General features: G+C 67.4%; 111 protein-coding genes, 4 tRNA genes and 1 pseudogene (2 of these 116 running past the window's edge). 60 read left to right on the top strand and 56 right to left on the bottom strand.

Features of this window, described 5'->3' with window-relative positions; genetic code table 11:
- From edd to AB4Z46_RS13595, 6 genes are all read right to left on the bottom strand, one after another.
- Positions 1-945: the 5' end (the start) of a phosphogluconate dehydratase gene (gene edd, locus AB4Z46_RS13570; RefSeq protein WP_442284023.1), read on the bottom strand. 960 nt of this gene lie to the left of the window's left edge; only the first 945 of its 1,905 coding nucleotides appear in the window; it begins with the start codon at positions 943-945; the stop codon falls past the left edge of the window.
- A gap of 35 nt (positions 946-980) precedes the next feature.
- Positions 981-2,618, bottom strand: coding sequence for an NADP-dependent glyceraldehyde-3-phosphate dehydrogenase (locus AB4Z46_RS13575; protein ID WP_442284024.1), 1,638 nt, complete (start codon positions 2,616-2,618; stop codon positions 981-983).
- Positions 2,619-2,693: 75 nt separating this feature from the next.
- Positions 2,694-3,911 carry an ROK family protein gene (locus tag AB4Z46_RS13580; RefSeq protein ID WP_442284025.1) on the bottom strand — a complete coding sequence of 406 codons (1,218 nt, stop codon included), beginning with the start codon at positions 3,909-3,911 and terminating at the stop codon, positions 2,694-2,696.
- An 89-nt stretch (positions 3,912-4,000) separates the two neighbouring features.
- Complete coding sequence (locus AB4Z46_RS13585) at positions 4,001-4,804, bottom strand: ATP-binding cassette domain-containing protein (RefSeq protein WP_442284026.1); 804 nt, start codon at positions 4,802-4,804, stop codon at positions 4,001-4,003.
- Complete coding sequence (locus AB4Z46_RS13590) at positions 4,804-5,766, bottom strand: ABC transporter permease (RefSeq protein ID WP_442284027.1); 963 nt, start codon at positions 5,764-5,766, stop codon at positions 4,804-4,806. The genes AB4Z46_RS13585 and AB4Z46_RS13590 overlap by 1 nt, the downstream gene beginning before the upstream one ends.
- A gap of 49 nt (positions 5,767-5,815) precedes the next feature.
- Positions 5,816-6,823 (bottom strand): sugar ABC transporter substrate-binding protein, encoded by a 1,008-nt coding sequence (locus tag AB4Z46_RS13595; protein ID WP_442284028.1) that lies wholly within the window; start codon positions 6,821-6,823, stop codon positions 5,816-5,818.
- 240 nt (positions 6,824-7,063) lie between these two features.
- Here AB4Z46_RS13595 and AB4Z46_RS13600 point away from each other — a divergent pair, with 240 nt between their 5' ends.
- Complete coding sequence (locus AB4Z46_RS13600; RefSeq protein ID WP_442284029.1) at positions 7,064-7,993, top strand: carbohydrate kinase family protein; 930 nt, start codon at positions 7,064-7,066, stop codon at positions 7,991-7,993.
- A gap of 68 nt (positions 7,994-8,061) precedes the next feature.
- On the opposite strand, the gene AB4Z46_RS13605 is transcribed toward AB4Z46_RS13600, so the two are convergent.
- Positions 8,062-8,211 (bottom strand): DUF3563 family protein, encoded by a 150-nt coding sequence (locus AB4Z46_RS13605; protein ID WP_442284030.1) that lies wholly within the window; start codon positions 8,209-8,211, stop codon positions 8,062-8,064.
- Positions 8,212-8,335: 124 nt separating this feature from the next.
- Entirely contained in the window at positions 8,336-8,758 is a 423-nt protein-coding gene (locus tag AB4Z46_RS13610) for a universal stress protein (RefSeq protein ID WP_442284031.1), read from the bottom strand.
- Positions 8,759-8,897: 139 nt separating this feature from the next.
- Between AB4Z46_RS13610 and AB4Z46_RS13615 the strand changes: the two genes are divergently transcribed.
- Positions 8,898-9,425 (top strand): universal stress protein, encoded by a 528-nt coding sequence (locus tag AB4Z46_RS13615; RefSeq protein WP_442284032.1) that lies wholly within the window; start codon positions 8,898-8,900, stop codon positions 9,423-9,425.
- Positions 9,426-9,459: 34 nt separating this feature from the next.
- Here the strand turns inward: AB4Z46_RS13615 and AB4Z46_RS13620 are convergent, their stop codons facing one another.
- The 3 genes from AB4Z46_RS13620 to AB4Z46_RS13630 are packed head-to-tail and all read right to left on the bottom strand — an operon-like array spanning position 9,460 to position 14,256.
- A complete protein-coding gene (locus AB4Z46_RS13620) occupies positions 9,460-11,022 on the bottom strand; it encodes an AAA family ATPase (protein WP_442284033.1) in 1,563 nt (520 codons plus the stop codon).
- A 1-nt stretch (position 11,023) separates the two neighbouring features.
- Positions 11,024-13,915 carry an adenosylcobalamin-dependent ribonucleoside-diphosphate reductase gene (locus AB4Z46_RS13625; RefSeq protein WP_442284034.1) on the bottom strand — a complete coding sequence of 964 codons (2,892 nt, stop codon included), beginning with the start codon at positions 13,913-13,915 and terminating at the stop codon, positions 11,024-11,026.
- A 14-nt stretch (positions 13,916-13,929) separates the two neighbouring features.
- Positions 13,930-14,256 carry a cytochrome C gene (locus AB4Z46_RS13630; RefSeq protein ID WP_442284035.1) on the bottom strand — a complete coding sequence of 109 codons (327 nt, stop codon included), beginning with the start codon at positions 14,254-14,256 and terminating at the stop codon, positions 13,930-13,932.
- Between the two features lie 235 nt (positions 14,257-14,491).
- Between AB4Z46_RS13630 and AB4Z46_RS13635 the strand changes: the two genes are divergently transcribed.
- Complete coding sequence (locus AB4Z46_RS13635) at positions 14,492-15,112, top strand: hypothetical protein (protein ID WP_442284036.1); 621 nt, start codon at positions 14,492-14,494, stop codon at positions 15,110-15,112.
- Positions 15,113-15,178: 66 nt separating this feature from the next.
- On the opposite strand, the gene AB4Z46_RS13640 is transcribed toward AB4Z46_RS13635, so the two are convergent.
- Positions 15,179-16,000, bottom strand: coding sequence for a universal stress protein (locus tag AB4Z46_RS13640; RefSeq protein ID WP_442284037.1), 822 nt, complete (start codon positions 15,998-16,000; stop codon positions 15,179-15,181).
- Between the two features lie 223 nt (positions 16,001-16,223).
- Here AB4Z46_RS13640 and AB4Z46_RS13645 point away from each other — a divergent pair, with 223 nt between their 5' ends.
- The 5 genes from AB4Z46_RS13645 (at position 16,224) to AB4Z46_RS13665 (ending at position 21,118) form a co-directional block, all read left to right on the top strand.
- Positions 16,224-16,751, top strand: coding sequence for a flavodoxin family protein (locus AB4Z46_RS13645; RefSeq protein WP_442284038.1), 528 nt, complete (start codon positions 16,224-16,226; stop codon positions 16,749-16,751).
- A gap of 9 nt (positions 16,752-16,760) precedes the next feature.
- Positions 16,761-17,756 carry a zinc-dependent alcohol dehydrogenase family protein gene (locus AB4Z46_RS13650; protein WP_442284039.1) on the top strand — a complete coding sequence of 332 codons (996 nt, stop codon included), beginning with the start codon at positions 16,761-16,763 and terminating at the stop codon, positions 17,754-17,756.
- Between the two features lie 94 nt (positions 17,757-17,850).
- On the top strand, positions 17,851-18,225 hold the full coding sequence (locus tag AB4Z46_RS13655; RefSeq protein ID WP_442284040.1) for a TraR/DksA family transcriptional regulator: 375 nt from the start codon (positions 17,851-17,853) through the stop codon (positions 18,223-18,225).
- A gap of 116 nt (positions 18,226-18,341) precedes the next feature.
- Positions 18,342-19,073, top strand: a complete 732-nt coding sequence (locus AB4Z46_RS13660) for a winged helix-turn-helix domain-containing protein (protein ID WP_442284041.1) — start codon at positions 18,342-18,344, stop codon at positions 19,071-19,073.
- Positions 19,074-19,075: 2 nt separating this feature from the next.
- The gene (locus AB4Z46_RS13665; RefSeq protein WP_442284042.1) at positions 19,076-21,118 is read left to right on the top strand and encodes a PAS domain S-box protein; all 2,043 of its coding nucleotides are present in this window, start codon (positions 19,076-19,078) and stop codon (positions 21,116-21,118) included.
- Here AB4Z46_RS13665 and AB4Z46_RS13670 read toward each other — a convergent pair.
- Complete coding sequence (locus AB4Z46_RS13670) at positions 21,112-21,843, bottom strand: Crp/Fnr family transcriptional regulator (RefSeq protein WP_442284043.1); 732 nt, start codon at positions 21,841-21,843, stop codon at positions 21,112-21,114. The two genes, AB4Z46_RS13665 and AB4Z46_RS13670, sit on opposite strands and share 7 nt — an antisense overlap.
- Positions 21,844-21,981: 138 nt before the next feature.
- Here AB4Z46_RS13670 and AB4Z46_RS13675 point away from each other — a divergent pair, with 138 nt between their 5' ends.
- On the top strand, positions 21,982-22,761 hold the full coding sequence (locus AB4Z46_RS13675) for a hypothetical protein (protein ID WP_442284044.1): 780 nt from the start codon (positions 21,982-21,984) through the stop codon (positions 22,759-22,761).
- A 7-nt stretch (positions 22,762-22,768) separates the two neighbouring features.
- Here the strand turns inward: AB4Z46_RS13675 and AB4Z46_RS13680 are convergent, their stop codons facing one another.
- Together AB4Z46_RS13680 and AB4Z46_RS13685 are read right to left on the bottom strand one after the other, a co-directional pair.
- Entirely contained in the window at positions 22,769-24,172 is a 1,404-nt protein-coding gene (locus AB4Z46_RS13680) for a phenylacetate--CoA ligase family protein (protein ID WP_442284045.1), read from the bottom strand.
- 89 nt (positions 24,173-24,261) lie between these two features.
- Positions 24,262-25,614, bottom strand: a complete 1,353-nt coding sequence (locus tag AB4Z46_RS13685; protein ID WP_442284046.1) for an MBL fold metallo-hydrolase RNA specificity domain-containing protein — start codon at positions 25,612-25,614, stop codon at positions 24,262-24,264.
- A 262-nt stretch (positions 25,615-25,876) separates the two neighbouring features.
- On the opposite strand from AB4Z46_RS13685, the gene AB4Z46_RS13690 reads away from it, so the two are divergent.
- Positions 25,877-26,968 (top strand): hypothetical protein, encoded by a 1,092-nt coding sequence (locus AB4Z46_RS13690; RefSeq protein ID WP_442284047.1) that lies wholly within the window; start codon positions 25,877-25,879, stop codon positions 26,966-26,968.
- Here the strand turns inward: AB4Z46_RS13690 and AB4Z46_RS13695 are convergent.
- The 15 genes from AB4Z46_RS13695 to folC form a co-directional block, all read right to left on the bottom strand.
- Entirely contained in the window at positions 26,942-28,708 is a 1,767-nt protein-coding gene (locus tag AB4Z46_RS13695) for an Eco57I restriction-modification methylase domain-containing protein (RefSeq protein WP_442284048.1), read from the bottom strand. The genes AB4Z46_RS13690 and AB4Z46_RS13695 overlap by 27 nt on opposite strands.
- A 290-nt stretch (positions 28,709-28,998) precedes the next feature.
- Positions 28,999-29,736, bottom strand: a complete 738-nt coding sequence (locus tag AB4Z46_RS13700) for an SOS response-associated peptidase (RefSeq protein ID WP_442284049.1) — start codon at positions 29,734-29,736, stop codon at positions 28,999-29,001.
- 151 nt (positions 29,737-29,887) lie between these two features.
- A complete protein-coding gene (locus AB4Z46_RS13705) occupies positions 29,888-30,076 on the bottom strand; it encodes a hypothetical protein (protein ID WP_442284050.1) in 189 nt (62 codons plus the stop codon).
- Positions 30,077-30,215: 139 nt separating this feature from the next.
- Positions 30,216-30,827, bottom strand: coding sequence for a hypothetical protein (locus AB4Z46_RS13710; protein ID WP_442284051.1), 612 nt, complete (start codon positions 30,825-30,827; stop codon positions 30,216-30,218).
- 81 nt (positions 30,828-30,908) lie between these two features.
- Positions 30,909-31,211, bottom strand: a complete 303-nt coding sequence (locus AB4Z46_RS13715; protein WP_442284052.1) for a hypothetical protein — start codon at positions 31,209-31,211, stop codon at positions 30,909-30,911.
- 65 nt (positions 31,212-31,276) lie between these two features.
- The gene (locus AB4Z46_RS13720) at positions 31,277-31,522 is read right to left on the bottom strand and encodes a hypothetical protein (protein ID WP_442284053.1); all 246 of its coding nucleotides are present in this window, start codon (positions 31,520-31,522) and stop codon (positions 31,277-31,279) included.
- A 209-nt stretch (positions 31,523-31,731) separates the two neighbouring features.
- Positions 31,732-31,808: transfer RNA gene (locus AB4Z46_RS13725), tRNA-Asp, on the bottom strand.
- A 70-nt stretch (positions 31,809-31,878) separates the two neighbouring features.
- Positions 31,879-31,954: transfer RNA gene (locus AB4Z46_RS13730), tRNA-Glu, on the bottom strand.
- Between the two features lie 67 nt (positions 31,955-32,021).
- Positions 32,022-32,097, bottom strand: a tRNA-Ala gene (locus tag AB4Z46_RS13735).
- Positions 32,098-32,130: 33 nt separating this feature from the next.
- Entirely contained in the window at positions 32,131-33,519 is a 1,389-nt protein-coding gene (gltX, locus tag AB4Z46_RS13740; protein ID WP_442284054.1) for a glutamate--tRNA ligase, read from the bottom strand.
- On the bottom strand, positions 33,516-34,739 hold the full coding sequence (locus AB4Z46_RS13745; protein ID WP_442284055.1) for an O-succinylhomoserine sulfhydrylase: 1,224 nt from the start codon (positions 34,737-34,739) through the stop codon (positions 33,516-33,518). Before AB4Z46_RS13745 ends, gltX begins: the two co-directional genes overlap by 4 nt.
- A gap of 8 nt (positions 34,740-34,747) precedes the next feature.
- Complete coding sequence (gene purF, locus AB4Z46_RS13750; RefSeq protein ID WP_442284056.1) at positions 34,748-36,247, bottom strand: amidophosphoribosyltransferase; 1,500 nt, start codon at positions 36,245-36,247, stop codon at positions 34,748-34,750.
- A gap of 12 nt (positions 36,248-36,259) precedes the next feature.
- Entirely contained in the window at positions 36,260-36,745 is a 486-nt protein-coding gene (locus tag AB4Z46_RS13755; protein ID WP_442284057.1) for a CvpA family protein, read from the bottom strand.
- Positions 36,746-36,759: 14 nt separating this feature from the next.
- Positions 36,760-37,614: an SPOR domain-containing protein gene (locus AB4Z46_RS13760; RefSeq protein WP_442284058.1), complete on the bottom strand. Its 855-nt coding sequence runs from the start codon at positions 37,612-37,614 to the stop codon at positions 36,760-36,762.
- A 70-nt stretch (positions 37,615-37,684) separates the two neighbouring features.
- Positions 37,685-38,992, bottom strand: a complete 1,308-nt coding sequence (gene folC, locus AB4Z46_RS13765; RefSeq protein ID WP_442284189.1) for a bifunctional tetrahydrofolate synthase/dihydrofolate synthase — start codon at positions 38,990-38,992, stop codon at positions 37,685-37,687.
- Positions 38,993-39,026: 34 nt separating this feature from the next.
- Between folC and AB4Z46_RS13770 the strand changes: the two genes are divergently transcribed.
- The 4 genes from AB4Z46_RS13770 (at position 39,027) to argG (ending at position 41,831) form a co-directional block, all read left to right on the top strand.
- Positions 39,027-39,380: an ArsC family reductase gene (locus tag AB4Z46_RS13770; protein WP_442284059.1), complete on the top strand. Its 354-nt coding sequence runs from the start codon at positions 39,027-39,029 to the stop codon at positions 39,378-39,380.
- A gap of 79 nt (positions 39,381-39,459) precedes the next feature.
- Complete coding sequence (locus AB4Z46_RS13775) at positions 39,460-40,026, top strand: hypothetical protein (RefSeq protein ID WP_442284060.1); 567 nt, start codon at positions 39,460-39,462, stop codon at positions 40,024-40,026.
- Between the two features lie 125 nt (positions 40,027-40,151).
- Complete coding sequence (ppnP, locus tag AB4Z46_RS13780) at positions 40,152-40,475, top strand: pyrimidine/purine nucleoside phosphorylase (protein WP_442284061.1); 324 nt, start codon at positions 40,152-40,154, stop codon at positions 40,473-40,475.
- A gap of 15 nt (positions 40,476-40,490) precedes the next feature.
- Positions 40,491-41,831, top strand: a complete 1,341-nt coding sequence (argG, locus tag AB4Z46_RS13785) for an argininosuccinate synthase (RefSeq protein ID WP_442284062.1) — start codon at positions 40,491-40,493, stop codon at positions 41,829-41,831.
- 6 nt (positions 41,832-41,837) lie between these two features.
- On the opposite strand, the gene murB is transcribed toward argG, so the two are convergent.
- Entirely contained in the window at positions 41,838-42,890 is a 1,053-nt protein-coding gene (gene murB, locus AB4Z46_RS13790) for a UDP-N-acetylmuramate dehydrogenase (RefSeq protein ID WP_442284063.1), read from the bottom strand.
- Between the two features lie 76 nt (positions 42,891-42,966).
- Here murB and AB4Z46_RS13795 point away from each other — a divergent pair, with 76 nt between their 5' ends.
- Complete coding sequence (locus AB4Z46_RS13795; RefSeq protein WP_442284064.1) at positions 42,967-43,452, top strand: YajQ family cyclic di-GMP-binding protein; 486 nt, start codon at positions 42,967-42,969, stop codon at positions 43,450-43,452.
- 11 nt (positions 43,453-43,463) lie between these two features.
- Positions 43,464-44,102, top strand: coding sequence for a retropepsin-like aspartic protease family protein (locus tag AB4Z46_RS13800; RefSeq protein WP_442284065.1), 639 nt, complete (start codon positions 43,464-43,466; stop codon positions 44,100-44,102).
- Positions 44,103-44,374: 272 nt separating this feature from the next.
- Here AB4Z46_RS13800 and AB4Z46_RS13805 read toward each other — a convergent pair whose 3' ends face one another.
- The 4 genes from AB4Z46_RS13805 to AB4Z46_RS13820 are packed head-to-tail and all read right to left on the bottom strand — an operon-like array spanning position 44,375 to position 46,957.
- Entirely contained in the window at positions 44,375-44,725 is a 351-nt protein-coding gene (locus AB4Z46_RS13805; RefSeq protein WP_442284066.1) for a RidA family protein, read from the bottom strand.
- Between the two features lie 10 nt (positions 44,726-44,735).
- Positions 44,736-45,365: a glycerol-3-phosphate 1-O-acyltransferase PlsY gene (gene plsY / locus AB4Z46_RS13810; RefSeq protein WP_442284067.1), complete on the bottom strand. Its 630-nt coding sequence runs from the start codon at positions 45,363-45,365 to the stop codon at positions 44,736-44,738.
- A gap of 34 nt (positions 45,366-45,399) precedes the next feature.
- Complete coding sequence (locus tag AB4Z46_RS13815; protein WP_442284068.1) at positions 45,400-45,891, bottom strand: aminoacyl-tRNA deacylase; 492 nt, start codon at positions 45,889-45,891, stop codon at positions 45,400-45,402.
- 4 nt (positions 45,892-45,895) lie between these two features.
- Positions 45,896-46,957 carry an aldo/keto reductase gene (locus AB4Z46_RS13820; protein WP_442284069.1) on the bottom strand — a complete coding sequence of 354 codons (1,062 nt, stop codon included), beginning with the start codon at positions 46,955-46,957 and terminating at the stop codon, positions 45,896-45,898.
- Positions 46,958-47,039: 82 nt separating this feature from the next.
- Between AB4Z46_RS13820 and AB4Z46_RS13825 the strand changes: the two genes are divergently transcribed.
- From AB4Z46_RS13825 to AB4Z46_RS13850, 6 genes are all read left to right on the top strand, one after another.
- Positions 47,040-47,957, top strand: a complete 918-nt coding sequence (locus AB4Z46_RS13825) for an alpha/beta fold hydrolase (RefSeq protein WP_442284070.1) — start codon at positions 47,040-47,042, stop codon at positions 47,955-47,957.
- A 92-nt stretch (positions 47,958-48,049) separates the two neighbouring features.
- Positions 48,050-49,154, top strand: a protein-coding gene (prfB, locus tag AB4Z46_RS13830; RefSeq protein ID WP_442284071.1) for a peptide chain release factor 2 whose coding sequence is annotated in 2 segments (ribosomal slippage) — positions 48,050-48,130 and positions 48,132-49,154 — 1,104 coding nt in all. Because the reading frame shifts where the segments join, the coding sequence is not laid out codon by codon here.
- Positions 49,154-49,840: an HAD family hydrolase gene (locus AB4Z46_RS13835; RefSeq protein ID WP_442284072.1), complete on the top strand. Its 687-nt coding sequence runs from the start codon at positions 49,154-49,156 to the stop codon at positions 49,838-49,840. The genes prfB and AB4Z46_RS13835 overlap by 1 nt, the downstream gene beginning before the upstream one ends.
- Complete coding sequence (gene pepN, locus AB4Z46_RS13840) at positions 49,827-52,517, top strand: aminopeptidase N (protein ID WP_442284073.1); 2,691 nt, start codon at positions 49,827-49,829, stop codon at positions 52,515-52,517. Before AB4Z46_RS13835 ends, pepN begins: the two co-directional genes overlap by 14 nt.
- 24 nt (positions 52,518-52,541) lie before the next feature.
- Positions 52,542-53,552: a class 1 fructose-bisphosphatase gene (locus tag AB4Z46_RS13845; protein ID WP_442284074.1), complete on the top strand. Its 1,011-nt coding sequence runs from the start codon at positions 52,542-52,544 to the stop codon at positions 53,550-53,552.
- Between the two features lie 11 nt (positions 53,553-53,563).
- Positions 53,564-53,639: transfer RNA gene (locus tag AB4Z46_RS13850), tRNA-Thr, on the top strand.
- Between the two features lie 108 nt (positions 53,640-53,747).
- Here AB4Z46_RS13850 and AB4Z46_RS13855 read toward each other — a convergent pair.
- Positions 53,748-54,221: an RES family NAD+ phosphorylase gene (locus AB4Z46_RS13855; RefSeq protein WP_442284075.1), complete on the bottom strand. Its 474-nt coding sequence runs from the start codon at positions 54,219-54,221 to the stop codon at positions 53,748-53,750.
- On the bottom strand, positions 54,218-54,712 hold the full coding sequence (locus tag AB4Z46_RS13860; RefSeq protein ID WP_442284076.1) for an antitoxin Xre/MbcA/ParS toxin-binding domain-containing protein: 495 nt from the start codon (positions 54,710-54,712) through the stop codon (positions 54,218-54,220). Before AB4Z46_RS13860 ends, AB4Z46_RS13855 begins: the two co-directional genes overlap by 4 nt.
- 287 nt (positions 54,713-54,999) lie before the next feature.
- Between AB4Z46_RS13860 and AB4Z46_RS13865 the strand changes: the two are divergent.
- The 4 genes and pseudogenes from AB4Z46_RS13865 to AB4Z46_RS13880 form a co-directional block, all read left to right on the top strand.
- Positions 55,000-55,233 (top strand): annotated as a pseudogene (locus AB4Z46_RS13865) (lysozyme inhibitor LprI family protein); the annotation flags it as partial.
- A gap of 180 nt (positions 55,234-55,413) precedes the next feature.
- Positions 55,414-55,740, top strand: a complete 327-nt coding sequence (locus AB4Z46_RS13870; RefSeq protein WP_442284077.1) for a hypothetical protein — start codon at positions 55,414-55,416, stop codon at positions 55,738-55,740.
- Positions 55,741-55,910: 170 nt separating this feature from the next.
- A complete protein-coding gene (locus AB4Z46_RS13875) occupies positions 55,911-56,786 on the top strand; it encodes a hypothetical protein (protein ID WP_442284078.1) in 876 nt (291 codons plus the stop codon).
- Positions 56,783-57,439, top strand: a complete 657-nt coding sequence (locus AB4Z46_RS13880; RefSeq protein ID WP_442284079.1) for a hypothetical protein — start codon at positions 56,783-56,785, stop codon at positions 57,437-57,439. Before AB4Z46_RS13875 ends, AB4Z46_RS13880 begins: the two co-directional genes overlap by 4 nt.
- 45 nt (positions 57,440-57,484) lie before the next feature.
- On the opposite strand, the gene AB4Z46_RS13885 is transcribed toward AB4Z46_RS13880, so the two are convergent.
- The 5 genes from AB4Z46_RS13885 to AB4Z46_RS13905 all read right to left on the bottom strand — a co-directional run bounded on the left by AB4Z46_RS13885 (position 57,485) and on the right by AB4Z46_RS13905 (position 62,701).
- Positions 57,485-58,099, bottom strand: a complete 615-nt coding sequence (locus AB4Z46_RS13885) for a GDSL-type esterase/lipase family protein (protein ID WP_442284080.1) — start codon at positions 58,097-58,099, stop codon at positions 57,485-57,487.
- Between the two features lie 809 nt (positions 58,100-58,908).
- Positions 58,909-59,430, bottom strand: a complete 522-nt coding sequence (locus tag AB4Z46_RS13890; RefSeq protein WP_442284081.1) for an AAA family ATPase — start codon at positions 59,428-59,430, stop codon at positions 58,909-58,911.
- Between the two features lie 239 nt (positions 59,431-59,669).
- Entirely contained in the window at positions 59,670-60,881 is a 1,212-nt protein-coding gene (locus AB4Z46_RS13895) for an amidohydrolase family protein (RefSeq protein WP_442284082.1), read from the bottom strand.
- A 28-nt stretch (positions 60,882-60,909) separates the two neighbouring features.
- Complete coding sequence (locus AB4Z46_RS13900) at positions 60,910-61,815, bottom strand: LysR family transcriptional regulator (protein WP_442284083.1); 906 nt, start codon at positions 61,813-61,815, stop codon at positions 60,910-60,912.
- 91 nt (positions 61,816-61,906) lie between these two features.
- A complete protein-coding gene (locus AB4Z46_RS13905) occupies positions 61,907-62,701 on the bottom strand; it encodes a crotonase/enoyl-CoA hydratase family protein (RefSeq protein WP_442284084.1) in 795 nt (264 codons plus the stop codon).
- A gap of 238 nt (positions 62,702-62,939) precedes the next feature.
- Between AB4Z46_RS13905 and AB4Z46_RS13910 the strand changes: the two genes are divergently transcribed.
- Genes AB4Z46_RS13910 through AB4Z46_RS13950 form a run of 9 tightly spaced genes read left to right on the top strand, consistent with a single transcriptional unit; the run spans position 62,940 to position 70,992 of the window.
- Positions 62,940-64,163 (top strand): CaiB/BaiF CoA transferase family protein, encoded by a 1,224-nt coding sequence (locus AB4Z46_RS13910; RefSeq protein ID WP_442284085.1) that lies wholly within the window; start codon positions 62,940-62,942, stop codon positions 64,161-64,163.
- Between the two features lie 33 nt (positions 64,164-64,196).
- Positions 64,197-65,168, top strand: a complete 972-nt coding sequence (locus AB4Z46_RS13915; RefSeq protein WP_442284190.1) for a Bug family tripartite tricarboxylate transporter substrate binding protein — start codon at positions 64,197-64,199, stop codon at positions 65,166-65,168.
- Between the two features lie 4 nt (positions 65,169-65,172).
- Positions 65,173-65,637, top strand: coding sequence for a MaoC family dehydratase (locus AB4Z46_RS13920; RefSeq protein WP_442284086.1), 465 nt, complete (start codon positions 65,173-65,175; stop codon positions 65,635-65,637).
- Between the two features lie 19 nt (positions 65,638-65,656).
- A complete protein-coding gene (locus AB4Z46_RS13925) occupies positions 65,657-66,457 on the top strand; it encodes an enoyl-CoA hydratase/isomerase family protein (protein ID WP_442284087.1) in 801 nt (266 codons plus the stop codon).
- A 16-nt stretch (positions 66,458-66,473) separates the two neighbouring features.
- Entirely contained in the window at positions 66,474-66,860 is a 387-nt protein-coding gene (locus AB4Z46_RS13930) for a Zn-ribbon domain-containing OB-fold protein (RefSeq protein WP_442284088.1), read from the top strand.
- Positions 66,857-68,017 carry a thiolase gene (locus AB4Z46_RS13935; protein ID WP_442284089.1) on the top strand — a complete coding sequence of 387 codons (1,161 nt, stop codon included), beginning with the start codon at positions 66,857-66,859 and terminating at the stop codon, positions 68,015-68,017. Before AB4Z46_RS13930 ends, AB4Z46_RS13935 begins: the two co-directional genes overlap by 4 nt.
- Before the next feature lie 22 nt (positions 68,018-68,039).
- Positions 68,040-68,816: an SDR family NAD(P)-dependent oxidoreductase gene (locus AB4Z46_RS13940; protein WP_442284090.1), complete on the top strand. Its 777-nt coding sequence runs from the start codon at positions 68,040-68,042 to the stop codon at positions 68,814-68,816.
- 18 nt (positions 68,817-68,834) lie between these two features.
- A complete protein-coding gene (locus AB4Z46_RS13945; protein WP_442284091.1) occupies positions 68,835-69,992 on the top strand; it encodes an acyl-CoA dehydrogenase family protein in 1,158 nt (385 codons plus the stop codon).
- Between the two features lie 22 nt (positions 69,993-70,014).
- Positions 70,015-70,992: an acyl-CoA dehydrogenase family protein gene (locus AB4Z46_RS13950; protein ID WP_442284092.1), complete on the top strand. Its 978-nt coding sequence runs from the start codon at positions 70,015-70,017 to the stop codon at positions 70,990-70,992.
- A 12-nt stretch (positions 70,993-71,004) separates the two neighbouring features.
- On the opposite strand, the gene AB4Z46_RS13955 is transcribed toward AB4Z46_RS13950, so the two are convergent.
- On the bottom strand, positions 71,005-71,697 hold the full coding sequence (locus AB4Z46_RS13955; RefSeq protein WP_442284093.1) for a GntR family transcriptional regulator: 693 nt from the start codon (positions 71,695-71,697) through the stop codon (positions 71,005-71,007).
- A gap of 106 nt (positions 71,698-71,803) precedes the next feature.
- Between AB4Z46_RS13955 and AB4Z46_RS13960 the strand changes: the two genes are divergently transcribed.
- The 9 genes from AB4Z46_RS13960 to AB4Z46_RS14000 are packed head-to-tail and all read left to right on the top strand — an operon-like array spanning position 71,804 to position 79,627.
- Complete coding sequence (locus tag AB4Z46_RS13960; protein ID WP_442284094.1) at positions 71,804-72,811, top strand: PDR/VanB family oxidoreductase; 1,008 nt, start codon at positions 71,804-71,806, stop codon at positions 72,809-72,811.
- Between the two features lie 26 nt (positions 72,812-72,837).
- Entirely contained in the window at positions 72,838-73,236 is a 399-nt protein-coding gene (locus AB4Z46_RS13965; RefSeq protein WP_442284095.1) for a RidA family protein, read from the top strand.
- A 3-nt stretch (positions 73,237-73,239) separates the two neighbouring features.
- Positions 73,240-73,899: an RraA family protein gene (locus tag AB4Z46_RS13970; RefSeq protein ID WP_442284096.1), complete on the top strand. Its 660-nt coding sequence runs from the start codon at positions 73,240-73,242 to the stop codon at positions 73,897-73,899.
- A gap of 10 nt (positions 73,900-73,909) precedes the next feature.
- Positions 73,910-74,566, top strand: a complete 657-nt coding sequence (locus AB4Z46_RS13975; protein ID WP_442284097.1) for an RraA family protein — start codon at positions 73,910-73,912, stop codon at positions 74,564-74,566.
- Complete coding sequence (locus tag AB4Z46_RS13980) at positions 74,563-75,225, top strand: 4-carboxy-4-hydroxy-2-oxoadipate aldolase/oxaloacetate decarboxylase (protein ID WP_442284098.1); 663 nt, start codon at positions 74,563-74,565, stop codon at positions 75,223-75,225. Before AB4Z46_RS13975 ends, AB4Z46_RS13980 begins: the two co-directional genes overlap by 4 nt.
- A 22-nt stretch (positions 75,226-75,247) precedes the next feature.
- Positions 75,248-76,234 carry an amidohydrolase family protein gene (locus tag AB4Z46_RS13985; protein WP_442284099.1) on the top strand — a complete coding sequence of 329 codons (987 nt, stop codon included), beginning with the start codon at positions 75,248-75,250 and terminating at the stop codon, positions 76,232-76,234.
- Between the two features lie 3 nt (positions 76,235-76,237).
- Positions 76,238-77,239, top strand: coding sequence for a hypothetical protein (locus tag AB4Z46_RS13990; protein WP_442284100.1), 1,002 nt, complete (start codon positions 76,238-76,240; stop codon positions 77,237-77,239).
- A 19-nt stretch (positions 77,240-77,258) separates the two neighbouring features.
- Positions 77,259-78,605, top strand: coding sequence for a Rieske 2Fe-2S domain-containing protein (locus AB4Z46_RS13995; RefSeq protein ID WP_442284101.1), 1,347 nt, complete (start codon positions 77,259-77,261; stop codon positions 78,603-78,605).
- Entirely contained in the window at positions 78,602-79,627 is a 1,026-nt protein-coding gene (locus AB4Z46_RS14000; RefSeq protein ID WP_442284102.1) for a Bug family tripartite tricarboxylate transporter substrate binding protein, read from the top strand. The genes AB4Z46_RS13995 and AB4Z46_RS14000 overlap by 4 nt, the downstream gene beginning before the upstream one ends.
- Positions 79,628-79,672: 45 nt before the next feature.
- Here AB4Z46_RS14000 and AB4Z46_RS14005 read toward each other — a convergent pair whose 3' ends face one another.
- On the bottom strand, positions 79,673-81,967 hold the full coding sequence (locus AB4Z46_RS14005; protein ID WP_442284103.1) for a hypothetical protein: 2,295 nt from the start codon (positions 81,965-81,967) through the stop codon (positions 79,673-79,675).
- Positions 81,968-82,086: 119 nt separating this feature from the next.
- Positions 82,087-83,814, bottom strand: coding sequence for an amidohydrolase (locus tag AB4Z46_RS14010; RefSeq protein ID WP_442284104.1), 1,728 nt, complete (start codon positions 83,812-83,814; stop codon positions 82,087-82,089).
- 165 nt (positions 83,815-83,979) lie between these two features.
- On the opposite strand from AB4Z46_RS14010, the gene AB4Z46_RS14015 reads away from it, so the two are divergent.
- Together AB4Z46_RS14015 and AB4Z46_RS14020 are read left to right on the top strand one after the other, a co-directional pair.
- A complete protein-coding gene (locus AB4Z46_RS14015; protein ID WP_442284105.1) occupies positions 83,980-84,567 on the top strand; it encodes a hypothetical protein in 588 nt (195 codons plus the stop codon).
- 92 nt (positions 84,568-84,659) lie between these two features.
- A complete protein-coding gene (locus AB4Z46_RS14020) occupies positions 84,660-85,364 on the top strand; it encodes a hypothetical protein (protein WP_442284106.1) in 705 nt (234 codons plus the stop codon).
- A 111-nt stretch (positions 85,365-85,475) separates the two neighbouring features.
- Here the strand turns inward: AB4Z46_RS14020 and AB4Z46_RS14025 are convergent, their stop codons facing one another.
- Both AB4Z46_RS14025 and AB4Z46_RS14030 read right to left on the bottom strand, forming a co-directional pair.
- Positions 85,476-87,470 (bottom strand): acetyl/propionyl/methylcrotonyl-CoA carboxylase subunit alpha, encoded by a 1,995-nt coding sequence (locus AB4Z46_RS14025; protein WP_442284107.1) that lies wholly within the window; start codon positions 87,468-87,470, stop codon positions 85,476-85,478.
- Between the two features lie 13 nt (positions 87,471-87,483).
- Positions 87,484-89,103 (bottom strand): acyl-CoA carboxylase subunit beta, encoded by a 1,620-nt coding sequence (locus AB4Z46_RS14030; protein WP_442284108.1) that lies wholly within the window; start codon positions 89,101-89,103, stop codon positions 87,484-87,486.
- Between the two features lie 264 nt (positions 89,104-89,367).
- Here AB4Z46_RS14030 and AB4Z46_RS14035 point away from each other — a divergent pair, with 264 nt between their 5' ends.
- Complete coding sequence (locus AB4Z46_RS14035) at positions 89,368-90,369, top strand: cysteine synthase A (RefSeq protein WP_442284109.1); 1,002 nt, start codon at positions 89,368-89,370, stop codon at positions 90,367-90,369.
- Positions 90,370-90,457: 88 nt separating this feature from the next.
- On the opposite strand, the gene AB4Z46_RS14040 is transcribed toward AB4Z46_RS14035, so the two are convergent.
- From AB4Z46_RS14040 to AB4Z46_RS14055, 4 genes are all read right to left on the bottom strand, one after another.
- A complete protein-coding gene (locus AB4Z46_RS14040; protein WP_442284110.1) occupies positions 90,458-90,919 on the bottom strand; it encodes a GNAT family N-acetyltransferase in 462 nt (153 codons plus the stop codon).
- Between the two features lie 108 nt (positions 90,920-91,027).
- A complete protein-coding gene (locus tag AB4Z46_RS14045) occupies positions 91,028-91,771 on the bottom strand; it encodes a hypothetical protein (RefSeq protein ID WP_442284111.1) in 744 nt (247 codons plus the stop codon).
- Positions 91,756-92,052: a hypothetical protein gene (locus AB4Z46_RS14050; protein WP_442284112.1), complete on the bottom strand. Its 297-nt coding sequence runs from the start codon at positions 92,050-92,052 to the stop codon at positions 91,756-91,758. Before AB4Z46_RS14050 ends, AB4Z46_RS14045 begins: the two co-directional genes overlap by 16 nt.
- 117 nt (positions 92,053-92,169) lie before the next feature.
- Positions 92,170-93,345, bottom strand: coding sequence for an acyl-CoA dehydrogenase family protein (locus AB4Z46_RS14055; RefSeq protein ID WP_442284113.1), 1,176 nt, complete (start codon positions 93,343-93,345; stop codon positions 92,170-92,172).
- Positions 93,346-93,574: 229 nt separating this feature from the next.
- Between AB4Z46_RS14055 and AB4Z46_RS14060 the strand changes: the two genes are divergently transcribed.
- The 3 genes from AB4Z46_RS14060 (at position 93,575) to AB4Z46_RS14070 (ending at position 95,928) form a co-directional block, all read left to right on the top strand.
- Positions 93,575-94,942 (top strand): amidase family protein, encoded by a 1,368-nt coding sequence (locus AB4Z46_RS14060; protein ID WP_442284114.1) that lies wholly within the window; start codon positions 93,575-93,577, stop codon positions 94,940-94,942.
- 95 nt (positions 94,943-95,037) lie between these two features.
- Positions 95,038-95,457 carry a DUF4189 domain-containing protein gene (locus AB4Z46_RS14065; protein ID WP_442284115.1) on the top strand — a complete coding sequence of 140 codons (420 nt, stop codon included), beginning with the start codon at positions 95,038-95,040 and terminating at the stop codon, positions 95,455-95,457.
- A 105-nt stretch (positions 95,458-95,562) separates the two neighbouring features.
- Positions 95,563-95,928 (top strand): copper-binding protein, encoded by a 366-nt coding sequence (locus AB4Z46_RS14070; protein WP_442284116.1) that lies wholly within the window; start codon positions 95,563-95,565, stop codon positions 95,926-95,928.
- Between the two features lie 25 nt (positions 95,929-95,953).
- Here the strand turns inward: AB4Z46_RS14070 and AB4Z46_RS14075 are convergent, their stop codons facing one another.
- Both AB4Z46_RS14075 and AB4Z46_RS14080 read right to left on the bottom strand, forming a co-directional pair.
- On the bottom strand, positions 95,954-96,262 hold the full coding sequence (locus tag AB4Z46_RS14075; RefSeq protein WP_442284117.1) for an ATP-binding protein: 309 nt from the start codon (positions 96,260-96,262) through the stop codon (positions 95,954-95,956).
- A gap of 25 nt (positions 96,263-96,287) precedes the next feature.
- Entirely contained in the window at positions 96,288-96,863 is a 576-nt protein-coding gene (locus AB4Z46_RS14080; RefSeq protein ID WP_442284118.1) for a DUF2889 domain-containing protein, read from the bottom strand.
- Positions 96,864-97,143: 280 nt separating this feature from the next.
- Here AB4Z46_RS14080 and AB4Z46_RS14085 point away from each other — a divergent pair, with 280 nt between their 5' ends.
- The 10 genes from AB4Z46_RS14085 to AB4Z46_RS14130 all read left to right on the top strand — a co-directional run bounded on the left by AB4Z46_RS14085 (position 97,144) and on the right by AB4Z46_RS14130 (position 108,172).
- Positions 97,144-97,431, top strand: coding sequence for a hypothetical protein (locus tag AB4Z46_RS14085; protein WP_442284119.1), 288 nt, complete (start codon positions 97,144-97,146; stop codon positions 97,429-97,431).
- Between the two features lie 173 nt (positions 97,432-97,604).
- Positions 97,605-99,767 carry a thiamine pyrophosphate-dependent enzyme gene (locus AB4Z46_RS14090; protein ID WP_442284120.1) on the top strand — a complete coding sequence of 721 codons (2,163 nt, stop codon included), beginning with the start codon at positions 97,605-97,607 and terminating at the stop codon, positions 99,765-99,767.
- The gene (locus AB4Z46_RS14095; protein ID WP_442284121.1) at positions 99,764-101,329 is read left to right on the top strand and encodes an indolepyruvate oxidoreductase subunit beta family protein; all 1,566 of its coding nucleotides are present in this window, start codon (positions 99,764-99,766) and stop codon (positions 101,327-101,329) included. Before AB4Z46_RS14090 ends, AB4Z46_RS14095 begins: the two co-directional genes overlap by 4 nt.
- A 44-nt stretch (positions 101,330-101,373) precedes the next feature.
- A complete protein-coding gene (locus tag AB4Z46_RS14100; RefSeq protein ID WP_442284122.1) occupies positions 101,374-102,552 on the top strand; it encodes an ABC transporter substrate-binding protein in 1,179 nt (392 codons plus the stop codon).
- A gap of 22 nt (positions 102,553-102,574) precedes the next feature.
- Positions 102,575-103,753, top strand: a complete 1,179-nt coding sequence (locus AB4Z46_RS14105) for an alpha-hydroxy acid oxidase (protein WP_442284123.1) — start codon at positions 102,575-102,577, stop codon at positions 103,751-103,753.
- Positions 103,746-104,618, top strand: a complete 873-nt coding sequence (locus AB4Z46_RS14110; protein ID WP_442284124.1) for a branched-chain amino acid ABC transporter permease — start codon at positions 103,746-103,748, stop codon at positions 104,616-104,618. The genes AB4Z46_RS14105 and AB4Z46_RS14110 overlap by 8 nt, the downstream gene beginning before the upstream one ends.
- Positions 104,615-105,547, top strand: coding sequence for a branched-chain amino acid ABC transporter permease (locus AB4Z46_RS14115; RefSeq protein ID WP_442284125.1), 933 nt, complete (start codon positions 104,615-104,617; stop codon positions 105,545-105,547). The genes AB4Z46_RS14110 and AB4Z46_RS14115 overlap by 4 nt, the downstream gene beginning before the upstream one ends.
- A 1-nt stretch (position 105,548) precedes the next feature.
- Complete coding sequence (locus AB4Z46_RS14120) at positions 105,549-106,319, top strand: ABC transporter ATP-binding protein (protein ID WP_442284126.1); 771 nt, start codon at positions 105,549-105,551, stop codon at positions 106,317-106,319.
- A complete protein-coding gene (locus AB4Z46_RS14125) occupies positions 106,316-107,041 on the top strand; it encodes an ABC transporter ATP-binding protein (RefSeq protein WP_442284127.1) in 726 nt (241 codons plus the stop codon). The genes AB4Z46_RS14120 and AB4Z46_RS14125 overlap by 4 nt, the downstream gene beginning before the upstream one ends.
- 27 nt (positions 107,042-107,068) lie before the next feature.
- On the top strand, positions 107,069-108,172 hold the full coding sequence (locus tag AB4Z46_RS14130) for an enolase C-terminal domain-like protein (RefSeq protein WP_442284128.1): 1,104 nt from the start codon (positions 107,069-107,071) through the stop codon (positions 108,170-108,172).
- On the opposite strand, the gene AB4Z46_RS14135 is transcribed toward AB4Z46_RS14130, so the two are convergent.
- The 3 genes in view from AB4Z46_RS14135 to AB4Z46_RS14145 are tightly spaced (at most 43 nt apart) and all read right to left on the bottom strand, a layout consistent with a single transcriptional unit that may run on beyond the window.
- Positions 108,159-109,055, bottom strand: coding sequence for a LysR substrate-binding domain-containing protein (locus AB4Z46_RS14135; protein WP_442284129.1), 897 nt, complete (start codon positions 109,053-109,055; stop codon positions 108,159-108,161). The two genes, AB4Z46_RS14130 and AB4Z46_RS14135, sit on opposite strands and share 14 nt — an antisense overlap.
- Before the next feature lie 43 nt (positions 109,056-109,098).
- The gene (locus tag AB4Z46_RS14140) at positions 109,099-109,794 is read right to left on the bottom strand and encodes an ABC transporter ATP-binding protein (RefSeq protein WP_442284130.1); all 696 of its coding nucleotides are present in this window, start codon (positions 109,792-109,794) and stop codon (positions 109,099-109,101) included.
- Between the two features lie 31 nt (positions 109,795-109,825).
- A protein-coding gene (locus AB4Z46_RS14145) for a branched-chain amino acid ABC transporter ATP-binding protein/permease (RefSeq protein WP_442284131.1) crosses the window boundary here: on the bottom strand, positions 109,826-110,523 show its final stretch. 1,063 nt of this gene lie beyond the right edge of the window; only the last 698 of its 1,761 coding nucleotides appear in the window; its start codon lies beyond the right edge, outside the window; the stop codon is at positions 109,826-109,828.

Below are 110,523 nucleotides of genomic sequence, written 5' to 3' on the forward strand. Positions count from 1 at the left end.
CGCGCGCGCGATCGCGACCAGGTGGATCGTGTGGTTGGTCGAGCCGCCGGTGGCCAGCAGGCCGACGATGGCGTTGACGATCGCGCGCTCGTCGACCACCTGGCCGATCGGCGTGTACTCGGCGCCGTCGGCACCGATCTCGACCGCCCGGCGCGCCGCGGCCGCGGTCAGCGCGTCGCGCAACGGCGTGTTGGGGTTGACGAAGGCGGCGCCCGGCAGGTGCAGTCCCATCACCTCCATCAGCATCTGGTTGCTGTTGGCCGTGCCGTAGAAGGTGCAGGTGCCCGGGCCATGGTAGGACTTCTCTTCCGATTCGAGCAGCGCATCGCGGCCCACCTCGCCCTTCGCGTAGCGCTGGCGCACGCGGGCCTTCTCGTCATTGGAAATGCCCGACGGCATGGGACCGCCCGGCACGAAGATCGCCGGCAGGTGGCTGAACTGCAGCGCACCGATCAGCAGTCCGGGGACGATCTTGTCGCAGATGCCCAGGCACAACGCGGCGTCGAACATGTTGTGCGACAGCGCGACCGCCGTGGACAGCGCGATCACGTCGCGGCTGAAGAGCGACAACTCCATGCCGGGCTCGCCCTGCGTGACGCCGTCGCACATCGCCGGCACGCCGCCGGCGAACTGCGCGGTCGCGCCCGCCTCGCGCGCCGCCTGCTTGATGATCTCCGGAAAGCGTTCGAAGGGCTGATGCGCCGACAGCATGTCGTTGTACGACGAGACGATCGCCAAGTTCGGGCGCCGGATCTCGCGCAGCATGATCTTGTCGCCTGCGGGCGCCGCTGCAAAGCCATGGGCGAGATTGGTGCAGCCCAGCGCCTGCCGGTTCGGGCCCTTGACACGGGCTCGTTCGAGCCGCGCGAGATAGGCGCCGCGCGTATTCGCGCTGCGGCCGCGGATGCGGTGGGTGACCGCCGAAAGTACGGGATGAAGGGTCATCGGTAGGGCCTCGCCGGGCTGAGGACGTGCGCTTCTCAAAGAATGAAGCCGGTGTTGAGGAACCTCGACCTGTGGTCCTGCACGATCGCGTTGAGCAGTTGCTTGCTCGGCTCGGTCTGCTTCGCCGCCACCATCGAGCGGATCGAGAAGGCGCGCAGCGCGTCGGCCACCGACAACGTGCCCTCGGCGGAATCCTTGCGCCCGGCGAAGGGAAACACATCGGGGCCGCGCTGGCACTGGCAGTTGATGTTGACGCGGCAGACCTGGTTGACCAGCGGGTCGACAAGCGCGCCGATCTGCCCGGCGTCCGAGCCGAAGATGCTGACCTGCTGGCCGTGGTCCGAGGTGATGACGTAGTCGAGCGCGGTCTCGATGTCGTCGAAGGGCATCACCGGGACCAGCGGGCCGAACTGCTCTTCGCGGTAGAGCTTCATGCCTTCGCGCACTGGGTACACGACCGCGGGATAGAAGAGCGTCTGGCAGAATGCGCCGCCGCCCTCGTTGACGATGCGCGCGCCCTGCGACCGGGCATCTTCGAGCGCCTCGGTCATGTAGGCCGTGCGGTGCAGGCCGGGCAGCGGCGTGATGCTCACGCCGCTTTCCCACGGCATGCCGATCTTCAGCCGGGCGAGTTCCTCGGTGAAGCGCTCGAGAAAGCGCTCGGCGATCGAGCGATGCACGATCAGCATCTTGAGCGCGGTGCAGCGCTGGCCGTTGAAGGACAGCGCACCGAGCAGACACTCCCTGACCGCGAGTTCGAGGTCGGCGTCGGGCAGGATGATGGCGGCGTTCTTGGCATCGAGCCCCAGGATCGCGCGCAGGCGGTGCGACTTCGGATGCTGCTTCTTGAGATGGTCGGCGACCTTGCTCGAGCCGATCAGCGCCAGCACGTTGACCTTGCCCGAGGCCAGCAGGCGCGGCACGACGACCGCGCCGGGCGCGTAGATGGTGTTGATCACGCCCGCGGGAAAGGCCGAGCGGAACGCGTCGAGCAGCGGGTGGAACAGCAGCGTGCCGTACTGCGGCGGCTTGAAGACCACCGTGTTGCCCATCAGAAGCGCCGGAATCAGCGTCGCGAAGGTCTCGTTCAACGGATAGTTGTACGGGCCCATGCACAGCACGACGCCGAGCGGCGTGCGCCGGATCTGGCCGATGGTGCCCTCGGCGATCACGAAGCGCGAGCTGCCGTTGTCGAGCGCCTTCAGCGACTCGATGGTGGCCTGGATGTACTCGACGGTGCGGTCGAACTCCTTGCGCGAATCGGCGAGGCTCTTGCCGATCTCCCACATGATCAGCATCACGATCAGCTCGCGCTGCTGCGCCATCCGTCGCACGAACTCCTGCATGCAGGCGATGCGGTCGGCCACCGCCATGGTCGGCCACTCGCCGCGTCCGTTGGCGTAGGCGGCCACGGCGGCGTCGAGGGCGGCATCGCTCTCGGCCTCGCCCATCACGGGGTAGCTCCCGATCTCGACCTGGCGCAGCTCGCCCGTGGCCGGATCGCGGGTGCAGACCGGCGACAGCACGGTCTTGCAAGGCCCGCCCCACGCGATCATCCGGCCGCCGATCAGGGATTGGCGCTGGTGCACCGGCGCGGCCAGCCGATGCTCGGCCGGGATGTCCTCGAGCGAGGGAAAGTGCTGCGCGAGCTGAGCGCTGCGATCGACGTTCATGAGGCCTCCGAAGGGATGGGAATCAGGGAACGGCACACGATGTCTCTCCAGGCGGGCGATCGCAGGGCGCGTGGATCAGCGATCGAGTTTGAGGAACAGGTCGCGATCGGGGGCGAAGTTCGCGTACAGCGGCAGCAGCGCGCCGCCGATCGCGCGCGCATCGGCGCCGATCGCGCCGGCCAGCACCTTGGGGCGGGCCACGCCTTCCCAGCTGTAGCGGTCGAGCGCGCCGTCGACCTCGGCGAGGACCTCGGCGAGCATCTCGCGGCCGAACGAGCCGTCGATGATCACCCCGTCGAGCTCGAGCAGCGCAGTCGCGCTGTGGATCGCCAGTGCGATCGCCGGACTCATCTGCTGCATCCACGCACGCGTGACCGCAAGCCATGGCGGCGCGAGCGCGCGCGCATCCGCCACGGCACCGACATCGAGCCCGGCCTGCGCGTACAGCGCCTCCAGCGTGAACAGCGACGCCACGCTCAGCAACTGGGGCGGCGGTGCGCCGTCGGCGCCCCCCAGTCCGACCGACATCGACCCCACGGCGCCCGCGTTGCCGGCCCCTCCGCTGCGCAAGTGGCTGTCGATCACGAGCCCCCCGCCGATGAAGGTGTCGATGAAGATGTACAGGAAGCTGCGGATGCTGCGTCCGCGCCCCGCCACCAGTTCGGCCACGCAGGCGGCCGTCGTGTCCTTGACGAGCTCGACCGGCAGCTGGGTCATGGCCGCCACCCGCACACGAATGTCGATCGCATTCCACTTGCCGGCTTGCTCCGGCGCCACGCCCAGCAGCGATTGCCAGCCGCCCAGCGACAGCGGCGCCGCGATGCCGATGCCGTGCAACAGCTGCGCGCGCTTGGGCCCGAGYGCCTTGCGCAGCGTCGCCAGGCGCGCACGGATCTCGTCGAACAGCGTGTCGGGGTCGGGGAACTCGTAGTCCAGCGTGAGGCGCTCGCGCACCTGGGCGGTGAAATCGACCAGCAGCACGTCGAGGCTGCGCCGTCCGATCTTGATCCCGATCGAGAAGGCGCCATCCGGGTTGAGCGCCATCGGCACCGACGGCTGGCCGATTTTGCCGCGCACCGGTGCGTGCTTGAGCACCAGGCCGTCGGCTTCCAGCCGCGCGATGATGATCTGCACCGTCTGGGCCGTGAGATTGGTCAGGCGCGCGATCTCGGCCTTCGGCAGCGCGCCATGGAGGCGGATCGCCTGCAGCACCACGCGCTCGTTGAACTGGCCCATGCCCACCTGGTTGGAGCCGCGCGGACGCAGCCGAACTGCAGTTTCTGCGCTGTTCATGGCGCGAGTTCGTGAGTGATCGCGCATTCGAGCGGTTCGGGGCCAGGCAATGGATGGATGTTCATGGACTTGGTGGAAAGGTTCGGGTTTCAGTCAAGGGCTTCGGCGGGCAGTTCGTCCGGACGCATGGCGCCCGTCATGACCGCGACCGTGTCGCTCATGCTGATCTTCTTCGGGTTGACGATGCAGGCACGCTTGCCGAGTCGCGCGATGTGAATCCGATCGGCGATCTCGAACACATGCGGCATGTTGTGGCTGATCAGGATCACCGGCAGGCCCTTGTCGCGCACGCGCCGGATCAGCTCGAGCACCATGTTGCCCTCCTTCACGCCGAGCGCGGCGGTGGGCTCGTCGAGGATCACCACGTGCCGCGCGAACGCCGCGCTGCGCGCCACCGCCACGCACTGGCGCTGCCCGCCCGAGAGGGTCTCGACGGCCTGGGTCATCGACCGGATACCGACCTTCAGCTCGTTCATGCGCGCGACGCTCTCGTCGAGCATCTTCTTCTTGTCGATGATGCGCAGCAGCCGGGAGACGAAGCCCGTCTTGATGATCTCGCGACCGAGAAAGAGGTTCTCGGCGATGGTCATCGCCGGCGCCACGGCCAGGTCCTGGTAGACGGTCTCGATGCCTTCGCGGCGGGCGTCGATCGGCGACTTGAAGTGGATGGTCTTGCCGTCGAGCTTGATCTCGCCTTCGTCCGGAATGGTGGCCCCCGACAGGGCCTTGATCAGCGACGACTTGCCGGCGCCGTTGTCGCCGATCACCGCCATGATCTCGCCTGCGCGCAGTTCGAAGTCGGCGCCATCCAGCGCGGTGACGTTGCCGTAGCGCTTGACCAGGCCGCGCGCTTCCATCACGAGCGGCGGCGTGCCTTGGGATTGCTTGTTCATCAGCGGGCTCCCTTGCGTGAGAGTTGATCGGTCGTGACGGCGAGGATGACGAGCACGCCCGTGATCAGGACCTGGTAGACCGAGGGCACGCCCATCAGCGTGAGCCCGTTGCGGAACACGCCCACGATCAGCGCGCCCAGCAAGGAGCCCAGGATGATGCCGCGGCCGCCGAACAGGCTGGTGCCGCCGAGCACCACCGCCGTGATGGCGTCGAGGTTCTCGGTCTGCCCCGCGTTCGGGTCGCCGACACCGGTGCGCGCCACCGACAGCAGCGACGCGATGCCGTAGAACAGGCCCGCCGTCACGTAGACGCCCAGCAGCACCCGGTCGGTCGCAATGCCGGTCAGGCGCGTGGCCTCGGGGTTGTTGCCGACGGCATAGACGTGCCGGCCCGGTTGCGTGTCGCGCAGGCCCCACCACATGAAGACATACATCGCGATCATGAGCAGGGTGCCGTAGTTGACGGCCGCGCCGCCGAGCGAGACGGTGTTGCCGAAGAAGGTCATCGCCGGCGGCAGGTCGGTGATGGTCTGCGCACCCGAATACAGCTGCGTGATGGCGAACGCGATGTTCATGGTGCCCAGCGTCACGATGAACGGGGGCAGGCGAATGCGGGTCACGAGCAGCCCGTTGAGCAGGCCGAAGGCCATGCAYGCGAGCAGCCCGCACAGGATCGCCAGGTATTCGTTCATGCCGCTGGCCACCGCCAGCTTGGTCATCACGATGCCGCCGAGCGCCATCACCATGCCGCAGCTGAGGTCGATGCCCGCCGTCAGGATGATCAGCGTCTGGCCGATCGCGATCGTGCCCACCACCATCACCTGCTGCAGGATCAGCGAGAAGTTCTGCACCGACAGGAAGCGGTCGCTTTGGGTCGTGAAGAAGACGACCGCCAGCAGCAGCGCGATCAGCGGGCCGAGCGTGGCAATGGGCGGAAGCCTGGAGGACTTGGTCGATGTCATGGCGTCTCCGGATCGTTCTGTGAACTCAGCAGCAGACATGGGTGCCCCCTTACTTGTTGCCCCAGCAGAGATCGGTGCCGACCTTGGTGTCCTTGCTCTCCACGCCGCTCATCGGCTTGTCGGTGATGAGCGTCACGCCGGTGTCGGTGTAGCCCTTGACCTTCTTGCCGTCCTTGGCGTACTGGACGCCGGCCGCAACACCCATCGACGCCATCTTGAGCGGGTATTGCTGCGAGGTGGCCGCGATCACGCCGGCCTTGACGTTCTTCACGCCGGCGCAGCCGCCGTCCACCGAGACGATGACCACGCCCTTCTCCTTGCCCGCCGCCTTCAGCGCCTGGTAGGCACCCGCCGCCGCCGGCTCGTTGATGGTGTAGACGATGTTGATGTCGGGGTTCTTCTGCAGGCAGTTTTCCATCGCGGTCTGGCCCTTGGCCTGGTCGCCGAAACTGTCGGCCATGCAGACGACCTCCGGGCTCTTCGACAGCTCGTTGCTCTTCGCGTCGGCCGCCTGCAATCCGAAGCCCGACATGAAGCCGTTGTGCCGCTGCGCGCCGACCGGGTGGCCCGGGAACAGGTCCAGCGTGGCGATCTTGGCCGGCTTGCCGGCCATGGCAGCCTTGGCGTACTGGCCGATGAGTTGGCCGGCCTTGTAGTTGTCGGTGGCGAAAAGCGCGTCGGTGGCGTCGACCGGGTCGGCCGGGCTGTCGAGCGCGATGAACATCACGCCCTTTTCCTGCGCCTTCTTGATCGCCGGCACGATGGCCTTCGAATCGCTGGGCGTGATGAGGATGGTCTTGGCGCCGCCGGCGATCATGTTCTCGATGGCCGTCACCTGGCCTGCGTTGTCGCCATCCGTCTTGCCGGCGGCGCTGAGCAGCTTCGCGCCCTGCGCGGTGGCCGCGGCCTGCGCCCCTTCTTTCATCTTGACGAAGAAGGGGTTGGTGTCGGTCTTGGTGATCAGCCCGATCACCGGCTGGTCGGCCGCGCTCGCGATGCCTGCGGCGCAGAGCCCGGCGGTGAGGGTGAAAGCAATCCGAAGCTGTGTCTTCAACATGGGGCGTCTCCGTGTGCGTCGAGCGGCCGGCAAACCGACTTCGGAATGTCTTGAGGCCGGCGCCGCCATGCGGGGATGCATGGCGGCGTGAGAGGAATTGTGGGCACGCCGACTTAATAAATCAATTAGATTTATTAGGTACTTTCCCGAGGTCCTGGCATCCTGTTCGTGCGTCATGCTCGCGTCCTCGGCCAGCCGCAAACCTGTGCGCGCCGGCCACGAACCGATTGGGAGAACGTGATGTTTGTCGTCTGCGGAGAAGCGTTGATGGATGTGTTCGCCAGCGGCGACACGCCGACCGGAATGGCGCTCGATGCGCGTGTCGGTGGCTCCCCCTTCAACGTCGCGGTGGGGCTGGCGCGGCTGGGGCAGCCCGTGGCCTTCTTCAGCGCGTTGTCGCGCGGCTTCCTGGGCGAGCGCCTGATGCGTGCGCTGCAGGACGAAGGGGTCGCGACCGCATCGTTGGCACGCGTCGACGCGCCCACCACCTTGGGACTGGTGGGGCTCGATGCCCAAGGCGTTCCCTCGTACGCCTTCTACGGCGAAGGCGGCGCCGACCGGCAACTCGGAACCGACGCACTCGTCTCTCTGCCGGCGCACATTCGCGCCGTCCAGCTCGGCTCGTACGCCGCGGTGGTCGAGCCCATTGCCGCCACGCTGCGCGCGCTGGTGGAGCGCGAGCACGCGCGCACGCCGATCTGCTACGACCCCAACGTCCGGCTCAATGTCGAGCCCGACCTGGCACGCTGGCGCGACATGCTGCAGTGGATGCTGCCGCGCACCCACTTGCTCAAGATCAGCGAGGAAGACCTGTCGCTGCTGTTGCCGGGCACCGGCTTGCAGCGGTTCGCCGACGAGGCGATGGCGCGCGGCGTGGGCCTCGTCGTGGTCACGCGGGGTGGCGACGGCGCGGTGGCCTGGACGCGATCCGGCTCGGCGAGCGTGCCTGCGGTCGCGCTGCCGGTGGTCGACACCGTGGGTGCCGGCGACACCTTCCAGGCCGCGCTGTTGACCTGGCTGGCCGAGCACGACAGCCTGTCGATCGGCGCCATCGCATCGTTGTCCGTCGCCCGCCTGCGAACGGCCTTGCAATTCGCCGTCGCCGCGGCGGCCATCACGTGCTCGCGACGTGGCGCCGACTTGCCGCGACGCGGCGAACTCCAACCCTGAGCGGACTGCAGCCGCTCACGAAGAGGTGGGAATGGCCGCCGACGGCCCGCGGGCCCTGTCCGTCGGCTTCAGCCGAATCGGCGACCCCGATCGATTTCGCGCATGCGGCGTTCAAGATCGTAGTTGTCCACGGCTTCGGCGAGGTACGCCTCGTCGCGGGCTTGCGACAACCCGTCGATGGAGATCAGGGCCTTGAAGAACTCAAGAAGTTTGGACATGGAAAGCCTCGTCGTGGACACAGCACGAGATATTAGGGTAAACCCTAATTCCTCGGTGCCAAAGAGGTTTCCGAAGGGACGACCAGGTCTCGCCGGCGCGGCCCGGGGAGACTGCTGCGGCTTTTCAGCGCACCAGCAGGACCGGCACCGCGCAGCGCGCCAGCACCTTGGTAGCGACCGAGCCGAGCACCAGATTCGTCAGGGCGCCCTGGCCACGCGACCCCATGACCAGCAAGTCGAACTTGCCCGACTCGGCGTACGACGCGATCTCCTCCGCCGGATGGCCGATCTTGTGTACGAACCTGGCTTCGATTCCCTCCGCCGCCAGGCGCGCGCGCACGGGGTCGAGCACGACCCGGGCATCGTCCTCGTAGTAGCCGTGGACCATGTCCGGTCCCGCGAACGCGGCCGCCCGGTGAGGGACCGGAAGGACGACATAGAACACCGTGAAGTCATGGCCTGCGCCCCAGAAGTCCTTGTGCGCGCCCAGGCAGGAGAGCATTCGCTTCGTGTAGTCGCTGCCATCGACGGCAAGAAGAATTTTCATGATGTTCTCCTGTCAGGGGTTCTGGATGGCCCGATATTCGTCGCCGCGCCATCCGCCTGGTTTGCGCCAGGTCAACGGCGCGATGCGACGTCGTTCCGATACTGGGTGCCTCAACATTCGCAAACCGAAGGAGCGTGTCATGTACCAACGCATTCTTGTTCCCGTCGACGGCAGTCCGACATCGACGCGCGGCCTGCGCGAGGCCATCGGCATCGCCAAGCTGACCCAGGGGCGGCTGCGTCTGTTCCACGTGATCGACGAACTCTCCTTTGCCCTCGCCATGGATGCCTACACCGGCTATGCGGGGGATTGGCTCAACGTCCTGCGGGAGAAGGGTCGCAACCTGCTCGAGGAGGCCAAGGCCACCGCGCAGGGTTCGGGCATCGAGGCCGACACCGTGCTGTGCGACCATTTCTCCGGTTCGGTCCACGACCAGGTCACGGCCGAAGCCAGCAAGTGGCCCGCCGACCTGATCGTCCTCGGAACGCATGGCCGGCGCGGCGTCGGCCGCCTGGTGATGGGCAGCAGCGCGGAGAACATCCTGCGCTACGCCAGCGTGCCGGTCCTGCTGGTGCGTGCGTCCGAAGCCGAAGCGAAAGCGAAGGCCGGGGCGGAATCCGGCCCGACGAGCACGAACCTTCCGTCGGCGGCCCTGTCGTTCGAGTAGGCGGCGCCATCCGATCCGTCGGCGAAGGCAGCGGTCACCGGCGCCGCGCTTGCCAGCGGGCAAGGAGCGACGCGACGTCCAGCAGCGCCTCGGTGTCGACATCCAGCGTCATCGCCCGCTCCTCGCCGTCCAGCGCTTCGTGAGTGGCCAACTGCCGCTCCAGCACGGCCAGGTCCGCCTCCGACGCGTCGCCACCGCTCGCCCGGCGCGCCGCCACCCGCTGGCGCAGTTGCGCTTCGGTGGCATGGCAGCGAAGAATCGAGAACGGCACGCGCAGTTCGACTGCCAGCGCCCGGAACGCCAACCGGTCGTCTCGTCGCAGGAAGGCTGCATCGACGATCACCGGATAGCCGGCCTGAAGTGCCGTGCGCGCACATGTCGCCAGCCGTTCAAAGGTCCGTCGGGTGGCTTCGGGCGTGTAGAGGTCCACCGCCTGGCCGGTCGATCGCTGCAGCGGTGCCAGGCCGAAGAGCCGCTTGCGCTCGACGTCGGAGCGGATGCGGATCGCGCCCGCGACCGCCAGCAGTTCCGCCGCGATCGTGGATTTCCCCGCGCCGGCCAGCCCGTACGTGATCATCAGGCGGGGCGCCGGACCCGCGTTGCGCGCAGCGAGCGCCTCGGCACAAGCGAGATAGTCGGGTTCGACCGGCTGCGGGTCCCCGCCGACCGTCCGCGCACGCAGGCAGCCCACCATCGCGCGCACCAGCGCCCGATACACCTCGTACACGCGCAGAACCGGCACGCCGGCATAGTCGCCGCTGTGCTGCAGGTAGACGTCGAGAAAGCGATACGCGAGGTCGCTGCGCCCGTGTGCCTTCAGGTCCATGGTGAGGAAGGCCGCGTCGCTCATCACGTCGATCCAGCGCAGCGCGGGATCGAACTCGATGCAGTCGAACGCGGTCAGTTCATCGCCCATGAGCACCACATTGGCCAGATGAAGGTCGCCGTGGCATTCGCGCACCGCCCCCTCGCGCTGTCGTCCGATCCATGCCGTGCGAAGCCCCGCGCCCCGCTCGGCCGCCCAGGTCCGCAAGGCCTGCAGCCGCTCGGCGCCGTAGTCGGCCTGCAGGGTCGCCAGCGCGTCGGTCATCGGGCCGAGCACCTGCTCCGGGGCGCCGAACTCCGAGAAGAGCGGCGCGTCCTGCGCTTGCCTGTGGAACGCCGCCAGCCGCTGCGCAAATCGCGCGAGATGATCCGTCCTCAGCCGCCCCGCCAGCAGCAGGTTGCGCAGCAGCGCCTCCTCCGGAAAGCGCCGCATGCAGACGGCGAAGTCGATGGCGTCGTCGCCGCCCAGGTGCGGCGCCTCCTGCGTGCCGCACACCGGCACCACTTCGAGGTAGATCGAGGGCGCGAGTCGGCGGTTGAGCCGGAGCTCCTCTTCGCAGAAGTGCTTGCGCGCCGCCAGCGTGCCGAAGTCGACGAAGGACAGGCGAACCGGCTTCTTCAGTTTGTAGGCAAGGCGATCGGTCAGCAGCACCCAGGAGATGTGGGTCTCGATCAGCGCGACCGCGTGGCCGGTGTCGGAGCGCAAGCGCTCACGCAGCGCCGCCACCAGGGTGCGGTCCACCACGATCGCGGATGTGGTGCCGGATTCCATGCTACTGGCCGCAGCCGCCGAGGTGTCCGCAGGCCGTGCAGAAGTCGCAGCCGTCCTTCTGGATCATCGCGGCATTGCCGCACTCCGGGCACCGGGCGCCCGGCATCGGCGGCGGTTGATCGGACATCGGCGTCGGCGCCTGCAGAATGCCCATCGCACGCAGCGGGTACCCGTCGCCGTCCAGCAGGCCCAGCATCGCATAGCGATGGATGATCAGGCGCGCCACGTAGGCCACGGTCGATGGCCAGACCTGCTGGCGTTGACGGTCGCGCGGCAATCCCGGCACGAAAGCCATGAAATGGCCCAGCGGCTCGGCGTAGTTCAGCAGCTTGCGCAGCTTCATGCCGATCCATGCCGGGTCGAGCACGCGCATGTCGAGCGAGAGAATGCGCGCGAGGCCGTCCAGCGCCCTCGGGTGATTGCCGGAAAGACCCAGGGCGCAGGGCCGGGTGACCCGCCCGCCCTGCCCGTCCGGCAGCAGGACTTCCTTGAGCGTCAGCGCGAACGTCTCGCCGCTCGCCGGATTGTGGACATCCACCGCCCAGGCGAGCGTCCCGTCGGGGCCGGTCTGCGGCTCGTCGCGGCTGAACAGGGCGTCGATGACCGGCGTGGCCGAATGCGCCTCGTCCTGCCACAGCCCCAGCTGATCGCAGCGCCAGCGGATGACCGCGGCGGTGGCCGCCACCACGCCGGGAAAGCGGCGCATCTCGCCGTGCGGCGGGAAGGGCATCTCGAACGAGCGCTCCTCCTGCACCGTGGCCAGCACGTCCAGCTTCAGGCGCATCCACGTCGGATCCTTCGCGCGCAGATCCATCGACAAGGTCTTCGCCAGCGCACCGAGACCGCGCGGCTGCTCCGCGCCGTTGATCCAGACTTCGAACGGCGCCGGCCTGCCGTCTTCGGGAAGCTCTCCGATGAAGAGCGCGAACTCGCCGTACGGATGCCGCACCATGTAGGTCCAGGCCGCATTGCCTGCCGGCAGCTCCGGACGCCCGGGCCAGCGCAGCGACGCCAGCACCGGCTGCGGCATGCGCTCCAGCATCAGGCGCTCGTTCAGCGGGCCTGCATCGATCGTCATGGGCTCCTGGGCGATCGCCGGTCCGTGCGCACTCAGCACAGCGCCCAGGACGGCATTGGGCCTGTAGGTCGCCAGGCCCTTCAGTCCGGACCTCCAGGCGCGCAGGTACAGATCCTTGAAGTCCGCATACGGATAGTCGACCGCCACGTTGACTGTCTTCGAGATGGCGGTGTCGACCAGGGGCGCCACGGCAGCGACCATCTCCTCGTGCGCCTGCGCACTCATCTGCAGCGCCGTGACGAAAGCAGGGGTCAGCGGCTCGTCCTCTCCCTTCAGATGCCGATACAGGCGCCAGGCATGGTCCTCGACCGCGTGTTCCTCGAAAGCGCCCTCGAGCGTGCGCTTGCGCCGCATGTAGGTCCACGAGAACGGAGGCTCGATCCCGTTGCTCGCGTTGTCGGCGAAAGCCAGGCTGATGGTGCCGGTGGGTGCAATCGAAAGAAGATGCGAATTGCGCACCCCTCCCGCCCGAACGCGCTCCTTGAGCGGCGCGGGCAGCCGCGACGCGAACGTCCCTCGGCTCAGGTAGAGATCGGCGTTGAAAAGTGGAAAGGCGCCCCGCTCGCTCGCCAGGTCGACCGACGCTCCGTAGGCCGCATCGCGCAGAACCTCGGCAATGCGGCGCGCGGCCTCGCGCGCGGCGGCGCTGTCGTAGCGCAGGTTCATCATGACCAGCGCATCCCCGAGGCCGGTGAAGCCGAGGCCGATGCGCCGCTTGCTGCGCGCTTCCTCGCGTTGGCGCTCCAGCGGCCAGAAGGTGATGTCCAGCACGTTGTCCAGCATGCGCACCGCCACGGCCGCCAGGCTTGCGAAGGCCTCCTCGTCGAATCGCGCCTCCGCCTCGAACGGCGTGCGCACGAATCGCGTCAGGTCGATCGAGCCGAGGCAGCAGCAGCCGTAGGGCGGCAGGGGCTGCTCGCCGCAGGGGTTGGTGGCCGCGATCGCCTCGCAGTAGGAAAGGTTGTTGTCGACATTGATCCGGTCGAGAAACAGCACGCCCGGCTCGGCATGGTCGTAGGTCGACTGCATGATCTGGTCCCACAGCGCGCGCGCGGACAGCGTGCGATAGCTCCAAAGGCCGTCGTCGCGCTGCCCGGCGCCCGCCGCTCGCAGCCGCGGCCCCGGTGCCGCCCGATGCACCAGCTCGAAAGACCCGTCCTCCTGCACGGCCTCCATGAACGCATCGGTCAGCCCGACGGAAATGTTGAAGCTGGCCAGGTCGCCCTGGTCCTTGGCCCGGACGAACTCCTCGATGTCGGGATGGTCGCAGCGCAGCACGCCCATCTGGGCGCCCCGCCGGGCGCCCGCGGACTCCACCGTCTCGCAGGAACGGTCGAAGACCCGCATGTAGGACACCGGCCCCGATGCGTTCGACTGCGTGCTGGCGACCCAGGCGCCGCGCGGCCGGATGCGCGAGAAGTCGTAGCCCACGCCACCGCCGCGGCGCATGGTCTCGGCGGCTTCCGTCAGTGCCACGTAGATTCCCGGATGGCCGTCCTCTTCGGCCGCGATGGAGTCGCCCACCGGCTGCACGAAGCAGTTGATCAGCGTGGCGGACAAGGCGGTGCCGGCCGCCGACTGGATGCGTCCCGCCGGCAGAAAGCCATCCTGCAGGGCCTGCAGGAAACGCGGCTCCCAATGCGCGCGAAGCTCCGGTTGCTCTGCCTGTGCCAGCGCCCGGGCCACGCGACGGCACACGTCCTCGATGCTGCGCTCGTCGCCTTTGGCGTACTTCTCGCGCAGCACCTCCTCGCTGATCTGCTGGGCGGGCAGCCTCCGCGTCGGCGGCGGGGTCTTCCGGGTATCGGTCGACATCGCGAGCTCATTCCTCAATGGCGACCACCAGTGGGCGTCAGCACCACCGGTGAACCGGAAGGCGTCTTGAAGCCGTAGAAGCGCTCGTTGAGATGCGACGTGACCGCGATGATGTCCTCGTCGCTCCAGTTCAGCGAACCCGCGGCTTGCCAGCGCGCCACTTGCGCCTGGAGACTCTTCCAGTCGGTGGCCAGTCTCCGGTCCCGCCAATGCACCTGCGTCGTGTGGCAGGCGATGCAATGCGTCGAGTACAAGAGTTCTCCGCGCGATTGAGCGCCCGCCGAGGTACCGGACAGGATCGCGCCGACCAGAATGCATGCCGCCAGTGGGTAGGTTGACATGGCGCCGCTCCTCGCTTTCAACAGGGCAGTACCAAGGATCGCGCAGGCGGGGTGCCGGCAGATTGACGCAGCGCAATCGGCACGCAACTCCTTTCCGAATCGACACCGATCGAACCGCGAATCATGGCGGCCTGGCGACGCGGGGCGAAATGCCGGAAGGGCCTGCACTCCGCGCGGGAATTCGCAGATCGACTCGACGAGGGGGTCGCCGCTCATCATCATTCGGAGAACGACCATGACATCAAGGAAGAGCCTTTTCGCCGTGTGGGTCCTCGTCTTGAGCGCGTCGGCTTTCGCGATAGACAACACGCCACCGGGTCCATTGAGCCCGCCATCGACGCCCTCCCAGAAGGCCAGGGATACCGCGGCCAAGGCAGCACACGAGGCGCAGATCGCCGCGCAGAAGGCGGCCGACGAGGCCAAGGCGGCAACCGAGCAGGCCAAGGTGAACGCCGGCCAGATCTCCAAGGCGATCGCGGAAGCCATCCGGCGCGCAGCGCAGAAGGCCGCCGAGGCGGCGAACCGCTTCGAGGAGAAGGCCAACGCTTCGGCCGGAAAGGCTCTCGACGCCGCCGCGGGAGCCGTGCACGAGGCGCAGGAGCAAGGCGAGAAGGCATCGGCGGCGACCAAGGAGGCGCTCGACCTGGCCGAACAAGCCGCGAGCAAGGTGATCGCGTCCAGCAAGGAGGAAGCCGAGAAGGCCGCGCAGTCGACACGCGATGCATTGCAGAAGGCCGAGGAGGCCACGCGCGCCGCCGCGCTGGCTGCGAGGGATGCCGCGCAACAGACGGTCGAGGCCGCCAAGGGGTCCAAGGCCACCCCGGCGCAGCCCGCGGACCCACGTCCTGGGCGATAACCCCGTATCGGCCCGAAAGCGATCGGAATGCTCGACACCGATGCGCGCGAGCACCGTGGGGTCGACTCAATGCGACATCAGGACCGGCAGCGTCATGGACTGAAGGATCGACCGCGTGGCACCGCCCCACACCCATTCGCGCGCACGACTGTGGCCGTAGCAACCCATCACGAGCAAGTCCGCACCCATGTCCGCGGCCCTCGACAGAAGGTGCTCGCCGGCATCGCTCCCTTCGGGGCCACCCGAATGCACGGAGACGCTCACGCCCTGCCCCTTCAGATAGTCCTGCAGGCCATGCAGGGAAGCGTCCGCCGCTTCGCCGTAGCTGACCGCGTGCACCGACTCCGCGCGCTTCATCCAGGGCAGCGCCGCCGACACCGCGCGCGCGGCCTCGCGCGATTCCTTCCAGGCAACCAGGACGGTTCGCCCGATGGGGGCGACCGGGCCCGCGTAAGGCAGCACCAGCGCCGGCCGGCCGCTCTCGACGAGCACGCTCGGCAGAAAGTCGGGCGGCAGCTCGGCGGCGGCGGGGTCGTCGCCGTCGCGCTGCCCCAGGATCAACAGATCGGCGTACAGGGCGCGCCGGGCGAAGCCCCAGGGCGCATCGCTCATCGGCTCGGCCCAGTGCAGGCGCGGGGAGCCGCCCCCGGCCGCCATGAAAGTCGCATGGGCCTTGCCCCGGCATTCCTTGTCGAGCTCCTGCATGATCGCCATGGCTTCGGCCGCGCCTTCCAGCGCATAGGGATAGCGCATGAGCGCGGAGATGGTGCATGGCAAGCCCGTGACTTCGGCATCGAAGGCCTCGGCCAGTTGCCGGGCGACCTTGACGCGCTCCGCAGTGCGCGCTGAACCGTCCAGGTGAAGCAGGATCGTCTTCGGTGTTTGCATGAGAACTCCTTCGAAATCCATGGGTGAGATACAGGCAACTTAGCGCCATCGGCATCGCCTCGCCTTGCGCGGCGTCAAACCGCACGGCGCGTATTTCGCCCGATCCACCGGCGAGAGCACCGGCTGGCGCGGCAGGCGCGGCAGGCGCTCCCTTGATTCAGCGCAAGCCGGTCACGGCCGGGAACTCCTACATTGAAGACTGGACAACGAACTGGAGATGGCAATGAGCAAGGTTCTTGTGATCGTCTACTCCTATACGGGCACCTGCCGCCGGGTGGCGGAACTCCTGTGCAGCCAGCAAGGCTGGCGCGGTGCCGAGATCGTGGAGGCCCGACCCCGCAGCGGCGCCATCGGCACCCTGCGCTGCCTGCTCGACTCCCTGTTTCGGCGCCGGCCGGCGATCCTCTACGACGGCCCGCTGCCAAGGGACTTCGACGCGGTGGTGCTGGTGTCGCCCATCTGGGCGCTGCAGCTGGCCGGCCCGATGCGCAGCTTCGTGGCAAGACAGCGCGATCATTTGCCCGAAGTCGGCGTGGTGTCGGTCATGGGTGGCCAGGGCTCGCCCAACGCCGTGGCCGAGATCGCCCGGCTGCTCGGGCGTGTTCCCATCCTGAGCACCGCCCTCACCATGCGCGAGGTCGACGACGGCAGCTACGCTGCCCGCCTGCAGGCCTTCGGAACGGCGGTGAATTCGGCCAAGGACTCGAAGGAGGTCGTGCGTCCGGTCACCTTGTCACCCCAGGGCGTCTGAGGGGGCAGGATGCAGGCAATGGTCCTTCGGGCCGCCGGCCAGCCGCTGCGGATGGAGCAACGCCCGCTCCCGGAGCCTGCCGCCGGCGAGTTGCGGCTGCGCGTGCTGGCCTGCGCGGTCTGCCGCACAGACCTGCACGTGGTCGATGGCGAGCTGCCGCTGACCGTGCTGCCCATGGTGCCGGGCCACGAGATCGTCGGCGAGGTGGAGGCGCTCGGCGCGGGCGTCCGGGGGCATTGCATCGGCGACAGGGTCGGCGTGCCCTGGCTTGGCCACAGCTGCGGGCACTGCGCCTTCTGCGCCGACGGTCGGGAGAACCTCTGCGACACGCCGCGCTTCACCGGCTATCACCGCGACGGCGGCTTCGCGAGCCACGTCGTTGCCGAGGCCGAATTCTGCTTGCCGCTGGGCGGCCTGAACCAGGACCCGGCCCATATCGCGCCCTTGCTTTGCGCCGGCCTGATCGGGTGGCGCAGCCTGAAGGCGGCGGGCGAGGACGCACGGCGCCTGGGCATCTACGGATTCGGAGCCGCGGCGCACCTGATCGCCCAGGTGGCTGCCGCACAGGGCCGGCAGGTCTACGCATTCACGCGGCCCGGCGACATGGCAGGCCAGGCTTTCGCGACAAGCCTTGGCGCCGCCTGGGCCGGAGGCTCGGACGAAATCCCGGTCCCGCCGCTCGACGCTGCGATCATCTTCGCTCCCGCTGGCGAGTTGGTGCCGCAGGCCTTGCGGGCGGTGCGCAAAGGCGGACGCGTGGTTTGCGGCGGCATTCATATGAGCGACATTCCCTCGTTCCCGTACCGCTTGCTGTGGGAGGAGCGACGGCTGGTGTCGGTGGCCAACCTGACACGCAGCGACGCGCGCGAGTTTCTGGCGCTGGTGCGGTCGCATCCGCCGCAGGTCCACGTCACGACCTACCCGCTGGCGCAAGCCAACGAGGCGATGGCTGACCTGCGGGCCGGCCGCGTGCAGGGCGCGGCGGTGCTGCTGCCCTCAGCATGACGATGGCGACCGCGATCGCAGCGAATTGACGGAAGTCAAACCGGTGCGGCTCGAGGGCGGCGAAGATCAGCACGCCCCATCCATCGAGCGCCCCATGACCCCCCTCACCGAATCGGACCGCGAGGCCCTGGCTCTGCAACTCGACCTCCTGAAGCGCCGCGTACTCGACGAGCTTCGCGGTGCCGGAGCGCATGTCGGGCCCGGCACGCGCGCCGGCGACCATGAAGTCCACAGCCATGCCGACGACGCCGAAGCCGAGCAACTGGACGACGTGCATTTCGCCGAGATCGAGGTCGACCGCACGCGGCTGTACGACATCGAGCGGGCGCAGCAGCGACTGGCCGACGGCCTCTATGGCATCTGCGCCGACTGCGGCGAGGAGATTCCGCGCGAGCGACTCCTGGCCCAACCCACGGCCATCCGGTGCGCCGCTTGCCAGACCGCGGCCGAAAGCCGGCGTCGCAGCTGAAGGCTCACCGAGGAGCCTCGTCGTCGTTGGCGAGCGCCTGCATCCTCCATCCGGATTGCACCCGCGTCGATGGCGTGACGTTGCGATGCGGGCGGGACAAGGAATAACATGCACGGGTGGCCACCCCCCTCCACCTTGCAGTCCTTGACGACGAAGCGGACATCACACAGCTGCTCGCCACCTACCTCGGAGGCCAGGGATTTCGCGTCAGCCAGGTTCATTCCGGCGCTGCGCTCATGGCGCTGATGTCGGGCGATGCGCCCGCGCTCGTCCTGCTCGACCTGGGCTTGCCGGGCGAAGACGGCTTTGCGATCGCACGCCAGCTGCGCGAGCACTGGCAGTGCGGGTTGGTGATCGTCACGGGTCGCGGCGATCCGGTGGACAAGGTGGTCGGCCTCGAGGTCGGGGCCGACGACTATGTGACCAAGCCTTTCGATCTGCGCGAACTGGTCGCCCGCGTCAAGGCCGTGCTGCGCCGCCTGGCGCCCGCAGGGCAGCCCGCATCGGCAAAGGCGAGCGCCGAGGCCGCAACGCTGCTGCGCTTCGCGCAATGGGAGCTCGACACGGCGGCGCGGCGCCTGCTGGACTCGAGCCGGCAGGAGGTGGCCCTGACCACCGGCGAGTTCGACCTTCTGAACACGCTGGCCACGCATCCGGGTCGGGTGCTGTCGCGGGACTTCCTTCTCGAACACACGCGAGGCCGGGACGGCGGCCCCTTCGACCGAACCATCGATGTGCAGATCGGGCGATTGCGCCGAAAGATCGAGGCCGACCCCGACCATCCCCAGATCATCAAGTCGGTCCGCGGCGCCGGCTACATCCTGGTTCCCAAGGTCGAGGCGGGCTGACCGTGGGCGAATCCGCTGTTCCGGGGTTCGACGACGAAACGGTATTCCGCTCGCTCTTCATCGCCTACCCGGACGCGCTCCTCCTGGTGGATCTGCAAGGCGTGATCGGGTTGGCGAATCCCGCCGCGCTGGAGCTTCTGGGCTACGCAAAGGAAGAACTGCAGGGCCTGTCCGTGGACGAACTGGTCCCGGATGCCATCCGGCGCCGCCATTCGGCCTATCGCAACGCCTATGCCGACCATCCCCGCGCGCGCCCGATGGGCATGCAGACGGACCTGGTGGCCAAGCGGCGCGACGGCAGCGAAGTGATGGTCGAGATCGCACTGAGTCCGCTGCAGAATCACGGCCTGCCCTACGTGGTCGCCGCGATCCGCGCAGTAGGCGCGTATCCCCGCGTGAAGCAGGCCCTGCAGCGCGCCCGCTACGCCGAATACCTCGCACAGTTCGGGCGCCACGCAGTGGATGCGCGCGACTCGAAGACACTCCTCGGGCTCGTGCCGGACATCGCGGCGGAAGCCCTGCAAGTCGAGATGGCCAAGGTCCTGCTGCTGGAGCCGAGCGGACTTGCATTCCGCATCGTCGCCGGCGTGGGCCTTCTGCCGCAGGAAACCATCGGCCATCGGATCCCGAACGCGCCCGATTCCCCGTCCGGCCATGTGGTGGCCCGGGGCAAGCCGGTACTGATCGCCGACTATGCGCAGGAGCGGCGCTTCACGATTCCATCCCCCTACGTCGAGGCCGGCATGGTCTGCGAACTCTCCGTGCCGCTGGCGGACCGGGGCCGCACCATCGGAACGCTGGCCGTTCGTTCGCGCACCCCGCAGCGCTTCGGCGACGACGAGGTTCGCTTCCTGGAATCCCTGTCGAGCATGCTGGCCACCGTGCTGCAGCGAGAGAGCAGCGAGGAAGCGCTCAACCATGCGCAACGGCTCGAGAGCGTCGGCCAACTGACGGGCGGCGTCGCGCACGATTTCAACAATCTGCTGACGGTGATCTCCGGCAACCTTCAGGTGCTCGCGGACGCCCCCGCGTACGCCGACGATCCCTTCGTGCAGCAGCTCGTCGGCGCCGCCTCGCGCGCCACCCGACGCGGCGCCGAACTGACGAGCAAGCTGCTCGCGTTCTCGCGACGCCAGGTCCTTCAACCGACGATCGTCGACATCGCCGCGCTGCTGCGGTCGCTGACCGACATGCTGAGGCGCACTCTCGACCAGCGCATCCTCATCACGCTCGACACCGAAAATGCGCTGTGCATGGCGGACCCTGTCCAGCTCGAATCGACGCTGCTGAACGTGGCCATCAATGCACGCGATGCCATGCCGCAGGGCGGCACGCTGTCGTTCACCTGCACGGCGGTGCCTGCGTTGCCCGATGAACTGGATGCCCCACAGAACCGATCCGCCGAGGAAGGCTTCGTGTCGATCGCCATTTCGGACACCGGCGAAGGCATGTCAGAGAGCGTCAAGTTGCGCGCCTTCGAGCCCTTCTTCACCACCAAGGACACCGGCCGCGGCACAGGCCTCGGCCTGTCTACCGTCTACGGCTTCGCCAAGCAGTCGCGGGGTGCCGTCAGCCTGGCGAGTACCCCCGGCGCGGGGACGACCGTCACGATATTCCTGCCGCGCGTCGAGGGAGACCGGGCCACCGATGAGAAGCTCGGGACCGCGGCGAGTGAAGTCCCCTCAGGGCTGCGCGTCCTGCTGGTGGAGGACGATGCGGGAGTGCGCAGCGTGGTCCGGCAGTTCCTGGCCTCGATGGACTGCGAGGTCACGGCCTGCGCCGGCGGCGAGGAAGCGTTGCGCGTGCTTGCCTCGGGCCAGGCCGTCGACCTGCTGCTCACCGACATCCTGCTCGGCGCCGGCCCGCGGGGCACCCAACTGGCCGATGCTGCACACACGCTGTTGCCCGGCCTTCCGGTGCTGCTGATGTCCGGCTATTCCGGAGAGCTGCTCGAGGAGGCTCACGTCCGGGAACTGCTGCGCAAGCCTTTCACGCGAACCGACCTCGAGCAGGCCATCTCGAGGATGCTCGACGGCGCTCAGTGAAGGGCGCCGGCCATCGGCGCGGCCGTAGCCGTACGCTGGATGAAGGCCGTGAGTGCCTCCACCCGCGGAATGTGGATGTCGCGCCGGCCCTTCTCCGTGAACCGGATCACGTCTCCCCGCGCCAGCCGCGACAGCGCCCGGCTCACGGTCTCCAGCGTCATTCCGAGATAGTTGCCGATTTCGGCACGCGTCATGCGCAGCGTGATCTGATCGGTGCGCAGGCCCCGCTGCGCCAGCGCGTCGGCCCAGTAGCGAAGGAAGCCCGCGACGCGCGCATCGGCGGGCAGCGTGCACAAGGACAGCATCGAATCGTGATCGCGGGTGAGTTCGCGGCTCATGGTCTCGTGCAGCGCGGTGAGCAGCGCGGGCGTGCGCACGGCGGCCTGGAGCAGCGCGTCGTAGCGAATGGCCCAGACTTCGCCGGTGTCCATGGCCACCGCATCGCAAGCGTAGTGCGCCGTCGCGATGCCATCGAGGCCGAGCCAGTCGCCCTTGAAATAGAGACCGACCACCTGTTCGCGCCCTTCCCCGGACAGGTTCACCATCTTGAAACAGCCGGAGTTCACGACATGGAGGTATCCGAACGCCTGGCCCACCTGGTACACCGTGTCGCCGGCATGGACGATGCGCCGGTGGATGGGAAAGCTGTCCTGGAGCAGCTGCAGCGTGTCGGCGATGCGCCGAACGACAGACCCCGTGCACTTCGGAACGCTTGCTTCAGTCATCACTGGCTCCTTGCAGATCGATGGGCAAAGCTTAGGAAGCGTGTGCAACGGCACTGCCAACGCCATGGCGTCCTCGGTAACAGCAGGTGAATGCTCCGTGTCCGTTCGGTATCGGCAAGGGCGCGCAGCAAGATGTTGATGGCCGTCAAGGCCGCGAAGGGCAAACGTCATACCGTCACCGTTGTGAAAGACATTCATTCCTTCGCCTCCCGCAGCTTGTCGACGGATGAACCGCTGCTCGCAGGAAGAATCGTGGCCCTTTTCGCCGCTGCCCGGCGCCTGCGAGCGGATGCGCATTCGGAAGCGGTCGGCAAGGCCCTGCGCGGCAAGAACCTGGCTTTGCTTCAGACCGTGCCATGGGGACGCGAGACTTCGCCGCTTCATCGCGCCGCCCAGGATCTCGGCGCCCGCGTCGCCGAGGTGCGTTTCGAGACCGGTGGGCCGACCCAGCCCGACATCGGCACCCTCGCGCGACTCCTGGGGCGCATGTATGACGCCATCGACTGCGGAGGGCTGCCGCCGCCCTCCGTGCAAAGAATCGAACTGGAGGCCGGCGTTCCCGTCTACGCCGGACTGGGCCTCGACGATCACCCTGCCAGGATGCTGGCCGATCTCATGACACTTTGCGAGCACGACTCGGCGCCGGTGCCACAGGGGACCATCCTGTTCCTCGGAGACTCGCAGACGGGGCGCAGCCGCGCCTTCCTGTCGGCCGCGCGGGAAATAGGCTTTGCGCTGCACGTGGCCGGGCCCGGACGTGCGGCATCGAACGAGGCGATGTTCGTGGTCGATGCCACGCAGTCCCCGCACTGGTCGCTGCACGGGTGGTCAGGCGCACCCATCGACGAGGCCCGGCGAGCGGAGAACCATCGTTGCGTGATGCAAACGGTGCTGCTCGACACCCTGGCCCAGGCCTGACCCGCGCTCAGGGCGGAGCCGCCACCACGCGCAACACCTTCCCGCTGCGGCCGGCGCGGCCGGGTTCGCCGCTGCGGCAACGGACCTGCACGTCCACGGCGCCTTGGGATTCAAGAAATTCGCCAAGCACCCGCTGCGCCCGTCGCAGCGCGAGTTCGGCCTCCGTGCCGCACAGGCCGGTGCGCAGCAGCAACTCGCAGGGGCCCTCCTGCACGAGCTGGAAGTCGAACAGGCCGGCATCCTCTTCGAGCTTCGTGCTCAGCGCCAAGGGAAGCACACTGACCGAACCCGCCCCGGCGCGGCCCAGATGCAGCGTCTCCTCGCTGCGGCCCTCCACTTCGATGACGGGCAGGCAGGAGCCGCATACGCAGGCCCGTGCCTGCACGGTGACGCGATCGCCCATGTCATAGCGGATCAAGGGCTGCACATGGTTCGCCAGGTTGGTCAGCAGCGTTGTCGCACCCGCCTCGCCGGGCGCGGCCGCGCGTCCCTGCGCGTCCACCGGCTCAAGAATCACCCAGTCGCTGTTGAGATGCAGGTGGCCGTGTTCGCACTCGGACGCCAGCGACAGGAACTCCGATGCGCCGTAGCTGCTGGCCACCGGGCAGTCGAAAGCCCGCCTCATGAACTCGCGCTTGGCCGCCGACATGTCTTCACCGCCGGTCCAGACTTCTTGCGGCGACGATCGCAGCCGTCCGGCCAGGCGTTCTTCGGCCAGCAGGACCGCGGCGCTCGGATAGGTGGCGATCACCGTCGGGGCCAAGGCGTTCAGTTCCGCCACCATGCCCGCGGCGGGCTGCAGGAACGAGATGCCGCGCAGGCGGCTCGACAACGCCGGATTGAGCCGCCGCAGGCGCTCGATCGAGACCGTGCTGGCAAAGTGCCCGTCGGTCGCACCGACGAAGGCGATGCGCTCGCCGAGGCCCCAGGGGTCCAGCAGCCGCTGCAGCGGACGCAGCACAGGCCGCCGCAGCGACTCCAGTGCGTCGTAGACGGCCATCGCCGCCGCGTCCTGAACGAAGATGCCGGGTTCGCCGCTGCTGCCCGAGCTTTCCCACACCACGTAGCGTCCCTGGAAGGGCTCCGCGATACGCCGGCGGTCGGCCACGAACCGGCGCAATTCCTCCAGCCGCAAACACGGGTCGGTGACCCATTCGTCGAAGCGCCGCATGAGTTCGGCCTTGTGTGCGACCGGCAGGTCCTCAAGGCGCAGGTCGCTCGGATCGCGCCCTTCGAGCAGGCGTCGGTACAGCGCCGAGTGCTGCCTCGCCGAGGCGAGCAGTTCGCCAAGGCGCCGTGCCTGCCGGGCGGCGATCGCGGCGGCCGGCGCGTGCAAGGCCAGCGCGACATCGACCGCGACCGTGCCGGACAACCAGAGATCGAGCGGGGGCGGCGGGATCGGCGCGCTCATGGGCCTGCTCCGGCAGGGACGACCGGCGACTTCGAGCGCACGAGATTCAAGGCGGGCAGACGGTCGAAGGCCATGGTGCGGCCCCCTCTTCAAAGCTCGTGCGATTCGAGGTAGTCGGGCACGGTCACCGGCCAGCCGTGGCGCTCCTCGATCGCGAGCCGCAACGCGTCGGCCGCGACCGGCTCGCCATGTGTCACGAAAACCCGCCGCGGGGCCGGCAGCGCATCGAGCCAGGCCAGCAGTTGCCCGCGATCGGCATGGGCCGACAGCGTGTCGAGATGGGCCACCTCGGCGCGCACCGGCACGTAGGCGCCGTGGATCTTGACCTCCTTCGCACCACCCACCAGCGACGCACCGCGCGTACCGGCCGCCTGGAACCCGGCGAACAAGAGGGTGTTCCTCGCATCCGGCGCATAGGCTTTCAGGTGATGCAGCACGCGACCGCCGGTCGCCATGCCGCTGGCGGACACGATGATCGAGGGGAAGGCCAGCGCGTTGAGCCGCTTCGACTCTTCCGCGGTGTTGACGATGATCGCCTCCTTGCTCATCGCGGCACACTGGTCGGCGCTCAGGCGATGCTGGTCGAGATGGTGACGGTAGATGCGCGTGGCGTCCGCCGCCATCGGGCTGTTGAGATAGACCGGCATGTCGGGAATGCGACGCGCCTGCTTGAGCAGTTGAATGCAGTGCAGCAGCGTCTGCGCGCGCCCCACGGCGAAAGCGGGGATGACGAGCATGCCGCCGCGTGCGGCAGTGCGATTGACCACCGCCGCCAGGGCGCCGAGCGTGTCGACGTCGCGGTGCAGTCGGTCGCCATAGGTCGACTCCACGACGACATAGTCCGCCGCCTCGGGCCTTTCGGGCGCCCGCATCACCAGGTCGTCGCTGCGACCGAGATCGCCGGAAAACAGGATGCTTCCATCCGCCCAGGCGATGCGCGCGCTGGCCGCGCCCACAATGTGTCCCGCGCGCCTCAGACGCCACTTCCAGCCGCGCCACGGCGACTGCACCTCGTCGAAGGGCACGGCCTCGAAGCGCCCGAGGGCCTCGCGGGCATCCTCCATCGTGTAGAGCGGCAGCGCGGGCTCGTGCCTGGAATGGCCATGGCGATTCGCGAAATCGGCCTCCTCCTCCTGCAGCCAGCCGGAATCCGGGAGCAGCAGTTCGCAGAGGTCGCGCGTCGCCTGGGTGCAGTAGACCGGGCCCCTGAAGCCCAGCTTGATCAAGCGCGGCACGAAACCGCTGTGGTCCAAGTGCGCATGCGTGAGCAGCACCGCGTCGATGTCGGAAGCCTTGATGGGCAGCGGCGCCCAGTTGCGCAGGCGCAGCTGCTTCAGGCCCTGGAACAAGCCACAGTCCACCAGCAGGCGGCGGCCGTCATGCTCCAGCAGGTATTTCGATCCGGTGACGGTCCCTGTGCCGCCGAGGAATTCAATGCGCATCGTCGCTCCTTGGTGGATCGGAGCTTGGCAGTCGCGAGGCGGATCGGCTTGATGTTCATCAAGGAAGCATCCTTTCGGTCCGTTCGCAATGGTTCATGCTCCGGAGGTCGGATCCGGCCCTCCTGTGTACGCCCTCGGACACGGTCGCGCAACTGCCAGCGTCGGTGTCCGCCCCAGTGAAAACCTTGCACGGGTATGCCGCCCGACCTGTCGCGTCGCAGATAATCTCGCCTTTGCTGGACACGCAACAATAAGAAATGCGATGGATGTTGTTGAAGCTCAGCTCTTTCTGACAAACAGGGCTGGGATGACGGAAAAGACAGCAGCACAATACCGCCAGGCGATTCAGCTTTCCGGCAAGACCATTTACTCGCCGATCGAAGTCGGAGATTCGGAATACTGGATTCCGACCGAAAGCCTGGAGCAGCTTCTGAACGCCGGACTGAGCGGTAGAAGTCTGGCAGGCCTTGCCCTGAGGACTCGTTCAAAGGTCGTGAAGGCGGCTGTATGCGAAGCACTCGGCTATCCGATACCGCCGTCGTTCGCCAAGGTACAACCTAGATTTCTTGGCCAGCAACTGGACATCTACACGCAAAAGTCGCTGAACCTCCAGATCTGGAATGAAGAGCTGTCCCCCGAGCGTCGCTATGCCCTCATCGAAGTGACTTCGGACGATACGATCGGGCTGGTCAAGGTCGTCAACGGGCAGCAGTTGGCCATCCTGGACACGACTGGAACCATCACAACGAAGTACCAGGCCAGGCTTGAGCGTGGCGATGCAAGCCACGAGCTTGTCTCTCTGGCGGACACCCCCGGCCTGCGTCCATATGTTCGGTCAGGCCTGCAATTCGATGCATCAGTCAGTCCGGTCAAGCCGCCGGCGAATGCCGAGTTGCTGCCTATTCAAGAAATCTTCAGCCGGCTCGCACCGCTCGTCGGCACCACTTTTCCTGATCCCGGCCGTGACCAGGAAAGAAATCGCGGCGCGGCCCTTCATGGGGCGGTTTGTCGGAGTCTGGGCTACAGCCGCCACGAGGACACGGGTCAGTTCCCAGACATATTGCACCAGCTTCTCGAAGTCAAACTTCAGACATCGCCCACGATCGACCTGGGTCTGGTCCAGCCGAACAGCGAATCCCGTCTCGATGTCGAACAGGTGGGACAGTTCCATCCGCGCCATTGCGACACCCGGTATGCCGTCTTTTTTGCGGAGACAGACAATGTCACCGTGCGCATCACCAATCTCTACGTGACTTCCGGCGCTGATTTCTTCTCACGATTTCGGCGGTTCGAGGGACGTGTACAGAATGGGAAGATACAACTTCCCCTACCCCGCAACTTTTTCAGGCCCTAGGCCAAAAGCGCTCCATACTCTCTTGTCGAGCGCAGCCACCAGACCATCCGCCTCGGCAGAAGGAATGATTGAATATATTTCCTTCGTCAGTTCGATGATTTTCTGAGTCGAGGTGAGTTTTGGATCAGGCAGCGGAAACTGCTCCACGTACTGCGTGATGAATCGACGCCTTCCCGCGTACAGCTTGTTGTTGAAGCTGTGATCGTAGAACGCCTTGATGAAAGACGAATTGGCGACCGCCAACGCAAGCCAAAGAAGGTCACCGTTCCTTGGATCATCGGCCTTGAGCCAATAGCACTCGCCATTGACGACGCCGCCATCCAGATCCATCCAGAAAACTGGCTCGTCTGCAATATCTGGAAAAACGAGCTTGGGCTGGCTCCATGAAGCCGGGTCTTGGGGAACCCAGATTTCAAACCACTGTCGACCGCCTTCGATCACATAGGTTCTGGCCTCCAACGCTTGCCTGTGCGAGTTGAGATAGGCACGGGCAATCGGGTAGTCTGAAAGATCGACGGCCCTCCTGCCCGATTCGGTGGCTTCATGCGGATACAGGATTTCCTTTCTCTTGCTCGCCTTTTCCGGCAGTTTCGACTTGAACTGGCGCGCAGAGTATCGAGTGATCAGCGGTCTCAGCAGCTCCGGCCTTCCTCCAGGCAGATCATCCCAGTCGCTGCGCAAGAACACCTTGTCGGCCGTTGACTTGACTCCCACACGGATCTTGCCGATCGACTTGAAAGGTCTCCAGGTATTCCGGGCAACGGTAGCAAGCCAATCGTCCGTGTGAGCCGTCGCAACGCGCCATAGCCCTTGATCTTCACCGCCATTGTCGAGAACGCCGCGCTGTATGTTGAAGCGGCGCCCATCGGGCACGGAGCAGACACCGGACTCCTTTGCAGTCAAGGCATTCAATACACTCGACGCAACAGTGCTGGCGGGCTGATCCGTTTCGTAGATCGTGGTCAATTGAATGGAGTCTGTGGATCCGGAATCTCCCTGGCTACGGTGCTTCGCCAGAATGACGGCAGGCAGAACTGCCGCATCAAAGAGTTTCGTGTCGCCCAGGTCCCAGACATGCAGGAGATCGTATGTTCTCAGCAGAGCGGAACGGACCGCTTGACCGGATTTCGTCGTCATGAAGCGATTCGACACGATGACTGAAGCAACCCCATTCGGCGCCAGGACGCGTGATATTCCAAGCAGGAAGGGATAGTAAAGATCAACACGCCCGGTCAGGCCGAACTGTTTGGCCAGAACCTGCGCTGCATCGGCGCCCAGGACCTGCGTTCGGACATACGGTGGATTCGCGACGACAAGATCGAATCCATCCGATGGTGGCGCCGAAAACAGGTTCTGCTCTCCGTACTCCGCGAGCACAAACGAGAGGAAGCTCACTTCGTGAAATACAAGCTTCCCAACCGGCCATTTCTCAAGTCTGCTTCTGGCCGCCGCAATGGCATCAGGATCGGTGTCGAAGCCAGTCACCTCAAGCCTGCCAAGTGCGTCCGGCGGCAATTTCAGGAGCAAGGCATCGAGCAGCGCACCGTCTCCAACCGCCGGATCGAGCACCCTGATTTGCCCTTCGGCAGGGACCTGAAAGGCCTCCAACGCGGCATCGGCCACAAACAAGGCCAATTCATCGGGGGTGTACGTGGCGCCTGCCGCCTTTTGCCTGTCCGGATTGCTGTAGCGTCCTTGCGTGCTCGCCAAGTCGAGTGCCAGGTTCACGATCGTTGTCATGAGACGATTATCCTTTGGCGCACCCTGCGCTCTGGCGCGATGCCGATGCGGTAGCCCCGTGGGACTGGCGAAAGGCTCGGCGCGGCGACTGGTCAGGGTTCTCCACCAAGCCCGTGGACAGCCCTGTGGAAAACTGCATGCGAAACGTCAGGGATCGACTCCAGACTTGCGATCCGACGCGATGCCGTAAAAACAGGCAGTCCGCCACCGAGATCCGCTCGAAGTTGCCTGTGAATTTCTCGGACCTGCCGAGACCGGCCCGGCGTCGAACGCCTCGATGTCGAGAGCCTTCAGAAGAGCGACGGCTGCTCCGGCGGCGGATCCTTCGGACCTGGCGCCTTCGCCTTGGGTTCCTTCGGCGGAAGCGGCTCCGGCGCCATGGCCAGGCGCTCGGCCGGGAATGGGTTCATGAAATCCATCGAGCGTTGCGCCGGCGCGTCGAGCCACTCTCCGTACTGCGCCTCCGGCAGGATCACGACCATCCGTTTCTCGTCCTCGGGGCGGTGCATGTGCATGAACTGCGGGTGGTTCGCGGCGTTGATGGTCAGCATGGTGAAGCTGTCAGCCCATGCCCCCGTTTTCGGGTCTTTCCAGGGCCACCACAGACCCGCGACCCCGAGCGTTTCGTCGTCGCCGCGCGTGAACCGGGTGGGCACCGGCGTGCCAGGTCGCCAGTCGGGCTCGTAGATCGCCTGGCACGGCACGATGCAGTGCCGCGGCTTGGCCCAGGCGGCTTTGTAGCTGGCCTTGGTCGCAACCGTCTCCGTGCGCGCGTTGTAGGTGTTCTTGCAGTACTTGGTGTCTTCGGCCCACGAAGGGAGCATCCCGAAATGCCCTTCGCTCAGTTCGAAGGCCGGCACGGCCTCGTCGCCTGACTCGCGCTCTCGCGGTCGACGAATGAAGGGTGCCATGTGGCTCGGGTAGATGTGCAGGCCTCCGGGCGGCGGCTCCCAGTTGGGCGGCAGCGTGATCCCGAAATGCTTTTCGATCTGCTTGCGGCGCTTCTCGGCTTGGTAGTGGCTGCACATCAGCGCATTCTCCCGGAGGTCACCTTGAGCGACAGAAGTCTTCCGCGCAATTTGCAGTCCAGGGGGTCTGAGCCTCAGCTGCCTCGTGGGCAGCAAAGCAGACCGCGGCCAACAGCGTCCGCTTGAACGCCTTGCTCATCTGGATCCTGCCTCAAGAGGCTGCGCGAGCGCCGCCAATGGGCGCCAGCCACTCCACGGCCGCCCGCGCCGGCGCCATGGCTCGCAAGCGCTCGTCGCGCCACAGATCGGCCGCCACCTCGTCGAGTTGGTCAGGGTCCACCGTTCGCCATTGGCGCTGCAGCTGGTGGGCGCAAACAGCAATCCAGTCATCGCGTTCCATGCCTTCAGGATAGCAAATGACTGTATTTTTATCCAGTATTTTGCAATGTCCTCACGATTCCGAAGCGACGCGCGGAGGCGGCGAAGGCGCCAGCGGCCTGTCTCGAGGGTCGAGGGTATTGTCCAATTGCCCGGGGAAATCAATGACCAGCAGCAGGACGCTGGGTCCAATCCACTGGCAAGGGCGGACTGCCAGGTGGACCGCCTCGCGCTTCGATCGCCGTGTAGAGCTTCTTGCCTCTGGTGTCCAGCGTTCGGATTGCCTCCTCAGCGGTGAATTCGAGGTATCTCGGATCCAAGGTCTGACTGGTGGTTGGCAAATCCACAAATTCGATCGCGGCGATCAGCTTTCGGGTCTGTCCATCCCCCACCAGCCATGCTTCCATGTAGTCATAGCGATCGAACCGGTTCAGGTCCACGCGCTTGAAAGCGTCGGACAACGCGGACAGCTCCGCCAACATCGAACTACGCTCATCGGGCGTGGATCCAGACCCAACGGATTCCACCTCTGTCATTTTGACCGCTACACCGCGAGTGCCTCCGAGCAGTTGAAAGAGCGTTTCGAGGAACTGCGTGTAGTCAGCACTTTGCTCTCGCTCTTTTTGCTTCAGCTGCTTCCGGTGTGCCCAGTTGACCGCCCACGCGGTCATGGCAATGGCACCGATAGAGCCCCAAGCCTGCACCCACGACGCGCACTCGCTTCGGCTGAAGCCAGGGATCAGAACGCAGGTTTCCCACACGTCGTAGGCCATCTCCACCTCCAATCTCAGCGCCTCGAGTATCCGCGCGATCACCGACGGCGTGCAGATCTGCGGAAGGGCTGCAGCGCGATGTCAGTACTTCGGCAGACTCGCAAGACTGATCTTGGCGCGTCCCACGAATTCAATCGGCACCAGGTCGTCAGTGCCAGGCGCGCAGATCACGTCGGGCCCCTTGTCGTAGGTCCCGTCCTGACGGGCCACCAGCACCGTCACACGGTCGCCGCCATGGAGCCGGCTTGCCACCTCGGACGCCGGTGTATCGACGCCGTCGCCGAGCGAGAACTCATTGTCTCCAGTGAGTTCGATTGGGTGGAGCATGAACCGCTCGATTCCTTTTTCACCGAAGCGGATCCTGGTAGCGCCGTAGCGGGACATCACGATCTCCTCGTTGTGGAGCCCACGGCAGCCGGCCGCGAGCGGAGTGGGGTGCCAGCGTGACGTCAGCCGTTCACCGGTCGGAGCTTCTCCAGCCAGGCCTTGGCGGCTTCGACGGCTGCGTCCTCCGCGTCTTCCTTGGTGCCGAACAGCGAGCCCGTCGATACCTTCGTTTCTTCATCAGCTTCGCACTGGTGCTCCGTGATGGTGAACGTCGCCTGGAACCTGCCGTCGGCCGTCGGTTCCCCGCGGCCATGAATCGTGAACCTGCCGCAGTGCGCGGTCTCGATTGTTCCCATGTCTTCCTCCATCGTTTTAGGTACGCAGTATGAAGGCGGTCTCGATCCGTCAGCCCTGGGGCATGGCTCATCGTGCGGCCCGATCTCATCAATCGAGTGGAGCGCGCCCGCGCATTCAACGCAGCCCTGATGAAGACGACCAAGGATGGCCGATTCGTATTCCAAAAACCAAAATGGGCTGCAGCCCGAAGGCTGCAACCCATTGATTTCCCTAGAGAATCTGGCGGAGTGGACGGGACTCGAACCCGCGACCCCCGGCGTGACAGGCCGGTATTCTAACCAACTGAACTACCACTCCTGGTAGACAACGTTCACTCCAAAAGGAGCCAAGTGCTGCGACTTGTGCCGGCTTCACCTTGCAGTGAAACTGGCGACCCTACGGGGATTCGAACCCCGGTAGCCACCGTGAAAGGGTGGTGTCCTAGGCCTCTAGACGATAGGGTCAAAACCTTAGGAACCGCGCTGCGATCAGCGCTTGTTTCTCAAACTCTTCTTCAACTCGACACCATGTTGGTGGAGGTAAGCGGGATCGAACCGCTGACCTCTTGCATGCCATGCAAGCGCTCTCCCAGCTGAGCTATACCCCCCTGGGTGTCGAGCCTCAAATTATAGCCTGAAAATCAGGCCTCTTTCAATCTCTTCAAAATAGTTTCGCGAGAAAAAAGCGCGAGGACCGAATCGAGAGAAGGCGTCTGCGGGGTGCCCATCACGAGCACTCGCACCGGCATGGCCAATGCCGGCATCTTGAGACCTTGCGCAACCAGCACCTCCTTGATGGCCGATGCGATCGCTGCCTTGTCCCAAGCGACGGCCGATAGTTTATCCGCAAGTTCGGCGATCGCCGGGCGCACCGCATCAGAAATATGCTGCGCGCGATCGGCATCGCTCGCCTTCACGTCGGCGTAGAACGCAGCCGCCCATCCCGCGAGCGCGACCGTGGTGTCGCAGCGGTCCTTGAAGAGGGCGCAGATCGCGGGCAAGCGCTCGTCGGCCACGATGCCGCGCGCCTGCAACTGCGCAGCGACCAGCGGCGCCAGGGCATCGTCGGCCATCGCCTTCAGGTGTTGCGCATTGACCCAGCGCAGCTTGGTCTCGTCGAACTGCGCCGCGCTGCGGCCCAGGTGATCGAGGTTGAACCACTCGACGAATTGCGCGCGCGTGAAGATCTCGTCGTCGCCGTGGCTCCAGCCCAGCCGCGCGAGGTAGTTCACCATCGCCTCGGGCAGGAAGCCTTCGTCGCGGAACTGCGTGACGGGCTTGGCACCGTTGCGCTTGCTCATCTTCTCGCCCTGCTCGTTCAGCACGGTGGGCAGGTGCGCATACACCGGCGGCTCCTTGCCGAGAGCGCGGAAGATGTTGATCTGGCGCGGCGTGTTGTTGACGTGGTCGTCGCCACGGATCACGTGCGTGATCGCCATGTCGATGTCGTCGACCACGACGCAGAAGTTGTAGGTCGGCGTGCCGTCGGGCCGCGCGATCACGAGATCGTCGAGTTCGTCGTTGCCGATCTCGATGCGGCCCTTGACCTTGTCGTCCCACGCGACCACGCCGCCCTGCGGATTGCGAAAGCGCAGCACCGGCTGAACACCCGCGGGCACCGGCGGCAATACCTTGCCGGGCTCGGGCCGCCAGGTGCCGTCGTAGCGCGGCTTCTCCTTCGCGGCCATCTGCTTCTCGCGCAGCGCATCTAGGTCGGCCATGCTCATGTAGCACGGGTAGACCAGGTCGGCGGCCTGCATCTCGGCCAGCACCGTCTTGTAGCGGTCCATGCGCTGCATCTGGTAGTACGGGCCCTCGTCATGGTCGAGGCCCAGCCACTGCATGCCTTCGAGGATCACGTCGACGGCCGCCTGCGTCGAGCGTTCGACGTCGGTGTCCTCGATGCGCAGGATGAAGTCGCCGCCCGTGGAGCGCGCGAAGGCCCATGGATAGAGGGCCGAGCGGATGTTGCCGAGGTGGATGAAGCCGGTCGGGGACGGTGCGAAACGGGTGCGGGTCTTCTGTGTCATGCAGGGGTACTCAGGCCAGCTAGACCTCGCAGGAGGTCGGCCTTGATGTCGTCGATGTGGTCCAGCCCGACCGCAACGCGGATCAGGCCCTGACCGATGCCGGCCGCCTGCCGCTGGGCTTCGGAAAGGCGCCCATGCGAGGTGGTGGCCGGATGGGTGATGGTGGTCTTGGTGTCGCCAAGGTTGGCCGTGATGCTCAGCACACGGGTGCTGTCGATCACGTGGAAGGCGTTGGCGCGCGCGGCTTCGGGGCCGTCGGCCCGGACGTCGAAGGACACCACGGCCCCGCCCTGCCCCGACTGCTGGCGCATGGCCAGTTCGTGCTGCGGATGCGAAGCCAGGCCGGGATAGTAGACGCGCGCCACGCCGGGCTGCGTTTCGAGCCACTGCGCCAGCGCCAGCGCGCCGGCGCAGTGCGCCTGCATGCGGATGCCCAGCGTCTCGAGGCCCTTGAGCACCACCCAGGCGTTGAAGGGCGACAGCGCCATGCCCGCGGTGCGCACCACCGGGGCGAACACTTCGTTGACCAACTTCGCCGAGCCGCAGATCGCCCCGGCCAGCACGCGGCCCTGTCCTTCGAGGTACTTGGTGCCCGAATGGATGACCAGGTCGGCGCCGAGCTCGACCGGCCGCTGCAGCGCCGGCGAGCAGAAGCAGTTGTCGACCGCCAGCAGCGCTCCCGCGGCATGCGCGAGATCGGCCAGCGCGCGGATGTCGCAGACATCGGTCAGCGGGTTGGTCGGCGTCTCGGCGAACAGCAGCTTGGTGCTCGGACGGATCGCCGCCTTCCATTCGGCGACGTCGGTCTGCGAGACGAAGGTGGTCTCGACGCCGAACTTGCCGAACTCGCGACCGATCAGGTTCAAGGTCGAGCCGAACACCGAGCGCGAGCACACGACGTGGTCGCCGGCGCGCAGCAGGCCCATGCACATCATGAGGATCGCGCCCATGCCGCTGGAGGCGCCGATCGCGGCTTCGGTGCCTTCGAGCGCTGCCAGGCGATGCTCGAAGCTGGCCACGGTCGGATTCGAGGTGCGGGTGTAGGTGAAGCCTTCCTCGGTGCCGGCGAAGCGGCGCGCCGAGGTCTCGGCATCGGGCTGCACGAAGCTGCTGGTGAGGAACAGCGCCTCGGAGTTCTCGCCGTACTGGCTGCGTTCGAGCGCGGTGCGCACCGCGAGCGTGTCGCGGTGCAGACCCGGGGGCAGGGATCGGTCGGTCACGGTCGCTTTCAGCTGAGGTTGGGCAGCGCGAGACGGGAGGAGTCCTCCTCGGTTTCCTCGATGCGCGGCCGGCTGCCGTTCATGCGCGTGATGGCCTCGGTGTCGATGTCGCCGGTGACGTAGACGCCGTCGAAGCACGAGGCATCGAAGCCGTCGAGCTTGGGGTTGAGCGAGCCGATGGCGCGCTTCATCGCGTCGACGTCCTGGTAGATCAGCGCATCGCAGCCGATGACTTCGCGGATCTGCTCGACCGTGCGGTCGTGCGCCACCAGCTCGTCCTTGGTCGGCATGTCGATGCCGTAGACGTTCGGATAGCGCACCGGCGGCGCGGCGCTCGCGAGATACACCTTGCGGGCGCCGGCGTCGCGCGCCATCTGGACGATCTCGCGGCTGGTGGTGCCGCGCACGATCGAGTCGTCGACCAGGAGCACGTTGCGGCCCTTGAATTCGCTGGCGATGACATTGAGCTTCTGGCGCACCGACTTCTTGCGCACGCCCTGCCCCGGCATGATGAAGGTGCGGCCGACGTAGCGGTTCTTCACGAAGCCTTCGCGGTACGGGATGCCCAGCAGGTGCGCGAGCTGCGTCGCGCTCGGCCGGCTCGATTCGGGGATCGGGATGATGACGTCGATCTCGTTCGGCGGCACGGTCGAGACCACGCGCTTGGCCAGCGTCTCGCCGAGGTTCAGCCGCGCCTGGTAGACCGAGATGCCGTCGAGCACCGAGTCGGGCCGCGCCAGGTAGACGAACTCGAAGATGCAGGGGTTGAGCGACGGAGCGTCGGCGCACTGCTCGGCATGCACCTGGCCCTGCAGGTCGATGAAGACCGCCTCGCCGGGCGCGATGTTGCGTTCGAACACATGGCCCGAGCCTTCGAGCGCCACCGATTCGCTGGCCACCATCACGGTGCCGTCGGCGCCGCGGCCCATCGCGAGCGGGCGGATGCCGTAGGGGTCGCGGAAGGCCAGCAGGCCGTGGCCGGCGATCAGCGCCACCACCGCGTAGGAGCCGCGCAGGCGCCGCTGCATGCTGCGAACCGCCTCGAACACGGTGGCCGAGTTGAGCAGGCCGCCGCGGGTGGCGCGGTCGAGCTCGTGCGCCAGCACGTTGAGCAGCACTTCGGAGTCGCTCTCGGTGTTGGTGTGGCGGTGGTCGGTGGAGAACAGCTCGGCCCGCAGCGCATGCGCGTTCGTGAGGTTGCCGTTGTGCACCAGCACGATGCCGAAGGGCGCGTTGACGTAGAAGGGCTGCGCCTCTTCCTCGCTGTAGGCGTTGCCCGCGGTCGGGTAGCGCACCTGGCCGAGCCCGATGTTGCCGGGCAGGCCACGCATGTTGCGGGTGCGGAAGACATCGCGCACCATCCCCTTGGCCTTGTGCATGAAGAACTTGCGCTCCAGCAGCGTGACGATGCCGGCGGCATCCTGGCCGCGGTGCTGCAGCAGCAGCAGCGCGTCGTAGAGCAGTTGATTGACGGGAGCGTTACTGACAACGCCGACGATTCCACACATGAAGCGATCCTCTCAGGGCAGGTAGCTTGCCAACTTTTCAGGCAGCGCGGGTTTCAGGCCCTGCAATGCCGCATCAAGAACAATGGCGCTGCGCGATCCGTGCCACCAGGCACTGTCGCTCAACGCCAGCAAATGAACAATCACCGCGACCGCGAGCATCGCCAGCGCGCCGCGCGCCACGCCGAACACGCCGCCGAGGATCCGGTCGACCGGCCGCAGCCCGACAGCCGCGACCAGCTTGCGCGTGAGCGCCGCCAGCAACCCGACGCCGAAGGCCACGCCCACGAACACCAGCGCGAACCCTGCCGCATAGCGCCAACTCGCGTCCGGATCGCCGATGGGCAGCCAGCGGCCGACGTCGTCCGCCAGCCACTGCGCGGCCACGAAGGCCACCACCCAGCCCGCCAGCGAGATCACCTCGAACACCAGCCCGCGCACCAGACCCAGCAGCATCGACACCACGAGCAGCGCGACGGCAATCCAGTCGAGCGTGGCCACGTCGGTCAGCGAGCCTACAAGCTGAGGACGGCGGCCGACAAAGACAAGCCCTTGACCTTGCCCGCGGCCCGGTCGGCCTCGGCCCGCGAGCCGAAGGGGCCGACACGCACACGCGTGCGCTCGCCATCGGCCGTCTTCGCGACGGAGGTGTAGGTCTTGAGCCCTGCTTTTTCAAGTTTCTGGCGCACTTCCCGGGCCTTGTCCGCATCCGCGAAGGCGCCGACCTGGACCACGAAGCGGCCGTTGTCGTCGGCGGGCTTGGCGGCAGCGGCGGCGGCCACGCTGGTGGGCTTGCCTTCCAGCAGCGCGCGGGCACGGGCCGCGTCGTCGGTCGACGCCGGCTTCGGCGCGGCGGGCTTGGGTTCAGGCTTGGGCTCGGGTTTGGCTTCGGCCTTGGGCTTGGGTTCTGGTTTGGGCTCGGGCTTGGCTTCGGCCTTGGGCGCCGGCTTTTCGGGCACGGGGTCGGAGCGGGTCTCGGCGACCGGCGCGGCCGATGCCAGCTTGCCCGGCGGGATCTCGGTGCCGTCGGCGGTCTCGGTGATCATGCCGCCGGCCGAGGATGCGGGCGCAGCAGCGACCGGCTTGTCGGCGCTGGCGACGGCCGGCGCCGGGGGCGTCGGCAGGGCCAGCGGCTTGGCCTTGTTTCGGTCGGGGATCTCGATCGGGATGTCGACCGAGATCGGGCGCGGCTGGGTGTCGAACAGGAGCGGGAACCCGATCACGCCAACCAGCACCAGGACGGCGGCGCCAAGCAGCCGGTGCCGCGCGCGGCGCCGCATCGCCTCGATGCTTTCCGCCGGCGCGGCGGCGACGGCGCTTCGCCCTTCGTTGCCCTGAGGACCGCGTGTGCGGAACTTGAAGAACGCCATGAAATTCGTTTTCCTGATGGGTGCAGCGTGCGGTTGAAACGGGAAGGAAGGCGCCGGAAATCAGGCTGTTTCAGGAGCCGGGAGACAGGTGCCTGGCTCCCAGACGGGGTGTTCCGTGCTCGAGCACACCACCCACGGTGAAGAACGATCCGAAGACGACGATTCTATCAGTGGGGTCCGCGCGATCGATCGCCGCCTGGAGCGCCTCCATGGGGGCGCCGTGGACGCTGGCCGAGACGTCGCTGCGCTTGTTCTGCGCCTGCCAGCGCAGGATCAGGTCGTCGGCCCTGGCGGCGCGCGCGGTCGGCAGGTCGGTGAAGTACCAGCGGTCGATCATCGGTCCGATGCGCGCGAACATCGGCCCCACGTCCTTGTCCGCCATCACGCCGAACACGGCGTGCGTGGTCGGATAGAAGCCCATCGCGTCGAGGTTTTCGGCCAGCGCCGCCACCGCATGCGGGTTGTGGGCGACGTCGAGCACCAGCGCCGGCTCGCCCGGCACGATCTGGAAGCGCCCGGGCAACTCGACCATCGCAAGGCCGTTGCGCACTGCCTGGGCCGTGGTCGGCAGGCGCTGGCGCAGCGATTCGAGCGCCGCCAGCACGCCGGCCGCGTTGACCAGCTGGTTGGCGCCGCGCAGGGCCGGATAGGCCAGCCCGCTGTAGCGCCGGCCGCGCCCGCTCCAGCCCCATTGCTGCTGATCGCCCATCACGTTGAAGTCGCGACCGACGCGCCAGAGGTCGGCGCCGATCGCCTCGGCGTGATCGACCACGCTCTGCGGCGGCATCGGGTCGCTGACGATCGCGGGCCGGCCGGCCCGCATCACGCCGGCCTTCTCGAAGCCGATGCTCTCGCGGTCGGGGCCCAGGAAGTCCATGTGGTCGAGGTCGATGCTGGTGATCACGGCGCAGTCGGCGTCGACGATGTTGACCGCATCCAGCCGTCCGCCCAAGCCGACCTCGAGAATCGCGGCGTCGGGCCTGGCTGCAGCCATGCACAGCAGGATCGCCAGCGTGGTGAATTCGAAGTACGTCAGCGCGATGTCGCCGCGGCCCTGCTCCACCTGCTCGAAGAACGGCGCCAGCACGGCGCCGTCGACCGCCTCGCCGGACAGCCTCAGCCGCTCCTCGAAGCGCACCAGGTGGGGCGAGGTGAACACCGCGGTGCGGTAGCCCGCGTGCGTGAGGATCGACTCGAGCATCGCGCAGGTCGAGCCCTTGCCGTTGGTGCCGGCCACCGTGATGACCGGGCAGTCGAAGGCCAGACCCAGGCGGACGGCGACCGCGCGGACCCGGTCGAGCCCGAGTTCGATGTTCTTGGGATGCAGGTGCTCGGCGTGCGCCAGCCAGTCTTCTAGGGTTTTCATGGAGCCCGGAATTGTCGCCGACCGGCGCCGCGGGCATCATCGCCGGATGACAACCCTCTACGGCATCCCGAATTGCGACACCGTCAAACGCGCCCGCGCCTGGCTGGCCGACCATGGCGTCGCCTACAGCTTCCACGATTTCAAGAAGGACGGCGTCCCCGAGACCGAACTCGACCGCTGGCTTGCCACGCCGGGCTGGGAAGCCCTGGTCAACCGCCGCGGCACCACCTGGCGGCGGCTCGACGACGCCACCCGGGAGTCGGTGGTCGATGCCGCTTCGGCCCGCGCCGTCCTGCTGGCCAACCCGAGCCTGATCAAGCGGCCGGTGGTCAACTGGGGTGCCGGCCGGGACGTTACGACCGGGTTCGACGCCACCGAGTGGAAAAGCCACGCCTTGTAAATGGTTGAACCCCGGGCGCCGATGCGCCTCCAACAAGATCGCGCGCGGCGCCCTGCCCCGGGATTTCAGGAGATTTGACATGACCAAAAGAACCATTCGCACCGTATCCGCCCTGACGTTGCTGGCCGCCCTGGCCGGATTCGCCACGCTGGCCCAGGCCGAACAGGTACAGGCGCGGGTGATCTCCACCTCGCCGGTGACCGAATCGAACGGCAGCATCCGCTACAACGTGACCTACGAGTACGCGGGCCGCCAATACAACACGCGCGTCAACACCCCGCCCGGCGCCAGCATCTGGGTCGACGCCAGCGCCTACGGCATCGCGACCACTTCGCCAGTCGCGCCGCAGCCTCAACTGGCGGCGAACCCCGCCTACGCCCCGCAGGAGCAGCAGCAGCAGCAGCAGGATTGGAGCAACGTCGTGCCCGAACCGGGCATCGTGGTGTCGGGCCGCGGCGCCCCCCCGGCGCCGGTTTACGCCCCGCCAGCGCAGGTCTATGCCCCGGCCCCGGTGTACGTGCAGCCGGCGCCCGTGTACTACCCGGCGCCGGCCTACTACCCCGCGCCTGCCTACGCTTATCCGCCGATCGGCATCTCGCTGGGCTTCGGCTATTCGCGCGGCTGGGGCGGCGGCCGCTGGCGCTGACCGCCGCACCGGGCCGGAGGCCGGCCGGCGAGCCTAAAATCACGGGCTTTGCAACTTGAGGCACGGGCGCGCCTGCCAAGGCGCGCCGCAACCCGCCGAGCGCCTCGCGCCAGCCCCTCCTACCCATGAGCACTACCGAATCCCTCCAGAGCGTCACGGTCTCGACCAAGGCCAATGTGTATTTCGACGGCAAATGCGTGAGCCACAACCTGACGCTGGCCGACGGCACCAAGAAGTCGGTGGGCGTGATCCTGCCGTCGACCCTGACCTTCAACACCGGTGCGCCGGAGATCATGGAAGGCGCGGGCGGCCGCTGCGAGTACCTGCTCGCGGGCAGCAGCGAATGGGTGGCCTCGGGCGCCGGTGAGAAATTCAGCGTGCCGGGCAACTCCAGCTTCCAGATCCGCGTCAGCGGCGAACCCTACAGCTACATCTGCCACTTCGGCTGAACCGGAATTCCGAGCATGTCCTCCACCATCCTCCAGAACGTTCCCGCCGGCCAGAAGGTCGGCATCGCCTTCTCGGGCGGCCTCGACACCAGTGCGGCGCTGCACTGGATGCGCAACAAGGGTGCCATCCCGTACGCCTACACCGCCAACCTGGGCCAGCCCGACGAGCCCGACTACGACGAGATCCCGCGCAAGGCGATGCTCTACGGCGCCGAGAAGGCGCGCCTGATCGACTGCCGCACGCAACTGGCCGCCGAAGGACTGGCCGCGCTGCAAGCCGGCGCCTTCCACGTGACCACGGCCGGCATGACCTACTTCAACACCACGCCGCTCGGGCGCGCGGTCACCGGCACCATGCTGGTGTCGGCGATGAAGGAGGACGACGTCCACATCTGGGGCGACGGCAGCACCTACAAGGGCAACGACATCGAGCGCTTCTACCGCTACGGCCTGCTGACCAACCCGGCGCTCAAGATCTACAAGCCCTGGCTGGACCAGACCTTCATCGACGAACTCGGCGGCCGCACCGAGATGTCGGAGTTCATGCAGAAGGCCGGCTTCGCCTACAAGATGTCGACCGAGAAGGCCTATTCGACCGACTCGAACATGCTCGGTGCCACGCACGAAGCCAAGGACCTCGAGCACCTGAACAGCGGCATGAAGATCGTGCAGCCGATCATGGGCGTCGCCTTCTGGAAGGACGAGGTCGAGGTCAAGCGCGAAGAGGTCACCGTGCGCTTCGAGGAAGGCCGTCCGGTCGCCCTCAACGGCGTCGAATACCCGAGCCTGGTCGAGTTGCTGCTCGAAGCCAACCGCATCGGCGGCCGCCACGGCCTGGGCATGAGCGACCAGATCGAGAACCGCATCATCGAGGCCAAGAGCCGCGGCATCTACGAGGCGCCCGGCCTCGCGCTGCTGTTCATCGCCTACGAGCGCCTGATCACCGGCATCCACAACGAGGACACGATCGAGCAGTACCGCGAAAGCGGCCGCCGCCTGGGTCGCCTGCTCTATCAAGGCCGCTGGTTCGACCCGCAGGCCATCATGCTGCGCGAGACCGCGCAGCGCTGGGTGGCGCGCGCCATCACCGGCGAAGTCACGGTCGAGTTGCGCCGCGGCAACGACTACTCGATCCTGAACACCGCCTCGGCCAACCTGACCTACAAGCCCGAGCGGCTGAGCATGGAAAAGGTCGAAGGCGCATTCACGCCGCTCGACCGCATCGGCCAGTTGACCATGCGCAATCTCGACATCATCGATACGCGCGACAAGCTGGCGATCTATACGCAGACGGGGTTGCTGTCGACGACGCAGGGAGCTTCGCTCCCGCAACTCAAGAACGACGACAAGAGCTGAACGGCTCTAAACGACAACGGGTTCCGGCTCCAGCCGGATCCCGAAACGCTCGTAGACGCTGGTCTGGATCGCCTTGGCCAGCGTCATCACTTCCCCGCCAGTGACCGGGTTGGCCTTGCCGCCCCGGTTCACCAGCACCAGCGCCTGGCGCTCGTAGACGCCCGCATTGCCCACCGACTTGCCTTTCCAGCCGCAGGCATCGATCAGCCAGCCGGCCGCCAGCTTGATGCTGCCGTCGGCCATCGGGTAGTGAACGATCTTGGGGTCGCGGGCAATGATGTCGGCGCACTGCTCCGGCGTCACGGTCGGGTTCTTGAAGAAGCTGCCGGCGTTGCCCAGCACGCGCCAGTCAGGCAGCTTGGCGCGGCGGATGGCGCAGATCCAGTCGAAGATGTCCAGCGCGCTCGGCGTGAAATTGCCGGTCTCGTCCATCTTGCGTTCGAGGTCGAGATAGCCGAGCACCGGCTTCCAAGGCTTGGGCAGTCGGAAGCGCACCCGCGTGATCAACGCCCTGCCCGCGAGCCCGAAATCGTTGTCGCCGGAGGCCGCGTGCTTGAACACCGAATCGCGGTAGCCGAAGGCGCACTGGGCGGCATCGAGCGTGAAGGCGCGGCCGGTCTGCAGGTCGATGGCGTCGAGCGACTCGAAGCGGTCCTGCAACTCGACCCCGTAGGCGCCGATGTTCTGCACCGGCGAGCCGCCCACGGTGCCGGGGATGAGCGCGAGATTCTCGAGGCCCGGGAAGCCCCGGTCGAGCGCCCAGTGCACGGTGTCGTGCCAGACCTCGCCGGCGCCGGCCTCGACAATCCAGGCTTTCGAGGTCTCTTCGACCAGCCGCAGGCCCTTGATTTCCACCTTGAGCACCAGCGGCTTGACGTCGCCGGTCAGCACGATGTTGCTGCCGCCGCCGAGGACGAACTTGGGCGCATCGCGCCATTGCGCGTCGGCCAGCAGCGCCGCGACGTCGGCTTCGCCGGTGATGCGCGCCAGGTGCTGGGCGCGCGCGACGATGCCGAAGCTGTTGTGCTGCTGCAGCGGTACGTTGTGCTCCACGATCATGGGAGAATTGTCTCATTCGCACGCCGCGCGACACTGCGCGCGGCGCATTCCTTTTTTTGTTGCTGCCGGAGCCTTCATGCCGTCTTTCGACACCGTTTGTGAACCCAACTTGCCCGAGGTCAAGAATGCGGTCGAGAACACCGCCAAGGAAATCGGCACGCGCTTCGACTTCAAGGGCACCGCGGCCGCGGTCGAGCTCAAGGACAAGGAAATCACCATGATCGGCGACGCCGAGTTCCAGCTCGTGCAGGTGGAGGAAATCCTGCGCAGCAAGCTCACCAAGCGAAGCGTCGACGTGCGCTTCCTCGACAAGGGCGACGTCCAGAAGATCGGCGGCGACAAGGTCAAGCAGGTCATCAAGGTCAAGAACGGCATCGAGTCCGAGACCGCCAAGAAGATCCAGCGCCTGATCAAGGACAGCAAGCTCAAGGTGCAGGCCGCGATCCAGGGCGACGCGGTGCGCATCACGGGCGCCAAGCGCGACGACCTGCAGGCGGCGATGGCACTGATCAAGAAGGACGTGCCCGACATGCCGCTTTCGTTCAACAACTTCAGGGACTAGCCCRCCCCCTTATGAAGGCGATCCTTCCGCTGCTGCTCGCCGCAGCCTGCACCTTCGCGCACGCCCAGTCGGTGACGCTGACCGGCACCATCGGCAGCCGCGCGATCCTGATCGTGAACGGCGGAGCGCCCAAGACGGTGGCCGTCGGCGAGACCTTCCAAGGTGTGAAACTGGTGTCGCTGCAGGGCGAGCAGGCCATGGTCGAGGCCGGCGGCAAGCGCGTGGCGCTGCGCATGGACACGCCGGTGAGCATCGGCGGCAACGGCGGCTCCGGGGGCGGCGGCACCCGCATCGTGCTGCCGGTGTCGAGCGGCGGGCATTTCATGGCGCAGGGCGCGATCAATGGCCGCGCGGTCAGCTTCATGCTCGACACCGGCGCCACCACCATCGCGATGTCGGCCGCCGATGCGCAGCGCATCGGGCTCGATTTCAGCAAGGGCCAGCCGGTGCGCATGAACACCGCCAACGGCGTCGCGCAGGGCCATCGCGTGCGGCTCGCCTCGGTGCGGGTCGGCGACGTCGAGGTCTACGACGTCGAAGCCATCGTCTCGGAGCAGCCCATGCCTTTCATCCTGCTGGGCAACAGCTTCATCAACCGCTTCTCGATGCGCCGGGACGCCGACCAGATGGTCCTCGAAAAACGGTTCTAGGCTCGCCCCCAGGTTGGGCTCACTTCGTGTAGCCCGCCCACCCCCTACCGGGGGCGCAGTCAGCGGCCCGGCGAAGCCGGTTCCGCGACTGCCCACGAACAGGCGGGCGCTGGGCGCCGCCGCAGAACAAGCGCGGCGCCTTTTTTCTATCGGCCGGCGCGGCCAGGCCCGTTGGTGAAACACCGCGGAACCGGCTTTGCCGGGCCGCTGGTGTTGCCCCCGGCGGGGGGTGGGCGCCCGGACACGAAGTGCCGGGCAACCTGGGGGCGAGCTCAGCCAGCTGCCGTCACGACAATCTCGATCTTGTAGCCCTGCTTGGCCATCGCGGCCTGCACGGTCGCGCGCGGCGGCGTGTTGCCGGCCGGGATCCAGGCGTCCCACACGTCGTTCATCGCGGCGATGTCCGTGATGTCGGAAAGGAAGATCTGCGTCATCAGGATGCGCGACTTGTCGCTGCCGGCCTCGGCCAGCAGGCGGTCGACCATCGCCAGCACCTGCGCGGTCTGGCCGCGGATGTCCTGCGACAGGTCGTCGGGCACCTGGCCCGCGAGGTAGACCGTCCCGTTGTGGACCGCAGTCTCGCTGAGGCGGGGACCGACATGAAAGCGCTGGATGGTGGCCATGGGTTGTTTCCTATTTTTTGGATCCGAGCCTGGACTCGGTGCCGGCGGCAAGCCGGCGGATGTTCTCGCGATGACGCCAGACCAGCAACAGGCTGATCGACACCAGCGCCAGCAGCACCATGAGATCGAGCGGCCAGGCAATCTGGCCGCCGATCAGATAGTAGGCCGGCGCGAAGAAGGCCGCCACGATGGAGGCCAGCGACGAATAGCGGAAGAAGACCGCGATGATCAGCCAAGTGGCGCCGGTCGCCAGGCCCAGCAGCGGGTCGATGCCGAACAGCGCGCCAGCCGCGGTCGCCACGCCCTTGCCACCCTGGAAGCCGAAGAACACCGGATAAAGGTGCCCGAGGAACGCCGCCAGCCCGGCCACCGCCGCAGTGCCGGGGCCCATGTCCCATGCGGCCCCGAACTGCTGGATCAGGAACACCGGCACCCAGCCCTTGAGCGCGTCGAGCAGCAGCGTCGCGAGCGCGGCGCCCTTGTTGCCCGAACGCAGCACGTTGGTGGCGCCCGGGTTCTTGCTGCCGTAGCTGCGCGGGTCGGCCATGCCGAGCGTCTTGCTGACGATCACGGCGAAGGACAGCGATCCCAGCAGGTAGGACAGGACGATCGCGATCAACGAAGGGAAATAGGAACTCACGGCTTCTCCGGGCGCCTCCGTTCGAGGCAACCGGCTATTCTGCCAGCGCGCACTGCACCGGCTTGGCGCCGAGCAGGCTCAGGCACACCTGCGGGTCGATGCCCACCAGATAGCCGCGGCGCCCGCCGTTGATCGCGATGCGCGGCAGCTCGAGGATCGTCGACTCGATGTAGACCGGCATCGCGCGCCGCGTGCCGAAGGGCGAAGTGCCCCCGACCAGGTAGCCGCTGTGCCGGTTCGCGACCTCGGGCTTGCAGGGCTCGACCGACTTGGCGCCGATCTGCCGCGCCAGGTTCTTGGTCGACACCGTGCGGTTGCCGTGCATCAGCACCAGCATCGGCTTGGCGTCCTGGTCCTGCATCACGAGCGTCTTGACCACGGTGAAGGGGTCGAGCCCGAGCACCTCGGCGCTGTGCTGGGCGCCGCCGTGCTCGAGGTACTCGTAGGGATGCTCCGTGAAGGCGATGCCGTTCGCCCGCAGCAGCTGGGTGGCGGGGGTTTCGCTGACGTGGGCCTTCTTGCTCACGGGGTCACCCGGCCGGATCGCGCAATTCCCAGCGGATCTTGTCGATTTCCGCCAGCAGCTCGGGCGACAGCGTGGTGCCCCAGGCGTCGAGATCCTCATCGAGCTGGGCGACCGAGGTCACGCCGATGATGGTGCTCGCCACCTGCCACTTGGTGTAGCAGAAGGCCAGCGCCATCTGCGCGGGCGTGAGCCCATGCTCGCAGGCCAGCGCGTTGTAGCGGCGCGCCGCCTTCAGCGAGTCCGGGCGGCCCCAGCGCTGCTTGCGCACCGATTCGTAGCGCGAGATGCGCGCGCCCTTGGGCGCGTCCGGACCTTCGGTGCCGCTCTGGTCGTACTTGCCGGTCAAGAGGCCGAAGGCCAGCGGCGAATAGGCCAGCAGCGAGACGCCCAGGCGGTGCATGGTTTCGTCCAGGCCGTTTTCGAGCGCACGGCTGATCAGGCAATACACGTTCTGCACGGTCGCGACGCGCGGCAGGCCATGCTGCTCGGCCAGGCGCACGAACTCGTGCACGCCGTAGGGCGTTTCGTTCGACAAGCCGATCGCGCGCACCTTGCCGGCCTTGACCAGCTTGCCGAGCGCTTCGAGCTGGTCGTGGATCGGGGTGATCGAAGTTTCCCGTTTCGGGTCGTAGTAGATCTGGCCGAAGGCCGGCACGTGGCGCTCCGGCCAGTGGATCTGATAGAGGTCGATGACGTCGGTCTTGAGCCGCTTCAGGCTGGCTTCGCAGGAGGCGGCGATGTCGGCCGGCGTCATGCCGCTGCCCTCGCGCACCCAGGGCATGCCGCGCGACGGGCCCGCGACCTTGGTCGCCAGCACGATCTTCTGGCGCGCGCCCGGATGCTTCTCGAACCAGTGGCCGATGATGGTTTCGGTGGCGCCGAAGGTTTCCTTGCGTGCCGGCACCGCGTACATCTCGGCGGTGTCGATGAAGTCGACCCCGCGTTCGAGCGAACGGTCGAGGATGGCGTGGGCGGTGGACTCGTCGACCTGCTCGCCGAAAGTCATGGTGCCGAGGCAGATCGGCGTGACGTGAAGGTCGCTCTGACCCAGTTGGATTTTTTGCATCGGCGAAATGCTACCCGCTGAGGCGAAGGCGTGTCGTGCAGTCGACTGCACGGCCCGGCCGGGGTCCGTATCATCGGACGCGATGTACCAAGCCCTCCGCGCCTCGCGCAGCGAATTCGTCCCCGTCCGCAACCTCAGCTACCACGTGCGCCTGTGGGGCGAGCCCTCCGCCGCCCGGCCGCCGCTGGTGCTGATGCACGGCTGGATGGACGTCGCCGCCTCCTGGCAGTTCGTGGTCGACGCACTGGCCGAGGAGCGCTTTGTGGTCGCGGCGGACTGGCGCGGCTTCGGCCTCACCGAGGGCGGTCGCGTCGACAACTACTGGATGCCCGACTACCTGGCCGACCTCGACTGGCTGCTGGACCACTACGCCGGCGATGTCCCGGTCGATCTGGTCGGCCACAGCATGGGCGGCAACGTGGTCATGCAGTACGCCGGCGTGCGGCCGCAGCGCGTGCGCCGGCTGGTCAACCTCGAAGGCTTCGGCATGCCGGCGCTCAAGCCCGATCAGGCGCCGGAGCGCTTCGGCAAGTGGATCGACGAGCTCAAGCGCCTGCACCGCGGCGAAATGGCGCTGGCCAGCTATTCGGGCGTCGAAGGCGTGGCGCGCCGGCTCATGAAGACCAACCCGCGCCTGACGCAGGACAAGGCCGACTGGCTGGCCGCCCACTGGTCGGCCGGCCGGCCGCACCCCGAGGGCGGCGAACGCTGGGAGATCCTGGGCGATCCGGCGCACAAGATCATCAACGCCAACCTGTTCCGGCTCGACGAGATGCTGGCGCTGTACGCTGCCATCACCGCGCCGCTGCTGGCGGTCGAGGCCTCGGACGACAGCCTGGGCCAATGGTGGAAGGGCCGCTACACGCTGGACGAGTACCACGAGCGGCTGAAGAAAGTGCCCGACGCGCGCATCGCCCGGGTCGAGGACGCCGGCCACATGCTGCACCACGACCAGCCCGCCCGCGTGGCCGGGCTGATCGAGGACTTCCTTTCGTCCTGAAGGCGGCCCGGACCCCTCCCCCCTCTCCGGGACCGGGCCATGCCCGGCATGAGAAAATGCGCGGTTTCCCCCCAACACCGTCAGGACACCCCATGGATGCAGAGCAAATCAACCAAATCGGCGCAACCCTCGCGGACCTGAGCGCCCGCACGGTCGATTTACGGAGGTATCTTTGACTACGATGCCAAAGCCGAACGCCTGAGGACGGTCAACGCGTCGCTCGAAGACCCCAACGTCTGGAACGACCCCAAGAAGGCCCAGGAACTGGGTCGCGAAAAGAAGTCGCTCGACGACGTCGTGGTCACGCTCGACCGGCTCACCAGCGGCCTGTCCGACAACACCGAACTCTTCGAGATGTCGAAGGAGGACGGCGACATGGACGGCCTGCAGGCCATCGCCGATGACGCCGCCAAGCTCGAAGCCGACATCAAGCAGCTCGAATTCCGCCGGATGTTCAACAATCCGGCCGATCCGCTGAACGCCTTCGTCGACATCCAGGCCGGCGCCGGCGGCACCGAAGCCTGCGACTGGGCCAGCATGCTGCTGCGCCAGTACCTGAAGTACGCCGAGCGCAAGGGCTTCAAGACCCAGATCGAGGACGAGACGCCGGGCGACACCGCGGGCATCAAGGGCGCGACCATCAAGGTCGAGGGCGACTACGCCTTCGGCCTGCTGCGCACCGAGACCGGCGTGCACCGGCTGGTTCGCAAATCGCCCTTCGACTCCTCGGGTGGCCGCCACACCAGCTTCGCGAGCATCTTCGTCTACCCGGAAATCGATGATTCGATCGAGATCGACATCAATCCGTCCGACGTGCGCACCGACACCTTCCGCGCCAGCGGCGCCGGCGGCCAGCACATCAACAAGACCGACTCGGCGGTGCGGCTGACGCACATCCCGACCGGCATCGTGGTGCAGTGCCAGGACGGCCGCAGCCAGCACAGCAACCGCGACGTGGCCTGGAAGCGGCTGCGCTCGCGCCTGTACGACCACGAGATGCGCAAGCGTCAGGAAGAACAGCAGAAGCTCGAAGACAGCAAGACCGACGTCGGCTGGGGCCACCAGATCCGCAGCTACGTGCTGGACAACAGCCGCATCAAGGACCTGCGCACCAACGTCGAGATCTCGGCGACGCAGAAGGTGCTCGACGGCGATCTCGATGCCTTCATCGAAGCGTCCTTGAAGCAAGGCGTCTGATGCAGGAATCGACCCGCAAGGTGGAAGCCCTGATCTTCGACATGGACGGCACCATGGTCGACTCCATGCCCTGGCACGCCAAGGCATGGATCGAGTACGGGATCCGCCATGGGGTCGCGATCGACATCCCGAAGTTCATGCGGCAGACCACCGGCCGCACGGCCTTCGAATGCGCCTGCGAGCTGATGGGGCGCGAGGTGACCGAAGCCGAGAGCGCCGAGATCACGCACCGCAAGGAATCGATCTACCGCGAACTCTTCGGCGCGCAGTTCCGCGAGGTGCCGGGCTTCAGCGCCTTCAACCGGGCCGCGGTCGCGCGCGGGCTGAAGGTGGCGGTCGGCACCGCGGGAGACCAGCACAACATCGCCTTCACGATGTCCAACCTGCGGCCCGACCCCGCGCCGCTGGCGATCGTGGGCGGCGACGAGGGGCTGCCGGGCAAGCCGCAGCCGGCGATCTTCCTCGAGGCCGCGCGCCGCATCGGCGTGGCGCCCTCGCGCTGCATCGTCTTCGAGGACGCGCCCTTCGGCATCGAGGCCGCGCGCCGCGGCGGCATGCTCGCGGTGGCGGTCTGCACCACCCACAGCGCCTCCGAACTCGCGGGGCCCCACGTGATCGCGGCCGTGCGCGACTACAACGAACTGAACAACTCAAACTTCCTGGAGACACTCGATGCTGCTGCGTGATGCCCAAGGCCAACCGATCGCGATCCGTCGCGAGGATTACAGCGCGCCGGCCTACTGGATCGACACGGTCGAGCTGACCTTCGACCTCGACCCCGCCAAGACGCGGGTGCTCAACCGCATGCGGCTGCGCCGCAACCCCGAGGTGGCGCCCGAGCCGCTGCGCCTCGACGGCGACGAGCTCAACCTGGCGCGCGTGCTGGTCGACGGCCAGGGCGCCTCGTTCCGCATGGAAGCCGAGCAACTGGTGATCGACAACCTGCCCGACACCTTCGAGCTCGAGATCTTCACCACCTGCTGCCCGGTCAAGAACACCAAGCTCATGGGCCTGTTCGTGAGCGAGGACACCTTCTTCACGCAGTGCGAGGCCGAAGGCTTCCGCCGCATCACCTACTTCCTCGACCGGCCCGACGTGATGGCCAGCTACACGGTGACGCTGCGCGCCGCCAAGGCCGCCTACCCGGTGCTGCTGTCGAACGGCAACCTGGTCGAGCAGGGCGAACTGCCCGAGGGCCGCCACTTCGCCAAGTGGGTCGACCCCTTCCGCAAGCCCAGCTACCTGTTCGCGCTGGTGGCCGGCAAGCTGGTGGCGCGCGAGCAGCGCATCAAGGCGCGCAACGGCCGCGACCATCTGCTGCAGGTGTACGTGCGCGCCGGCGACCTCGACAAGACCGAGCACGCGATGAACTCGCTCGTCAACTCGGTGCTGTGGGACGAAGCCCGCTTCGGCCTGCCGCTGGACCTCGACCGCTTCATGATCGTCGCCACCAGCGACTTCAACATGGGCGCGATGGAGAACAAGGGCCTGAACATCTTCAACACGAAGTACGTCCTGGCCAACCAGGCCACCGCCACCGACGCCGACTACGGCAACATCGAGAGCGTGGTCGGCCACGAGTACTTCCACAACTGGAGCGGCGACCGCGTGACCTGCCGCGACTGGTTCCAGCTCTCGCTCAAGGAAGGCCTCACGGTCTTCCGCGACCAGGAGTTCAGCCAGGACCTGTGCGCCGACGCCTCGGCGCGCGCGGTCAAGCGCATCGAGGACGTGCGCGTGCTGCGCACCGCCCAGTTCCCCGAGGACGCGGGCCCGATGGCGCACCCGGTGCGGCCCGACAGCTACATCGAGATCAGCAACTTCTACACCGTCACCATCTACGAGAAGGGTGCCGAGGTGGTGCGCATGATGCAGACGCTGGTCGGCCGCAAGGGCTTCGAGCGCGGCATCACGCTGTACTTCGAGCGCCACGACGGCCAGGCCGTGACCTGCGACGACTTCGCGCAAGCCATCGCCGATGCCAATCCCGACACCGAACTSGCGCGCCTGCTGCCSCAGTTCAARCGCTGGTACAGCCAGGCCGGCACGCCGCGCCTCGCCACCCATGGCGTCTACGACTCGGCGGCGCGCAGCTACACGCTGAGCTTCGTGCAGAGCTGCGCGCCCACGCCGGGCCAGGCGGCCAAGGATCCGTTCGTGATCCCGGTCAACCTCGGCCTGCTCGGCGCCGATGGCCGTGAACTCCCGCTGCAGCTCGAAGGCGAGGCCGAGGCCACGCAAGGCACGCGCACCCTGGTGCTGACGCGCGCCGGCGAACAGTTCACCTTCGTCAATGTCGACGCCGAGCCGGTGCCCTCGATCCTGCGCGGCTTCAGCGCGCCGGTGATCCTCGACTACGCCTACAGCGACGCCCAGCTGCTGACCCTGCTGGCCAACGACCCGGACCCCTTCAACCGCTGGGAAGCCGGCCAGCGCCTGGCGCTGCGCGCCGCAGTGCGCGCGATCGCCGAGCCGGCCGCGGCCCACGAGCAGCCGCTCGACGCCGCCTTCGTCGACGCGATGCGCAGCGTGCTGCGCCATCCGCAGCTCGATGCCGCGTTCAAGGAACTGGTGCTCACCCTGCCCTCCGAGACCTACATCGCGGAGCAGCTCGACATCGTCGATCCGCAGCGCGTGCATGTGGTGCGCGAGGCGATGCGCGCGCAGCTCGCGACCGCGCTGTTCGCCGACTGGGAACAGGCCTACGAGCAGAACCGCGACACCGGCGCCTACCAGCCCGATCCGGTCTCCTCGGGCCGGCGTGCGCTGGCGGGCATCGCCCTCACCCACCTGTGCCTCGCGGCGCGCGCCTCGGGCGACACCGTGTGGCCCGGCAAGACGCTGCAGCGCTTCAAGGACGCGGGCAACATGACCGACCGCTTCAACGCGCTCAGCGCGCTGGTGTCGTCGGGCCATGCGCTGGCGGCGCAGGCGCTGGCGCGCTTCCACGAGATCTTCAAGGACGAGGCGCTGGTGATCGACAAGTGGTTCTCGCTGCAGGCCGGCGCGCCCGACCGCGGCGGCGACATCCTGCCGCTGGTCAAGCAGCTCATGAAGCACCCGGACTTCTCGATCAAGAACCCGAACCGCGCCCGCAGCGTGATCTTCAGCTACTGCAGCGCCAACCCGGGCGCGCTGCACCGCCCCGACGCGGCCGGCTACGTGTTCTGGAGCGACCGCGTGATCGAGCTCGACGCCATCAATCCGCAGGTCGCGGCCCGCCTGGCGCGCGCGCTCGACCGCTGGAGCAAGCTGGCCGAGCCCTACCGCAGCGCCGCGCGCGAAGCCATCGCCCGCGTCGCCGCCCGGCCCGACCTGAGCAAGGACACGCACGAGGTCGTGACCCGCGCGCTGTCCGACTGACCCCATCAAGGACCCCGATACAACATGGCTCAACAGAAGATATCCCTCACCCGCTACCTGGTCGAACAGCAACGCGCCGACGGCCTGATCCCCGGCCAGCTGCGCCTGTTGCTCGAAGTGGTCGCACGCGCCTGCAAGAGCATCAGCCAGGCGGTCAACAAGGGGGCGCTCGGCGGCGTGCTCGGCACCGCCGAGAGCGAGAACGTGCAGGGCGAGATCCAGAAGAAGCTCGACATCATCGCCAACGAAGTGCTGATCGAGGCCAACGAGTGGGGCGGCCACCTGGCGGCCATGGCCAGCGAGGAGATGGAGAGCATCCACGTCGTGCCCAACCGCTACCCGCAGGGCGAATACCTGCTGCTGTTCGATCCCCTGGACGGCTCCAGCAACATCGACGTCAACGTCAGCATCGGCACCATCTTCAGCGTGCTCAAGAAGCCCGACGACACCCCCGGCGTGCAGGAAGGCGACTTCCTGCAGGCGGGCAACAAGCAGGTGGCGGCCGGCTACTGCATCTACGGCCCGCAGACCACGCTGGTGCTGACCGTGGGCAGCGGCGTCGCGATGTTCACGCTCGACCGCGAACAGGGTTCCTTCATGCTGACGCAGGAGGACATCCAGATCCCTGCCGACACCAAGGAATTCGCGATCAACATGAGCAACATGCGGCACTGGGACGCCCCGGTGAAGCGCTACATCGACGAATGCCTGGCCGGCAAGGAAGGGCCGCGCGGCAAGGACTTCAACATGCGCTGGATCGCCAGCATGGTGGCCGACGTGCACCGCATCCTGATGCGCGGCGGCGTTTTCATGTACCCCTGGGACAAGCGCGAGCCCGAGAAGGCCGGCAAGCTGCGCCTCATGTACGAGGCCAACCCGATGAGCTGGCTGGTCGAGCAGGCCGGCGGCGCCGCCACCAACGGGCGCAAACGCATCCTGGACCTGGAGCCCTCCAAGCTCCATGAACGGGTGGCTGTTGTGTTGGGGTCGAAAAACGAGGTCGAGCGGCTGACGGGCTATCACGATCCGCTATAATCGAAGGCTTAGCCGGTGTAGCTCAGTCGGTAGAGCAGCTCATTCGTAATGAGAAGGTCGGGTGTTCGATTCATCTCTCCGGCACCAAACGGAAGCCCCTGATTCGCAAGAGTCAGGGGCTTTTTGCTTGTCAGGCTCGCATCGCCACTGACACAAGGTCTTCGTTCTCGCTGCTCGGATTCACGGGACCCATTCTCAGGAATCGAACAGCCGATCATCGAACCGGAAGGGGTTGCGCTCGATCGTCACCACGATCGATGCGTACTGCGCGTGATCCGGATTCAGCACAAGGTTCGATTCACCCGGCTCGACCGCCGACGGCACCCACAGACCGAGCGAGGCGGCCGATGTGCGCCAGCCAACGCCCTCGCCTTGCGTCCACGCCTCGTTTTCGCGCCAGTTCGCGGGCAAGCCCCGCGTGCGGATGTCCAGCAGCGTCGCGTCGTCGGGCAGGTCCAGGCGCAGCATCGCCTGATTTCTCGGCTGCACGCCGTTGCAGTGCACGCGCTTTTCAAGCTGGCACAGCGCCCGGCTGGCGCCGGCATAGACCACCGGCAGACCATCGGGCGACGCCCTGTGCCAGCGTCCCGCTTCCAACGTCGAACCGAACGGGAGGCTTGCGAGCGTCAGGCCCTTGGTGCTGCCGATGCGCCATACCGAAAGCGTCAAACGACGCCTCCGTATTCGATCGCGTTGAGGATCGCGCGCACCTTCGCGCCGCCGAATTCGTTGGTGGCGTATTCGACCGGCGCCTTGCCGCCGAGCAGATCATGCGGCTTCGTCATCCACGCCGTGCCTTCTTCTCCGAACACTTCGGCAGCACGCACGAACAGGTCGCTTTGGCGCAGCATGCGTTCAGTCACGGCAGCGTCCAGCGTCGTGTCGGGCTTGGCCCGCGACAGCGTGGATGAACTGAGCTGCAGCGCCGTGAACAGGTCTTTCCTGCGTTCGAGCCCAGTCGCCGCAAACCAGAGATCGACGGACTTGACCGGCAGGTTCTTCGATGCCCACTGCGCGGCCAGGTCCCGGTTCAACATCGGCGAATGATGATGCGCGGCCATCATGACGAAGATGTGCTGCGTCTTCTTCGGGTCTGCCTTGCGCGGCTTGATGTGCGACACGAACGCGCGCTGGAACACGCCATCGATCGCCGCAGCCATGACGCGTGCCGTGTCAGCCGGCGGCGGCGGGGGCAATGCAGGTTTTGCGGCTTCCTGCGGCCTGGCGTCTGATTTCATCCTTCAACACTAGCACACTTGCAAATGCAACGTTGTCGTATTGCATTTGCAATGACCATCGGTGGCGCCGAGTTTGATACATTTGGATACTTTTTTGCAACCCTATGGAGAACCCATGTCCTTGAAGTCCGTCGTCGTACTCACTATCGCGCTCGCCGCAAACATCGCCGCCGACCGCAGCGCCGCGCGCGTGTGAACAGGAAGGACAGTGGGCATGCGCGGGAGAAGACGCTGCGAGGGCGGACAAGGCACTCAATGTCGCCTACAAGCAGGCGATGGCGCGGCTCGACGCGGACGGCAAGATCAAATTGCGCAACGAGCAGCGCGCGTGGATCAAGCGCCGCGACAAGGAATGCTCGGCAAACGCGATCAACCAAGGTCAGATTCTTGGCTGCGAACAGGACTTGACGATCACGCGTACCGCCGAAATCCAGCGCTACTAGCTGGAACGCGCATTGGGGCCCATGCGTCATGCGTCATACGTCGACAATCGGCCAATAGTGACGCTCACTTGCAATTTTCAAAATCAACTCTTACGGATCGACATGGCTCCGGTGGGAACTTCCAGCCGATGATCGAAATCCCATACGGCTTCCACGCCTAGGCCAAGGATTCGAATAAGAATGAATCGCTACCAATCCAAAAAATTGCTCAAGTCGATTTTCGAGAATTTGAAAAACTTGATGCTATGTGTCTTGTTGATCGCCGGAGGGATTTTTGAGCATTCCAATTCGACGGCATTGACGGGCTGGGTCGCCATAGATCGGTCTCTGGGCAGCGGATTGATAATTGCCGGATTTTTGCTCGCCGCACTGAATTTAAGGGAGGGCTTGTCGCAATTGGCGAGGCTGCCATTTCGCAGGACTTCTACGACGCTTCTGTCCTGTGTCTACGCACTCGGATCCGCGCGGCTCATCATGGTAATGACTGCTTTTCGGTCGATAAACTGAGGCGCTCACGCCGCATGGCATCCAAGACATCGGTTCGCAGCCGGTGTCAGTCCCATCTGGCGGCTTTTTGTCTAGGCGTTCGAACCCCTTGCGAACCCTCATCGCTATCCGATAGATTCGGGGATACAAATTGATACGAGGCCCTCGGCTTCGAACGAGGAGATCCCCGAATGATGCGGATGTTGATGGTGCTGGCAGCACTCTCGCTCGGCGCGTGCGCGCCATTCCACAAGCAGTTGACCCAGGAAGACAGGGCCAGGATCCAGGAGGTGGACGTGCGCGTCGTCGTGGCGCAGGAGAGCTTCATGTTCAGCGCCCAGAGTCCCGGTGTCAGCGCGGCGGCGGGCGGCGGTCTCATCCCGGCGTTGATCGACGCCTCGGTCCAGCAGTCGCGTCAGAAGGCGATGGCCGGCGAGATCCAGGCGACGGTCGGGCCACTGCTCGACTACGACTTCCGCGTCGAGGCCGGGCGGGCCGTCAAGGCGTTGAATCACGAGGCGATGCCGCTGAAGGTGCGCTCGGTCGAGGTGCTCGCAGGCATGCCCACCAAGGCCGAGCACGAGGCGCGCATTGCGGCGACGCGCTCCGGCCCCGCCTACATGGTGCTCCTGCTGCACTACGCGATCGAACCCGGCCTGAGCGCCTTCACCACGCGCACGACCGTCAGCCTCTGGCAAGAGGGCCGCACCGAGCAGAGTTACCGCGCGGCGGCCATCTACCAGGCGCCGCTCGAAGGCGGACAGCGAACCGATGTGATCAAGCGCTTGACGGCTGACGACGGCAAGGTGCTGCGCGGCCTCATGCGCGAATCGGTCACCGAATCGTTGCGCATGGTCGCATTGGACATCGGACCGGCGGGCAAGGCCAATGCCGGCACTGCCGTTCCGGCGCCGCCCGCTGCGACGCCAGCCAGCAAGTCCGTCAAGTTCAACTTCAATGGCGCATGGATGCCCTTGACCGGCGCGAGCATCGAGGACGAGGCTGCACGCACGGTGCTGCGCGATCCGGCGGGCGCCCTCTATTCCCTCAGGAGCAGCGCGCAATGAAGCAACTCGCCCTCAGCATTGCCGCGTTCGCCTGCCTGGCGCCAGGCCTGGCCTTGGCGCTCACCGACACCGAGCCGCTCACGATGGTCTATGAGGAGGCGCCCGCACCCGCGGCACGACCCAACGGCCCGCCGCCGCAACAGCGCATGGCGATGGTGCAGGCTTGCACGATGTACCTGCCGAAGATCGCGGACGCTCGCACGAACCCCTCGTACGCGGGCAACTCGACCTTCATCCTGGCGTCGATGGGTGCTTCGCCACTGTTCGTTCAGTCGGCAAAGAGCGGCGACGGGGTCGCCTGGACGCGCGGTGCGTTGACGTCGTCTTTCCAGAGCTATGGTTTTCGCGTGGCTGAAGGCGCGCCAGCCACCGCAGAGGAGCCGCGCAAGGTGGCGGCGAACGTCGGCCTGCGGCTCGCGCACGCCTGGTCGGCCGGGTTGAACCTGGTCTCGCACGTGGTGCTCAACGTGAGCTACGCAACGCCCGGCGGCGAGATCACGCGCCAGTACCACGGCATGGGCACGCGCATCAACTGGAACGGCGGCAACGGCGAGTTCATGGCGGTTCTCAATCTCGGCATGGACGAGGCACTGCGCAGCTTCGCAACCGACGCGGCGCTGCTCTGCGACGGAAAGGCCATCGATCCATCCTGAGCGACCTGCTCGCGGGCGGATTCGATACGGCGCGGCGGCTCCTCCTCAGCGCCAGCCAGCCGCCTTGAGCCTGTCGGCCAGTTGCTGCGCCACGACCGCATAGCCTTGCGCATTCGCATGAATGCGGTCCGATCGCAGAGCCGGATCCGAGAGAACGGTGGCGTACACGTCCGGAATCAGAAGCGCCTTTTCGGCCTTCGCAACCACTTCGTAGAACCCGGCATCGCTGAGTGATCCGACCGTCGCGCGCAGCGGGTCGGGTGCAGGCGTCGCGATCAAGGCCACGCGAGGCGTGTGCGCCAGCGCCGTGCGCACGATGGCTGCCAGATTGTCCTTGGTGGTCTGCTGCGACATGCCGCGCAGCATGTCGTTCCCGCCGATGCCGACCAGCACCGCGTCGTAGCTGTTCGCCGCCAGCAATGCCTCCAGTCGCTGCAACGCACCGGCCGAGGTGTCGCCATTGACGCCTTCGTTGTCGACCCGCCAGCCGGTCAATTGCGCCAATCGCGTGGGCCAGGCCTCCTCGGGCGTAGCGCCATAGCCGACGGTCAAGCTGTCTCCCAGCGCCAGCACACGCGCATCGGATCCCAGCGCCGCAACGGACGGGCCGCGCTTGCCGCAGGCCACGAGCGCCACGGCCGATTGCAAGCCGGCCAGCATCAGAAGGTGTCGTCGATTCATTTCAGAACGTCAAGGAATTCGCCGCGTCGGAGCCATCTGGGTTGCGGCAGTCAAGGCATCCGCCATTGGATCGGCGGGAGGCTCGTCCTGCGAACCATACATGGCGCGATCGTCCAATACCCTTCGGGTGACCCCAGGAAATTTCCGGGCTTTCCCATTCAAGGAGCCTTTCGATGCAGGTGCGCGTCAATGGTGTCGCCCCTTCCCTTCCGCCCGAATGGCGCGACGAATCGCTACTCGTCCGGCGCCCCAAACTGCCGCCTGGGCATGACGGGCAAGTCGACTTGCCGTCGCATCAATGGGTGGGAGCGAGCCCAGTCACCTGCCAGGCCCCGTCGGGCTGACCCTTGCTCCTGCAGAAGACATAGCTGCCGGAGTTCTGCAACGCTCTGTGTCGGTTCTCGATTCGGGCCAATCTGCAGCTTTTCCTGCCTTCAGGGTCCTTGGCGGGCGTGACATTTCCGCTGCTGGAAGTGCGAGGGTTCTCCCATGTGACCACCACACCGTCCGCGCCAGTGTCGAGAGCACGGTGAACCGTTTTGGTCATCAAGTCGACATCGGCGTCGTTGAATCGGGTGATTGGGGTATCACGCATCGCGTTGAAGAGACTCAACGGCCTCGCTCCCGCTGAAACCGTGGCAAGCATGGCTATGGCTAGCGCGAGCAATCTGGCCCTTCGGAACGCTCTCATGTTCGAGTCCTCAGTTGAGCGGCGTGAAACCGGACAAATTCTATCGGGAGGTGGGCGGGCGTAGACCTCCAAGCGCCATGCACAACATTGTTGGCACTCAACCATAGCGAACGACGTTGTAACCCTCCTCCGCCGTTGGCGCCACGAAGTGACTGGTGATCTGGTCGAACTGCGCATCCGTTGTTTCAAAGGGGTGCTCTCCTGAGAGATTGCGAGCACGCAAGCGCGCTTTGCAAATCTCGTCGGGAACATCCAGGTAGTGCAGGCGATGGGCGGCTCCAGCTTTCTCGAAAACGCCGCGTGCCCAGCCTCTTGTGGCGATGGTGTTCGAGGGGAAATCGAGCACAACCGACGTGCCGGCTACGAGAAGTGCCTCGATGTGGCCAGCCATCGCTTCACGCAACCTGCCGGCACAGCGAACGTAGTCCGCGATGGCATGAATCTCGTTCGGGTAAAGACGCGCGAGCCAATCGTCCTCGCTGATGAGAACCGTCTTCGGCTCTGACGCGAGACGTTGGGTGAGCGTCGACTTTCCAGCCCCGATCTTTCCGCAGACCATGTGAAGCATCGCGGGTGCGGAGGCCGCCCTGACTGATTGCCTCGTTTCAAATGCGCGCATTCCAATCTCCTGTGACACTGAAAGCCCCGGGAGACAGAAAAAAACCCGCCTCGTGGGGCGGGTTGCTCAGGGCTACTCAGGCCGCGCGCTAACCCACCATCCTTTGGATGATGCGAATAATCGACGCGATGTGCGAGTAGGCCATGGTGTGCAAGGATAGCCGCTGTCAGCGCTCTTGGGAACCTCGCACGGCTGTTGCCTGAATCCCGCAGTCGCGTGCCGACCGGCGCCTGTCGCCGTCAGGCCGGCACCGCGTGCGGCAGCAGGACGTTGTCGCGCGCAACGATGCGGCCGCCGGCCACGACCAGGCGACGCTGCGGCCGTGCGACGACCGCCTGCGCCACGGTCTGCGCCTGCACCAGCACCAGGTCGGCGCGGTCGCCCGCGGCGAGGCCATAGGAGGCGAAGCCGCAGCCGCGCGCGCCGGCGTGGGTGACGCAGTCGAGCGCGATGTCGAGCTCGTCGTCGCGGCGCAGGTTGTAGCGCATGCCGATCAGCATCGCGCGCTCCAGCATGTCGGGGCTGCCGTAGGGCGACCAGGTGTCGCGGATGCCGTCGTTGCCGCCCAGCACCGTCACGCCGGCCTGGCGGCAGGCCAACAAGGGCGGCACGTTGCGCGAAGGGGGCGCGCTGGTGATCAGCGCCACGTCCAGCTTCGCCATTCGCGCCAGCAGCAGGTCGCGCTCGCGCTCGGGCAGTTCGCCCAGGCAGAAGCCGTGGCTGATCGCGACCCGGCCGTGCATGCCGAGCGCAGCCGCGCGATCCAGGATCAGTTCCAGCGAGAAGGCCCCCATCGGGCCCGGCTCGTGCAGGTGGATGTCGAGCGGACAGCCGCGGCGCTCGGCGATGCCGAACAGCGTGTCGAGCGAGCGCACCGGGTCGCCGTCGATCGCGCAGGGGTCGAGGCCGCCCAGCACATCGGCACCCCGCGCCATCGCGTCGTCGAGCAGCTCGGCCGTGCCCGGCCGCCGCAGCAGGCCCGACTGCGGAAAGGCGACGATCTGGATCTGCTGCAGGTCCTCGAGCGTGCTGCGCGTGCGCATCACGCCGTCGAGGTGGCGCAGGCCGGCCTGGGTGTCGACATCGACGTGGGTGCGCAGCCGGGTCGTCCCGAGCGCAAGGAAGTCCTTGGCCAGCGCCAGCGACTGGGCCGCCGCGTCATGGCGGCTGGCCTCGCGGAAGGCGCGCTCGTTGTCGATCTTGTCGATGAGCCGGGTGCCGACCTCGTTGCGGTACCAGTCCATGCCCCACAGGGTCTTGTCCAGGTGGGTGTGGCCTTCGACCAGGCCCGGCAGCAGCAGCGCGCCGCCGCCTTCCTCCACGACGCAGCCGGCGGGCGCGGGCAGCGCGACGCCTGCCGCTGCGATGCGGTCGCCTGTCACCAGCAGGTCGACGGGCGCCGCTCCCAGCGGGCGCACGTTGCGCAGAAGGAGCGAATCGGAGAAGGACATGAGAGAGGCCTCGAAGGACGACCGGCGGCTACCCCGCCTGGCCCAATGGAAACTCGCGCGCCGCCAAGGCCCGGAACCGGCCGGCGGCCGGACTCTCGGTATCGGCCATGTAGGCGAGGGAGAGCCCGATCGAGGCCGTGGCCGGAAAGTCCACGAAAGGGCGGTAGACGATCTTCTCGCTCACATAGCGCTGCATCACCGACGGCACCAGCGCCACGCCCAGCCCGCTCTCGACCAGTGCGAGCACCGTCTGCACCTGGATGGCCTGCTGCGTCACGCGCGGAATGAAGCCGGCCTGCTGGCACGCGAGCATGGCCGTGCCGTGAAGGCCCGAGGCCTGGCCGGCGGCATACATGACGAAGGATTCGCCGGCCATGTCCGACAGCTTGAGCATGCCCTTGCTGGCCAGTGCATTGCCGCGCGGCAGCGCCGCCACGTACTCCTCGCGCTCCAGCTGGAGCAGCGTGGCCCGGGTCGGTTGCAGCAGCGGCACGCGCACGAGCCCGATGTCGAGCGTCTTGTCTTCGAGCTGCTGCAGGATGCTGACCGACGTCGCTTCGCGCAGGATCAGTTCGACGCCGGGGTACTCGGCACGAAACAGCGGCAGCAGCTTCTGCAGCATGCCGTAGGTGGTGGAGCCGACAAAGCCGATCTGCAGCACGCCGCCCGTTCCCGCCAGCGTGCTCATCGCGGTTTCGCGCAGCTGGTTGCCGTGGAAGAGCAGCTTGCGCGCTTCGATCAGCACCGCCTGCCCGCTGGGCGTGAGCTGGACGCCGGTGGACTCGCGGGTGAACAGCCTGGTGCCGAGCTCGGCTTCGAGTTTCTGGATCGAGACCGTCAGCGGCGGCTGCGCCATGTGCAGGCGCTCGGCCGCGCGACGGAAGTTCAGCGTCTCGGCAAGAACGACAAAGTGGCGGATGCGTCGCAGGTCCATGGGCTTGGCTGAATCACTGGCGTCGAGCATAACGGAGCCCCTGCCCCTTGCTGCCCGTGCTGCCCGTGCCGTGCCCGCGAGCCCGCTCACATCACCCCTTGAAGACAGCCGGGCGCTTGGCCAGGAAGGCGTCCACGGCCTCCTTGTGGTCGGCGGTCTGGTGCGACATCGCCTGGAAGGCCGCGGCCATTTCGAGCAAGGTGTCGAGCCGCGTGTGCATGGCCTCGCGCAGCAGCCGCTTGGTCAGGCGCACGGCATGCGGCGGGTTGGCCGCGATGCGCTGGGCCAGCGCATTGGCGGTGGCGAGCAGCTGGTCGGCCGGCACCACGCGCGAGACCAGCCCCCAGCTGACCGCCAGCTCCGCGTCGATCACCTCGCCGGTGAACGACATCTCCGAGGCGCGCGACATGCCGACGATGCGCGGCAGCAGCCAGGCGCCGCCGTCGCCGGGAATGATCCCGAGCTTGACGAAGCTCTCGGCGAACTTGGCGTGCTGCGACGCGATGCGGACGTCGCACATGCAGGCCAGGTCCAGCCCCGCGCCGATGGCCGCGCCATTCACGGCGGCAATGATCGGCACCTCGAGATTGAACAGCGCCAGCGGCAGCTTCTGGATGCCGGTGCGGTACTCCTGCCGGATCTGCATGCCCGAGACCTCACCCGACGCCTGCCGCTCCATGTCGCGGATGTCGCCGCCCGAAGAAAAGGCCGTGCCCGCGCCGGTCAGGATCACCGCGCGCACGCTGCGATCGTTGTGGATGCGGTCGATCGCGGCCAGGAAGTCCGGCACGGCCGTGTTGCCCGTGAGCGGGTTGCGCCGGCCAGGTTCGTTCATCGTCAGCGTGACGACATGGTCTTGCTGCTCGTACAAGAGAAAGTCTGGCATCGCGGAGGGCCTCTTCAAGGTGTTGGACAGGCGGCCAGCGTAGGGCATCACCTTTTTTTCGTCCAATATCGAATTCGATAATCCCAATACCTCATCGGTATCAGCAGCGGATATCTGATCGCCTTCGCTCATCATTCTCTTCGATACCGATCATGTATCGCTTTTCAAGAATTTAATATTGGACTGAGCGTGTAGCGTCATCCTATCCTCAAGCCATCGACACAGGCAGGAAGCACACATGAAGACGGCATTGGGGCACCTCAAGGTGCTCGACCTGACCCGCATCCTCGCGGGCCCGTGGGCCACCCAGAACCTCGCCGACATGGGGGCCGAGGTGATCAAGATCGAGCGCCCCGGCGTGGGCGACGACACCCGCTACTGGGGCCCTCCCTTCCTCAAGGACGCCGAGGGCCGCGAGACCCGCGACTCCTCCTACTTCCTGAGCGCGAATCGCGGCAAGCAGTCGGTCACGGTCGACCTGGCGAAGCCCGAGGGACAGGAGATCATTCGCCAGCTCGCGCGCGACGCCGACATCCTGGTCGAGAACTACAAGGTCGGCACGCTCGCGCGCTACGGCCTGGCGTATGAAGACCTGCGCAAGATCAACCCGCGCCTGGTGTACTGCTCGGTCACGGGCTTTGGCCAGGATGGCCCGTATGCGGCGCTGCCGGGCTACGACTACGTGTTCCAGGGCATGGGCGGGCTCATGAGCATCACCGGCGTGCCCGACGGCGAGCCCGGCGCCGCCCCCATGAAGAGCGGCATCGCGATCAGCGACCTGCTGACCGGCATGTACGCCACCTCCGCCATCCTCGCGGCCATCGAGCACCGGCGCGTGAGCGGCGAAGGGCAGTACATCGACATGTCGCTGCTGGACTGCATCGTGACGATCAACTCGTACCAGGCGATCAACTACTTCCTGTCGGGAAAGATCCCTCAGCGCATGGGCAACGCGCACTCGAACATGGTTCCCTACCAGGTCTTCCGCTGCAAGGAAGGCGACATCATCATCGCGGTGGGCAACGACGCGCAGTACGCCGCCTTCTGCAAGGCGATCGACCGCCCCGCACTGGCCGAAGACCCGCTGTACAGCACCACGGCGCAACGCAACCGCAACCGCGAAACGCTGATCCCGCAGGTCGCCGAGGCGATGCTGGCGCGCACCATGGAAGACTGGGTTGCGTTGCTCGAAGCCCGCAACGTGCCTTGCGGCCCGATCCACAACATGAAGCAGGTGTTCGAGGACCCGCAGGTCACGCACCGCGAGATGCAGCTGTCGCTGCCGCACAGCGCCGGCGTCCAGGCGCCGAGCGTGGCCAACCCGATCCGCCTGTCGGAAACGCCGATCCGCTATACGCGCTCGGCGCCCACGCTAGGCGAGCACAACAGCACCGTGCTGGGCGGCCGGCTCGGGCTGTCGGACGAACGCATGGCCGAACTGAAAGCCATGGGCGTCGTGTAAGCGCGCGCCCTTTCCTACCCTGACGGAGACAAGATCATGAAGTTCACACCCATTCGCACGGCGGTCCTCGCCTCGCTGCTGCTCGTCGCCGGCTTCGCGGCCCAGGCGCAGCAGAAGACGCCGATCCGCTTCCTGGTCCCCTACCCGGCCGGCGGCGCCGCCGACCAGATCACCCGGCTGGTGGCGCAGGACGCGTCGGTCATCCTCGGCGCGCCGATCATCGTCGACAACAAGGCCGGGGCCGCAGGCATGATCGCGGGCGACCTGGCGGCGCGCTCCGAGCCCGACGGCAAGACCTTCTTCGTCGGCTCGAACGCGCCGCTGGTGATCAACGCCGCGCTCTACGCCAAGATGCCCTACGACCCGGAGAAGTCTTTCGTTCCGGTGTCGGGCATGGGCAAGTCGCCCCTGCTGCTGGTGACGCGCAAGGACCTGAACGTCAAGAACGTCGCCGAGCTGATCGCGCTGGGCAAGAAGGACCCGGGCAAGCTGACCATGGGTTCGGCCAGCAGCGGCAACATCACGCACCTGGYGGGCGAATACGCGAGCTCGCTGATGGGCTTCAAGGTCACGCACGTCCCGTTCACCGGCAGCGCGCCGGCCATCATGAGCATGATGGGGAACAACGTCGACATCATGTTCGACGCCCTGCCCTCGTCGATGCAGCAGGCCAAGGCCGGCAAGATCCATCCGCTGGCGATTCTCGACAGCGTGCGCTTCCCGCAACTGCCGAACGTTCCCACGCTGAAGGAAGCGGGCTACCCGAATGCGGAGGCCAGTGCCTGGTTCGGCGTGGTGGCGCCGGCGAACACGCCCGCGGCCATCGTCAACGAAATGAACAAGGCCATCAACGAGGCGCTCAAGAAGCCCGAGCTGATCGAGAAGCTCCAGGCCATCGGCGCGCAGCCGATGCCCGGATCGCCGGAGGTCTTCGGCAAGTTCATCGCCGACGAGCGCGCGCGCTGGATTCCGCTGGCCAAGTCGCTGGGCGTGAAGGCGGACTGACACCATGGGCAAGAAAAGCTTCGACTCCATCCAGGCCCTGAAGGCATTCGTGGGTGCGCCGCAGGTCACGGGCGACGCCATCACGGTCGACCAGGAAACCATCGACGTCTTCGCGGGCGTGACCCAGGACCGGCAGTGGATTCACACCGATCCGCAACGCGCCGCCACCGAGTCGCCCTTCAAGACCACCATCGCCCACGGGCTGCTGACGCTCTCGCTCGTCACGGGCTGGTACCACCGCTGCTTCGAGTTTCCGAACCGGAAGATGGCGCTCAACTACGGCTTCGACAAGATCCGGTTCACCGGCCCGGTGCCCAGCGGTTCGCGGCTGGTCGGCAGCTTCAGGCTCGAGCGGGTCGACGACATCAAGCCCGACGAGGTGCGCTGCGCGTGGCACGTCGAAGTGCACATCGAAGGCGCCGAGCGGCCGGTCATGGTCGCGACCTGGCTCATGCAGATCCGCTACTGAAAAGAATGAAAGGACAACCATGCCCGTTGTAGACATCTCCCAGGTGGGCGCGACCGCCGTGCTCACACTCAACCGGCCCGGTCAGCGCAACGCGTTCGACTACGCCATGCGCGAGGAACTGGCCGCCGCCGTGGCGCAAGTGCGCGACGACGCCGCGGTGCGGGCGGTCGTTCTCACCGGCGCCGCCGGCCATTTCTGCGCGGGCGGTGACGTCAAGGTGCTGTCGGAGCAGCAGGGCCAGAAACGCGACATCTTCGAAGGGCGCGAGCGCATCCGCAAGATCCATCGCTGGCTCGACGAACTGATCGACCTCGAAAAGCCGCTGATCGCCGCCGTCGACGGCGTGGCCTTCGGTGCGGGCCTGTCGCTGGCGCTGTGCGCCGACTTCGTGCTGGCTTCGTCGCGCGCCACCTTCTGCAGCGTCTTCGCGCGCCTCGGCTATGTACCGGACACGGGCGCGATGTACCTGCTGCCGCGGGCCATCGGGCTCGCGCGCGCCAAGGAACTCGTCTTTACCGCACGCGTGGTCGGTGCCGACGAGGCGAAGAGCCTCGGGCTGGTGCACACGGTGTGCGAGCCGGACACACTCATGCCGGCGGCGCTCGAGTTCGCGGCCCGCTTCCACACCGCGCCGACCGAAGCGCTGGGCCTCGCGAAGAGCGTGATGAACCATGCCTTCGAATCCGAGCGGAGCGAGGTGTACGCGCAGGAAGCCATGGCGCAAGCCATCTGCCGCGAAAGCGACTTCCACGCCGAAGCCGTGCGCCGCTTCATGGCCAAGGAAGCACCGCTCTATCAGTGGCCCGCCACGAAACCCTGACCCGGCAGCGAACCCCATGACCGACATTCGTCCCGAAGCAACCTACTTCGCGCATCTCGCCGAAGGCAAGTTCATGCTGCAGCGCTCGCGCGCCAGCGGCAAGTACTTCTTCTATCCCCGCGTGGCCGAGCCGGTGACCGGCGCCCGCGACCTCGAATGGGTCGAGGCATCCGGCCGCGGCACGGTGCACGCCACCACCGTGGTGCGCGTCAAGCCGCCGCAGCAGCCCTACAACGTCGTGCTGGTCGACCTGGACGAAGGCCCGCGCGTGATGAGCCGCGTCGAAGGCATTTCGCCCGACGCGGTGCGCATCGGCCAGAAGGTCCAGGCGCGCATCGGCCGGCAGGACGACAAGCCCATTCTTCTCTTTGACATTGCGCCGGACGCAGGGAGCCAGGCATGAGCACGAACGACCGCTTTCCGCGCGGCAAATCGGCCATCGTGGCCGCCAGCACCTACGGCATGGGCGAATCGCCCGGCATGAGTTCGATGGACCTCGCCGTCTCGGCCAGCCTCGGCGCGCTCGACCAGGTCGGCCTGAAGCCGGGCGACGTGGACGGCCTCTTCATCGGCCTGCCGGACGACTTCCTCTCCGGGCTCACTTTCGCCGAGTACCTGGGCATCCAGCCGCGCCTGACCGAGAACAACCGCACCGGCGGCTCGGCCTTCCTCACGCATGCGATGTGGGCGGCACTGGCCATCGAAGCCGGGCAATGCGACGTGGCGCTGATCGCCTACGGCAGCAACCAGCGCACCGCCTCGGGCGGGCTGATCAGCTCGATGCGACCCTCGGCGTACGAGGCGCCGTACAAGCTCGGACGCCCCGTGGGGGCCTATGCGCTCGCCACCTCGCGCTACATGCACCAATACGGCTTGAAGCGCGAGCAGCTCGGCGAAGTCGCCATCGCCGCGCGCCGCTGGGCGGCACTGAACCCCGACGCCTTCCTGCGCGATCCGCTCACGATGGAGGACTACCTCAAGGCCCGCATGGTGTCGGACCCGATCAGCGTGCGCGACTGCTGCCTCGTGACCGACGGCGCCGCGGCCGTGGTCATGGTGAGCGCGGAACGCGCGAAGCACATGGCCAAGCGCCCGGTCTACCTGCTCGGCGCCGCGGCGGCCACGGACCACCGCGACATCACCTCGATGCCCGACCTCACGACCACCGCGGCCGTGCACTCCGGTGCGCGCGCCTTTGCCCAGGCCGGCGTGAAGCCCGCCGACATCGACGTGGTCGAGCTCTATGACGCCTTCACGATCAACACGCTCCTGTTCCTCGAAGACCTCGGCTTCTGCAAGAAGGGCGAAGGCGGCGCCTTCGTCGAAGGCGGCCGCATCGCACCGGGCGGCACGCTGCCCGTGAACACCAACGGCGGGGGCCTCTCGTGCGTGCACCCGGGCATGTACGGCCTGTTCACCATGGTCGAGGCGACCCAGCAGCTGATGGGCCAGGCCGGCGAGCGGCAGGTGAAGGACGCGAAGCTGGCCGTGGCGCACGGCAACGGTGGCGAACTGTCGAGCCAGGCCACGCTGGTGCTCGGCACCGAAGAAACACTTTGAGCAGAAGACCAAGGAACCCGACATGAACGACGAATCCCTCTCGCTCGCGAACAAGAGCATCGTGGTGACCGGCGCGGCGCAAGGCATCGGCCGCGCCATCGCCGAACTGGCGCTGAAACTCGGCGCCACCGTCACGGCCGTCGACCTCAACGCCGGCGCGCTGGAAGCGTTTCGCGACGAAGCCGGCGCCGACCGCGTGCTGCCGATGGCCGGCAGCGTGGCCGACGAGGCCTTCGCGCAGCGCACCCTCGACGAAGCCGTGGCCCGGTTCGGCGCCGTGCACGGCCTGGTCAACAACGCCGGCATCACCCGCCCCGCGATGATCGAGAAGATGACCCGGGAGGACTGGCAGCAGGTCATCGATGTGCACCTCACCGGCTCCTTCTTCTTCCTGCAGGCCGCGGGCCGCCACATGCTGGCCCGGGCGCGCGCGGGCGACAAGGCCCAGGGCTCGATCATCAACATCTCGTCGGACGCCGGACGGCGCGGCACCATCGGCCAGATCAACTATGGCGCGGCCAAGGCCGGCCTGCTGGGCCTCACGATGTGCGCGGCGCGCGAGTGGGCCAAGTACAACGTGCGCGTGAACACCGTCGGCTTCGGCGTGGTCGAGACGCCCATGACCGAAACCATCCGCAGCGAAAAGTTCGCCGAGACCTACCGCGCGCAGATTCCGCTCGGGCGCTGGGCCGAGCCGCTGGAAGTCGCGCGCCCGGTGTGCTTCCTGCTCTCGGATGCGGCGTCGTACGTCACGGGCCAGCATCTGTCGGCCAATGGCGGCTACACGATCGGTCTCTGAGCACCGCCGGAGAACGCCTTGAGCCAACTGCTGTCCGCCTTCAGGCTTGCCGCCCTGCCCCCCGAAACGCACGCGTTTCGCGAGGAGGTGAAGGCATTTCTTCGCGCCCACCTCGAACCTGCGCCCGCGGATGTTCGCGCGCGTTCGTGGATGGGCTTCAGCGCCGGCTTCAGCAAGAAGCTCGCCGCGCGCGGCTGGGTGGGCGTGACCCTGCCGGCGCAGTACGGCGGCGCCAGCCTCGATGCCTTCTCGCGCTTCGTGCTGGTGGAAGAGCTGCTGGCCGCGGGCGCGCCGGTGTCCGCGCACTGGATCGCCGACCGCCAGAGCGGGCCGTTGATCCTGAAGTTCGGCACCGAGGCGCAGCGCGCCTTCTACCTGCCCAAGATCTGCGCTGCCGAGGCCTTCTTCTGCATCGGCATGAGCGAGCCCAACTCGGGCTCCGATCTCGCGAGCGTCGCCACCCGCGCGGTGCGCTGCGAAGGGGGCTGGCGCCTCAACGGCCGCAAGATCTGGACGACCAACGCGCAGCATTGCCACTACATGATCGCGCTGGTCCGATCCTCCGGCGAGTCGAAGGACCGGCAGCAGGGCCTGTCGCAATTCATCGTGGATCTCTCCCTGCCGGGCGTCAGCGTGCGGCCGATCCATGACCTGGCAGGCGATGCTCATTTCTCCGAAGTGCTGTTCGACGACGTGCTGCTCGCCGACGACGCGCTGATCGGCACCGAGGGCAGCGGCTGGGCGCAGGTGAATGCCGAACTGGCCTTCGAGCGCAGCGGGCCCGAGCGCATCTATTCGAGCATCGTTCTGCTCGAACACTGGATCGCCTGCCTGCGCCGCACGCCGGGCGCCTCGGCGCATGCCGCCACCATCGGCCGCTTCGCCGCGCACCTGGCCACGCTGCGCAACATGTCGATCGCAGTGACCACCAAGCTGGTGAACGGCGAAAGCCCGGTGGTCGAGGCGGCGCTGGTGAAGGACATCGGCACCGAGTTCGAGCAAAGCATCCCGGCCGTCATCGAGGCGGCCATCGCCATGGACCCCGAAGGCGCGGTCGACCCCGAGCTGTACCGCGCGGTCGCCTACGTCAGCCAGGTGGCGCCCACCTTCTCCCTGCGCGGCGGCACGCGCGAGATCCTGCGCGGAATGATCGCGCGCGGCCTCGGCCTGCGCTGACCTCCGGCGAAAGTACCTGACCATGTTTGCAGAAGCCATAGAAGACATCCTCCGCGACCAATGCACGCCCGCAGTGGTGCGCGCGATCGAGGCCGGCGGCTCGCCGGCGGCCTTGTGGAATTCGGTGGAGAGCGCCGGCTTTCTCGCGCTGCTGGCTCCCGAGGCCGAGGGCGGCGCAGAACTGCCGCTCGCGGAACTGTTCCCCGTGCTGTGCCATCTGGGCCGATACGCCGTGCCGGTGCCGTTGGGCCAGAGCATCGTCGCTCGCGCGCTGCTGGGCAGCCGGCTGCCCATGCCGGACGGCATGGTCACGCTGGCGACCGCACTGCGTCGCGATGCCGATGGCACGCTGCATTGCCCGCTGACGCCTTTCGGCGCCATCGCCGATGCCGTGCTGGCCCGGGACGGCGACGCCCTGCTGCTGCTGCCCTGCGCCTCGGCGCGGCGCGCGTCGACCGGCGTCCATGGCAGCCTGGCCGCGTCACTCTCTTGGGCCAACGATGCCGGCACGACCCGGCTCGCCGATGCCGGTGCCGCCTTGCCCGCCTTCGCCGCCGCCCTGCATGCCGCCATGCTCGCTGGCGCGATGACCCGCGTGTTCGAGATGACCCTGCAGTACTGCAACGACCGCGTGCAGTTCGGCAAATCGCTCGGCAAGTTCCAGGCGGTGCAGCATCAGTTGAGCGTGATGGCCGAGCACACGGCGGCGACGTCGATCGCCGCGGAAGCCGCCTTTCGCCATGACGGCGCGGCGCCCTCGCTGCTGGCATCGGCCATCGCCAAGTCGCGCGCCAGCGAAGCCGCGGTGCTGATCGCCTCGACCGCCCATGCGCTGCACGGCGCCATCGGCGTCACCGAGGAATACGACCTGCAGCTGCTGACGCGCCGCCTGCACGAATGGCGCATGGCGCACGGATCGGAAGCGCACTGGAACCGGGTGCTGGGCGACCACGTGCTGGCCGGCGACGGCGCACTCAGCGATTTCGTGCGGACCCTCTGAGCGCCCTGCGCCCTACCGGGCGTCCGTGAGTGCCGGTGAGTCCATCTCCGGCAGCTCGAAGGGCAACCCGGTGGCGTGCCCCGAGCGGTGCTCGTCGAGCATCGCCACGCAGGCCTGCCGATCCTTGCGGCGCAGCGCGTCCAGCAGCCGCACGTGTTCCTCGATGGTGCGGACACGAGCATCCGGCACCGACAGCTTGTTCGCGATGAAAGGGTCGGCGATGGCCCACAGCCGCTCGACCTGGTCGAGGATGAGCCGGTAGGGCGAGAGCTCGAAGATCTTGAAGTGAAAGCGGCGATTCAGGGCCAGGAGCGGCGTCCAGTCCTCCTTCCCCGCAAGCGCCGTGATCTCGTCGTTGATCGCCTCGAGCTCGGCCAGCGCCGCGTCGTCGGGCCAGCGCAGCGACCCCATCAACTCGCCCTCGAGCAGCTGCAGCATGCGCCGGATCTGCGCGAGCTCGATCGGCATCCGCTTGGCGACGAAGTAGCCCTGGTGCGGGCGGTGCACCAGCAGCCCCTGGCGCGCCAGCACGTTCAAGGCCTCGCGCAAGGGCACGCGGCTCACGCCCATCTGCTCCGCCACTTCCTGCTGGCGAATCTGCTCGCCCGGCAGCAGCACCCCGCACACGATCATTTCGTGAAGGCGCGACAGCGCCACGTCCATGGCGCCGTCTTCCTTGGCACGGAGCGGTGTGGATGCGTTCATTGAGGTGGTTTCTCGTTGCGGATACGGGATTCTACCAACATGACATTCAAAATTGAATTCAATATAGTCTTCAATATTGAACAACACGTTGCAGCATCCCTCGACCATGACCCTTGCCGCCTCCCGTTCCGCGACCGAGCCCCTCGCGCTCGCCGTCCACGCCTGGCGGCAAGAGGCCGAGGGCGTGGTCTCGCTGGACCTGCGGGCCGCCACCGGCGAGGACCTGCCGCCGTTCACGGCCGGCAGCCACGTGGCGTTCGAGATTCCGGCGCCGGACGGCGCGGCACCGCTGCTGCGGCAGTACTCCCTGTGCAACGACCCTTCGGAGCGCGACCGCTACCTGATCGGCGTCGGACTCGATCCCGCGAGCCGCGGTGGCTCGGCGTGGCTGCACACAGGCGTCGAAGTCGGCGCCGTGCTGCGCGCCCAGGCGCCGCGCAATCATTTCGCGCTCGACGAAAGCGCCGCCCATTCGATCCTTGTCGCCGGCGGGATCGGCATCACGCCCCTGCTGGCCATGGCCCGGCGCCTCGGTGCGCTCGGCCGACGCTGGACGCTCTATTACTGCGTGCGAACGCCCAGCCGCGCGGCCTTTCTCGACGTGTTGCGCGCCATTCCTTGCGGCGAAGTGGTCCCCGTGCATGACGCGATGCCCGGCGTGGCCTCGCTCGACCTGCCGGCCGTGATCGCGAGCGCGGCCGCCGACACCCACCTCTATTGCTGCGGCCCTGCCCCGCTGATGCAAGCCTTCGAGCGCGCAGCCGCCGGACGCGCCGCCCACACGGTGCACGTCGAGTGGTTCAAGGCCGGGCCGCCGGCGCCGGGCCTGGCGCCGGCGGCAACCGCAGGCAGCTTCGCATTGCACCTCGCGCACAGCGGCCGAACCCTGCAGGTGCCCGCGGACAAGTCCGTTCTCGAAACCCTGCTCGACGCCGGCATCGCCATCGACTCGTCCTGCCGCGACGGCATCTGCGGCAGTTGCGAGACCCGCGTCCTCGCCGGCACGCCGGATCACCACGACGCGGTGCTGTCGGCCTCCGAGCGGGCCGCCGGCGACCGAATGATGGTCTGCGTGTCCCGCTGCAAGGGCGAGGCCCTGACGCTCGCACTCTGAACAACACCCCCTTGGAGAACTTCCCCATGCCTTCACGTCCCCCGCGATCCATCGAAGTCGCCGGCGTCAGCCACGGCGCCGCGCCCATTCCCATGGGTGCGCGCGTCGGCAACATCCTCTATTCGTCCGGCATCGCCGGCGTCGACCCTTCGACGTCGAAGCTCGCACCCGATGCAGCCTCGCAGGCGCGCTTCGCCTTCGAGAACCTGCGCACGCTGCTCAGGAACGGCGGCGCTTCGCTGGACGACCTGGTGCGTCTCACGGTCTATCTGAAGGACAACAGCGCGCGCGAGCATGTCAACGCCGAATGGCTCAAGTGCTTTCCCGATCCGCACGACCGGCCCGCACGCCACGCGCTGACGTACGACCTGCAGCACGGGATGCTGCTGCAGCTCGAAGCCGTCGCCGTGGTGCAGGAAGGCTGAGGCATGGACGACCCCGTCAAGCGGCTCGGCCGCCTCGATTGCTGCGCCGTCTCGGACGCGATGGACAAGCTCGGACTCCGGGGCGGCGTCAGCGGCCTCGAGCAACGCGCCACCGCGCGCCGCATCGCCGGCCGCGTGCTGACCTACAGGCTGGTCGCAGCCGACCAGGCACCCGCGCCGCAAGGGCCGCCGCGCCATCTGGGCACCACGGCGGTCGAGGCCGCGCAGGCCGGCGACATCATCGTGGTCGAACAGCGCACCGGCATCGATGCCGGCAGCTGGGGCGGCATCCTCTCGCTCGGCGCCAAGGTGCGCGGCGTCGCGGGCGTGATCGTCGACGGCCCGGTGCGCGACATCGACGAGGCGCGCGCTTACGACTTCCCCGTCTATTGCCGCTCGCTCACGGCCCGCACCGCGCGCGGCCGGGTGGCCGAAATCGAGACCCACAAGCCCGTGACCATCGGCGACGTGCAGGTCCACGCCGGCGACTACGCCATCGCCGACGCCAGCGGCGTGGTCTTCGTTCCCGCGGCCGACATCGAGCGCGTGCTCGATGTCGCCGAACACATCGCCGGACGCGAGGCCGCCATGGCCAAGGCGCTGCTGGCCGGCACCCCGATCGGCCAGGTCATGGGCGCCGACTACGAACACATGCTGCGCTGAAGGAGTGCGAATGACAGACAGGAACATCGAACGGGCCGCCAGGCTCGATACCGCCACGCTGAGCGATGCGCTCGACCGCCTGGGCATCAACGGCCAGTGCTACCGCATCCAGCCGCGATCCGGCGACTTCCGCATGACGGGCCGTGCCTGGACATTGCTGTACGGCCCGGCCGGCTCACCGGCCGGCACGGTGGGCGACTACATCGACGACGTGCCGCCCGGCAGCGTGATCGTGCTGGACAACGGCGGGCGCGACAACGCCACCGTCTGGGGCGACATCCTCACCGAACTGGCGCACAGGAAGGGCATCGCCGGCACGGTGATCGACGGCATCAACCGCGACGTGGCGCTGTGCCTGTCGCTCGGCTACCCGATCTACAGCCGCGGCCACTGGATGCGCACCGGCAAGGACCGGGTTCAGGTCGAGGCGACACAGGTGCCGGTGAACATCGGCGACGTGCGCGTGAGCCCCGGCGACCTGCTGCGCGGCGATGCCGACGGCGTGGTGGCCATCCCCCGCGCGCACGAAGACCAGGTGCTCGCCGCCGCCGAAGAGATCCAGCACGCCGAAGACGCCATCCGCGAATCGGTGCGCGGCGGCATGGGCCTGCGCGAGGCGCGCGAGCAGCACCGCTACCACCAGTTGCAGACGAGGGCCACGCCATGAGCGGGCAAGCGCCAGTCGGGCCCACCATCCGCGCCGAGATCGAGCGCGTCGACGCCTCGGTGGTCGAGGCCGCGCGCGCCCTGCCGAGCGCCACGCTGCACGAGGCCGGCGGACGCATCGGCGTGATGCCTTCGGCGATCAAGCCGGTGGCGCCGGCCTTCCGCATCTGCGGCCCCGCCGTCACCGTCGACTCGCCCGGCGGCGACAACCTGTGGATCCACCGCGCGCTGTACGTTGCCGCGCCCGGAGACGTGCTGGTGGTGCATGTGCAGGGCGAGCACGACTTCGGCTACTGGGGCGAGATCATGTCCGCCGCGGCGCGCGTGCGAGGCCTTGGTGGCCTGGTGATCGACGGCTGCGTGCGCGACGGCGCGGTGCTGGCGGACTTCGGCTTTCCGGTCTTCGCCCGTGGCCTGTGCATCCGCGGCACGGGCAAGGACTACGGCGCGCGCGGCTTCATCAATCACTCCCTGCGCTTCGGCGACCTGAGCGTGCATCCCGGCGACCTCGTGGTCGGTGACACCGACGGCGTGGTCTGCCTGCCGCGCGAGCAGGCCGCGGCCATCGTCGCCGCTTCGCAGCAACGCGAGGTCAAGGAGGCCTCGATCCTTCAACGCCTCGAAGCCGGCGAGCGAACGCTCGAGGTCTACAACTTCTGAACCACCCCAGGCATCTCCACCCATGATCATCGATTCCCACGCCCACGTCGTCGTCCCGCCCGAAAGCTATCGCTTCATGGGCGAGCTTGTCGCCAGCCGCGCCAATCCGGCCTCCAGGCCCAAGCTCACGGACGACGCCGTGCGCACCGCCGGCCAGTCCATCGTCGACATCATGGATGCGGTCGGCACCGACATCCAGTTCCTCTCGCCGCGGCCCTACATGCAGATGCATTCGGTCAAGCCGGCCCAAGTCACGCGGCTGTGGACGGCGCACATGAACGACCTGGTCCAGCGCACGGTCGAGATGTTCCCCACCCGCTTCCGTGCCGTCGCGGGCCTGCCCCAGTACCGCGACGAAAGCCCCGCCGCCTGCCTCGACGAGCTGAGCTTCCGCGTCAACGAGCAGGGCTTCATCGGCTGCCTGCTGAACCCCGACCCGACCGAAGGCGACGGCGCGCCACCGCCCGGCCTGGGCGACGAATTCTGGTACCCGCTCTACGAAAAGCTCTGTGAACTCGACATTCCGGCACTGATCCATTCGGCCGGCAGTTGCCAGCCGCGCGAGAGCTACACGCTGAAGTTCATCAACGAAGAGAGCATCGGCATCACCTCGCTCCTGAGCTCGAAGGTGTTCGAGGAGTTCCCGAACCTGAAGCTGATCTTCCCGCACGGCGGCGGCGCGATTCCGTATCACATGGGCCGCTTTCGCGCCTGGTCGGTGCGCGCCGGCGGTGAGTACTTCGACGACCGGCTCAAGCGCCTGCACTTCGACACCACCACCTACGACAAGAATGCGCTCGAACTGCTGTTCAAGACGGTGGGCACCGACCGCGTGCTCTTCGCCACCGAGAAGCCAGGCACCGGCAGCGCGCGCGACCCGGCCAGCGGGCGCGACTTCGACGACCTCAAGCCGGTGATCGAGAGCATCGACTTCCTCTCGGAGGAGGACCGTCGCAACATCTTCGAGTGCAACTGCACGCGCCTGTACTCGCGCTTTCGGAAAGACTGAGCCATGGCAAAGATCGTTCTGGGTCTCGGTGCCTCGCACACGCCGCTGCTGACGCTCGACAGCGAACAGTGGGCACACCGGGCCGCCGTCGACTATGCCAACGCGCGGCTGAACCTGTCCGACGGGCGCTGGGTCGACTACGCCCAGCTCCTGGCCGAGGTCGGGCCCAGGCACGAGGCCGTTGTCACGCCCGGCATCCTGCGCGACAAGGCGCTGGCCTGCGACGCCGCGCTCGACAGGCTCGCCGATGCGCTGGCGCAGGCCGAGCCCGATGTGGTGGTCATCGTCGGCGACGACCAGGCCGAGCTGTTCGGGCCCAGCAACCAGCCGGTGATCGCCCTCTTCCACGGCGAGGACATCGTGACCAGCGACAAGTTCGGCAAGGACGAGTCGCCGGACTGGGTGCGCGACATGGGGCGCGGCTACCTGATGGACGAGATCCACCGGGTGCCGGGCTGTCCGGCGCTGGCGCTCGACCTGATCCAGGGCATGGTGGATCGTGGCATCGACGTCGCCACGGTGGCCCAGGTCGACGACCCCCGGAAGGCCGGCTTCGGGCACGCCTACGGCTTCATCGTCAAGCGCCTGTTCCGCGGCCGCCGCTACCCGGTGGTGCCCGTGCTGCTCAACACCTACTTTCCGCCCAACGTGCCGACGGCCGCGCGCGTCCACGACATGGGCATCGCCCTGGCCGAGGCCGTCGAGGCCAGTGCCAGCACGCTGCGCGTCGCGGTCGTCGCGTCCGGCGGCTTGAGCCATTTCGTGGTGGACGAGGGCCTGGACCGGCGCGTCCTGGACGCGTTCATCGCGCGGGACACCGCAGTGCTTCGCGCAATCCCGCGAGAGGCGCTGCACTCCGGCTCGTCGGAGATCCTGAACTGGGTCATGACGGCCGGCGCGGTCGGCGCAATGCCCGTTCAGTGGCACGAATACCAGCCGCTCTATCGCACGCCGGCCGGCACCGGCGTGGGCGCCGCATTCGCGATCTGGCGCCAGAACGCCTGAACATCGAAAGGAGACTGTCGTGTTGACGGAAGAAAAGAACCGCACCCTCACGCAGGTCGGCCCCGGCACACCCATGGGTGACCTGCTTCGCCGCTACTGGATGCCGATTGCCGGCGTTTCGGAGTTCGACACGCGCCCGATCAAGCCGCTGCGGATCATGGGCGAGGACCTCGTGCTCTACCGCGACCTGAGCGGCAACTTCGGCCTGGTGGATCGCCGGTGCCCGCACCGGCGCGCCGATCTCGCGCACGGCATGGTCGAGGCCGACGGCCTTCGCTGCAGCTACCACGGCTGGTGCTTCGACAAGAGCGGCCAGTGCGTGGCGCAGCCCTTCGAGGACACCGCGTTCCCCGAGCGCAACGCCAAGGCCAGGATCAAGACCGCGGCCTATCCGGTCGAAGTGAAAGGCGGCATGGTGTGGGCCTACATGGGGCCGCAGCCCGCGCCGCTGCTTCCGGACTGGGAGCCCTTCTCATGGCCGAACGGCTTCGTGCAGGTGGTGCTGTCGGAGGTGCCCTGCAACTGGTTCCAGTGCCAGGAAAACTCGATCGACCCCGTGCACTTCGAGTGGATGCACGAGAACTGGGGCCAGCGCCTGCGCCACGAGCACAAGCCCTACGGCCCGACGCACCTCAAGCTCGACTTCGAGGAGTTCGAGCACGGCTTCGTCTACAAGCGCATCAAGGAGAACACGGACGAGAACGATCCGATGTGGACCGTGGGCCGCGTCTGTCTCTGGCCCAACGGCTTCTACCTCGGGGAGCACTTCGAATGGCGCGTGCCCATCGACGACCACAACACGCTGAGCGTCACCTGGAAATTCACGCGCGTGCCGAAAGAGCGCGAGCCCTATGAACAGGCGTCGATCCCGACCTGGACCGGTCCGGTGAAGGATGCCGAAGGGCGTTGGATCGACACGCACGTGATGAACCAGGACTTCCTGGCCTGGGTCGGACAAGGCGTCATCGCCGATCGCAGCAAGGAGACCCTGGGCTCCAGCGACCGCGGCATCGCGATGATCCGCCGCCGCTTCTTCGAGGAGATCGACCGGATCGCCGCCGGTGGCGAGGCCAAGGGCACGCTGCGCGACCCGCTGCAGAACGTGCGGGTGCCCCTGCCCGTTGCGGACCGCGAAGCGGTCCTGCAGGGCTACAGCACGGCGGAGATTCTCGGCGATCCGCGCAAGCGGCTGCTCTTCACGAGCTACATCTTCCAGGCCGGGCAGCCCGAGAGCGTGCGGCGCGAGTTCTCCCTGGCCATGGGGATCGACGCCGCGGACTTCAACGGCTTGTCCGCATTGCAGGCCACGGCGCGCCAGGCCGGACTTGCGCCTACAGAAACCAACGACAAGGAGACATCGACATGACCCGGACGCAACCCATCCCCGACCGCCGCAGGCGCAGCCTGCTGCCCATCGCCCTCCGATGGACCGCCGCCGCGTGCTGCGCCGCCGTTCTCGGAACGACGTCCGCCATGGCGCAGACGGCGGCCTATCCGAATCGGCCGGTGCGCATCGTGTTGCCGTTTCCTCCGGGAACCGCCAACGACATCACCCTGCGCATGATTGCGGAGCGACTGAGCAAGCGGTGGAACCAGCCGGTGATCATCGACAACAAGCCGGGGGCCAGTTCGATCATCGGGACCGACTTCGTCGCCAAGGCGCCCCCGGACGGCTACACCCTGCTGGCCAACATCACGCTGATCGTGCAGAACCCGGCACTGCGCAAGAAACTGCCTTACGACGCGACCAAGGATCTGGTCCCCGTCACGCAGCTCAATCGGCAGCAGCTCGCGGTCTTCACGCGCAGCGACCTGCCGGTCAAGAGCGTGGCCGAGCTGCTGAGCTATGCGAAGGCGAATCCCGACAAGGTCAACTTCGCGACCTGGGGACTGGGGTCGACCGCGCACCTGATGCTCGAGAAGATCAGGGTCGACAAGGGCGCGCAAATGACGCACGTGCCCTACAAGGGCGGCGCCGAGATCAACAAGGCCGTCATCTCCGGCGAGGCCGACGTGGGTGTCGCGGACCTGCTGAGTCCGGACGCGCACTTCAAGTCCGGTCGATTGCGCGTCATCGGCGTCACGGGCCCGTCGCGCATCCCGACGATGCCCGAGGTACAGACCCTGGCCGAGGCCGGCGTGCAGGGATTCGAGGGCTACAACTGGCTGGGACTGTTCGCGCCGGCCCAGACGCCGCCGCAGATCGTCCGCAAGATTTCCGACGACATCAACGAGATCCAGGCCGACCCTGCGCTGGCCAGGCGCTTCACCGACGAGATGTTCGTCTCGCCCTCCGCCACGACGCCCGAAGAGTTCGCGAAGATCTTCAACCGGGACCTGGGCACCTGGACCTCCGTCATCCAGCGGGTCGGCGTTTCGCTCGAGTAGCCGGCCGACCGGTCGGGCCTGCGCACCTGCGCGGGCTCGGCGCGATCAGAACCCCTTCATCGAAGGCCGACCCGCGTAGCGCTTGCGGACGTTCTGGCAGACGTTCTGCCGCATGGCGGCGGGCGCCATGGCAGTTCCAGCCGTCGCTTCGGCAAGGGAGATCCTCGCCTCGGCATTGATCGGCGCCAATTCGGTCACGCGAATGAACGCGCTCGCGGCGGCCACCGTATTTCCTCCCGCCAGTTCGGCCAGGCCCAGCAGCAGGTGCCCTTGGTAGCGCTGGTTCGCGGGGTTGGCCAGCCCGGCGGAGGCGTTGACGAGGCCCGGGACAGGCGACACATCCTCTCGCGATCGAAGAATCAGGCTTCGGGCTGCGGCTTTGGCCGATGGCAGCTTCCCCTTGGCGATGTCCATCCGGATTGCGAGCAATTCCCGCTGCGCCGGCAGATAGAGGTCCTTGGCCTCCAGCCTTTCCAAGGTCGCCGCATCGCAGTGTTCCGACGCGATCCAGGACACCAGTTCGTCAGAGTCGCCGTAGTCGCCGTCCGATGTCCTGATCTTTTCGAGAAACTGGAGCGCTTCCTGCGCATGGCCCTGTTGGGCTCGCAGCATGGCGTACTGCAACCGAACCACCTGGGCATCCATCTCGCGGCTGCCGCGCGTGACCGGCGCCAATGCGTTGATCTCCTTGCGAACCAGGGCGCGGTGTGCGGATTCGAGCCAGTGCGCGGACTGTGCGGCATCGCCCGTGCGGTAGTAGGCGAGACCCAGGCACCGCGCGACCATTGGATCGCGCGCATCCAGCGCGGCCGCGCCCTGGCAGATCTTCAGGGCCTGCTGCGGCAGTGCGTCCAACGCAAGAAGCGCTTCGGCCTCCCCCTTGAGCAACTCCTTGCGAGTCGCCTGATCCACGAAGCACCGCAGATCCGGACGCAGCCCGCAATCGGTGGGGAATGGCCGTGCCAGTTCGACTTCGGCGGCGGCAGCAATGCCTTCCGCGTCGCCCTTGCCATAGGCGGAGAAGAAGCGCATGTAGCTCTCGAATGCCTTCGAGCGGTCGTTCTTCGCAAGCTCTGAAAGCATGGCCTGAAGTTCGACCAGGTTCATGCGTTTTCCCGAGGCCTTGATCTCGACCGCACGTCGGACCGTCGGGGCCAGCGCCAGGACCAGGTCATCGAGTGCGGTGTTCGCCCGAAATCCTCCCTGTCGCTCCAATGCCGTGCGGGCCCGGACCTCGCTTCGCCGCTCGACCTCCCGCAGTGTCTGTGTGTCGCCATACGCCGCTGCGCACACGACAAGTCCGGCGGGAACCAGGAACTCGTTGAGCTCGCGATCCGTCGCGGATCTCGCGATGGCCCGCTGCCGGTGGGGAAAGTCGGCGCAGTAGCCGTTCGAGATCTCGGGGCGGGCGGCCAGGTCGAAGAACTTCCAGGGCCCTTCGCTCCAAAGTACGGACGCTTTCGCTTGCACGCGCTCGAAAGCGGCCCGTGACGAAACCGATTCCTCGTCGCCTGGAGGATGAAACGCAAAGTGGGAGGCAAGTTGAAACAGGATGAGGCTTGTCTGCACCGGCGAGGCGTCCTGGAGGTGCGCCTCGATGGACTCCAGCGTCGCGGCCCGGATGCAATTGCACTCGTCCAGGTCCCTGTTGATGAGATAGGAAGCGGCGCCGGAAGGCCTTGTCGCCTGCAGGACCTCGATGGCGATGCGCTCCATCGTGCCGCCCTGGGGTTCGATCAGGTCGGACACCGGACCCACGATGCGATGGATCACGGCCCCCTTGTCGGAGCGATCGATCGTGTACTGGATATCGACCATCCCTGCGCCGACCGTCGCGATGCGGACCGCGAGCAGCGATTGACGCCTGGCCCACGGAAGCCAGGCCGCGGCGGTGCGCGAGAGCAGTCGTACGGGCAACGACTCCCCCGCGACCTTGATGGACAGCCGCTTGTCCTGCAATTCCACCAAAGAGCGATCGTAGGACTGTGGTGCGAAGGCGCGCGGCACCGCCGAAGCGATGCCATTGCGGGGAGACGACGGCAGAGAGAGCGAGGTCGCTTCGGAATCGAATGTGTGCTCGATGGCCTGCTGGATCACAACCTCCAGGCGTTCGGGCGTCAAGCCCTGCTTGACGAGTTCGTCCGGGACCTGTACGTCGGAAATGAAGATGCGCTCGTCAAGGCTCGCCCAGACGGTGAGGACGGCCAGGGACACGACAATCACGACGACCGGCGTGATCGTCACGAAGTCGATGACGGTCCGGATGGCCCCTTTCTCGCGGGCGGGCCTTGTATCGGAGGGCGCGTCCGGTCCGCGCTTCTTGCGCTTGATCCAATGCACTGGGACCTCTCTGTCGGGCAAGACGTCGTGTGCGCGCACCGGCGCAGTCGCAACGGATCACATTGTTGCGTACCGGCCTCGATGTTGACAAGCGGCGCGCGGGCGCGGCCCGACGGTGATCACGGCCGGCTGTAGATCGTCTTTCCTTCCTTGACGGTGCTCAGCACCTTCAGGTCCCCCAGCGATTCGCGCGGCACCGTCATCGGATTGCGCGACAGCACCACGAAGTCCGCCAGCTTGCCCGGCGTGATGCTGCCTTTCGACTTTTCTTCGAAGTACTGGTACGCCGGCCAGAGGGTCATGGCCTTGAGCGCCGTCAGCGGATCGACGCGCTGGTCGGGGCCGAGCACGTAGCCCGTGCGGGTGGTGCGATTGACGGTGGCCGCCAGCACGCGGATCGAATCGGGGTTGGCCACCGGCGCATCGTGGTGCGTGGTGAAGATCATGCCGGCGTCGCGCACCCACATCGTGGGCGAGATGTTCGGCGCGCGGTCCGGGCCCAGCACCGAGCTGCGATACCAGTCGCCCCAGTAGTAGGTATGCATCGGGAACAGCGAAGGGATGATCTTCAGCGCCTTCAGCTCGGGGATCTGATCCTTGCGCAGCGTCTGGCCGTGGATCAGGACCATCCGCACAGCGATGCCCGGCTCGGCCTGCTCGGCCGTGCGCGCGGACGCGATCAGTTGGTCGATGGCGCGGTCGCCGTTGGCATGCGTCAGCAGCTGCCAGCGATGGGCCAGCGACTTCCTGACCACGCTGACGACCTCCTCGTCCTTCACGACGCCATAGCCCGCATAGCTCGCATCCTTGCCGGGAGGCGGCTTGAAGTACGGCTGCGACAGCCAGGCGGTCTTGCCCTGCGGCGAGCCGTCGAGCGTGAGCTTGACGCCGCCGATGCGGAAATGGCCGGTGTAGACCGGCACCTGCGGGGTCGGCCTGAACCACGGCGCGCGCAGGGCGGCCTCGGTGCCCGGGACCAGGATGTCGGGGTAGGCGACGATGTCGGCGACCAGCTTGCCCTGCCTCGCCGCCGCCTGCGCGATCTTGATCTGCCCCGCGTCCGAGCGTCCGTCCTGGATGGTCGTGTAGCCGAAGCTCGTGTAGAGCTTCTGGCCTTCGACCAGCATCATGATGGCTTCCGCCTCCGACAGCTTCGGCATGAGCTTCACCAGGGCCTCGAAGAAGGCGTTCTCTTCGAGCACGCCGTCGGGTTCCTGGCTGCCGGCCTTGCGGCGGATGACGCCGCCGTCCGGGTTCTTCGACTCCGCGCTCACGCCCACGAGCTCCAGCGCCTTGCTGTTGAAGGCGCCGAAATGGCTGGACTGGTGAACGGCGATCACCGGAATGTCGGATGCGACCTTGTCGAGATCGTCGCGGGTCGGATGGCGCTGCTCCTTCAATTGCGAATCGTCGTAGCCGAAGCCGAACAACAGCCCGAACTTGCTGGCGAACAGGGACTGCCGGCGGAAATCGGCCAGGGTCGTCTGCAGCGACTCGATCGAATCGCCGGCGCCATCCGGCGGCGGCAGCAGGTTGGCGCTGAGCGCCTGGAAGCCGACCATGGACACATGCCCATGCGGATCGACGAAGCCGGGCAGCAGGGTCGCGCCCTTCAAGTCCACCATGCGCGTGCCGGCGCCCTTGCGCCGCATGACCTCGTCGCGCGCGCCCACCTGCACGATCCTTCCATCCTTGACGGCGACCGCTTCGGCGCCGGGGCGCGCGTCATCGATGGTCACGACGGGGCCATTGAACCAGATGGCGTCGGCAGCGGCCGGTTTGGCGGGAGACTGCGCGCTTGCCGCGGCGGCGCCGGACGCCAGGAACACGACAATGAGGCTCTTCATCATGGAGTTCCTGCGGGCGACGAAGCGGACAAGGCTGCATTCTGCCTTGGCGCCTGGCTCGCGATGAGTTGACAGCGCCGGCCAGCCCGGCAACAGTCGCAGCACCCGTCGCACGCAGGCCCGCACCTGTTCGTCCCCCCTCCAAGAAGCACTCGGATCCGCATCATGGCCGACACAAAGTTCGATTCCGATTCGCTGCCCAACGAGGTGGTCTCGACAGCCGCATCGGAGCTGTCGAACCTGAGCCCCACGCAGTTCGAGAACGCCCTGACCCAGGCGCTGCCCCTGCCCGACATCATGTTCGGCGGGGCCGTGCTGGTCTTCGTGATCATGTTCCACGCCTTCTGGATCCGCATCATCACGGGTTCCTTTCTCAAGCGCTCGACCGCCCTGCGCTCGCACGGCTCGCTGTGGCGCGCCGACCTGCTGTTCACGCTGACGGTGATGATGCTGCTCGCGCTGCACCTGGCCGAGGTGGTCGTCTGGTCGGCCGCCCTGATCTTCGGCGACATCATCGGCGAGTGGTCGACGGCGGCCTACTTCGCGGCGAACTGCTATACCGCGCTAGGCGAGCCGTTCTCCCTGCCGCGCGCCTGGCGCATGGTGCCCCCGATCATCGGGATGTCGGGCATCTTCACCTTTGCATGGACCGCCAGCGTGCTGGTGAATTTCGTGGCGCGCTACAACGACCTTCGCGCGCATGTTCTGGCCGGCCCCCCGCGGAGCCAGGACGAGCACACGGTGCGCCCGTAGCCGTCCGGGCGCCATCCTCGCGGAAGAGCCGCCGCGAAGATCTGCTACCCTTTGGTCGTCGATCGGTTCCACGCCTCGTGTAGCCCCAGGGCATGAATCTCGCTTCCGCATCACTTCTCACCCTTTCCCTGGCTCTTGCCGCGTGTAGCGGAGATGAAAGTAGACAAGACGAACTCGGCCCCCTGGCCGGCGGCGCCCAGCCTTCGCTGACGGGCGCTCCTGCGCCGTCCGGCGCGGCGCCGGACTGCTCCGTGGTGCTGTACGGCGATTCGATCCTCAACGGGGCGTACGCCGACCACGGTCGGTTCAGGCGCCATGCACGGAATCCCGCGGCCGAACTCAAGGCGCGGCGGCCGGCCTGGCGCATCGATGACCGCACGACGCCAGGGCAATCGCTGGCGACGCTGGCCAAGACATTCAGGACCGACGCGCGCGCCGCCCGCGTGGTCGTGATCGGCAGCGGCATCGCCGAGGGCTGGGCCGGAGAGACGGTGATGCGCAACCTGCCCTGGATGGTCCAGACGGTGCGCTACGAAGGCCGCATTCCGGTGCTGACCGGCTATTCGCGCCAGCTGCCCAACGCCTTCATGACGCCCGACAAGATGGCCGGACGCGACCGCGTGGATGACGAGGTGGACGATCTGGCGGATGACCTGAATGTCGCGTTTGCCGACATTGGTGCGGCCGCGCCGGTCGCGCTGTACGACGACGTGCATCCGACGGCGGAATACAGCCTGCGGCTCAGCGACAAGCTGATCGCGACGCTGGATCAGGTGGCGCCGGAGTGCAGTCACTGAGAGATCGCGCAGCGGCGGCGAGCGCGCGCGCAACAGGATTCCTCAGAGCCGCGTCAGGACCAGCGCCAGTTCGACAGAAGGCGGTGTCGGGTCCCGGCATTTCAGCGAGCCTCAGGCGGGTGCCGCCTCCATGGCCTCGATCTCGGCCACGATCCGGCTGGCCGCGATCTGCTCGCCGTTCGAGACGTGCAGCGCGATCAGCCTGCCGGCCACCGGCGCCGTGTGCACGTGCTCCATCTTCATCGCCTCCAGCGTGACGATCGGCTGGCCGGCCCGCACCATGTCGCCGACCGTCGCCAGCACCGCGACCACGCGGCCGTTCATCGAGGCGCGCAGCTTGCCGTCGCCGCCGGCTTCGCCCTGCCGCGCCGAGGCGGCGCGGGTCTTGTCCTCCACCTTCAGCGCCAACCCGCGGTACTGCAGCAGCAGGGTTGAACCGTCGCGGAACCAGGCGGCTTGCTCCTGCAGGCCGTCGCAGATGAAGCGGGCCGTGTCGACGCCGATCGCGACCAGGTCGATCACGAAGCCGTGCTCGCCGAGCACAACCTCGAAGCGGTGCTGCCGCGGCAAGGTCACGCTGGCGTTCAGCGCCTGGCCCGAAATCTCGAAGCGCAGCGATATCGGCAGGTTGTGCGAGAGCCGCCGACCCGCCGCGCGCTGCCGGCGCTCGCCCGTGGTCTCGCAGAGCAGCACGGCGGCGAGCGCCGCGGCACGAGAACGAACCGCCTCGTCGGGCGCCAGCAGCGCCGCCTGGTGCTGGCCGATGAAGGCGGTGGTGGCGCCTCCCGCCGCGAACACCGGATGCGCGAGGCAGCTGCGCAGGAAGGCCTGGTTGGTGGTGACGCCAAGCGCCACCGCGTCCTCCAGCCCGGCCGCCAGCTTGCGCCGCGCCTCGTCGCGCGTGCGGCCGTGGCTGATGATCTTGGCGATCATCGAGTCGTAGTACGGCGGGATCTCTGCGCCCGAACGCAGCGCCTCCTCCACGCGAAGCTGGGCCGGCGTCTTCCACAGGGCCACCGTGCCGCTCTGCGGCATGAAGCCCTGGCCAGCATCCTCGGCGCACAGCCGCACCTCGATCGCGTGCCCCTGGAAGCGAACCTGCTCCTGCGTCGACGGCAGGGCCTCGCCCGCGGCCACGCGCAGCTGCCATTCGACCAGGTCGAGCCCGGTGATGGCCTCGGTCACCGGATGCTCCACCTGCAGGCGGGTGTTCATCTCCATGAAGTAGAAGTCCCCCTCGCGGTCGAGCAGGAACTCCAGGGTGCCCGCGCCTTCGTAGCGGATGGCTTTCACCGCCGCCACCGCGGCCGCGCCCATGCGTTCGCGCAGCGCGTCGTCGACCGCGGGCGACGGCGCCTCCTCGATCAGCTTCTGGTGTCGGCGCTGCACCGAGCAGTCGCGCTCGCCCAGGTGGATCGCATTGCCGTGGCGGTCGGCGAAGACCTGGATCTCGATGTGGCGCGGCGCGGCGATGGCGCGCTCGAGGATCACCTCCGGATCGCCGAAGGCGCTCTGCGCCTCGGAGCGCGCGCTGCGCAGCAGCTCGGGAAATTCTTCGGCCGAAGGCACCAGCCGCATGCCGCGGCCGCCGCCGCCGGCGGTGGCCTTGATCATCACGGGAAATCCGATGCGGGCCGCCTCTTCGGCCAGCCGGGTCTCGCTCTGGTCCTGGCCCTGGTAGCCCGGGATGCAGGGCACGCCGGCGGCCTGCATCAGCGCCTTGGCGCCGGCCTTGTGGCCCATCGCGGCGATGGCCTCGGCCGAGGGGCCGATGAAGACCAGACCGGCATCCTTGCAGGCCTGCGCGAAGGCCTCGTTCTCGGCCAGGAAGCCGTAGCCCGGATGCACCGCATCGGCGCCGCTGAGCCTGGCGGCTTCGATGATGGCCGGGATGCACAGGTAGGACTGCGAGGGCAGCGGCTCGCCGATGCAGACGGCCTGGTCGGCCTCCTGCACATGGCGGGCGCCCGCGTCGGCAGTGGAGTACACGGCCACCGTGCGGTAGCCCATGGCGCGCGCGCTGCGGATCACGCGCAGCGCGATCTCGCCGCGGTTGGCGACGAGGATCTTGTGAAACGGCGTGTGGGTGGAGGTCGGTGCGTTCATGGCAAGGGCATCCTCAAGGCCGAGCGACCGAGAACTGCATCTTCTGCGGCTGGCGCAGCTCGGCGTCGCGGCAGATCGACAGCACCTTGGAGAGCACGGCGCGGGTATCGCGCGGGTCGATCACGCCGTCGTCGAGCAGGCGGGCGCTGGTGGTGAAGACGCTCATCTGGCTGTCGAAGCGCTCGATGATGCGGCGCTCGAGATCGTCGAGCCTGGCCTGGTCGACCTCGCCCTTTCGTTTCATCGCCGCCTCGGTCACGATGACCATGGTCTTGGCGGCCTGCTCGCCGCCCATCACCGCGGTCTTGGCGTTGGGCCACGAGAAGCAGAAGCGCGGATGGAAGCCACGGCCGCACATGCCGTAGTTGCCGGCGCCGAATGAGGCACCGCAGTAGATCGTGATCTGCGGCACGGTGGCGTTGGTCACGGCCTGGATCATCTTGGAGCCATGCTTGATCATGCCGGCCTCCTCGTGGTCGCGCCCGACCATGAAGCCGGTGGTGTTGTTGAGGTAGAGGATCGGCGTCTTCGACTGGCAGCAGGCCTGGATGAAATGGGTCGCCTTGGTGGCGCCGGCCGTGTCGATCGGGCCGTTGTTGGTCACGATGCCCAGCGGCAGCCCCTCGATCTTGATATGGCCGACCACGGTGGCGCCGCCGTAGTTCTCGCCGAACTCCAGGAACTCGGAGTCGTCGGCGATGCGGGCGATCACCTGCTTCATGTCGACCGGGCGCTTGGGGTCCATCGGCATGATGCCCAGCAGTTCTTCGGCGTCGTGGCGCGGCAGCTTGAAGCGGCGCGGCGGCTCCGTGGGGAGGTCACGGTTCCAGTCGATGTGGGCCATGATCTCGCGCGCGATGCGGATCGCGTCGCGATCGTCCTCGGCCAGGTAGTCGCCCAGGCCCGAGATCGAGGTGTGCATGACCGCGCCGCCCAGCTCTTCCTCGGTGGCGATCTCGCCGGTCGCGGCCTTGAGCAGCGGCGGGCCGGCGAGAAAGGCCCGCGAGCGGCCGCGCACCATCACGATGTAGTCCGACAGGCCGGTCTGGTAGGCGCCGCCCGCGGTCGACGAGCCGTGCGTGACCGTCAGCACCGGCAGCCCGGCCGCGGAGATGCGCGCGAGGTTGCGAAACAGGCTGCCGCCGGTCACGAATTCCTCGACCTTGTAGGTCATGAGGTTGGCGCCCGCGCTCTCCACCAGCTGGATGTAGGGCAGCTTGTTCTCGAGTGCCAGCTCCTGCAGGCGCAGTTGCTTGGGGATGCCCATCGGCTGCAGCGCCCCGGCGTCGATGCCCGAATCCGAGGCGTTGACCATCACGCGCACGCCCGAGACCCAGCCGATGCCGCCGATCACCCCGCCGCCCGGCACGCTTTTCTCGAGGTCGGGGTTGTCGAGCCCGAGGCCGGCCAGCGAGGAAATCTCCAGAAACGGCGTGCCCGGATCGAGCAGCAGCGACAGGCGCTCGCGCGGCAGCAGTTGGCCGCGCTTCTCGAAGCGCTCGCGCGATTTTCCCGAGGTGGCGGCGCTGCGCCGCTCGTAGCCATGCACGCGCTCGATCAGCGCGAGCATGCCGTCGCGGTTGGCCTGGAAGGTTTCGCTGCCGGGGAAAATGGTGGATTCGATGGTGGCCATGTGCGCTGTGCCCGCTTCGCTGGAACGGGGTTGTGGGAGTGTGTGTCCAGGGAAGCTTAGGCATGGACGGCGCTGCGGTCTTGCGCAAACTCGCTGCGCGGGCCATTCGTCGCGACACGACACCCTGTCCGCGAGCTTCCGCAACAACTGCGTGTTTTTTTGTGAAGTTGAATTCGATCGCCGCGCCCAATAACTCTGCTGCGATGAGTCTGATTCCGGTGCGGGCAGCACGCGCGCTGGAGCGCCAGCTATCCTGAGCCCATCGTGGACGTACATGACGGCTTCATCCAGGCGGTGGGCAATACACCGCTGATCAGGCTGCGCAAGGCCTCCGAGCTGACCGGCTGCGCGATCCTCGGCAAGGCCGAGTTCATGAACCCGGGTGGGTCGGTCAAGGATCGCGCGGCGCTCTATATCGTGCTCGACGCTGAAGCGCGCGGCGAGTTGCGGCCGGGAGGCGTGATCGTCGAGGGCACGGCGGGCAACACCGGCATAGGCCTTGCGCTCGTGGGCAACGCCCGCGGCTATCGCACGGTGGTCGTCATCCCGCAGACACAGAGCCAGGAGAAAAAGGATGCCCTGCGTCTGTACGGTGCCGAGCTGCGCGAGGTGCCCGCGGCTCCGTACAGCGACCCGAACAACTACGTACACGTGGCCGAGCGCCTCGCGGCGGAACTCGCGCGCAGCGAACCCAACGGTGTCCTGTATGCGAACCAATGGGACAACCTGTCCAACCGGGATGGCCACGTTCGCTCGACCGGCCCCGAGATCTGGCGGCAGACGGACGGCCGGATCGACGGCTTTGTTTGCGCGATCGGCACAGGCGGCACGCTGGCAGGCGTCGGGTTGTACCTGAAGGAACACAAGCCTGGCGTCGTCATCGCCGCCGCAGATCCGATGGGCGCGGCGATGTACCACTACGTCAAGCACGGAGAGTTGCGCAGCGAAGGCAGTTCGATCACCGAAGGCATCGGCCAGAGCCGCATCACGCGCAATCTGGAGGGTGCTTCGATCGACGACGCTTTCCAGATTGCGGACGAAGAGGCGCTGCCGGTGCTGTTCGACCTGCTGCGAAACGAGGGCCTGTGTCTGGGCGGCTCCAGCGGCATCAACGTGGCAGGAGCGATCCGCCTGGCGCGTGACCTTGGACCAGGCCACACCATCGTGACGATCCTCGCCGACGCTGGCACGCGCTATCAGTCGAAGCTATACAACCCGGCCTTCCTGCGCGAAAGGAATCTTCCGGTTCCGGCGTGGCTCGAGTGAGGTGCGCAAGAAATGACCGGGCCGAATGCGTCTGTCGGCTGTTGGCCGAATTCTGAATTCGACTCCCACGAGCTGCGCCGGTCTTCGGTCAGAGCATCTTTCGATAGACAACGAAACCCGATTTTTCGGCAACCTTGTCGTAGAGCCTCATTGCCGTGGCATTGGTCTCTTGGGTCTGCCAATACACCCTTGGGGAACCGCCCGCCGTCGCCCGTCGATAGACTTCCTCGATGAGAGCGCGTGCGACGCCCCTCCCTCTGGCAGCTTCGACTGTGTACAGGTCCTGCAGATAGCAGCTCGGTCCGAGCTGCGTGGTGCTTCGATGGAAAAGGAAGTGGGCCAAGCCGAGAAGGCCCGACGAGCCTTCGGCCACCAGCGCATGCATGGGTTCGTCCGCGTCGTGGAAGCGCGACCATGTCGTCCGCGTGATGTCGGCCGGCAACGCCGTCGTTCCGCTGCGGCCGTAGAACGAGTTGTAGCCGTCCCACAGAGGGAGCCACGCAACGATGTCGCCTTCTACGGCCGGGCGAATGAGAAATGGTTCGGGCACAGGGAGACGTGAATCTGGGTTTTGGGAAGGCGAAGGCGGATCCGGTTCCGGCCTGCCGCATTCTGCCTTCGGGCGAGCGATTCCGCGCAGGGCCAGGACCCGCCAGTGCTAGACAGGTGCGCGGTCAGGCAGGACGGAGGCCAGGCCCAGGGCCTGAAGGATGAGTCCTTGGTAGGCCGGCCAATCCTGCTTCGAGTTCTCGATTGCCAGCTTGTCGAGAGGGAGGCGTTCGAACAGTTCATCCGTGAGGCGCCTGTAGTCCCGGTACAGGGCAATCAGGCCTTCAAGACCCATCAACTCTCGCTGCGTACTGTAGGGAGCAGCGAGCTTCCACTCGACCTGGTACGCCACCCAGTCGGCGCCGCGCTCCTCGCAGACCGTTCGGAGGGCCTGCTCGACGTCTTCCTGACGAAAGTACACGACGAGAGGTTTCAGTGGCGCGATGGTCTTCGCTACCGCGCGCACATGGCCGGAGAGGGTTGCCGAGTCGGCTTCCATCAGGAACAGATTCGTGAGGTCGCCGTGGAACAGTTGACCATCCATGATCCGGATGGTGCCGTCCGCCAGCGACGCTTCGACCAACGAGGCCCATCGAGCGGCACTTCGTGCGGCAAGCTGCGCTGGTGTGGTGTCGAGCCATGGCTGAAACCAGTGTTCGAACTCGTCGGTCGCTCGAACCGGATGGGGGTCCGTTCTCTCGTGGACGGGCAGCGCCGGCCGGTTGGCGTCCTGCAGGCTCTTCGCAATGAAGCGCATCGTGGTCGACTTGCCTGAACCCATGATGCCCTCCACGATGACCAAGCGAAGCTCGGAGAGAACGTCGGGTGCTGCAGGCGTCAACGGTGCGGCCATGCGTTGTTCAAGTCGTCGACGACGCTACCGGGCTTCGACGTTGGCGGCGGCGTCAGCTGTTCAATGACTCGAATGCGGCGAACCACCAGCTCGTCAATCTCCAGTCGGCGAATTCGAGCCCGGCCCACAAAGAGCCGACCGACGGACAGGGCCCCGATGGCCAGGGCACCGAGGGCCGCGGCGCCAATCAGCATGGAGCCCAACGCGGCCGTACCGACGGCGCGCGCGCCCGTTGCGGCCGCCGGCAAGGCACGTGCGGACTTTGATGGCATCAAGTTCATTGAAACTCCTGGTGGAACCGTGAGCCTTTGGGGGCGGCAATCGGGTGTGCGCTCCTGGCGCATCCTGCCACATCCGGGTCGGCGCCGGCAGGCCCGAAACCGACCGCGCTCTTGCCTTCAAAGACGGAGCTGCCGCGCCGCCAGGTCCTTCATGACCTCCTCGGAGCCGCCGCCGATCATCATGACCTTGACCTCGCGGTAGATGCGCTCGCTCTGCGTGCCGCGCATGTAGCCCATCCCGCCGAGCAGCTGCACCGCCTGGTCGGCGCAGAACTGCATCGCCTGCGTGGCCTGCACCTTGGCCAGGCAGATGCGCGCGACCAGCCGCGCCGGGTCGGCCAGCTGGTGCTCGACGCGGTAGGCCAGGTCGTAGACCAGCGTGCGGGCGGCGTCGATGCGCAGCGTCATGTCCATCAGCTTGTGGCGCACCACCTGGCGCTCCGACAGCGGCATGCCGAAGGAATTGCGCTGGCGCGTCCAGTCGACCGCCTCCTTCAGACACACCTCGGCGAAACCGCAGGCCGATGCCGACATGAACAGCCGCTCGGTGTTGAAGTTGTTCATGAAGGTCTTGAAGCCCTTGTTCTCGACCCCGACGAGGTTGGCGACCGGGACCCGGCAGTTCTCGAAGCGCAGGTGCGCGGTGTCGGAGCTCCACCAGCCCATCTTCTTGAGCGCGGTGCGCTCGAGGCCCGGCGTGTCGCCCTCGATCAGCAGCACCGAGATGCCGCCCGCGCCCTGGATGGCCGGGTCGGTACGCACCGCGGTGGTGATGAAGTCGGCCCGCATGCCCGAGGTGATGAAGGTCTTCTCGCCGTTCACCACATAGTGGTCGCCGTCGCGCACGGCGGTGGTCTTGAGGGCCGCGACGTCGGAGCCGCCCGAGGGCTCGGTCACAGCGAGCGCCGCGATCTTCCGGCCGGCCAGCACCGGCGGGATCACGCGCTGCTTGAGCGCCTCGCTGCCCGCATGAAGGATCGGCGGCAGCGCGATGCTGTGCGAATTCAGCGAGGCCAGGAGACCGCCCCCGCCGCAGCGCGCGAACTCCTCGGCCACGACGAGCTGGAAGAACACGTCGGCCGGCGTTCCGCCATAGGCCTCCGGATAGCCCAGGCCCTGGACGCCGAGCGCCGCCGCTCGCGCATAGAGCTCGCGCGGGAACGTCTCGGCCTCGTCCCATTCGGCGACGAAAGGCGTGATCTCGCGCGCGATGAACTCGCGCAGGCTGGCACGGAACTGCTCGTGCTCGGGCGTGAAATAGAAGGGCAGCGGCGGCGCCTCGAGGAATTCCATGGGTGTCTCCTGACTGGCCCGAGGCTAGCGGCGCAGAATGCCCAGGTCTTGCGCGGACTGGCTGCGAGTGGGCGCCCTGCCCCAGGCGGATCCAGCGGGGCGCAGTGGTCATCGAGCGAACGCGAACACGTCGCCTTCGCCGTTCTTTGGAACAATCCGTGAGCGACGCAGCAAACCACTTCAGTCCGCCCGATCCCAGTCAGTTCACTACTCCCGCAGATCTCCCAGCATGACCACGTCCATTTCCGATCTCGAATCCGCCAGCGCCAGCCAACTCGTTCAGGCGCTGTCCGCGCGCGAGATCGGGGCCCTCGAGTTGTGCGACGCGACCATCGCCCGCATCGAACAGCGCGACGTCGGCATCAATGCCGTCGTGGTCCGCGAATTCGAGCGCGCGCGAGAACAGGCGCGCGCGGCCGACATGGCGTTGGACCGTGGGGAGCGTCGGCCATTGCTCGGCCTTCCCATGACGGTCAAGGAATCGTTCAACGTCGCGGGCCTGCCCACGACTTGGGGTTTCGAGTTTGCGCGCCAGCTGCCGGTCGTGGAGGACGCCGTGGCTGTCGCTCGCCTGAAGGCCGCTGGCGCCGTGATCCTCGGCAAGACCAACGTCGCCCTTGCGCTTGGGGACTATGAGAGCAACAACCCGGTCTATGGACGCACCCTGAATCCATCGGATCCGACGCGTTCGCCGGGCGGGTCATCCGGCGGAGCGGCAGCAGCCGTGGCATCCGGCATGGTGCCGCTGGAACTTGGTTCGGACATAGGAGGCTCGATTCGCGTGCCTGCACATTTTTGYGGCGTCTATGGCCACAAGCCTACGCACGGGCTTTTGCCCACGCGGGGGCATCAGTTTCCCGGCTATGAGGCCGCACCCGACGTGCTGTCCGTCATCGGCCCGCTGGCACGCAGCGCCGATGATCTCGAACTTGCCCTGGACGTCCTGGCAGGCCCGGACGCCGACGAGGCGTTGGCCTATCGCCTGTCATTGCCACCCGCCCGCTCGCAGATCCGCGATCTCCGCGTGCTGGCACTGTCCGAGCATCCGTCGGTTCGCACCAGTGCCGAAGTCCAACGTGCGATCGAGAAAGTCGCCGTTCGACTTGCGAAGGCTGGTGCGCAGGTGGACCGTGCCAGCACGCTGCTTCCTGATCTTGGGGAACTCCAGGGGGACTACGTCAAGCTCCTGCTGACCACGGTGACCCGTGGCGCGCCCGATGCGCCGCCGCCAATTTCAGCCCACGAGTGGCTGCTTCTGCTGGACAGGCGCCTGCAATTTCGCAAGCAGTGGGCCCGCCTCTTTGCGGCGTTTGACGTCGTGATTGCCCCATCGTTCGGAACGGTGGCCTTCGAGCATATGGTCGCCCCTGATTGGGAGCGATCGACGTTGAGCATTGATGGGCAGCCTTCCCTCTATCGCGACCAGCTCGCCTGGTCGGGGCTCGCGACCGTCGCGGGGCTTCCGGCAACGGCAGTGCCCACAGGACAAACATCGGCCGGCTTGCCGCTGGGTGTGCAGATCATCGGCCCGCTGCTGGAGGATCGCACAACGATCGCGGTTGCAAGGTGGCTGCAGGCGCACCTGGACCAGGCGTAGGGCAGCAGTCAACCTGCATGGCCGCTTCGGAGCAAGGCAGAATCGACCGGACTCCCCCAACGACGCGACCCGCCGCCCCATGCGGCCCTTCCGAAATGAGCTTTCAATCACGCGCTGTCCGAACGTTCGGCACGCTCACGCTGCTGTTGTGCTGCGGCCTGCCCGGCATCACGGCGGGCCTGGCCCACGCCGACCCTGGCCGAGGTCCGAGCTGGGGAGCGATCGCATCCATGGACGGGTGGTACGGCTACTCGTTCAACCACCCTTCCCGCGGCGCCGCGGAACTCGCGGCACGCGCCCAATGCGATCGCGCGGCGGGGCGCCCGGGCACCTGTGTCGTCCGCGGAACCTTCGATCGCTCCTGCGGCGCGCTCGCGACGGGCAACTATGGGGAATGGGGAACGGCCAGCGCCGCTTCAGCGGGCGCTGCGGCCAAGGCGGCTGCCGGGCAGTGCGACAGTCATCTGCCGACGCAGCCTTGCAAGGTGGTCGTCAGCGTGTGCTCGCCGCCTTGAACGCCGCCGGGCCAGTCTGGCCTCAGGACGCAGCGGCGGCTGGCTGCCGCCGCTTGGGCAGAATGCGGACGTAACCGTCACCCACGCAGCCCGAGGAGTGAATGCATGTCGACTGCACTGCGCAACATGGTCGTGGCCGCGATGGGCGCCATCGCGATGGGCAGCGCCCTGGCCCAGGTCGAACGGCGTCCGGTGGAGCCGGCAAGCGCGGCGGCGCCGGTTTACACGCGTGCGCGCGTCGCGTCATTCCACGAGGAGCACGGGGGCAAGTTCTATGTCCGGTTGAAGCTGCTGCCCAGGGCCAAGATTCCGTTTACGACGCAGACCTTCAGGGTGGCCGACCGCGCGTTGCTGACTGGCATTCAGGAGGGGTCCTGGGTCAAGTTCACATCGAGCCATATCGACGGCGAGAACACGGTGACATCCATTCAGGCCGTTGCGGAGTGCCCGCGCTTTCAGCAGTGCGACTGAATCGGACCCCTTGCGTGCCTTGCACTCACGGCGAGGCGGCCCCTCGAGGGTTGACGGAACGCAAGTCGGCGTCGAAGGCCTCGGCGTTCCTGCTCTTTCGCATGGCGATGGCATGGAATGGGCATGTCACGGCGCAATCGCTGCAGCCCGTGCATCGATCCGCGTCGCGCAGCGTCGAAGTCTTTCTCCACTGCTCGACTTCAAGGCTGAGCAGGTGGAGCCCGCACGCGGCGACGCACCAGCCGCAACCCGTGCAACGCCCGGAGTCGACGGCGGGCAGCCAGCCCGGTCGGGTCGGCCGGGCAGGCTGATGAGGGCGTCCGGGGATGGCCATGCTGTCGCTGGAACTTGTGATTCGCTCAATCCGCGATGCTGGAGGCTTCCGGCGCGTCGTCGACGCCCGCCCGGTACCAGCGCGGATAGAACAATGCCACCTGCGGCCCGTCAGTCTTCAGCGCGTGGCAGCCATCGAGCTGGAAGGGCTTCTGCGTCTCGGACACCGCGAGGTCCGCACCGACCAGCGTCTGCAGCACGCCGGTGCCCATGGTGCGCAACAGCTCCGACATGTGGGTGCAGCCGCGCACGCCAGCGAACAGGCGCACCGCGGCCTGATTGAAGCCCGGGCCCACGCGCAGCCCGATCAGCTGCGCATAGTCGGGCGCGATCGCGCCGCAGACCTTGTCGAACGGCGCCGCATCGGTCGCGGCCGCCACGTCGACGATCCGCGCGGTGTCATCGACCGTGAGCCGCAGCCGCATCGAGTGGATCGGCGCGCCGCCGCGCCGCTCGCCACCGGGAAATCGGAAGTCGTGGTTTCGGATGTCCTCGAGATGGCCTTCGATGTCCCAGAGGCCGTCGGCGCGGCGGAAGCCGCGGATCGTGATGGTGCGGCCGTGCACCTCGGTGCGTTCGGCGGAAGATGGTGGCAATGGCATGGTCGTAGCGTCGATGATGCCATCTGCGGGCCATCCGCATCTTGCGTGCAATGGCTGAGCCCCTGCAGCGAGTTCGCGCAAGCCTTGCGCGAGGCGGCTCGCCAAGCTGTACGCCAAGGATCATTGGGATGCGGCGAGACATTCCTCACGCTTCGGCCTGGTTTTGGCAACCGGGGAAGCGCTCTCCCGATCACTTTTCAGCCACGCTTAAGGATCGACGAAGAGACTGGTCTCCAAGCAAAGGAACAGTCCCGAGCCCGACCGAAAAGGATCCAACGCCATGAAGCCGTCCGCTGCCCCTGAACCCCTCACGCCCTCGCAGATCAAGTTCGTGCTCGAGCTGCTCGAGATGCGCCATCTGGCGCCGAAGGAAACGGCTGCGATGTTCAATCGGTCGACCCAGGTCGGCACCTTCTCCGAGGCCCAGCAGGAGGCCATCGAGATCCTCTTCGCGCTCGAGGAAAACGAGATTCCCGACGCCCTCTTCGATTTCGCCGATGACGACGCCCGCGACATCGTTCGCGGCGGGCTCGTGCACGAGGCGCGCCTCAGCTTCGTGCGCGCCTGAGAAGGCCGCGCGACCGGGCGCGACTCCGAGGCCGCCACGAGGACGGCATCGGTGGGGGATTCATCGACCATATCGAAATGATCTATATGTAACGCCAGTCCCATAGATTGGATAACTTTGAGCGCGCTCCTATCCTTCGTTCGCCAGGCAAACAAGCCAGCAACGGAGACAACATGGAGCGATCTTTCGCCGAAGAGGTAAAGCGCCTTTCGCTGGGCGCGAACGAGGTATTTCACGGCGAGGGCATCCTCGCGGTCACCAAGGCGCTGCTGCAGTCGGGCGTCAGCTACATCGGCGGCTACCAGGGCGCGCCGGTCTCGCACCTGATCGACGTGCTGGGCGACGCCCGCGGCCTGCTCGACGACCTGGGCATCTATTTCGAGAACAGCGCCTCCGAGGCCGGCGCGGCCGCGATGCTGGGCGCCTCCATCAACTACCCGGTGCGCGGCGCCGTGACCTGGAAGTCCACCGTCGGCACCAACGTCGCGTCGGACGCGCTGTCGAACCTGGCCTCCGCCGGCGTCAAGGGCGGCGCGCTGGTGATCCTCGGCGAGGACTACGGCGAAGGCTCCAGCATCATCCAGGAGCGCACCCACGCCTTCGCCATGAAGTCGCAGATGTGGCTGATGGACCCGCGGCCCAACCTGACGTCGATCGTCGATGCGGTGGAGCGCAGCTTCGAGCTGTCGGAGGCGAGCCAGACGCCCGTGATGCTGCAGCTTCGCATCCGCGCCTGCCACGTGCACGGCAGCTTCGTCTGCAAGGACAACCGGGCGCCCGCAGTCTCGACGCGCGACTTCATCGAGCGGCCGCTGTTCGACTTCGGCACCATCAACCTGCCGCCGTCGATCTACGCCCAGGAGCGCATGAAGGTCGAGTCGCGCTGGCCCGCGGCACTGGACTTCATCCGCCGCCAAGGCCTCAACGAGCGCTTCGACGGCGACTGCGGCGACATCGGCCTGGTGCTGCCGGGCGGGCTCTACAACGGCACCCTGCGCGCGCTGCAGCAGCTGGGCCTGGCCGACGCCTTCGGCAACAGCCGCATCCCGCTGCAGGTGCTCAACGTGGTGTACCCGCTGGTGCCCGACGAGCTGGTGGAGTTCTGCGCCGGCAAGCGCGCGGTGCTGCTGGTGGAAGAAGGCCAGCCCAACTACATCGAGGACGCGCTGCACGCGATCCTGCGTCGCGCCGGCAGCGACACCACGCTGCATGGCAAGGACATCTTCCCGATGGCCGGCGAATACACCGGCGAGGTGCTGGTGCGCTGCCTGGCCGAGTTCGTGCGCCGCGCCGCGCCCGCGGCGCTGGCGGACGAGGGCGTCGAGCGGGTGGGCGAGGCCGCGGCGCCGCTGGCCGCGCTCAAGCCGCAGGCGACCGCGGCACTGGGCGTCGCGGTGCCGAACCGGCCGCCGGGCTTCTGCATCGGCTGCCCCGAGCGGCCCGTGTTCGCCGCCATCAAGCTGATCCAGAAGGACCTGGGCGCGATCCATGTCAGCGCCGACATCGGCTGCCACACCTTCGGCACGCTGCCGCCCTTCAATGTCGGCAGCACCGTGCTGGGCTACGGCCTGGGCCTGGCGAGTTCGTCGGGCGTCGGGCCGCTGATGGGCAACCGGGTGGTCAGCATCATGGGCGACGGCGGCTTCTGGCACAACGGCTTCACCAGCGGGATCGTGAACGCGGTCTACAACGCGCAGGACTCGGTGCTCGTGATCCTCAAGAACGGCTACACCTCGGCCACCGGCACGCAGGCGATCCCGTCCTCGCCGACGCAGCCGGCGGCCAAGCCGCTGACGCTGGACATCGAGGCCGCGCTCAAGGGCGTCGGCGTGGGCTGGGTGCGCAAGGTGGCGAGCTACGACGTCGGCAAGATGCGCGAGACGCTGAACGAGGCCATGACCACCACCGAGGGCGGACTCAAGGTCATCATCGCCGACGGTGAATGCCAGCTCGAGCGCCAGCGCCGCATCAAGCCGATCAACGCCGCGAAACTCAAGCGCGGCGAGCGCGTGGTGCGCACCCGCTTCGGCATCGACGACGACGTCTGCACCGGCGACCACTCGTGCATCCGCCTCTCGGGCTGCCCCTCGCTGACCGTGAAGCCGAACCCGAGCCCGCTGCGCACCGATCCGGTGGCGACCGTCAACCAGGGTTGCGTGGGCTGCGGCCTGTGCGGCGAGAACGCGCACGCGGCGATCCTCTGCCCATCGTTCTACAAGGCCGAGATCGTGCAGAACGCCGGCACCTGGGAGCGCTTGCTGCATCGGCTGCGCAGCGGTGTCATCGGCCTGATGGCCGGCAAGGCGCGCAACGACGTCGAGGCGGTTGCCGCATGAACAACGCATCTTCTTTCGACGCGGCCAAGGGCCCGCGCATCGTCACCGTGCTGGTGGCCGCGATGGGCGGCGAAGGCGGCGGCGTGCTGGCCGACTGGCTGATCTCGGCCGCCGCGGCGCAGGACTTTCCGGTGCAGAGCACTTCGGTGCCCGGCGTGGCGCAGCGCACCGGTGCCACCAACTACTACATCGAGATCTACCCGGTGGCGCGCGCGCAGCTGGGCGGCGCACAACCGGTGTTCTCGCTGACCCCGAGTCCGGGCGACGTCGACATCGTCGCCGCGTCGGAACTGGTGGAGGCGGGGCGCGTGCTGCAGGGCGGCTTCGTGCACCCTCGGCGCACCACGCTGGTGGCCTCGCTGCACCGCGAGTACGCGGTGTCCGAGAAGTCGGCGATGGGCGATGGCCGCTACGAAGGCCGGCGCGTCACCGAGGCGGCGCAGGGCCTGGCCCAGCGTGCCTTCCTGTTCGACATGCGCGCGCTGGCCTGGAAGCACGGCACCGTGATCAACACCGTGATGTTCGGCGCCATGGCCGGCAGCGGCGCCCTGCCGTTCACGCGGGAGGCCTGCGAACAGGCGATCCGCGAATCGGGCAAGGCGGTCGAGGCCAGCCTGAAGGGCTTCGCGGCCGGCTACGACCATGTGACCGGCCAGGGCTCGGCGGCCGCGCAGACCCGCGAGGCCGTCGCCGGGGTCCCGGCCGACGCCCGGGTGCGGGCGCTGCCCGAGCCGCTGCGCGCGCTGGTGGACAGCGGCGTACGGCAGGTGGCCGACTTCCAGGACGCGCGCTACGCCGACATGTACCTGTCCCGCGTCGAGGCGGTGCGCGACCTCGAGCGCAGGTCGGAAGGCGACTTTCCCGTGACGTGCGAGACCGCGCGCTACCTGGCACTCTGGATGAGCTACGAGGACGTGATCCGGGTCGCCGATCTCAAGACCCGCAGCGAACGCCTGCTGCGCGTGCGCAAGGAGGTCGGCGCCAGGGAAGGCGAGCCGCTGCGGCTGACCGAATACCTGAAGCCAGGGCTCGACGAGATCTGCTCCGTGCTGCCGACGCCCGCCGCGCACTGGCTGCGCCGACGACTCGGCCACAAGGCGCACAAGCTCAACGTCGGCCTGCACATGCGCACCGACACCGTGCTGGGCTTCGCGATGCTGTGCGGGCTGCGCGCGCTGCGACCCCTGCGCCGCCGCACCTCGCGCTATGCGGCCGAGCAGGCCATGATCGAACGCTGGCTCGATGCCGTTCGCCGCGCGCTGGCGATCAGCCCGCGCCTGGCCTACGAGCTGGCGCTGTGCGGCAACCTGGTCAAGGGCTACGGCGAGACCAGCGAACGCGGGCACCGCAACCTGGCCGCGGTGATCGACGACATCCAGCCCTCGCTGGCCCTGGCGGCGCACGATCCCTCGCTCGACGACGCGGCGGCGCGGGTGCGCTCGGCGCGCGCAGCGGCCCTCGACGATCCCGAAGGGCGCACGCTCGCACGCACGCTGGGCCTCGCGCCGCCGGAGCCAAGGTCCCATCCGATCCGCATCGTGCGCCGCAAGCCTGCCGCCTGAACCGCACCACGTTTTTCACCCGAACCAGAACCACAGGAGACAAGATGAAACTCGAATCGCCCCGCACTTCCTTGCGCATCGGCCGCCGCGCCGCCACCGCCTGGCTGGCCGGCGCCGCGCTGCTGCCCTTCGCCCCCACGGCCCTGGCGGCCGACCCGATCAAGATCGGCGCTGTGGTGTCGGCCACCGGCCCCGCGTCCTTCCTCGGCGATCCGCAGCAGAAGACGCTGGAGATGTACGTCAAGAAAATCAACGCCGCCGGCGGCGTGCTCGGCCGCAAGCTCGAGCTGGTGCTCTACGACGACGCCAGCGACGCCAACAAGGCCAACGCCTTCACGCGCCGCCTGATCATGCAGGACGAGGTCGACGTGATCCTCGGCGCCTCGACCACCGGCTCCACGATGGCGATGGCGCCGCAGGCCGAGGCCGCCAAGGTGCCGCTGGTCTCGCTGGCCGCCGCCTCGGTGATCGTCGAGCCGGTCAAGCCCTACGTGTTCAAGATGCCGCACTCCGACCGGATGGCGGCGCAGAAGGTGCTCGGCGAGATGAAGGCGCGCGGCTTCACCCAGTTCGCGCTGCTGTCGGACACCGGCGGCTTCGGCAAGTCGGGCCGCACCGAAACGCTCAAGCTGGCCGAGAGCCTGGGCCTCAAGGTGGCCGAGGACCAGACCTACGGCGAGAAGGACACCGACATCACGCCGCAGCTGACCAAGATCAAGTCCTCGCCGGCACAGGCGATCCTGGTCTTCGGCACCGGACAGGCGCCGGCCATCATCGCCCGCAACTACCAGCAGCTGGCGATGCAGCAGCCGCTCTACACCACCCACGGCCAGGCCTCGACCGAGTTCATCCGGATCGCGGGCAAGGCTTCGGAAGGCATCCGCATGCCCTCGCCCGCGCTGCTGATCGCGCAGGCGCTGCCAGCCGCCGATCCGCAGAAGACCGTCAGCGTCAACTACGCGAAGGAGTTCGAGACGCAGGCCAGGATGGACGTCTCCACCTTCGGCGGCTATGCCCACGACGCACTGTTCATGGTGGTCGACGCGATCAAGCGCGCCGGCGGCACCGACAAGCAGAAGCTGCGCGACGCGATCGAGGCCAGCAGCGGCTTCGTGGGCGTCAGCGGCATCTACAAGATGTCGCCGACCGACCACATGGGCCTGGACGTCTCGGCCTTTCGGATGGTCGAAGTCCGCGGAGGCGCCTTCAAGGAAGTGCGTTGAGCCGGCGGCCCCGGAGCGACGCATGAAGCTCAACGCCAACGACCACCGGCGCCATGCCCGCCGGCGTCTGCCGCGCTTCGCCTTCGACTACGTCGACGGCGGCGCGGAGGACGAACGCTGCCTGCGCCGCAACTGCGACGACCTCGCAGCCCTGCACCTACTGCCCCAGGTGCTGCGCGACACCCGCAACGCCGACCCTTCGATCACGGTCTTCGGCCAGCGCTGGGCGATGCCGTGCGGCATCGCGCCGATCGGCTTCTCCGGGCTGGTGCGGCCGCACGGCGACCTGCTGCTGGCCCGCGCGGCCGCGGCCGAGGGCGTGCCCTTCGTGCTGTCGACCGCCTCCAACGACCGGCTCGAGGCGGTGCGCGAAGCCGGGCTGGCACGCAATCCGCAGGCCCAGCAATGGCTGCAGCTCTACGTGATGTCCGACCGCGCGATCGCCGAGCAGCTGGTGCGGCGCGCCCGCCGCGCCGGCTTCGGCGCGCTGGTGCTGACGGTCGACGTGGCGGTCAGCGGCATGCGCGAGCGCGACGTGCGCAACGGCTTCAAGCTGCCGTTCCGCTTCACGCCCTCGACCCTGCTCGACCTGGCGCTGCATCCGGCCTGGTCGCTCTCGATGGCGCGGCAGGGCCGCTCGCCCTCCTTCGTCAATCTCAGCGAAACCGAAGGCGGCGGCGATTCGGCGCAGCTGCAGGCGGCGCTGCTGGCCCGCTCGATGGACCGGACGCTGGTCTGGGAGCAGCTCGACTGGCTGCGCCGCCTGTGGGACGGCCCGCTGATCCTCAAGGGCCTGCTGCATCCGGCCGACGCCGAGCGCGCCGCGTGCAGCGGGGTCGACGCCATCGTGGTGTCGAACCACGGCGGCCGCCAGCTCGACGCCGCGCCCTCCACCATCTCGGTGCTGCCCCGGATCGTCGACGCGGTGGCCGGGCGCATGCCGGTCTTCGTCGACAGCGGCTTCCGGCGCGGCAGCGACGTGGTCAAGGCGCTGGCCGCCGGCGCCACCGCGGCCTTCGTCGGCCGGGCCGCGGTCTGGGGCATGGCCACCGGTGCCGAGGCCGGCTGCCGCAGCGTGCTCGCGACCCTGCGCGACGAGATCGCGCGCACCATGATCCTCGTCGGCGCCGACGCCACCGCCGACATCACGGCCCGGCACCTGTCGGGCCCTTCCATTTCCGAAGGAGGCAGCCTTGTCTGACTTCATGCAATTCGTCTTCTCGGGGCTGACCACCGGCGCGATCTACGCGCTGGCCGCCCTGGGCTTCTCGCTGATCTACAACGCCAGCGGTGTCATCAACTTCGCCCAGGGCGACTTCCTGATGCTCGGCGGCATGGTCACGGCCGCGCTGCTGGCGAGCCAGATGCCCTATGGCCTGGCGATGGCCGGCGGCGTCGTCGCCACGGTGATCGTCGGCCTGCTGCTGTACCGGCTGGCGATCAAGCCGGCCGGCGAGGCCAGCGTGGTGTCGCTGATCATCATCACGATCGGCGCCTCGATCTTCATCCAGGGCGTGGTGCAGATCGTGCTCGGCAAGAATCAGCAGACGCTGCCGGCCTTCAGCGGCGACAAGGCGCTCCAGATCATGGGCGCCTACGTGCTGCCTCAGAGCCTGTGGGTGCTCGGCACCGCGGCCGTGCTGGTGGCCCTGTGCTTCGGCTTCTTCCGCTTCACGATGGTCGGCAAGGCGATGCTGGCGGTGGCGGCCAACGCGCTGGCGGCGCGCGCCGTGGGCATCCCGACCTCGCGCGTGCTGCAGTTGTCCTTCGGCCTCTCGGCGCTGCTCGGCGCCGTGGCCGGCGTGGTGGCTGCGCCGATCACCACCACGGTCTACGACATCGGCCTGATGCTCGGCATGAAGGGCTTCGTCGCGGCCACGCTCGGCGGTCTCGGCAGCGGGCTGGGCGCGGTGGTGGGCGGCCTCATCGTCGGCTTGCTGGAAGCGCTGGTGGCCGGCTACATCTCGTCCGCCTACAAGGACGCCGTGCCCTTCGTGATGATCATCGTGATCCTGCTCGTCATGCCGCACGGCCTGTTCGGCGCCAAGACCTCGGACCGCGTATGAAGGCCCTGCTGCGACCCTCCCTCCTGGTGCTGGCGCTGGCGCTCGCGCTGCTGCCTTTCGCGCTGCCGAACAACTACGTGGTCGACGTCGCGGTGCGCATCGCGCTGGCCGCGATCGCGGCGATCGGGCTCAACCTGCTGATGGGCTTCGCGGGCCAGATCAGCATCGGCCATGCCGCCTTCGTCGCCATCGGCGCCTACGGAAGCGGCATCGTCACGGCGCGCTTCGGCTGGCCGCCGCTGGCCGCGATCGGCGGCGCCGCGGTGGGCGCCGCGGTGGTGGGCTGGCTGATCGCCAAGCCGATCCTGCGGCTCAAGGGCCACTCGCTGACCATGGCCACGCTGGGGCTCGGCGTGATCGTCAACATCGTTCTGATCAACGAGGTGGCCTGGACCGGCGGGCCCGACGGGATGCCGGTGCCGCCATTGGAAGTGGCCGGCTTCGCCTTCGCCAAGGTGCGGCATTGGTATGCGCTGGCGGCGGTGCTGCTGTGGCTCTCGGTGCTGCTGTCGCTCAACCTGTACGAGTCGCCCGCGGGCCGCGCGCTGCGCGGGCTCAACGGCTCCGAGGTCGCGGCCCGCGTGATGGGCGTGGACGTGGCGCGCTTCAAGGTGCGCGCCTTCGTCGCCTCGGCCGTGTTCGCGGCGGTCTCGGGCAGCCTCACGGCGCACTACCTCGGCTTCATCAGCCCGTCGCTCGCGGCCTTCACCCATTCGGTGGAGCTCGCCACCATGGTGGTGCTGGGCGGCATGGCCTCGACCTTCGGGGCGGTGCTGGGCGCGGCACTGATGACCGCGCTGCCGCAGCTGCTGGGCGGCCTGCACGGCTACGAGATGGTGTTCTTCGGTCTCGTGCTGATGCTCACGATGATCTTCCTGCCCAAGGGCCTGGTGCCCTCGATGGCGCTCAAACTCCGCAGGAAAGTCTGAGATGCTCGAAGTCAAGAACCTCTCCAAGTCCTTCGGCGGCGTGCACGCGATGCAGGACGTCGGCTTCACGGTGCGCGGCGGCTCGGTGCATTCGGTGATCGGCCCCAACGGCGCCGGCAAGACCACGCTGTTCAACCTGATCAGCGGCGTCTACGAGCCCACGCGCGGCGAGATCCTGCTCGACGGCGAGAACGTCGCCGGCCGCTCGCCCGACCAGCTGGCGCGCCGCGGCATGAGCCGCACCTTCCAGAACCTGCAGGTCTGCATGAACATGACCGCCTGCGAGAACGTCATGCTCGGCGCCCACCTGCATACCCGCAGCTCGCTGCTGGGCGGCATGACCGGTGCCACCCGGCGCGCCGACGCCGCGCTGCGCGAGGAGGCGCTGCGGCTGATCGACTACGTGGGCGTCGGCCACCATGCGCACGCGCATGCCACGCAGCTGTCCTTCGGGCTGCTCAAGCGGCTGGAGATCGCGCGCGCACTGGCCAGCAAGCCGCGCCTGCTGCTGCTGGACGAACCGGCCGCCGGCCTCAACGACACCGAGACCCACGAGATCACCGAACTCATCCGCAGCATCGCGGCCTCGGGGGTCACGGTGCTGCTGGTGGAACACGACATGAAGCTGGTGATGAACATCTCCGACCACATCCTGGTGCTCGACTACGGCCGCAAGCTGGCCGAGGGCACTGCCGCCGAGGTACGGGCCAATCCGCAGGTGATCGCGGCCTATCTGGGCGCCGAGGCGGTGGCCGAGGAGGCCTTGCAATGAGCGCCGAGGACAAGGGCCAGGCCGCCCTCGAGGTGCGCGGCCTCGTCGCCGGCTATGGCCGCATCGAAGCACTGCACGGCATCGACCTGACGGTGGGCCCGGGCCAGCTGGTGGCGCTGGTCGGCGCCAACGGCGCCGGCAAGACGACGCTGCTGCGCGCGGTCTCGGGGCTGATCAAGTCGAGCCAGGGCAGCGTCCGCCTGCTCGGCCGCGACATCGGCCGCGACAGCGCCGATGCGCGCGTCCGGGCCGGGCTGTCGCAGGTGCTCGAAGGGCGGCAGGTCTTCGGCCCGATGTCGGTGCAGGACAACCTGCTGCTCGGCAGCTACACCCGCCCCGCGCGCCGCGAGGAGCGGATGGAGGCGATGTACGCGCTGTTCCCGGTGCTGAAGGAAAAGCGTCTGCTGGCCGCCGGCACGCTCTCGGGCGGCCAGCAGCAGATGCTGGCCATCGCCCGCGCGCTGATGAGCGAACCGAAGGTGCTGCTGCTCGACGAGCCCTCGATGGGGCTGGCGCCGCTGCTGGTGCGCGAGATCTTCGGCGTCATCGCGCGGCTCAAGGCCGAAGGCATCCCGATCCTGCTGGTGGAGCAGAACGCGCATGCCGCGCTGTCGGTGGCCGATGTGGGCTACGTGCTGGAGACCGGCCGCATCGCGCTCGGCGGGCCGGCCGGCGAGTTGCTGCGCGACGAGCGGATCAAGGCCGCGTACCTCGGATTCTGAAGACATTGCGGGACAGGCAGGACACTCGTGAACATCAAGATCGACACCGAAATCCTGATCACCGCGGTGCACGCGCGGGCGGTCAACGTCCCGCTCGAATACCCGGTGCGCACCAGCGTCGGCGTGGTCGCGACCGCACCGCTGGTGCTGATCGACCTGCATGCCAGCGACGGCACGGTCGGCCGCGCCTACCTCTTCACCTACACGCCGCTGGCGCTGGAAGCCACGCGGCAGATGGTGCTGGCGCTCGGCGAGGCGCTCAAGGGCCAGCCGCTGGCGCCCTTCGACCTCGACCGCCTGCTGGCGCAGCGCCTTCGACTGCTGGGCCGCAGCGGCATCGCGCGGATGGCCTGCGCCGGGATCGACATGGCGGCCTGGGATGCGCTGGCCGTGGCGCGCGGCCTGCCGCTGGTGGAACTGCTGGGCGGCAGCCGGCGGCCCATCGCGGCCTACGACAGCCACAGCATGGACGGCGTCGAGCTCGGCCTGCAGCGCGCCGAGCGCGCCGTGTCGCAGGGCTTTCGCGCCCTCAAGACCAAGATCGGCTACGCCACGCTGGCCGAGGACCTGCGCGTGGTGCGCGCGCTGCGCCAGGCGATCGGCGACGACACACAGCTGCTGGTCGACTACAACCAGGGCCTGACCGTGCCCGAGGCGGTGCGCCGCATCCATGTGCTCGAAGGCGAAGGCCTCTCGTGGATCGAGGAGCCCACGCTGCAGGAAGACTACGCAGGCCACGCGCGCATTCGCGAACAGGTGCGCCTGCCGATCCAGATGGGCGAGAACTGGTGCGGACCCGACGAGATGGCCAAGGCGCTCGAAGCCGGCGCCTGCGACCTCGTGATGCCCGACGCGATGAAGATCGGCGGCGTGACCGGCTGGCTGCGCGCCGCCGCCCTGGCGCAGGCGCACGGGCTGCCGATGTCCAGCCACATCTTCCAGGAGGTCAGCGTGCACCTGCTGGCGGTCACGCCGACCTGTCATCTGCTGGAACGCATGGACCTCGCCGGCCCGGTGCTGGCCGAGCCGCTGGCGTTCGAGAACGGTGCGGCAACCGCACCGCCGCTGCCGGGCACCGGCCTGGCCTGGAACGAGGACGCGGTGCGACGCTTCGCAGTCAGAGCTTGCTGAGGGTCTGAACGACCTCATCGATCAGCCAGCGGTGCGCGGCACCATACTCGTGGCGCGCATGCCAGTGCGCCTGGACCTGGAAGTCCGGCAGCGCGACCGGCAGCTCGAGCGCCTTCAGGCCGCCCTGCACGACGTAGAGCTTGGCCACCCGCGAGGGCAGCAGCACCAGCAGGTCGCTCTGCGACAGCAGCTGCGGCAGCACCGTGAACTGCGGCACCCGGGCGACGATGTTGCGATTGACGCCACGCTGGGCCAGGGCCTCCTCGACCAGGAAGTGGCCGGTGCGCGGCGACGAAACCATGACATGGCGCGCCGCGGCGAACTCCTTCAGGCTCATCGCGTCGCCGATGGTGGGATGGGTGGCCGACATCAGGCAGACGTAGTGCTCGCGGAACAGCAGCGCGCTTCGCATCGTCGGCGCCAGGGCCGGGATGTGGCCGATCGCGAGGTCCAGCCGGCCGGCGGCCAGGTCTTCGCCCACATCGTCGGAAATCTGGACGACGTCGATCTCGATGCGCGGCGCCGACTCCTGGAACCGCCGCAGCAGCGGCGGGACGAAATAGAGCACGCCGATGTCGGACATCGCGAGGCGAAAGCGCCGGGTCGACAGCGCGGGGTCGAACAGGCTCTGCTGCGCCAGCGTGCTCTCGACGGTGGCGAGGGCATCCCTGAAGCGCTCGAACAGCTGCTCGGCCAGGCCGGTCGGCACCAGACCGGCGCCGCTGCGCGAGAACAGGCGGTCGGCATACACCTGCCGCATCTTTGCCAGGCCGTAGCTGATCGTCGGCTGGGTGACGTCGAGCCGTTCGGCCGCCTGCGTGACGCTGCGGGTCTCGTAGATCGCGACGAAGACGCGGATGAGGTTGAGGTCCAGGTGATTCATGTCTCTTGTTTCTTCGCCGGGCGGCTCGGCGTGTCGGGAGGCATCACACCATCAGATGCGCCTCCAGCGCCTCGCGCCCGAATTCCGCCGCCTCCCCCTTCAACAGGCATTCGCCATGGTCGATGGCCATCAGGTCGTCCGCCACCGCGAGCAGGAACTCCAGATTCTGCTCGACGATCACGAACGACGCGCCTTGCGCCTTGCGGGCCCGCACCAGGGCAACCATGCGCTCGATGTTCTCGGGCTGCACGCCCTCGGTCGGCTCGTCGAGGATGCTGAGCGCCGCGCGCAGGCCCAGGGTGCGCGTGAAGGACAGCAGCTTTCGCTCGCCGCCGCTCAGCGAACCGGCGCGCTGCGACGTCCGCTCGACCAGGCGCGGAAACAGCGCGAGGCAGGCGGCGTAGCGGTCCGGGTCGCGGTCGTCCAGGTGCAGCCAGAGATTCTCCTGCACGCTCAGATCGCCGAAGACCACGTCCTCCTGCGGTGCGTAGGCCATGCCGAGCGCCAGGCGCTGGTGCGGCAGCGCGCGCGCGAGATCGCGTCCGCCCAGCGTCACCGCGCCCTCGCGCAGCGGCAGGAAGCCGGTCAGCGCGCGCATCAGCGTGGTCTTTCCGACGCCGTTGCGGCCCAGCACGCCGAGCACGCGGCCGGGGCCCACGGCGCCGCTCAGGCCGCGCAGCACCATGGTGTCGCCGTAGCCGCAGACCAGGTCGTCGAACTTCAGAAGAGCGGTGCTCATTTCAGCCCCCGCGCTCGGCGCTTTGCGGCGCTCATTTCCGCGCTCCCGCATAGACCGCACGCACCGCGGGATCGGCCTGGATCTGCGCCAGCGTGCCCTGGGCCAGCAGCCGGCCCTGGTGCAGCACGTAGACGTCGCCGCCGATCGCGGCCACGGCGCTGATGTCGTGCTCGATCACCAGCGCCGCCGCGCCCAGGCGGCCGATGACGGTCTTGATGGCCTCGATCATGTGGTGGGTCTCGGAGGGCGACAGGCCGGCGCAGGGCTCGTCCAGCAGCACCAGCCGCGGTTGCGGCAGCACCGTCATCACGAACTCGAGGGCCTGGCGATGCCCCTGGGAGAGGCTTCCGGCCCGGGCCTCGAGCTGCTCGCGCAGCGCGGGAAACAGATCGAGCAGTTCGTCTCGCAGCTCGCTGCGCCACCCCAGCGGCGCACGCGTCAGCGATGCCATTGCACCGAGGCGTCCGGCCCACAGCGCCACGTCCAGGTTCTGGCTCACGCTGAGGTCGGAGAACACCGAGGGGATCTGGAGCTTGCGCCCGACCCCGCGCCGCGCCACGCGCCAGGCGGTCGCGCCCGAGATGTCGGCGCCGTCCAGCACGATGCGGCCGGTGCGCAGCGGCAGCCGTCCGGTCATGACGTTGAAGGCCGACGTCTTGCCGGCGCCGTTGGGGCCGATGACGCAGCGCAGTCCGGGCCCCTGCAGGGCCAGCGCCAGGCCGTCGAGGA

The sequence above is a fragment of the Variovorax sp. M-6 genome, assembly GCF_052114385.1.
GTDB lineage: Bacteria > Pseudomonadota > Gammaproteobacteria > Burkholderiales > Burkholderiaceae_C > Variovorax.

What these genes read in the sequence shown, in the direction of transcription:
- AB4Z46_RS13930 (WP_442284088.1), top strand. Translation starts at nt 66,474, where the DNA reads ATGACCGACATTCGTCCCGAAGCAACCTACTTCGCGCATCTCGCCGAA.
- AB4Z46_RS13875 (WP_442284078.1), top strand. Translation starts at nt 55,911, where the DNA reads ATGATGCGGATGTTGATGGTGCTGGCAGCACTCTCGCTCGGCGCGTGC.
- AB4Z46_RS14140 (WP_442284130.1), bottom strand. Translation starts at nt 109,794, where the DNA reads ATGAGCACCGCTCTTCTGAAGTTCGACGACCTGGTCTGCGGCTACGGC.
- AB4Z46_RS14115 (WP_442284125.1), top strand. Translation starts at nt 104,615, where the DNA reads ATGAAGGCCCTGCTGCGACCCTCCCTCCTGGTGCTGGCGCTGGCGCTC.
- AB4Z46_RS13695 (WP_442284048.1), bottom strand. Translation starts at nt 28,708, where the DNA reads ATGACAACGATCGTGAACCTGGCACTCGACTTGGCGAGCACGCAAGGA.
- AB4Z46_RS14075 (WP_442284117.1), bottom strand. Translation starts at nt 96,262, where the DNA reads ATGGCCATCCCCGGACGCCCTCATCAGCCTGCCCGGCCGACCCGACCG.
- AB4Z46_RS13975 (WP_442284097.1), top strand. Translation starts at nt 73,910, where the DNA reads ATGACAGACAGGAACATCGAACGGGCCGCCAGGCTCGATACCGCCACG.
- AB4Z46_RS14025 (WP_442284107.1), bottom strand. Translation starts at nt 87,470, where the DNA reads ATGAACGCACCGACCTCCACCCACACGCCGTTTCACAAGATCCTCGTC.
- AB4Z46_RS13670 (WP_442284043.1), bottom strand. Translation starts at nt 21,843, where the DNA reads ATGACTGAAGCAAGCGTTCCGAAGTGCACGGGGTCTGTCGTTCGGCGC.
- AB4Z46_RS13905 (WP_442284084.1), bottom strand. Translation starts at nt 62,701, where the DNA reads ATGCCAGACTTTCTCTTGTACGAGCAGCAAGACCATGTCGTCACGCTG.
- AB4Z46_RS14120 (WP_442284126.1), top strand. Translation starts at nt 105,549, where the DNA reads ATGCTCGAAGTCAAGAACCTCTCCAAGTCCTTCGGCGGCGTGCACGCG.
- AB4Z46_RS13890 (WP_442284081.1), bottom strand. Translation starts at nt 59,430, where the DNA reads ATGCGCGCATTTGAAACGAGGCAATCAGTCAGGGCGGCCTCCGCACCC.
- AB4Z46_RS13895 (WP_442284082.1), bottom strand. Translation starts at nt 60,881, where the DNA reads ATGTCCTTCTCCGATTCGCTCCTTCTGCGCAACGTGCGCCCGCTGGGA.
- AB4Z46_RS13700 (WP_442284049.1), bottom strand. Translation starts at nt 29,736, where the DNA reads ATGTGCAGCCACTACCAAGCCGAGAAGCGCCGCAAGCAGATCGAAAAG.
- AB4Z46_RS13635 (WP_442284036.1), top strand. Translation starts at nt 14,492, where the DNA reads ATGACATCAAGGAAGAGCCTTTTCGCCGTGTGGGTCCTCGTCTTGAGC.
- AB4Z46_RS14045 (WP_442284111.1), bottom strand. Translation starts at nt 91,771, where the DNA reads ATGGCCGCACCGTTGACGCCTGCAGCACCCGACGTTCTCTCCGAGCTT.
- AB4Z46_RS13705 (WP_442284050.1), bottom strand. Translation starts at nt 30,076, where the DNA reads ATGGAACGCGATGACTGGATTGCTGTTTGCGCCCACCAGCTGCAGCGC.
- AB4Z46_RS13820 (WP_442284069.1), bottom strand. Translation starts at nt 46,957, where the DNA reads ATGCAAAAAATCCAACTGGGTCAGAGCGACCTTCACGTCACGCCGATC.
- ppnP (WP_442284061.1), top strand. Translation starts at nt 40,152, where the DNA reads ATGAGCACTACCGAATCCCTCCAGAGCGTCACGGTCTCGACCAAGGCC.
- purF (WP_442284056.1), bottom strand. Translation starts at nt 36,247, where the DNA reads ATGTGTGGAATCGTCGGCGTTGTCAGTAACGCTCCCGTCAATCAACTG.
- AB4Z46_RS13845 (WP_442284074.1), top strand. Translation starts at nt 52,542, where the DNA reads ATGGCTCAACAGAAGATATCCCTCACCCGCTACCTGGTCGAACAGCAA.
- AB4Z46_RS13680 (WP_442284045.1), bottom strand. Translation starts at nt 24,172, where the DNA reads ATGAGCGCGCCGATCCCGCCGCCCCCGCTCGATCTCTGGTTGTCCGGC.
- AB4Z46_RS14010 (WP_442284104.1), bottom strand. Translation starts at nt 83,814, where the DNA reads ATGAAGAGCCTCATTGTCGTGTTCCTGGCGTCCGGCGCCGCCGCGGCA.
- AB4Z46_RS13800 (WP_442284065.1), top strand. Translation starts at nt 43,464, where the DNA reads ATGAAGGCGATCCTTCCGCTGCTGCTCGCCGCAGCCTGCACCTTCGCG.
- AB4Z46_RS14100 (WP_442284122.1), top strand. Translation starts at nt 101,374, where the DNA reads ATGAAACTCGAATCGCCCCGCACTTCCTTGCGCATCGGCCGCCGCGCC.
- AB4Z46_RS13980 (WP_442284098.1), top strand. Translation starts at nt 74,563, where the DNA reads ATGAGCGGGCAAGCGCCAGTCGGGCCCACCATCCGCGCCGAGATCGAG.
- AB4Z46_RS13970 (WP_442284096.1), top strand. Translation starts at nt 73,240, where the DNA reads ATGGACGACCCCGTCAAGCGGCTCGGCCGCCTCGATTGCTGCGCCGTC.
- AB4Z46_RS14135 (WP_442284129.1), bottom strand. Translation starts at nt 109,055, where the DNA reads ATGAATCACCTGGACCTCAACCTCATCCGCGTCTTCGTCGCGATCTAC.
- AB4Z46_RS13605 (WP_442284030.1), bottom strand. Translation starts at nt 8,211, where the DNA reads ATGTCCAAACTTCTTGAGTTCTTCAAGGCCCTGATCTCCATCGACGGG.
- AB4Z46_RS13645 (WP_442284038.1), top strand. Translation starts at nt 16,224, where the DNA reads ATGAGCAAGGTTCTTGTGATCGTCTACTCCTATACGGGCACCTGCCGC.
- AB4Z46_RS13920 (WP_442284086.1), top strand. Translation starts at nt 65,173, where the DNA reads ATGGGCAAGAAAAGCTTCGACTCCATCCAGGCCCTGAAGGCATTCGTG.
- AB4Z46_RS14085 (WP_442284119.1), top strand. Translation starts at nt 97,144, where the DNA reads ATGAAGCCGTCCGCTGCCCCTGAACCCCTCACGCCCTCGCAGATCAAG.
- AB4Z46_RS13940 (WP_442284090.1), top strand. Translation starts at nt 68,040, where the DNA reads ATGAACGACGAATCCCTCTCGCTCGCGAACAAGAGCATCGTGGTGACC.
- AB4Z46_RS13650 (WP_442284039.1), top strand. Translation starts at nt 16,761, where the DNA reads ATGCAGGCAATGGTCCTTCGGGCCGCCGGCCAGCCGCTGCGGATGGAG.
- murB (WP_442284063.1), bottom strand. Translation starts at nt 42,890, where the DNA reads ATGATCGTGGAGCACAACGTACCGCTGCAGCAGCACAACAGCTTCGGC.
- AB4Z46_RS13595 (WP_442284028.1), bottom strand. Translation starts at nt 6,823, where the DNA reads ATGTTGAAGACACAGCTTCGGATTGCTTTCACCCTCACCGCCGGGCTC.
- AB4Z46_RS13770 (WP_442284059.1), top strand. Translation starts at nt 39,027, where the DNA reads ATGACAACCCTCTACGGCATCCCGAATTGCGACACCGTCAAACGCGCC.
- AB4Z46_RS13615 (WP_442284032.1), top strand. Translation starts at nt 8,898, where the DNA reads ATGTACCAACGCATTCTTGTTCCCGTCGACGGCAGTCCGACATCGACG.
- AB4Z46_RS13950 (WP_442284092.1), top strand. Translation starts at nt 70,015, where the DNA reads ATGTTTGCAGAAGCCATAGAAGACATCCTCCGCGACCAATGCACGCCC.
- AB4Z46_RS14050 (WP_442284112.1), bottom strand. Translation starts at nt 92,052, where the DNA reads ATGAACTTGATGCCATCAAAGTCCGCACGTGCCTTGCCGGCGGCCGCA.
- AB4Z46_RS13880 (WP_442284079.1), top strand. Translation starts at nt 56,783, where the DNA reads ATGAAGCAACTCGCCCTCAGCATTGCCGCGTTCGCCTGCCTGGCGCCA.
- AB4Z46_RS13640 (WP_442284037.1), bottom strand. Translation starts at nt 16,000, where the DNA reads ATGCAAACACCGAAGACGATCCTGCTTCACCTGGACGGTTCAGCGCGC.
- gltX (WP_442284054.1), bottom strand. Translation starts at nt 33,519, where the DNA reads ATGACACAGAAGACCCGCACCCGTTTCGCACCGTCCCCGACCGGCTTC.
- AB4Z46_RS14095 (WP_442284121.1), top strand. Translation starts at nt 99,764, where the DNA reads ATGAACAACGCATCTTCTTTCGACGCGGCCAAGGGCCCGCGCATCGTC.
- AB4Z46_RS13965 (WP_442284095.1), top strand. Translation starts at nt 72,838, where the DNA reads ATGCCTTCACGTCCCCCGCGATCCATCGAAGTCGCCGGCGTCAGCCAC.
- AB4Z46_RS13870 (WP_442284077.1), top strand. Translation starts at nt 55,414, where the DNA reads ATGAATCGCTACCAATCCAAAAAATTGCTCAAGTCGATTTTCGAGAAT.
- AB4Z46_RS13990 (WP_442284100.1), top strand. Translation starts at nt 76,238, where the DNA reads ATGGCAAAGATCGTTCTGGGTCTCGGTGCCTCGCACACGCCGCTGCTG.
- AB4Z46_RS13630 (WP_442284035.1), bottom strand. Translation starts at nt 14,256, where the DNA reads ATGTCAACCTACCCACTGGCGGCATGCATTCTGGTCGGCGCGATCCTG.
- AB4Z46_RS13935 (WP_442284089.1), top strand. Translation starts at nt 66,857, where the DNA reads ATGAGCACGAACGACCGCTTTCCGCGCGGCAAATCGGCCATCGTGGCC.
- AB4Z46_RS14030 (WP_442284108.1), bottom strand. Translation starts at nt 89,103, where the DNA reads ATGGCCACCATCGAATCCACCATTTTCCCCGGCAGCGAAACCTTCCAG.
- AB4Z46_RS14090 (WP_442284120.1), top strand. Translation starts at nt 97,605, where the DNA reads ATGGAGCGATCTTTCGCCGAAGAGGTAAAGCGCCTTTCGCTGGGCGCG.
- AB4Z46_RS14065 (WP_442284115.1), top strand. Translation starts at nt 95,038, where the DNA reads ATGAGCTTTCAATCACGCGCTGTCCGAACGTTCGGCACGCTCACGCTG.
- AB4Z46_RS13775 (WP_442284060.1), top strand. Translation starts at nt 39,460, where the DNA reads ATGACCAAAAGAACCATTCGCACCGTATCCGCCCTGACGTTGCTGGCC.
- argG (WP_442284062.1), top strand. Translation starts at nt 40,491, where the DNA reads ATGTCCTCCACCATCCTCCAGAACGTTCCCGCCGGCCAGAAGGTCGGC.
- AB4Z46_RS13625 (WP_442284034.1), bottom strand. Translation starts at nt 13,915, where the DNA reads ATGTCGACCGATACCCGGAAGACCCCGCCGCCGACGCGGAGGCTGCCC.
- AB4Z46_RS13860 (WP_442284076.1), bottom strand. Translation starts at nt 54,712, where the DNA reads ATGGCTGCGGCGATCGATGGCGTGTTCCAGCGCGCGTTCGTGTCGCAC.
- AB4Z46_RS14070 (WP_442284116.1), top strand. Translation starts at nt 95,563, where the DNA reads ATGTCGACTGCACTGCGCAACATGGTCGTGGCCGCGATGGGCGCCATC.
- AB4Z46_RS13585 (WP_442284026.1), bottom strand. Translation starts at nt 4,804, where the DNA reads ATGAACAAGCAATCCCAAGGCACGCCGCCGCTCGTGATGGAAGCGCGC.
- AB4Z46_RS13885 (WP_442284080.1), bottom strand. Translation starts at nt 58,099, where the DNA reads ATGCTGGCCGGCTTGCAATCGGCCGTGGCGCTCGTGGCCTGCGGCAAG.
- AB4Z46_RS13655 (WP_442284040.1), top strand. Translation starts at nt 17,851, where the DNA reads ATGACCCCCCTCACCGAATCGGACCGCGAGGCCCTGGCTCTGCAACTC.
- AB4Z46_RS13955 (WP_442284093.1), bottom strand. Translation starts at nt 71,697, where the DNA reads ATGAACGCATCCACACCGCTCCGTGCCAAGGAAGACGGCGCCATGGAC.
- AB4Z46_RS13760 (WP_442284058.1), bottom strand. Translation starts at nt 37,614, where the DNA reads ATGGCGTTCTTCAAGTTCCGCACACGCGGTCCTCAGGGCAACGAAGGG.
- AB4Z46_RS14015 (WP_442284105.1), top strand. Translation starts at nt 83,980, where the DNA reads ATGGCCGACACAAAGTTCGATTCCGATTCGCTGCCCAACGAGGTGGTC.
- AB4Z46_RS13610 (WP_442284031.1), bottom strand. Translation starts at nt 8,758, where the DNA reads ATGAAAATTCTTCTTGCCGTCGATGGCAGCGACTACACGAAGCGAATG.
- AB4Z46_RS13685 (WP_442284046.1), bottom strand. Translation starts at nt 25,614, where the DNA reads ATGCGCATTGAATTCCTCGGCGGCACAGGGACCGTCACCGGATCGAAA.
- AB4Z46_RS14000 (WP_442284102.1), top strand. Translation starts at nt 78,602, where the DNA reads ATGACCCGGACGCAACCCATCCCCGACCGCCGCAGGCGCAGCCTGCTG.
- AB4Z46_RS13690 (WP_442284047.1), top strand. Translation starts at nt 25,877, where the DNA reads ATGGATGTTGTTGAAGCTCAGCTCTTTCTGACAAACAGGGCTGGGATG.
- AB4Z46_RS13715 (WP_442284052.1), bottom strand. Translation starts at nt 31,211, where the DNA reads ATGTCCCGCTACGGCGCTACCAGGATCCGCTTCGGTGAAAAAGGAATC.
- AB4Z46_RS13910 (WP_442284085.1), top strand. Translation starts at nt 62,940, where the DNA reads ATGAAGACGGCATTGGGGCACCTCAAGGTGCTCGACCTGACCCGCATC.
- AB4Z46_RS14055 (WP_442284113.1), bottom strand. Translation starts at nt 93,345, where the DNA reads ATGGAATTCCTCGAGGCGCCGCCGCTGCCCTTCTATTTCACGCCCGAG.
- AB4Z46_RS13710 (WP_442284051.1), bottom strand. Translation starts at nt 30,827, where the DNA reads ATGGCCTACGACGTGTGGGAAACCTGCGTTCTGATCCCTGGCTTCAGC.
- AB4Z46_RS13795 (WP_442284064.1), top strand. Translation starts at nt 42,967, where the DNA reads ATGCCGTCTTTCGACACCGTTTGTGAACCCAACTTGCCCGAGGTCAAG.
- AB4Z46_RS14105 (WP_442284123.1), top strand. Translation starts at nt 102,575, where the DNA reads ATGAAGCTCAACGCCAACGACCACCGGCGCCATGCCCGCCGGCGTCTG.
- AB4Z46_RS14020 (WP_442284106.1), top strand. Translation starts at nt 84,660, where the DNA reads ATGAATCTCGCTTCCGCATCACTTCTCACCCTTTCCCTGGCTCTTGCC.
- AB4Z46_RS13805 (WP_442284066.1), bottom strand. Translation starts at nt 44,725, where the DNA reads ATGGCCACCATCCAGCGCTTTCATGTCGGTCCCCGCCTCAGCGAGACT.
- AB4Z46_RS13960 (WP_442284094.1), top strand. Translation starts at nt 71,804, where the DNA reads ATGACCCTTGCCGCCTCCCGTTCCGCGACCGAGCCCCTCGCGCTCGCC.
- AB4Z46_RS13900 (WP_442284083.1), bottom strand. Translation starts at nt 61,815, where the DNA reads ATGGACCTGCGACGCATCCGCCACTTTGTCGTTCTTGCCGAGACGCTG.
- AB4Z46_RS13620 (WP_442284033.1), bottom strand. Translation starts at nt 11,022, where the DNA reads ATGGAATCCGGCACCACATCCGCGATCGTGGTGGACCGCACCCTGGTG.
- AB4Z46_RS13835 (WP_442284072.1), top strand. Translation starts at nt 49,154, where the DNA reads ATGCAGGAATCGACCCGCAAGGTGGAAGCCCTGATCTTCGACATGGAC.
- AB4Z46_RS13675 (WP_442284044.1), top strand. Translation starts at nt 21,982, where the DNA reads ATGGCCGTCAAGGCCGCGAAGGGCAAACGTCATACCGTCACCGTTGTG.
- AB4Z46_RS14125 (WP_442284127.1), top strand. Translation starts at nt 106,316, where the DNA reads ATGAGCGCCGAGGACAAGGGCCAGGCCGCCCTCGAGGTGCGCGGCCTC.
- AB4Z46_RS13985 (WP_442284099.1), top strand. Translation starts at nt 75,248, where the DNA reads ATGATCATCGATTCCCACGCCCACGTCGTCGTCCCGCCCGAAAGCTAT.
- AB4Z46_RS13925 (WP_442284087.1), top strand. Translation starts at nt 65,657, where the DNA reads ATGCCCGTTGTAGACATCTCCCAGGTGGGCGCGACCGCCGTGCTCACA.
- AB4Z46_RS14080 (WP_442284118.1), bottom strand. Translation starts at nt 96,863, where the DNA reads ATGCCATTGCCACCATCTTCCGCCGAACGCACCGAGGTGCACGGCCGC.
- AB4Z46_RS13600 (WP_442284029.1), top strand. Translation starts at nt 7,064, where the DNA reads ATGTTTGTCGTCTGCGGAGAAGCGTTGATGGATGTGTTCGCCAGCGGC.
- AB4Z46_RS13575 (WP_442284024.1), bottom strand. Translation starts at nt 2,618, where the DNA reads ATGAACGTCGATCGCAGCGCTCAGCTCGCGCAGCACTTTCCCTCGCTC.
- AB4Z46_RS13825 (WP_442284070.1), top strand. Translation starts at nt 47,040, where the DNA reads ATGTACCAAGCCCTCCGCGCCTCGCGCAGCGAATTCGTCCCCGTCCGC.
- AB4Z46_RS13720 (WP_442284053.1), bottom strand. Translation starts at nt 31,522, where the DNA reads ATGGAGGAAGACATGGGAACAATCGAGACCGCGCACTGCGGCAGGTTC.